The sequence below is a fragment of the Streptomyces sp. NPDC002793 genome (genome assembly GCF_040295485.1).
Taxonomy (GTDB): domain Bacteria; phylum Actinomycetota; class Actinomycetes; order Streptomycetales; family Streptomycetaceae; genus Streptomyces.
Window position 1 is genome coordinate 1 of the sequence record NZ_JBEOVL010000032.1, and the last position, 85,226, is coordinate 85,226.

The 85,226-nt window shown below is 70.3% G+C and carries 72 protein-coding genes, 1 tRNA gene and 8 pseudogenes; 35 read left to right on the forward strand and 46 right to left on the reverse strand.

Annotated features, from left to right (window positions below):
- Positions 1-285: 285 nt before the first annotated feature.
- The gene (locus ABT001_RS26280; RefSeq protein WP_351282112.1) at positions 286-1,068 is read right to left on the reverse strand and encodes a TetR-like C-terminal domain-containing protein; all 783 of its coding nucleotides are present in this window, start codon (positions 1,066-1,068) and stop codon (positions 286-288) included.
- Positions 1,069-1,371: 303 nt separating this feature from the next.
- Positions 1,372-1,959 (reverse strand): hypothetical protein, encoded by a 588-nt coding sequence (locus ABT001_RS26285; RefSeq protein WP_351282115.1) that lies wholly within the window; start codon positions 1,957-1,959, stop codon positions 1,372-1,374.
- Positions 1,960-2,673: 714 nt separating this feature from the next.
- Here ABT001_RS26285 and ABT001_RS26290 point away from each other — a divergent pair.
- The 3 genes from ABT001_RS26290 to ABT001_RS26300 all read left to right on the forward strand — a co-directional run bounded on the left by ABT001_RS26290 (position 2,674) and on the right by ABT001_RS26300 (position 12,711).
- Positions 2,674-3,387: a nitroreductase gene (locus ABT001_RS26290; protein ID WP_351282117.1), complete on the forward strand. Its 714-nt coding sequence runs from the start codon at positions 2,674-2,676 to the stop codon at positions 3,385-3,387.
- A 298-nt stretch (positions 3,388-3,685) separates the two neighbouring features.
- The gene (locus ABT001_RS26295) at positions 3,686-12,016 is read left to right on the forward strand and encodes a type I polyketide synthase (RefSeq protein ID WP_351282119.1); all 8,331 of its coding nucleotides are present in this window, start codon (positions 3,686-3,688) and stop codon (positions 12,014-12,016) included.
- A 227-nt stretch (positions 12,017-12,243) separates the two neighbouring features.
- On the forward strand, positions 12,244-12,711 hold the full coding sequence (locus ABT001_RS26300; protein ID WP_351282122.1) for a MarR family winged helix-turn-helix transcriptional regulator: 468 nt from the start codon (positions 12,244-12,246) through the stop codon (positions 12,709-12,711).
- Between the two features lie 181 nt (positions 12,712-12,892).
- Here the strand turns inward: ABT001_RS26300 and ABT001_RS26305 are convergent, their stop codons facing one another.
- Entirely contained in the window at positions 12,893-13,549 is a 657-nt protein-coding gene (locus tag ABT001_RS26305; RefSeq protein ID WP_351282125.1) for a hydrolase, read from the reverse strand.
- 570 nt (positions 13,550-14,119) lie between these two features.
- On the opposite strand from ABT001_RS26305, the gene ABT001_RS26310 reads away from it, so the two are divergent.
- Positions 14,120-14,560 (forward strand): hypothetical protein, encoded by a 441-nt coding sequence (locus tag ABT001_RS26310; RefSeq protein WP_351282127.1) that lies wholly within the window; start codon positions 14,120-14,122, stop codon positions 14,558-14,560.
- A 175-nt stretch (positions 14,561-14,735) separates the two neighbouring features.
- Positions 14,736-14,936, forward strand: a pseudogene (locus ABT001_RS26315) (IS701 family transposase); the annotation flags it as partial.
- A gap of 5 nt (positions 14,937-14,941) precedes the next feature.
- Here ABT001_RS26315 and ABT001_RS26320 read toward each other — a convergent pair.
- From ABT001_RS26320 to ABT001_RS26330, 3 genes and pseudogenes are all read right to left on the reverse strand, one after another.
- Positions 14,942-15,262: pseudogene (locus ABT001_RS26320) on the reverse strand (IS982 family transposase); the annotation flags it as partial.
- 86 nt (positions 15,263-15,348) lie between these two features.
- Positions 15,349-16,287, reverse strand: a complete 939-nt coding sequence (locus ABT001_RS26325; protein WP_351282129.1) for a helix-turn-helix domain-containing protein — start codon at positions 16,285-16,287, stop codon at positions 15,349-15,351.
- Between the two features lie 360 nt (positions 16,288-16,647).
- Positions 16,648-17,088, reverse strand: coding sequence for a MarR family winged helix-turn-helix transcriptional regulator (locus tag ABT001_RS26330; RefSeq protein WP_351282132.1), 441 nt, complete (start codon positions 17,086-17,088; stop codon positions 16,648-16,650).
- 68 nt (positions 17,089-17,156) lie between these two features.
- Between ABT001_RS26330 and ABT001_RS26335 the strand changes: the two genes are divergently transcribed.
- Positions 17,157-17,531, forward strand: coding sequence for a cupin domain-containing protein (locus tag ABT001_RS26335; RefSeq protein ID WP_351282282.1), 375 nt, complete (start codon positions 17,157-17,159; stop codon positions 17,529-17,531).
- 139 nt (positions 17,532-17,670) lie between these two features.
- Here the strand turns inward: ABT001_RS26335 and ABT001_RS26340 are convergent.
- The 3 genes and pseudogenes from ABT001_RS26340 to ABT001_RS26350 all read right to left on the reverse strand — a co-directional run.
- Positions 17,671-17,964, reverse strand: a pseudogene (locus ABT001_RS26340) (hypothetical protein); the annotation flags it as partial.
- A 117-nt stretch (positions 17,965-18,081) separates the two neighbouring features.
- Complete coding sequence (locus ABT001_RS26345; protein WP_351282135.1) at positions 18,082-19,224, reverse strand: SMI1/KNR4 family protein; 1,143 nt, start codon at positions 19,222-19,224, stop codon at positions 18,082-18,084.
- A gap of 284 nt (positions 19,225-19,508) precedes the next feature.
- The gene (locus ABT001_RS26350; RefSeq protein ID WP_351282137.1) at positions 19,509-20,363 is read right to left on the reverse strand and encodes a helix-turn-helix transcriptional regulator; all 855 of its coding nucleotides are present in this window, start codon (positions 20,361-20,363) and stop codon (positions 19,509-19,511) included.
- A 171-nt stretch (positions 20,364-20,534) separates the two neighbouring features.
- Between ABT001_RS26350 and ABT001_RS26355 the strand changes: the two genes are divergently transcribed.
- Positions 20,535-21,392, forward strand: coding sequence for an SDR family NAD(P)-dependent oxidoreductase (locus ABT001_RS26355; protein WP_351282140.1), 858 nt, complete (start codon positions 20,535-20,537; stop codon positions 21,390-21,392).
- A 266-nt stretch (positions 21,393-21,658) separates the two neighbouring features.
- Here ABT001_RS26355 and ABT001_RS26360 read toward each other — a convergent pair whose 3' ends face one another.
- Together ABT001_RS26360 and ABT001_RS26365 are read right to left on the reverse strand one after the other, a co-directional pair.
- Entirely contained in the window at positions 21,659-22,522 is an 864-nt protein-coding gene (locus ABT001_RS26360; protein ID WP_351282143.1) for a DUF1963 domain-containing protein, read from the reverse strand.
- A gap of 269 nt (positions 22,523-22,791) precedes the next feature.
- Positions 22,792-23,757: an alpha/beta hydrolase family protein gene (locus ABT001_RS26365; protein ID WP_351282144.1), complete on the reverse strand. Its 966-nt coding sequence runs from the start codon at positions 23,755-23,757 to the stop codon at positions 22,792-22,794.
- 175 nt (positions 23,758-23,932) lie between these two features.
- Between ABT001_RS26365 and ABT001_RS26370 the strand changes: the two genes are divergently transcribed.
- Entirely contained in the window at positions 23,933-24,529 is a 597-nt protein-coding gene (locus ABT001_RS26370) for a TetR/AcrR family transcriptional regulator (protein WP_351282147.1), read from the forward strand.
- A 257-nt stretch (positions 24,530-24,786) separates the two neighbouring features.
- Here ABT001_RS26370 and ABT001_RS26375 read toward each other — a convergent pair whose 3' ends face one another.
- Genes ABT001_RS26375 through ABT001_RS26385 form a run of 3 tightly spaced genes read right to left on the reverse strand, consistent with a single transcriptional unit; the run spans position 24,787 to position 27,343 of the window.
- The gene (locus ABT001_RS26375) at positions 24,787-25,926 is read right to left on the reverse strand and encodes a serine hydrolase domain-containing protein (RefSeq protein ID WP_351282149.1); all 1,140 of its coding nucleotides are present in this window, start codon (positions 25,924-25,926) and stop codon (positions 24,787-24,789) included.
- A 41-nt stretch (positions 25,927-25,967) separates the two neighbouring features.
- Positions 25,968-27,056, reverse strand: a complete 1,089-nt coding sequence (locus ABT001_RS26380; protein WP_351282151.1) for an alpha/beta hydrolase — start codon at positions 27,054-27,056, stop codon at positions 25,968-25,970.
- Between the two features lie 59 nt (positions 27,057-27,115).
- Positions 27,116-27,343, reverse strand: coding sequence for a hypothetical protein (locus tag ABT001_RS26385; RefSeq protein WP_351282154.1), 228 nt, complete (start codon positions 27,341-27,343; stop codon positions 27,116-27,118).
- Between the two features lie 215 nt (positions 27,344-27,558).
- On the opposite strand from ABT001_RS26385, the gene ABT001_RS26390 reads away from it, so the two are divergent.
- Positions 27,559-29,940, forward strand: coding sequence for a helix-turn-helix domain-containing protein (locus ABT001_RS26390; RefSeq protein WP_351282156.1), 2,382 nt, complete (start codon positions 27,559-27,561; stop codon positions 29,938-29,940).
- A gap of 9 nt (positions 29,941-29,949) precedes the next feature.
- Here the strand turns inward: ABT001_RS26390 and ABT001_RS26395 are convergent, their stop codons facing one another.
- Positions 29,950-31,413: a flavin-containing monooxygenase gene (locus ABT001_RS26395; RefSeq protein WP_351282159.1), complete on the reverse strand. Its 1,464-nt coding sequence runs from the start codon at positions 31,411-31,413 to the stop codon at positions 29,950-29,952.
- A gap of 110 nt (positions 31,414-31,523) precedes the next feature.
- Positions 31,524-32,372 carry a LysR family transcriptional regulator gene (locus tag ABT001_RS26400; protein WP_351282162.1) on the reverse strand — a complete coding sequence of 283 codons (849 nt, stop codon included), beginning with the start codon at positions 32,370-32,372 and terminating at the stop codon, positions 31,524-31,526.
- Between the two features lie 145 nt (positions 32,373-32,517).
- Here ABT001_RS26400 and ABT001_RS26405 point away from each other — a divergent pair.
- A pseudogene (locus tag ABT001_RS26405) lies at positions 32,518-33,261 on the forward strand (NADPH-dependent F420 reductase); the annotation flags it as partial.
- Between the two features lie 125 nt (positions 33,262-33,386).
- Positions 33,387-33,530, forward strand: coding sequence for a hypothetical protein (locus tag ABT001_RS26410; protein ID WP_351282164.1), 144 nt, complete (start codon positions 33,387-33,389; stop codon positions 33,528-33,530).
- 243 nt (positions 33,531-33,773) lie between these two features.
- Here ABT001_RS26410 and ABT001_RS26415 read toward each other — a convergent pair whose 3' ends face one another.
- Positions 33,774-34,052 (reverse strand): hypothetical protein, encoded by a 279-nt coding sequence (locus ABT001_RS26415; RefSeq protein ID WP_351282167.1) that lies wholly within the window; start codon positions 34,050-34,052, stop codon positions 33,774-33,776.
- Positions 34,053-34,323: 271 nt separating this feature from the next.
- On the opposite strand from ABT001_RS26415, the gene ABT001_RS26420 reads away from it, so the two are divergent.
- Entirely contained in the window at positions 34,324-35,202 is an 879-nt protein-coding gene (locus ABT001_RS26420) for a helix-turn-helix domain-containing protein (protein WP_351282169.1), read from the forward strand.
- Positions 35,203-35,219: 17 nt separating this feature from the next.
- On the opposite strand, the gene ABT001_RS26425 is transcribed toward ABT001_RS26420, so the two are convergent.
- Positions 35,220-35,405: a hypothetical protein gene (locus ABT001_RS26425; RefSeq protein ID WP_351282171.1), complete on the reverse strand. Its 186-nt coding sequence runs from the start codon at positions 35,403-35,405 to the stop codon at positions 35,220-35,222.
- Positions 35,406-35,420: 15 nt separating this feature from the next.
- The gene (locus ABT001_RS26430; protein WP_351282172.1) at positions 35,421-35,732 is read right to left on the reverse strand and encodes an NIPSNAP family protein; all 312 of its coding nucleotides are present in this window, start codon (positions 35,730-35,732) and stop codon (positions 35,421-35,423) included.
- 150 nt (positions 35,733-35,882) lie between these two features.
- Between ABT001_RS26430 and ABT001_RS26435 the strand changes: the two genes are divergently transcribed.
- Entirely contained in the window at positions 35,883-36,539 is a 657-nt protein-coding gene (locus tag ABT001_RS26435) for a YceI family protein (RefSeq protein WP_351282175.1), read from the forward strand.
- A gap of 19 nt (positions 36,540-36,558) precedes the next feature.
- Here ABT001_RS26435 and ABT001_RS26440 read toward each other — a convergent pair whose 3' ends face one another.
- On the reverse strand, positions 36,559-37,401 hold the full coding sequence (locus tag ABT001_RS26440) for an NAD(P)H-binding protein (RefSeq protein ID WP_351282177.1): 843 nt from the start codon (positions 37,399-37,401) through the stop codon (positions 36,559-36,561).
- 8 nt (positions 37,402-37,409) lie between these two features.
- The gene (locus ABT001_RS26445) at positions 37,410-37,850 is read right to left on the reverse strand and encodes a nuclear transport factor 2 family protein (protein ID WP_351282180.1); all 441 of its coding nucleotides are present in this window, start codon (positions 37,848-37,850) and stop codon (positions 37,410-37,412) included.
- Between the two features lie 95 nt (positions 37,851-37,945).
- On the opposite strand from ABT001_RS26445, the gene ABT001_RS26450 reads away from it, so the two are divergent.
- The 3 genes from ABT001_RS26450 (at position 37,946) to ABT001_RS26460 (ending at position 40,478) form a co-directional block, all read left to right on the forward strand.
- Positions 37,946-38,536, forward strand: a complete 591-nt coding sequence (locus ABT001_RS26450) for a TetR/AcrR family transcriptional regulator (RefSeq protein WP_351282182.1) — start codon at positions 37,946-37,948, stop codon at positions 38,534-38,536.
- Positions 38,537-38,633: 97 nt separating this feature from the next.
- The gene (locus ABT001_RS26455) at positions 38,634-39,446 is read left to right on the forward strand and encodes an SAM-dependent methyltransferase (protein WP_351282184.1); all 813 of its coding nucleotides are present in this window, start codon (positions 38,634-38,636) and stop codon (positions 39,444-39,446) included.
- A gap of 231 nt (positions 39,447-39,677) precedes the next feature.
- Entirely contained in the window at positions 39,678-40,478 is an 801-nt protein-coding gene (locus ABT001_RS26460) for an SAM-dependent methyltransferase (protein ID WP_351282186.1), read from the forward strand.
- 93 nt (positions 40,479-40,571) lie between these two features.
- On the opposite strand, the gene ABT001_RS26465 is transcribed toward ABT001_RS26460, so the two are convergent.
- A complete protein-coding gene (locus ABT001_RS26465; protein ID WP_351282189.1) occupies positions 40,572-41,411 on the reverse strand; it encodes an SAM-dependent methyltransferase in 840 nt (279 codons plus the stop codon).
- A gap of 235 nt (positions 41,412-41,646) precedes the next feature.
- Here ABT001_RS26465 and ABT001_RS26470 point away from each other — a divergent pair, with 235 nt between their 5' ends.
- Positions 41,647-42,123, forward strand: a complete 477-nt coding sequence (locus ABT001_RS26470; RefSeq protein WP_351282192.1) for a hemerythrin domain-containing protein — start codon at positions 41,647-41,649, stop codon at positions 42,121-42,123.
- On the opposite strand, the gene ABT001_RS26475 is transcribed toward ABT001_RS26470, so the two are convergent.
- Both ABT001_RS26475 and ABT001_RS26480 read right to left on the reverse strand, forming a co-directional pair.
- A complete protein-coding gene (locus ABT001_RS26475) occupies positions 42,032-43,615 on the reverse strand; it encodes a hypothetical protein (RefSeq protein ID WP_502967527.1) in 1,584 nt (527 codons plus the stop codon). The genes ABT001_RS26470 and ABT001_RS26475 overlap by 92 nt on opposite strands.
- Positions 43,616-43,645: 30 nt before the next feature.
- Positions 43,646-44,146 carry an anthrone oxygenase family protein gene (locus ABT001_RS26480; protein WP_351282197.1) on the reverse strand — a complete coding sequence of 167 codons (501 nt, stop codon included), beginning with the start codon at positions 44,144-44,146 and terminating at the stop codon, positions 43,646-43,648.
- A 173-nt stretch (positions 44,147-44,319) separates the two neighbouring features.
- Between ABT001_RS26480 and ABT001_RS26485 the strand changes: the two genes are divergently transcribed.
- Entirely contained in the window at positions 44,320-45,198 is an 879-nt protein-coding gene (locus tag ABT001_RS26485) for a septum formation family protein (RefSeq protein WP_351282199.1), read from the forward strand.
- 143 nt (positions 45,199-45,341) lie between these two features.
- A complete protein-coding gene (locus tag ABT001_RS26490) occupies positions 45,342-46,142 on the forward strand; it encodes an N-formylglutamate amidohydrolase (RefSeq protein ID WP_351282202.1) in 801 nt (266 codons plus the stop codon).
- A gap of 39 nt (positions 46,143-46,181) precedes the next feature.
- Here the strand turns inward: ABT001_RS26490 and ABT001_RS26495 are convergent, their stop codons facing one another.
- Positions 46,182-47,045: an alpha/beta fold hydrolase gene (locus ABT001_RS26495; protein WP_351282205.1), complete on the reverse strand. Its 864-nt coding sequence runs from the start codon at positions 47,043-47,045 to the stop codon at positions 46,182-46,184.
- A 54-nt stretch (positions 47,046-47,099) separates the two neighbouring features.
- Between ABT001_RS26495 and ABT001_RS26500 the strand changes: the two genes are divergently transcribed.
- On the forward strand, positions 47,100-47,705 hold the full coding sequence (locus ABT001_RS26500) for a TetR/AcrR family transcriptional regulator (protein WP_351282285.1): 606 nt from the start codon (positions 47,100-47,102) through the stop codon (positions 47,703-47,705).
- A gap of 7 nt (positions 47,706-47,712) precedes the next feature.
- On the opposite strand, the gene rbsD is transcribed toward ABT001_RS26500, so the two are convergent.
- The 6 genes from rbsD to ABT001_RS26535 all read right to left on the reverse strand — a co-directional run bounded on the left by rbsD (position 47,713) and on the right by ABT001_RS26535 (position 54,858).
- Entirely contained in the window at positions 47,713-48,102 is a 390-nt protein-coding gene (gene rbsD / locus ABT001_RS26505; protein WP_351282208.1) for a D-ribose pyranase, read from the reverse strand.
- Positions 48,099-49,022, reverse strand: coding sequence for a ribokinase (locus ABT001_RS26510; protein WP_351282210.1), 924 nt, complete (start codon positions 49,020-49,022; stop codon positions 48,099-48,101). Before ABT001_RS26510 ends, rbsD begins: the two co-directional genes overlap by 4 nt.
- Before the next feature lie 57 nt (positions 49,023-49,079).
- Positions 49,080-51,044, reverse strand: coding sequence for an ABC transporter permease/substrate-binding protein (locus tag ABT001_RS26515; RefSeq protein WP_351282213.1), 1,965 nt, complete (start codon positions 51,042-51,044; stop codon positions 49,080-49,082).
- Positions 51,034-52,581, reverse strand: a complete 1,548-nt coding sequence (locus tag ABT001_RS26520; RefSeq protein WP_351282216.1) for a sugar ABC transporter ATP-binding protein — start codon at positions 52,579-52,581, stop codon at positions 51,034-51,036. Before ABT001_RS26520 ends, ABT001_RS26515 begins: the two co-directional genes overlap by 11 nt.
- The gene (locus tag ABT001_RS26525; RefSeq protein ID WP_351282219.1) at positions 52,578-53,594 is read right to left on the reverse strand and encodes a LacI family DNA-binding transcriptional regulator; all 1,017 of its coding nucleotides are present in this window, start codon (positions 53,592-53,594) and stop codon (positions 52,578-52,580) included. Before ABT001_RS26525 ends, ABT001_RS26520 begins: the two co-directional genes overlap by 4 nt.
- A gap of 859 nt (positions 53,595-54,453) precedes the next feature.
- Positions 54,454-54,858, reverse strand: coding sequence for a hypothetical protein (locus ABT001_RS26535; protein ID WP_351282221.1), 405 nt, complete (start codon positions 54,856-54,858; stop codon positions 54,454-54,456).
- Positions 54,859-55,200: 342 nt separating this feature from the next.
- Between ABT001_RS26535 and ABT001_RS36130 the strand changes: the two genes are divergently transcribed.
- Positions 55,201-56,199 carry a helix-turn-helix domain-containing protein gene (locus tag ABT001_RS36130; protein ID WP_502967525.1) on the forward strand — a complete coding sequence of 333 codons (999 nt, stop codon included), beginning with the start codon at positions 55,201-55,203 and terminating at the stop codon, positions 56,197-56,199.
- Positions 56,200-56,347: 148 nt separating this feature from the next.
- On the opposite strand, the gene ABT001_RS26550 is transcribed toward ABT001_RS36130, so the two are convergent.
- Entirely contained in the window at positions 56,348-56,953 is a 606-nt protein-coding gene (locus tag ABT001_RS26550) for a TetR/AcrR family transcriptional regulator (RefSeq protein ID WP_502967528.1), read from the reverse strand.
- Between the two features lie 97 nt (positions 56,954-57,050).
- Between ABT001_RS26550 and ABT001_RS26555 the strand changes: the two genes are divergently transcribed.
- From ABT001_RS26555 to ABT001_RS26585, 7 genes are all read left to right on the forward strand, one after another.
- Positions 57,051-58,094 carry a zinc-binding dehydrogenase gene (locus ABT001_RS26555; RefSeq protein WP_351282227.1) on the forward strand — a complete coding sequence of 348 codons (1,044 nt, stop codon included), beginning with the start codon at positions 57,051-57,053 and terminating at the stop codon, positions 58,092-58,094.
- Between the two features lie 579 nt (positions 58,095-58,673).
- Entirely contained in the window at positions 58,674-59,093 is a 420-nt protein-coding gene (locus ABT001_RS26560; RefSeq protein WP_351282229.1) for a hypothetical protein, read from the forward strand.
- 148 nt (positions 59,094-59,241) lie between these two features.
- The gene (locus tag ABT001_RS26565; protein ID WP_351282231.1) at positions 59,242-59,832 is read left to right on the forward strand and encodes a carbonic anhydrase; all 591 of its coding nucleotides are present in this window, start codon (positions 59,242-59,244) and stop codon (positions 59,830-59,832) included.
- An 8-nt stretch (positions 59,833-59,840) separates the two neighbouring features.
- A complete protein-coding gene (locus ABT001_RS26570) occupies positions 59,841-61,328 on the forward strand; it encodes a SulP family inorganic anion transporter (protein ID WP_351282233.1) in 1,488 nt (495 codons plus the stop codon).
- 668 nt (positions 61,329-61,996) lie between these two features.
- Positions 61,997-62,194 carry a transposase gene (locus tag ABT001_RS26575; RefSeq protein WP_351282236.1) on the forward strand — a complete coding sequence of 66 codons (198 nt, stop codon included), beginning with the start codon at positions 61,997-61,999 and terminating at the stop codon, positions 62,192-62,194.
- Positions 62,195-62,465: 271 nt separating this feature from the next.
- On the forward strand, positions 62,466-63,977 hold the full coding sequence (locus ABT001_RS26580; protein ID WP_351282238.1) for a cryptochrome/photolyase family protein: 1,512 nt from the start codon (positions 62,466-62,468) through the stop codon (positions 63,975-63,977).
- 11 nt (positions 63,978-63,988) lie between these two features.
- Positions 63,989-65,191, forward strand: a complete 1,203-nt coding sequence (locus ABT001_RS26585; protein ID WP_351282241.1) for a spore photoproduct lyase family protein — start codon at positions 63,989-63,991, stop codon at positions 65,189-65,191.
- Between the two features lie 528 nt (positions 65,192-65,719).
- Here the strand turns inward: ABT001_RS26585 and ABT001_RS26590 are convergent.
- A pseudogene (locus tag ABT001_RS26590) lies at positions 65,720-65,896 on the reverse strand (IS701 family transposase); the annotation flags it as partial.
- Positions 65,897-65,933: 37 nt separating this feature from the next.
- Here ABT001_RS26590 and ABT001_RS26595 point away from each other — a divergent pair.
- Positions 65,934-66,176, forward strand: a pseudogene (locus ABT001_RS26595) (iron-containing redox enzyme family protein); the annotation flags it as partial.
- 157 nt (positions 66,177-66,333) lie between these two features.
- Here ABT001_RS26595 and ABT001_RS36135 read toward each other — a convergent pair.
- Entirely contained in the window at positions 66,334-66,549 is a 216-nt protein-coding gene (locus tag ABT001_RS36135) for a hypothetical protein (RefSeq protein ID WP_502967526.1), read from the reverse strand.
- A gap of 258 nt (positions 66,550-66,807) precedes the next feature.
- Here ABT001_RS36135 and ABT001_RS26605 point away from each other — a divergent pair, with 258 nt between their 5' ends.
- Positions 66,808-67,314: a hypothetical protein gene (locus ABT001_RS26605; protein WP_351282246.1), complete on the forward strand. Its 507-nt coding sequence runs from the start codon at positions 66,808-66,810 to the stop codon at positions 67,312-67,314.
- A 25-nt stretch (positions 67,315-67,339) separates the two neighbouring features.
- On the opposite strand, the gene ABT001_RS26610 is transcribed toward ABT001_RS26605, so the two are convergent.
- Positions 67,340-67,427, reverse strand: a tRNA-Leu gene (locus ABT001_RS26610).
- Between the two features lie 205 nt (positions 67,428-67,632).
- Positions 67,633-68,478, reverse strand: a complete 846-nt coding sequence (locus ABT001_RS26615) for a helix-turn-helix transcriptional regulator (RefSeq protein WP_351282249.1) — start codon at positions 68,476-68,478, stop codon at positions 67,633-67,635.
- Between the two features lie 128 nt (positions 68,479-68,606).
- On the opposite strand from ABT001_RS26615, the gene ABT001_RS26620 reads away from it, so the two are divergent.
- Positions 68,607-69,461, forward strand: a complete 855-nt coding sequence (locus ABT001_RS26620) for an NAD-dependent epimerase/dehydratase family protein (protein WP_351282251.1) — start codon at positions 68,607-68,609, stop codon at positions 69,459-69,461.
- Between the two features lie 19 nt (positions 69,462-69,480).
- On the opposite strand, the pseudogene ABT001_RS26625 reads toward ABT001_RS26620, so the two are convergent.
- Both ABT001_RS26625 and ABT001_RS26630 read right to left on the reverse strand, forming a co-directional pair.
- Positions 69,481-69,794 (reverse strand): annotated as a pseudogene (locus tag ABT001_RS26625) (aldehyde dehydrogenase family protein); the annotation flags it as partial.
- Between the two features lie 54 nt (positions 69,795-69,848).
- A pseudogene (locus ABT001_RS26630) lies at positions 69,849-70,037 on the reverse strand (ATP-grasp domain-containing protein); the annotation flags it as partial.
- A gap of 112 nt (positions 70,038-70,149) precedes the next feature.
- Between ABT001_RS26630 and ABT001_RS26635 the strand changes: the two are divergent.
- From ABT001_RS26635 to ABT001_RS26650, 4 genes are all read left to right on the forward strand, one after another.
- Complete coding sequence (locus tag ABT001_RS26635) at positions 70,150-71,841, forward strand: thiamine pyrophosphate-binding protein (RefSeq protein ID WP_351282253.1); 1,692 nt, start codon at positions 70,150-70,152, stop codon at positions 71,839-71,841.
- 16 nt (positions 71,842-71,857) lie between these two features.
- A complete protein-coding gene (frc, locus tag ABT001_RS26640; RefSeq protein ID WP_351282256.1) occupies positions 71,858-73,096 on the forward strand; it encodes a formyl-CoA transferase in 1,239 nt (412 codons plus the stop codon).
- A 2-nt stretch (positions 73,097-73,098) separates the two neighbouring features.
- Positions 73,099-75,267, forward strand: a complete 2,169-nt coding sequence (locus ABT001_RS26645; RefSeq protein WP_351282258.1) for an acetate--CoA ligase family protein — start codon at positions 73,099-73,101, stop codon at positions 75,265-75,267.
- Positions 75,268-75,383: 116 nt separating this feature from the next.
- A complete protein-coding gene (locus ABT001_RS26650; RefSeq protein ID WP_351282261.1) occupies positions 75,384-76,775 on the forward strand; it encodes an OFA family MFS transporter in 1,392 nt (463 codons plus the stop codon).
- 70 nt (positions 76,776-76,845) lie between these two features.
- Here ABT001_RS26650 and ABT001_RS26655 read toward each other — a convergent pair whose 3' ends face one another.
- The 8 genes from ABT001_RS26655 to ABT001_RS26690 are packed head-to-tail and all read right to left on the reverse strand — an operon-like array spanning position 76,846 to position 85,061.
- Positions 76,846-77,916: a sugar phosphate isomerase/epimerase family protein gene (locus tag ABT001_RS26655; protein ID WP_351282263.1), complete on the reverse strand. Its 1,071-nt coding sequence runs from the start codon at positions 77,914-77,916 to the stop codon at positions 76,846-76,848.
- Between the two features lie 40 nt (positions 77,917-77,956).
- Entirely contained in the window at positions 77,957-79,384 is a 1,428-nt protein-coding gene (locus ABT001_RS26660) for an alkaline phosphatase family protein (protein ID WP_351282266.1), read from the reverse strand.
- Positions 79,381-80,556 carry a metabolite traffic protein EboE gene (eboE, locus tag ABT001_RS26665; protein WP_351282268.1) on the reverse strand — a complete coding sequence of 392 codons (1,176 nt, stop codon included), beginning with the start codon at positions 80,554-80,556 and terminating at the stop codon, positions 79,381-79,383. The genes ABT001_RS26660 and eboE overlap by 4 nt, the downstream gene beginning before the upstream one ends.
- 3 nt (positions 80,557-80,559) lie before the next feature.
- Positions 80,560-81,408, reverse strand: coding sequence for a TatD family hydrolase (locus ABT001_RS26670; RefSeq protein WP_351282271.1), 849 nt, complete (start codon positions 81,406-81,408; stop codon positions 80,560-80,562).
- Positions 81,408-82,049: an EboA domain-containing protein gene (locus ABT001_RS26675; protein WP_351282274.1), complete on the reverse strand. Its 642-nt coding sequence runs from the start codon at positions 82,047-82,049 to the stop codon at positions 81,408-81,410. The genes ABT001_RS26670 and ABT001_RS26675 overlap by 1 nt, the downstream gene beginning before the upstream one ends.
- Positions 82,043-82,906 (reverse strand): sugar phosphate isomerase/epimerase family protein, encoded by an 864-nt coding sequence (locus tag ABT001_RS26680; protein ID WP_351282277.1) that lies wholly within the window; start codon positions 82,904-82,906, stop codon positions 82,043-82,045. Before ABT001_RS26680 ends, ABT001_RS26675 begins: the two co-directional genes overlap by 7 nt.
- Positions 82,903-83,946 carry an SCO3242 family prenyltransferase gene (locus ABT001_RS26685; RefSeq protein WP_351282280.1) on the reverse strand — a complete coding sequence of 348 codons (1,044 nt, stop codon included), beginning with the start codon at positions 83,944-83,946 and terminating at the stop codon, positions 82,903-82,905. Before ABT001_RS26685 ends, ABT001_RS26680 begins: the two co-directional genes overlap by 4 nt.
- Complete coding sequence (locus ABT001_RS26690) at positions 83,943-85,061, reverse strand: inositol-3-phosphate synthase (protein ID WP_351282288.1); 1,119 nt, start codon at positions 85,059-85,061, stop codon at positions 83,943-83,945. The genes ABT001_RS26685 and ABT001_RS26690 overlap by 4 nt, the downstream gene beginning before the upstream one ends.
- Between the last annotated feature and the right edge of the window lie 165 nt (positions 85,062-85,226).

The following is an 85,226-nucleotide window of genomic DNA, read 5'->3' on the forward strand; positions in this document are numbered from 1 at the left end:
CGCAAGATGAGCAACTGGCACCTCAAACACACCCACCACCGCAACCCACCCCAACCACCCACCAGGGCAATCACACTTGTCCCACCCACCAAAGCGACCGGCAGACGCCAGAAAGCCGCCTAAATCAGCGGTATTGGCCCTAGACGCCGAAAAGGGCGCCTGACCAGGCATTTCACCTGTCAGGCGCCCTTCCTTCCTGGCGTGCGCCACCTCTACGCGCCGCAGTCACGTCGCGCTTGCGCCTCTTGCGTGACCGGCGCTCCGGCGGGCGACGGGGGCCGGGAGTCAGGAACGGGGCAGTCCCACGTGCACGCCCATGGCAGTCGCCGCGTGGACGAAGAACGCTTCCGGATCGGCGGCGACACCGGCGATGTGGCCGTACGCCTCGAATCCGAGCATGCCGTGCAACTGGGTCCAGGCGGTGAGCATCCGCGTGACCACGGGGTCGGGGAGTCCCGCGAGCAGACCTGCCGTCAGCGGCTCCACATTTCGGCGCATGCCCTGCGACAGTGCCGGATCTTCGGCGTGGGGAGCGAGAACACCGGCTTCCTTCGCCTGATGAAGTGTCGCCAGCAGTGCCAGGACCGTCCGCGCACCCGCCGCCATCGTCTCGGGGGGAGCGCTGTAACCGGGCACCGGAGCTGCCCAGATCAGCGCGTACTCGTCAGGGTGGTCGAGGGCCCACCGCCGGACGTTCAGGCAGACCTCGACCCACCGGGCCAGGTGACTCCCCGAGGGGACGGAAGCGGAGCCGATGGCATCGGCGGGAGCGTCCGACTGCCGCTCGGCGGCGTCCCCCATCGCGTTGTACGCGCTCAGCACCAGATCGGTCAGCAAATCCCACTCACCGGGATACGCCTTGCGGGCATCACCCGGGTCCACGCCCGCTTCCCGGGCCAGACTTTCCAGGTCAAGATCAACTCCGCGGCGCAACGGCAGTCTTCCCACCGCCGCCTCGCGCATCGCCGCACTCACATCCGCGAACACCGCGTCGCGCCGGGTTCCCTCATCTGCCGAGACCGTGTTCTCGTACTCGGCACTCGTGCCCGAAGAGTCGGTGACGTCCATCCGGCGGTTCCTCTCTCGTCATCTGTCCGTGCCGACCCGCGGCCCTCGCGTTCGATCCGGCGCAGCGACCGCGCCTGGTCCGGCACGATCGACGCACTGCGGGGGCACACCGGCCGATGCCAGACAAACACAGTGTGCTGACGCGGCGCTGACACCGCACCGGTCCCGCCCACGTGGCTACGTCGTCGAGGATCTCGTCGGCGGTCTCGGTCTCGGTCTCGGATGAATCGCGACACGTGGGACCACGGACAGCTACGAAGCCACCGCGACATCGACGGACGAGGCCTCGCTCTCCCCGTCCTCTCAGAGCTTTCCTTCGAGCAGTACGGTGCGGTGGCCGCCGAGACGGCGTGAGACGTCCTTGACGAACTCGGGGCGCAGCGTGGGCCAGTTCCAGAACGTGAAGCCGAGATGAGCGAACGCGAAGCAGTCGTCGGCCCAGTGCCACGCGTGCACGGGAGCTGTCCGGTCGCAGGACGGGCACGCGACGGGCTCGTCCTGGCCGTCGGCCCAGGAGTTCACCGCGTCCGCGAAACGGGCCCACCTCTCCTCGATGAGCGACCAGTACTCGTCGACGAGGGGCATCTCCGCCGCGCAGTGCGGGCAGGTGACGGCCGAGGGTTCGCCCTGCCCGGCGTCGAAGACCGTACGCCCGACGGTGACGTGAAGGCCGTTGCTCCACACCTTGACCAGCCCGGGATCCGGGTCCTCGACAGCTTCGCCGTAACGCGTCCCTGGCGGGTGCCCGGCGTCGGCGCCGAGGACGCAGTCGGTACGTTCCGCTGCGACGAATCCGTCTGCGATCAACCAATCGAGCACGTCCGCCGCGAGCCCCTGCGCCTCCCCTGGCGTGGCCTCGGTGTCGACGATCGTCTGGAACCAGTCGCCCATGATCTCCCCTCCAGTGCTCGTGCCTGCGTACCGTACTTCTCGTCACTGACAATCGCAGCGGCCCCACCGAGATCGCCCTCGTATCGAAGCCGTCGTTCGCGGCAAGGCGCGCGGACCGGGCCTGCGCGGGGCCTGCCGTCGCCGTTCCGTCATCAGCACGACATCCGCAGACTCGGTTCGATGACCGCGCCCGGCCGTCTTCCATCGCGCGAGGGGGGCGCGACGTGCCTCCCTCCGGCCGAATTGACCGGATGCAGCCTCCGTTTTAGACTCGCCCCCAACGGAGCCACCCTCCGTTTTGCCATGGCCCAAGATCACACGAGACGCGAGGACGTATGGGCGCCGAAGGACAACCAGGGCACGCGAACAGGGCAGCGAGGAGTGGCGCGACTTCGGAAAGACAGATCTCGAAGGCTGGAATGACCGGTACCACGCCGAGCAGGAGACGCTGACGCGCACGTTCGGCGCCCCCGGACAGGACGACGTCCGGGCGGCAGACTGCCGGGGCGACGGTACCGGCGCTCCAGGCCACGGCACGCGCCCCCGCGAGGGCGACCGATCCGCCCCGGGGCTGTCATCACGTAGGGCGCATGGAGGACGAACCGAACCCGTCCCCGCCTCCGTTCTGGCACATCCGCCTGCACCCCACCCTGCAACAACCCCGTGATTCCCGACCGGGGCCACCGACACCGACCACACCGGAAAGGCACTACTTTGCCCGCCACCGCTACGCCCTCGCCCATCACCGACATCGTGCGCTCCCGGTACTCCGTCCGGAAGTTCCTGCCCACTCCGCTGCCCCCGTCGGACATCCGCGGCGTGCTGGAGGACGCCCAGGCCGCCCCGTCGAACTGCAACACCCAGCCGTGGACGGTGCACGTCGTGTCGGGCGCGGCCCGCGACGCCCTGAGCAAGGAACTCCTCAAGGCGGACGACGAGAAGCGGTTCTCCCCCGACTTCTCCTTCAGCTACGCCGACTTCGGCGAGGGCGCCTACATCGACCGGGCCCACGACCACGCAGCGACCGTCTACCGGTCCGTGGGGATACCTCGCTCGGACCGGCCGGGAAGGGACGCGCACGCGCGCGAGAACCTGGAGTTCTTCGGCGCCCCCCACGCCGCGTTCCTCTTCATGCCGGCGTTCGGCGACGGTGTCCGGGCAGCCGGTGACATCGGCATGTACGCCCAGAACTTCCTGCTCTCCCTCACGGCCCGGGGCCTCGGTGGCATTCCGCAGACCATGCTCGGTCAGTACGCCGACACCGTCCGCGAGTTCCTGGACGTTCCCAAGGAGCTCAAGCTCCTGTTCGGCATCTCCTTCGGTGAGGCCGACACGACCGCACCGGTGAACAGCTTCCACATGGGACGCGTCGAGCTGGAGCAGAGCGTCGTCCTGCACGACACCCCCGGAGTCCTCGACGAGCAGTGACGTCTCTCGGTCGGCGGTTACCGCGTAGTCGATCGCGGTAATCGCCGACCGATTCCGAACCGGCGAACGTCTTCGCTGCGACGGCTGCCCCATCGGCCTTTCGGCACGGGGCGTCGCGTCCCCGGCGCGTCGCGTCCCCGGCGCAACACACCGGCCACTCCTCGGGCGGGCTTCCTCCTGCGGACTCCTTGAAGGCCCGGACCGGCAGGCTCGAACACGAGATCCCCCATGCCTTGAGGGGAACCGGATCTCGCACTCCACCATCCTCACCAACGAGGTCACGGAAGGGGTCGAGCGAGTGAGTAGAGACGCGGACGTCATCAGGCCGCTGCCCAAGTCCCTTGGGGAGCATGCCCGGAGGCTCGGGGGGAAGGTCGCCTTCGAGGACCGCCGTAGGCGGCTGACCTACCGGGACCTGGAACGCAGGACCGGACGGCTGGCCGGCCACCTGGCGAGGGCCGGGCTGGCGCGCGGTGAGCGGGTGGCGATCCTGCTCGGCAACCGCGTGGAGGCGGTCGAGAGTCTGCTCGCCGTCACCCGGGCGAGCGGGGTGGGCGTACCGCTGGATCCCAGCAGCACGTGGCCGGAACTGGACCGGCTGCTGGACGACTGCGGTGCGCGTGTGCTCATCACCGACGAGGCCCGACTGCGGCATCGACGGCAACCGTGGTCCCGGCCCGGGCTGATCGTGGTGGTGGTCGAGGGTGGCGAGGAGGACGGGGCCCTTCCGTCGTCCGAGGACTCCGCCCCGACCGCGGGCGGGGCCGGGGTGACGAGCGACGCCCTGCGGTACGAGGTGCTGGCGGGTACGGACGGAGGGACACCCGCCCGGGACGATCTCGGTCTGGACGAGGTGGCCTGGCTGCTCTACACGTCCGGGTCCTCCGGCACCCCCAAGGGGGTCCTGTCCACTCAGCGCAACCGACTGGCGCCGGTCGCGACGGGCCTCGTCGGCGTCCTCGGCCTGTCGGAACGGGACCGGGTGCTGTGGCCGCTGCCCCTCCACCACGCCATGAGCCAGGTGGTCTGCGTCCTCGGAGTGACCGCGACCGGGGCCGGTGCCGTGATCCCGCCCCGGTTCTCGGTGGCGGAGGTGATCGGCGAACTACGCCGTACGGACGCCCCCTACACCCTCCTCGGCGGAGTACCGACGACGTACTCGGCCCTGCTCGACGCCGTCCGGAGCGAGGAGGGCGGGACGGACGGCCGCCGGCTCGGGACGTCCGCGCTGCGGGGCTGCGTCAGCGGGGGCGCCTCGGCGGGCCCCGAATTCCGCCGGTCCTTCGAGGCGATCTGCCGCACCCCCTACCTCGAGCACTACGGCAGCACCGAGGCGGGCCCGGTCACCATGGCCGCTCCGGGCGCCCCCACCGCAGCCGGGTCGTGCGGCCCGGTGCTGCCCGGTACTCGGGTCCGGGTCGGCGGAGGCGCGGACGGACGGGACTCCGGCGAGGGCGAGTTATGGGTGAACGGGCCCGGGGTCATGAACGGCTACCACGGCAGACCGGAGGAGACCGCCGAGGTACTGCGCGACGGCTGGTTCCGCACCGGGGACCTGGCCAGGATCGACGCTTCCGGCGAACTCGTGATCACCGGCCGGACGAGTGAGCTGATCATCCGGGGCGGGGTGAACATCCACCCCTCGGAGGTTGAGGAGGTGCTGCGGCGGCTGCCCGGTGTGGCGGACGCCGCCGTGGCGGGACGCCCGCACCCTGTCTTCGGCGAGGTACCGGTCGGCTATCTGGTGCTCCGGCCGGGCGGCGCTGTGCTGGACCGGGGCGCGGTCCTGGCCGCCTGCCGTGCGGAACTGTCCGCTGTCAAGGTGCCGGCCGAGCTGTACGAGGTGGAGCACATCCCCCGTACCGCGTCCGGAAAGATCCGGCGGCCCGCCCTCGCCGCCCTCGCCGCGCGGGCGATGGGAACCGGGGTGGTCGGGGAGCCCGTGGCGGACCTGTTGGACCTGGTGCGCGGCGAGGCTGCTGCTGTGCTCGGGCGCACGGTGGAGGCGGTGGAGGCCGAGACGCCGCTCCGCGATCTGGGCATGGACTCGCTGACGGCGACCCTGCTGCGGGAGCGGTTGGCGGCTGCGACCGGCCTCCCGCTTTCCGAGGCCGTCGCCTTCGACTTCCCCACGGTCGCCGCGCTCGCCGGCCACCTCCGTTCGCGGAGCACCGCCGCGACGTCGGACGCCGGGGCCGCGCACCGCGGTGTGGTCCGGTCGGACGACGACCCGGTGGTGATCGTGGGGATGGCCTGCCGTTATCCGGGCGGCGTGAGCTCCCCCGAGGACCTGTGGCGGCTGGTGGCAGACGGGACGGACGCGATCGGTCCGTTCCCCACGGACCGGGGCTGGGACACGGAAGCGCTGTACGACCCGGACCCCGGGCGGCCCGGGCGGACGTATGTGCGCGAGGGCGGCTTCCTGGCCGGGGTGGACCTCTTCGACCCCGGCTTCTTCGGCATCTCCCCCCGCGAGGCCACGGCCATGGACCCGCAGCACCGGCTGCTGCTCGAGGTGGCGTGGGAGGCTTTCGAGCGCGCGGGAGTCGTTCCCCGCACGCTGCGCGGGTCGTCGGCCGGGGTGTACGTCGGGCTGATGTACAGCGACTACGCGAGCCGCGTCACGGAGCCACCTGAGCACGTCGAGGGCTATCTCGCCATCGGTAACGCCGGGAGCGTCGCCTCCGGCCGCATCGCCTACACCTTCGGCCTGGAGGGTCCGGCCATCACGGTGGACACTGCCTGCTCCTCGTCCCTGGTCGCCCTGCACCTGGCAGCCCAGGCGCTGCGCCGCGGCGAGTGCTCCTTCGCGCTGGCCGGCGGGGCCACGGTGATGTCGGGGCCCTCGTCGTTCGTGGAGTTCAGCCGGCAGCGGGCCCTGTCCCCGGACGGCCGGTGCAAGGCGTTCGGCGCGTCCGCCGACGGCACCGGGTGGGCGGAGGGCGCCGGCATGCTGCTGCTGAGCCGGTTGTCCGAAGCACAACGTGCCGGACTTCCGGTGCTGGCCATGGTGCGCGGCTCGGCGGTGAACCAGGACGGGGCGAGCAACGGACTGACGGCACCGCACGGCCCGGCACAGCAGCGGGTCATCCACCAGGCTCTCGCGGACGCGGGGCTGGCCCCCGGGGACATCGACGCGGTGGAGGCGCACGGCACCGGTACCCGGCTGGGGGACGTCATCGAGGCGGAGGCGTTCGTGGCGGCCTACGGGCGGACGGAGCGGGAGCGTCCGCTGTGGCTGGGCTCGGTGAAGTCGAACATCGGTCACACGCAGGCCGCCGCCGGGGTGGCGGGCGTGATCAAGACGGTTCAGGCGATGGCACACGGCGTGCTGCCGCGTACGCTGCACGCCGACGAGCCGACCGGCCGGGTCGACTGGTCGTCGGGACGGGTGGCGCTGCTGAACCGGGCGGTGGAGTGGCCGAGGACGGACCGTCCGCGCCGGGCGGGGGTGTCCTCCTTCGGTATCAGCGGCACGAACGCCCACGTGGTGCTCGAAGAGGCACCGGTGGACCGGGACGCTCCGGTGTCCGAGGCTGTTCCGACGTCCGAGGCTGTTCCGGTGTCCGCGGCCGTTCCGGTGTCGGCGAGGAGCGGGCCGGGGCTGCGTGCCCAGGCGCGGAGGTTGTACGACCAGGTGGCCGCCGACCCGGACGCGGTCCCGCTGGACATCGGGTATTCGCTGGCCACCACCCGTGCGGCCTTCGCTCACCGGGCCGTGGTCGTGGCCCGGGACCGTGCGGAACTGCTCGCCTCCCTGCGGGCGGTGGCGGAGGGCTCGCACCTGCCCCGGGTACGGACGGGTACCTCCCGCCACGGGGGGCCGCTGGCGCTCCTCTTCTCCGGTCAGGGAAGCCAACGCATGCGCATGGGCCGCGAGTTGTACATGGCTCGGGGACTCCATCCGAGCTTCGCCCGGTCGTTCGACGACAGCTGCTCCCTGCTCGATCCGTTACTTCCGGTGCCGCTGCGGGACGTCGTGTTCGCCGGCCCGGACACCGAGGCGGGTGCGCTCCTGCACACGACACGGTTCGCACAACCGGCGCTCTTCGCCCTGGAGACGGCACTCTTCCGGCAGCTCGACGAGTGGGGTGTACGCCCGGACCTGGTGGCCGGACACTCGGTGGGTGAGGTGACCGCGGCGCATGCCGCCGGGGTGCTGTCCCTCGCGGACGCCTGCACCCTGGTGGCGGCCCGGGGCAGGCTCATGGACGCGCTGCCCCCGGGCGGCGCGATGGCCGCCGTGGCAGCCGGTGCGGACGAGGTGGCCGCCCATCTGGCGGAGACGGGGTGTCCGGTGGAGATCGCCGCCGTCAACGGGCCCGCTTCCGTGGTCGTATCCGGGGACCGGGCGGCGGTGGAGAAGGCCGTCGAATACTTCCGGGAGCGAGGCCGGTCCACGACACCGCTGCGCGTGAGCCACGCCTTCCACTCCGTACGGATGGAACCCATGCTGGCCGAATTCGCGGAGGTCGTACGGGACCTCACCTTCGCCGCACCGCGGCTTCCCCTGGTCACCGCCGTAGCGGGACGGGCCGCCGGCGCCGAGGAGTTGAGCACACCGCAGTTCTGGGTGGACCACGTCCGCCGCCCGGTCCGCTTCGCCGAAACGGTGGCGCACCTCCGGGACCGGGGCACAGCGCAGTACGTCGAACTGGGCCCGGACGGAGTACTCACCGGCCTGGTCCACGGTTGCCTCACCGCGCCCGGGCCGACTCCGGCGGCCCCGGACAGTGACGGAGCGCCGGCCATCGAGCGGACCCCGGCGCCGGTGGTCCTGCCGACCCTGCGCGGGGCGCTGCCGGAGGCGGACGCCTTGCTCGACACGGTGGCCGCGCTGCACGCCCATGGCGTGCCCGTGGACTGGCGGGCCGTCCACGCCGGGCGCGGCGGGCGGCGTGTCACTCTGCCCACGTACGCCTTCCAGCGCCGCCGGTACTGGCTCGACGCCACCCCACGGCACCGGTCCGCTCCCCCGGCGGAGGCGTCGGCCCACCCCTTCCTGTCGTCCCGCACACCGACCGCCGACGACGACGGGCTGCTGCTGAGCGGGCAGCTCTCCGTGGACGAGCAGCCGTGGCTGGCAGACCATGTGGTGGCGGGAGCGTCGCTGCTGCCAGGAGCCGCGTTCGTGGAGATGGCCCTGTACGCCGGTGAGGCGGTCGACGCACCCGTCCTGGACGAACTCGTCCTGACCGCACCGCTGTCGCTGTCCACGGGCGGCACGGTCGAGCTGCAGGTGAAGGTCTCCGGGCCGGACGGCGCGGGACGGCGGGCCGTGGTCTTCCACGCCCGGCCGCACACGCCGGCCGGTGACCGGCCCTGGCAGCGGCACGCCTCCGGAGCACTGCTGCCCGAGCCGCAGCCGGCCGACCGCGAAGCGGCTGCCACCGGGGCCGGCAGCGGGCCCTGGCCACCGCCGGGCGCGTCACCGCTGTACGGCGACCGGCCCGACACCGATCCGTACGAGCGGCTGGCCGGGAGCGGACTGAGTTACGGCCCCGCCTTCCGTGGTCTGCGCGCGGCCTGGAGCCTGGGGACTGAGCTGTACGCCGAGGTCGCGCTGCCCGAGGCCGCCGGGACGACGCTCCCGCGTGCCGACGGCCCGGAGTTCGCGATTCATCCCGCCCTGCTGGACGCGGCGTTGCACGCCCTGGCGCTCGACGGCCGCGTCACCGAGCCCGGCGGGACGGGCGGCGGTGGGGTGTCCCTGCCGTTCGTCTTCAACGGGGTGCGGCTGCACACGGCCGGCGTACGGCGGCTGCGGGTGCGGATCACCCCCGGGACGGACGGAGTGGCCGGGGTGGAGCTGACCGACACGTCCGGTGAGCCGGTGGCGGCGGTACGTTCGCTGATGCTCCGTCCCCTTCCGCCTACGGCGGCGAATACGGCTGCTGCCGTCACCGGAGGGCTCCACCGGATGGACTGGGTGGTGTTACCCGGACAGCCGGTGCACACGGCCCTGCCCTCGTGGGGCGTTCTGGGAGCGGCCGGCACACCGCTGGTGGACATGCTCGCGCCCCGGGGCTCGGGCGTTCCGGTGTACGCCGGGCCCGAGACGGGCGGCGCGACGCCGGCCGTCCTCGTCGCACCCTGCCCGCCGCCACCGGAGACGACCGGCCAGGTGCGGGACCCGGCGGCCGAGACCAGGTGGGCTGCGGGCTGGGCGCTGAAACTGGTCCAGGAGTGGCTCGGCCGGCCGCGTCCGGCGGACTCCCGTCTCGTCCTCGTCACCACCGGCGCCGTCACCGACGGTTCGGGGGTAGGCGGCACCGGCTCAGGGGATACCGGTGCACCCGGCGCAAGCACCTTCCTACCTGGCCAGGCATCGGTATGGGGACTGGTCCGGTCGGCGCTGCGGGAGAATCCAGGCCGTTTCGCCCTGGTCGACATGGACGGTGACCCCAAGTCCTGGAGCCTCCTCCCCATCGTGCTGGCCGCCGCGGCACCGGAGACCGCCGTACGACGGGGGACGGCCTACGTACCGAGGCTGGTGCGTGTGGCCGGAACGGCGGAGGAGCAACTGCCCGTGAGACGGCTCGCTCCGGAAGGCACCGTCCTGGTCACCGGCGGCACCGGATCCCTGGGCATGCTCGTGGCACGGCACCTGGTCGCCGCCCATGGCGTCCGGCACCTGCTTCTCGCCGGCCGGCGCGGACGCGACACCCCGGGGGTACGGGAGTTCGTCGCGGAACTGGGCGAGAAGGGCGCCGAGGTGACCGTCCAGGCGTGCGACGTCGCGGACCGGAACGCGCTCGCCGCCCTGCTCGACTCCGTGCCGGCAGCCCATCCGCTGACCGGCGTGGTGCACGCCGCGGGGGTGCTGGACGACGGCATCGTCCCGGCGCTCACCTCTGCCCGCCTGGAGCGGGTCCTACGGCCCAAGGCGGACGCCGCGCTCGCCCTGCACGAGCTGACCCGGGAGTGCGACCTGTCCATGTTCGCGCTGTTCTCCTCGGTGGCGGGTGTCTTCGGATCCGCCGGGCAGGCCACCTACGCGGCTGCCAACTGCGTACTGGACGCACTGGCACAGCACCGCAGGCAACTCGGTCTGCCCGGTACGTCGATCGCCTGGGGCCCCTGGCAGCAGGACGGGGGCATGATGGCGCACCTCGGCGGAGCGGACCTGCGGCGGATGGCCCGCTCGGGGTTCGCCCCGTTGGAGGAGGACGAGGGCCTGGCTCTCTTCGACTCCGCCGTGGCAGGTGACGACCCGGTGGTCGTGGCGGCCCGTCTCGTTCCGGGCGCCCGCAGCGACGGCGCTCCGGCGGTGGGCCGCTCCCCGGCTCCTCTCTCCGCCGCGGCGGGCGCGGGCGGTGGGGGCGGGGCTCCGTCAGGTCGGCGGTTGGCGGCCGCTTCCCCGGATGAGCAGGGCGAGTTACTGCTGACGGAGGTACGGGTCCTGGCGGCCTCGGTGTTGGGGCACCCGGAGGGCGCGGACGCGATCGACGAGGACGATCTGCTGGCCGACCTGGGGCTCGACTCCCTGGCCGCGGTCGATCTGCGCAACCTGCTCGTGACGTCGACGGGGCTGGAGCTGCCGGCCACGCTGTTGTTGGACTTCCCGACCCCTCGTGCGGTCGCCGTCGAGTTGGCGGAGAGGTATGCCCGGGAGGTGACTCCTCACGGCACCACCGGAGGGTCGGCTGCCGCCGGCCGGACGGGTGGCTCCGGCCGTCCGGCGGACGACGGTGATTCCGCCCGCGCCGGGGCTTACGTCCGGCCGGAAGCCCCGGCGCGAGCAACGGACGTCCCGGACGCCGCAGTTGCCTCGGACACCTCTCTGAGTGTGCTCTTCCGTACCGCCTGCGACCGCGGGCGGACGTGGGACGGCATGGCGCTGCTCACCATCGCCGCGCGCCTCCGTCCCGTCTTCGGCACGGCCGGCGCGGCCCGTGCGGCACTCGCTCCGGTCACGCTCGCACCGGGCGGCACGGGACCTCGGCTGGTCTGCTTCCCCGCCCTCAGCGCGCTCTCGGGGCCCCAGGAGTACGCCCGCTTCGGCGCCGGGCTGCGGAATCTGCGGCCGGTGTCGGCGGTGCGCCACCCGGGATTCGCGGCCGGGGAGGCGCTGCCCGCCACCTTGGACGCCCTCGTCACCGCTCAGGCCGCCGCGGTTCGCACGGTCGTGGGTGACGGACCGGTGGTCCTGCTGGGCCGCTCGGCCGGTGGCTGGGTGGCCCACGCCGTGGCCGAGCGACTGGAGGCCGAGGGCTGTGCTCCGCTCTCCGTCGTCCTGGTGGACACCTATCCGAGCGGTGCCGACCGGGGGGAGGCGCTCTCCGCGATGACGTCGGACATGCTGCACCGGGCGGCGGAGTTCGCCTCGGCGGACCCGGACCGGCTCACCGCCATGGCCGGGTACTTCGAACTGTTCGCCGACTGGGAGCCCTCGCCACTCGACTCCCCCACCCTCTTCGTGCGGGCCGGGGAGTCGCCGGCCGGCACGGAGCCCGCCCCGGTGTGGAACCTGCCGCATACCGAAGTCACCGTGCCCGGTGACCACTTCACCGTGCTGGAGGAACACGCCCGTACCACCGCGCTGGCGGTCCACCACTGGCTGTCCGATCCTGACGGGCAAAGACGGGAAGGTTCCGACGCCCCGCTACCCCCCGGGGTGGCAGGGTGACCCTCGGTCCGTCCGAATCCCGTCGCCCTCCACACGCCCACCTCCGTCACCGCCGCGCCCTGCTCGGGCACGTGGAGGGCAGACCGGTCCAGCCCACGCAGAAGGGACAAGTGGCCCGCACCCGCTGGTTCGCTGCACGGCGCGAACTCCGACTGCGGCCTCCTGACCTGCAGAAGACGCCATTCGCACAGTAGATGAGATGTCAACGACCTCGTTAGACTGGCCTCATGGACGCACAGCCGCACTGGCTCGACCCGGAGCAGAAGGCCGCCTGGGGCAGCTTCATCCGTATGCAGGAGACACTCATCGGACGGCTGTCCCGAAGCTTGCAGGTCGACTCCGGGATGTCAGCAGCCGACTACGCCGTGCTCGTCAGCCTCACCGAGAGAGGCGACGGGCGGATGCGCCTCCTGGATCTGGCCAAACTCGTGGAGTGGGAGAAGAGCCGGATGTCCCACCAGGTCACGCGGATGGCGAAACGCGGGCTCGTGGCCAGGGAGGAGTGTCCCGACGACGGACGCGGAGCGTTCATCGTCGCCACCCCGGCCGGCTGCAAGGCGATCGAGGAGGCCGCACCCACGCACGTCGAACACGTCCGCCGCCTCTTCATCGACGCCCTGACCCCGAACCAGCTCAGCGCACTCGGCCGGATCTCCGAGCACGTCCTGGAGCACATGGGGAAGCAGCCGGACTGACCGGGCGGGCACGACAGCCACGATTTCGGGCCAGGGGTCTGCTCCGCAGTGCGGCCGAGGAGGCCGCCCCGACCCTTGGAGGAGGCCGCCCCGGCCCTTGACGGCCTGACGCCACATCTCATGGGGCGGACGGGCCGATCAGCTGTACCCGATGGGGTCGGGTGCCGGGGCGACGGTGATGTCAGGCCTCGTTTCCGGTGGGCGTGGCCAGGAGCTGCATCTCCCAGGCGAAGGCCACACCGCTGGCACCACCGTGCTGCGTCTGGACCTCGGTGGCACCCTGCGCGGTCTCCTCGCGGGCCCAGTCACGCTGCCACTCGCCCAGCACGGCCATCCACGTGATCGGGACCACGCCCGCCTGGATCATGCGTTGCACGGCCATGTCGTGGGCCTCCTTCGAGGCACCGCCCGACGCGTCGGTGACGGCGAAGACCTCGAAGCCCTCGCCCGCCGCCTGTATCGCCGGCATGGCCACACAGATCTCCGTCCAGAGGCCGGCGATGATCAGCTTCTTGCGCCCTGTCGCCTTGACGGCATCCACGACACGCTCGTCCTGCCAGGTGTTGATGTAGGTCCTGTTGATCGGTTTCTGCTCCGGGAACACATCTTGCAGACCTTGGAGAAGAAGACCGCCGCGCTCCTCCAGGACGGTTGTCAGAATCGTCGGAACGTCGAACACCTTGGCGGCCTTGGCGAGTCCGACGGCGTTGTTGATGACCATCGTCGGTTCATGACTGTGCAGGTTGGCGAACTGGAACGGCTGGTGGTCGATGAGGACGAGCACGCTCTCCTCCGGCGTCAGTAACGCGCCGAGTCCGGCCTTGTTCTCAGTACTCACGAGATTCCCCTTATGCAACTTCGCGTCCGCGGGTCTCCGGAAGTGCACCGGCATCTCGATACCCCGCATGAGGCAGATACGGGATGGCCGGGCCGGGACCGCCGAACCATGTGGTTGACGTGTCATCAACATAGATGTCGATGGATGACGCGTCAACCAACCTCGCCCCTGGGGGTTCGAGCGAGCCGGTCAGGCGCCGGGGCGTGCCGATGCCTCCCGCAGGGACAGCGCACCCTGCCCCGTCGGGAGGCATCACTGATCAGAACCGCGCGGACCACCGGCGGCCGGGGACCTCCCGCGCTCCACAACGCGCAAGCGAACTCACCACACCTACGGGCCACATGACGAAATCCTTGACTTCCGCAGTCGCGATGACGCTGCCCTCGAGTACGACCTCGGCCTCACTCTCTCGATCAGGGCTGATGGGTGCTCCTCACTCCAGCCGTAGATCGCGATCTTGCGGCTGGGGGCAGCGCGGAGGCGGCGAGAGTCGCTGGCCTCACACCATCGACTTACACTGACGGCCCGAGAGTTCGCCGACTGTCCGAGTGCACTGTCAAACTCCATGGCGTGAGCACCTTCTACGATTACTTCAGCGCACCCGACGATCAAGCAGCAGCATCGGCCTTTGCAGAGGGACCTGAAGACGCCGGCTTCGACACGCTCCGCGTCAGGACGATCGACCCCGCTGTCCAGCTCGGGCAGGCGGTGGCGCTGCTGATTCGTGAACCCCTATCACGGGTTACCGGACATCCCCGATTCGTTCATCTGGTGACGAGCCCGGAGGCAGAGAGCACCTGGATCGTTACTCTGCCCGACGAGCTGCGCGACGCCTTGGCGGACGCACCCTCCGAGCGATTGGCCGAGATCTCTGTACCGTGGTCGCAAGCGGAGGAGTTCTACGGCTATGCCGATCCCGGTTATCTCGCGGACCTCCTCAACGAGCTTGCAGCACTGGCTGGACGGGCTCGGTCACACGACCAAGGACTTTACTGCCGCATGGCGCTCTGACCGCGCTGTTCCACCGTCGGCCGACGCTCACAGTGCCAGTAGCCATCTCTCGATCGGCGGCTGAGGCCGCAGCCACCGTTGACCATCGGGTGTTGTGTGGATAAACGAAGATCAGGCTGTGGCCGCGGGCCACGGCGTAGCACCTGCCCGGTGGCGATCGATGTTCGACGAGCTGATGGGCCGCAGCACAGGACGGTTCGTGCGGGTCGAACCGCACCGCAGGGCAACGGCGTTGGTACTCGGCCTGCAGGCAGACCTGCCGAAGGAGAACTGCTGAACCCTGGCCGAGCACGCGGGCGACGCCAGCCCAGACGGCACGCAGCACCTGCTGCACCGCGCGAAGTGGGACACCGACGCGGTCTGCGATGACATACGCGCCTAAAGACTTGTTTCGCGGGCCACGATCCGGATCTTGCTGGTGCGCAGTGAGAACGCGGCGCGCAGCCGCTTGTTGTAGCCGGACTGCTGGGGCACACAGGGAAACAGGTGGCCGAAGTCCCGCCTGACGCGGCGAGGCCAGCGCCGCTCAGAGGTGTATCCGAGCAGCGCCGACATGACCGCGAGTGTGATCAGCTCGGCGTCACTGAGCGTGGGCGTGATTCCGACGGCAGGCCGCCACGGTGCCAGCCACGGCGAAGCCTTCAATTCGTCGTCAATCCGGGCACAGAGTGCCGTTGTGAGGGTGTCCAGGTCGTTAGTCACACATCGACGTTGGACGACCTGGTCTCATGTCCACAGGTGCTCCCTTGGACTCGTGCAGGGATCCGAGGCGGCGCCCACTGCGGTGACTATGCGGCGCGGTCATTTCGCAGGGCCTGGATGAGCCACGGGTACACCGGGATCAGGTTCGGTACTGCCTGCCAGCCGTTGACGATCCATACCAGCTGCCAGTACCGGTCCACCCTGGGATCGTGCGCCTCTTCGAACTGCTGCGCCATCCAGTCCCGGAATTCCGTGTCAGGAGTGCGCGCGAACACCTCGGCGAAGCGGTGCACGAGGTCGTCGATGACGGGTGCGGCTCTGTTGCTGAGCGGGTCTACGCCCGACTTCCGAGCCTCAGCCACCTTCTGACGAGTGAACTCCATTAGCTCCTCGCCAGCATCGCGCTCGATGTCGAGCGGCTGCCCGGCGGCCTGGCGTACGGCCGCCCGGCGCATCCGGGCACGGAAATCCTCGTCGCTGACCAGCTCGGCGAGTTCCACCCACGCGGAGACCTGCTCGCCGGTCGGATCATCGGGGAGGTCGGGAGTTGCAGCGCGAACCATGGCCACAGCGCCCGGGTCGGCATCCACTGTGCCGAAGGTGCCATCCATGAAATCGTCGATCAGACGTCGGCGTTCCTCGCCGGACAACTGAGTGAGCCTGTGCATGAGCTTGGTCTCCTCGGGACTGGACCCGCGGCTGGCCACGACTCGCAGAACGCTCCGACGCAGTTGCAGCATTCTGATCTGGACGTCCATGGCGTCGGCGTGCGCCGCGGCGACTTCCGCAACCGAGAGCTCACGGTCCAGTACCCGTTGAATCGTGGGCAGGTCCATGCCCAGCTCGCGCAGTGTGCGGAGGAGTTCCAGACGAAGCAGTGCGTCGAGGTCGTAGAGCCGATAGCCGGCGGGACTACGGGTGGTCGGCGCTACCACCCCCGAATCGGAGTAGAACCGGATGGTCCTCACAGACAAGTCGGTCCGCCGGGAAAGCTCCCCGATCGAGTAGAGGGTCGTAACGTCCATGTCCCCCACTCTGCTGTCTCCAGTCACTGGAGACTCAAGGCCATTCCCCAGCGGGGCCCCGACCAAGATGTCCTCCGAGTTACTGAAGCATGAGTCGCGTGATCTCCGCTGACCGCCAGGTTGAACAGGCACGCCTTGCACGCGCGGGGCGAGCGAGGGCAGCGACATGCGACACCGCTCGCTGGCGGCCTATGGCTACGAGCCCTTGGACTCAATCATCTGGTGTGATCCCGGCGCCGAAGCCTACTTGGATAGCCCCTCTCACCGGGTCGCGTCCGCGGCAATTCGGGAAGATCGTGCCGGTTTCGCGGCCTCTCCTCCTTGGTGACCCGCGATAGTCAAGGCCAGTGGCTTACTGGCTCACCAGGTGGGGCGGATCGGTCCCGGTGGTGTGAGGCGGGTCAGGTCGGTGACAAGTTCACTGAAGCGCGCCTCGCCCAGCGCCTCTTTCCACGGCGCGACGGCAGCCCGGGCCGCCTGGTCGGCGGCGCGAGTGGCGGCCCGGCCTGTCTCGGTCAGCACCAAGAGCCGGGCGCGGGCATCGTGAGGGTGCGGATGCCTCACCACGTATCCCTTGCGGACCAGCTCCTCGACCAGCTGGGCGGCGGCCTGCTTCGTCACGCCCAGATGCTCGGCCAGGTCGGCCGTAGTGGCGTCGCCCAGGGAGATGCGGGCAAAGGCGAAGCCGTGTGCCGGCCGCAGGTCCTCGAATCCCTGCTGGCACACGCGAGCATGGATCTCCTGCACCAATTGTCCGGAGAGTGCCAACACGACTGCGGAGAAGGCCAGAGCGTCATCCATGGGCTTGACTATAACTCGCCAACCTGCTTGTCTTTATGGACAAGTTTCTTGTCTATTTGGAGGCTGGCATGCCCTTCATCCGAAGTGACGAGGCCGTCGTGCACGAGATCCACGGCGCCCGCTTCGTTTCCTACACCCGTCCGGCCACAGGCAGCCGGGACCTCGCCGCCTGGCGCGGCGAGATCCCAGCCGGAACGGAAAGTCCGGCCCATGTGATCAGTCACGAGGAAACGTTCTATGTTCTGTCCGGTCGCCTCCGGCTCACGATCGGAGGCGAGAGCGCCGAACTCGGCGTCGGTGACGCGGCTGTGGCTCCGGCAGGCTCCGAGCTGGCGGTGGCCAATACCACCGACCGGCCCGCGCACATGTGGGTCACTACACGTGTCGGACTCAGGGCCAAGCTTGCCGACGGCAGCACCATCACGCCGCCCTGGACTCATTGAGCCCACAAAGGGCCGGTGGTCACGCTTCCCGGATCGGCGACGCGGTGGCCTGCCGCTTCGACAAACTTGCGGTCCGCCTCGCGGCCACCGTCCTCGTTGCCACGATCAACGAATGGCTGTGACCAGCTGATGGTCTTTGACCGGCGCCGTTCACGCCCGGCGCGAGCGTGAACCGGCCCGGCGACGACTCGGCCAGCCAGCCCCGCGCGACCAGACGTTTCGCCTTCGACCGCAACGCCTCCATCTTCGCGGACACCACGTCCATGCCGAAGGCGGCGGTCATCTCCTGGCAGGTCAGCGGGCCCTGGCCGAGACGGACCCGGTCCGCGAGCGCGGCCAGGACGCGCTGACAGTCCACCGACAGTGCCGTCCGGGGCAGCCCCTCGTGCCACACCGGAACCTGCGACTTCACCCTCGCCGCCGCGGGCGGTGGCACCTGCACTTCGGCTTTATCCATCACTCCCACACTGACACCACCCCTATCCCTGACCAGGGGAAACGAAGTCACCAGGCTCGGAAAGACAACAGGCTCTAAAACACTCCCCAGCCGTCACCCGAGCTGCTGTCGTCCGCGCACCTCGCCCCGCGGTGTGGTGACGACGAGACGGGCCCGGGGTGCGGTGATCACCTCACGGAAGGCCGGGTCGGTGAGGAGCACGACCGGGGCCACGCGGTGCGGCGACTCCGAGTGCCAGTGGGGCAGAGCGGCCTCGATGACGTTCCAGGCGTCGTCGCTGGCGCCGGACAGAGCGAGCGTCCGGGCCGTGTCCAGGGCATCCTGGAAGACGGGGGATTCGGGAAGCGTCGGTGGGGCGGACGCGGCGGCGTGGGGGATCCAGTCCGCGACGGGCTTCCCCTCGGACATGCGGAGTTCCGGGACGATCAGCGACGAGATGTCCCTCCCAGGTCCGTGCTCCTCCGCCACGCGACCCAGATACAACGGCACGGCCTCCGCACGTACCTGTTCGAGGCCGACCGCCTCGATGACATGCGGGCGCGCGAGGATGCCGTTGCGGACGCGGTGATGCGCGTAGGCCAGGTCGAGGAAGGCGCCCAGCATGACAGCCAGGTAGGCGCCGGCCCCCGACCCCTTGACGGCGGCCTGCTCGAAGGTGGCCGCCGCCCTCTCGGCCTCGCCCCGCAGGGCCTGCGCGCGGCCCTCGGCAACCAGTTGCTCCGCACCATCTGGATTGACGGCGTGGCCTTCGTGACCCTTGATTCTCTGGAACGAGTCGCGCTCTGCCGCGACCAACTCGGCGAAGGACCCGTACCGGTCGCTCAGACCCGGTTGCCAACTCGACCAGGTGTACGCGGCCCACTCCCCGTCCTGCGACACGTCCCCGGAGTCCAGCAGCCAACACTGGGCGTCGCCCTCGTCCGCGATGAGCAGGACGGGGGCCCTGACGGGCTCGCTCGCGTCGTCCTGCTCATCGTCGTAGGTGTCCATGTACATGTCGGCATCGTCGTCGTCGAGCCAGTCGAGGGCGCCGGTCGTACGCATCTCGTACATGAACGGGCCGGGGCACGACCAGCCGTCGGAGGCGCCCAGGAACGAACGGTAGCTGGGCGGGAGCCGGGTGCCGAGCCGGTCCTCCAGAGCCGCGATCCGCTGCTCGTCCGCGCCCTCGTAGCCCAGCCATCCGGCGGCCCGCTGCCCGTCGCTGACGTTGAACAACTCTCTCTCGGTCGACACTCTCAGAACGTCGGCACCGTACTCAGCCAGGTAGGGGCGCCACTGTTCGACGGTCCTCAGCCGCTCCGCGGCTGTCCTGCTTTCCGGGACGGCGGCGGAATCCCCGAAGATTGATCGCACAGCACTCCTGACGTTCCGATGCCCCGACGCCTGCGTGGTCGCCGAACGCGCCGGGGCCTTGGGCCTGTTCAGCACACTCGGCCCGACACTCCGGCATCGTTCATGCTAATGCCGCATCAAGCAACGTTCTCAGAGGAAGGTCGACGGCGGAAGCCTGAAGTGTGTCAGGAGCCCGCGAATGTGTCGGTGCCGAGCACGGTCAGCAGGGCGAGCTTCTCGTGGCTGTCCGTGCCGGGTGTGGCGGTGAAGATGAGCAGCGACTGTCCCTGTTCGGGGTCGAGCAGTGTCTGGCAGTACACGTCGATGCGTCCGATCTGGGGGTGGACGAAGCGTTTGGCGCTCCTCCACCGCAGTCCCACTTCGTGGCGGTTCCAGAGCTCGGCGAATTCCTCGTTGTGTTGCAGGTCGGCCACGAGTAGCGCGGCTGAGGAGCCGGGCCCTTGCGCGGCGGCGCCGGCGCGCAGGGTGGAGACGTAGACGCGGCTGTGTTGATGGTGGTCTTCGGGCAGGTAGCGACGGCGGGCGGTGGGGTCGGTGAACCACCGGTAGAGGGCGCTGCGTGCCGGGCCGGTGTGGTGCGTTTCGTCGCCGAGCAGCGCTACGGCGGGCGGCGTCTGCTGCAGCGTTTCACCGACCGGGCCCATGATCTGTGCCGGGGTGTCCTGAAGGCGGTCCATGACGCGCAGCAGCCCGGGACTGATGTGCGCTTCGCGCAGGTGCCGTGCCTGGAGGCGGTGCCCGCACAGCAGGAACAGGTGGTCACGTTCGTCCGGGGTCAGGCGCAGGCCCCGGGCGATGGCGGCCGCCATCTGCTGCGACGGCTGGGAACCGCTACCACGCTCCAAGCGGGCCAGATAGTCGGCCGACATGTCGCACAGCTCGGCGACCTCTTCCCGGCGCAGCCCGATCGTGCGCCGTCGCGTACCACGGCGCAACCCGACGTCCTCGGGTTGCAGGGACGCCCGGCGTCCGCGCAGGAAATCGGCCAGACCATCACCGTCCAGTGCCGTGTCCGCCATCGCACTCCCCACCTCGCACCCCGTCTGCCTCCACCTCATTGTCCGGCAGGTGAACACGGGTAGCCACGCCCTGCCATTCAGTGGCTGGGCAAGTCCTTCATCCGGCGACACGGGCCCCTTGTACTGGACGACGTCAGGAAACCGGTAAGAGAGCGTCTGGAGAGTTTCACTATGGCCGAATGGACCGCGGACCGGCTGCCGAGCATGACCGGCGTGACAGTGGTGATCACCGGTGCCGGCGGGGGGATCGGGCTGGTGACCGCTCGCGAACTCGCACGGGCCGGCGCTCACGTGGTGCTGGCCGTGCGCAACGTAGACAAGGCGCGCCGGGCAGTGGCCGGTATGCGCGGAGATTTCGATGTCCGGCACCTCGATGTCGCCGACCTGGACTCGGTACACGCGTTCGCGGCGTCGTACACAGGCGCCGTCGATGTTCTGATCAACAACGCGGGGGTGATGGACATCCCGGCGGCGCGGACCGCGCAGGGCTTGGACGTCCAGACCGCGACGAACTATTTCGGGCCGTTCGTGCTCACCAACCTGCTGCTGCCCCGGCTGACCGACCGCGTGGTGACGGTCTCCAGCCAGCTGCACCGCTTCGGCAGGCTCGACCTCGACGACCTCGACTGGCGCACCCGCAAGTACAACGGGCTGGCCGTCTACGAGGCGTCCAAGCTCGCAGTGGTGCTGTTCTCGCTGGAGTTGCAGCGCCGCCTGACCGCCTCGGGCAGCCACGTGCGCTCGGTCATCGCTCACCCGGGCGTCGCGCGGACCGGACTGGTCACGCACTCGCCGCTGAGATTCGTCAACCGGCTCCCGTTCCTGGTCCAGGACATGGAGCGCGGAGCGCTGCCACTCATGTACGCGGCCACGCAAGACGTTCCTGGCAATGCCTACGTCGGTCCGGACGGGTTGTTCAGCTTCACGGGCTCCCCGCTGGTCCGTAAGCCCAGCCGGGCCGGTCTGGACGGGGCTGTCGCCAAGAGGCTCTGGCAGACAACCGCCGCTCTCACCGGAACCAGCGTCTGAGACCAGGCACCAGGTGCGACTTCGGGCGTGGCTCCCTCGGGTATGAGTTCACCGGCGCCGAGCCGCGATACGACTGTCGCCCAGAACTTGTTCGCGTGTGGGATCGGCGCGAAGTCGCCGAGCGGTTCGGGTCCCCCGCGCGGGAGGCTGTCAGGTCCAACCGACAACCGCGCGCAGACCCAGCTGGTGACGACCGCGCGTCCCGGCACGAAGGCCACGGGAACTTCAACTGCTCGCGGTACGGGAATCCAGGGCCACCGGCGCGGTCAGGGGTTCCAGAACACGGTGGTGAAGACGCGCTCGAAGCGCCGCGCTGCCAGGTCCTCGCGTTGGATCACCCAGTGGACGGTGGAGCCCTCTCGCTTCCTCACGTGCTTACCCGAGTACCAGTCGGCGAGGAGTACCCAGTCGGCGGCGTGGGCCGAGACCGGTCCGTCCCAGTGGCCCGCTGCCACCGCACGGGTGGCGATCGACGCGGCGATGTCGACCGGGTCGAACTCGACGGCCTCCTCGTCCGCGTACCCTCCGAGCTGCAACGGCCCTCCGTGGGCGGTGACGTCCTCGATGTCCTCCCCCACCTCGACGAGTTCCGAGGAGAGGGGATGACCGGGCAGGTGCCCGGCTTCCCGCTCTCCTGGGGGCATGACGAACTGGTGGTACGGGAGCGACATGCCGGCAATCGCCCGCAGCGGTCCTTGCGGGTAGCTCGCGAACAGCGCCTGGTACTCGTCGTCGTGTGCGGTGTTCCACGAGCCGGCGTCCCGTTGGGAGACCACTGTGCCTGCTGGGACGTGGACCACCCTGCCCATGGGCTGGTGGGTGCCTGGCTCCGGCAGGGCGAAGAACAGCAGGTGGCCGTCGGGCGGCAGGGGCAGATCCGTCGCGTCGGGCGGTAGCGCGGCCAGATCGACAGAGGCGACGAAGGGATGCTCGGGATCCGGGATGCCGGCCGGAAGCAGAAGAGGCCCACCGCACCTTCCCACCACCGGTCCGGCCTCGTCCCCGGTCAGCGTCAGCGTCACACAGGGGCGGGCCGCGGCCAGCCACCGCTCCACATCGCCGGTCGGTATGCCCCTGGACTCGGCCTCTTCGCGGAAGGGGCCGAAGCGGTCCCGCATCGCAGGTTTCATGGGCGGACCATAGCGGTTGGGCGGAGGAGGGGATACGTGGGGCCTCTCGTCAGCTCTCCTCGGCCCGTCGTCTGCTGTCGTCCAGGACCTGTGTGATGTCCGATCGCCGTGTCGGACCGCACGGAGGCGGGGCCCTACGACTGCGGCATGGAGGAGCCGTCCGGAGATACCCGCAGAGTGAATCCCCGGCGAACCTGCCAGGGCCCCTGGAGTGCCTGATGACGGCAGCGCGGACCGTCCGCGTGGTGCCGGACGTGTCCGCGGGCGGCCTACTTGGCTTCGACTCGTCCGAAGGAGTCGGTGTGGGAGCCGGTGGCCAGCGCGTCGCGTGCCGTCTGCCAGGCGTTGTCGCCGGGGCAGAGCTCGGTGCGGAGGTAGGCCGCGGTGAGGCGCGCGAGAGCGGCGACCCGCTCGGGGCTCTCGTCCGTCGTCTCGGCGACGTCGTATCCGGGGATCCCGCCGAGCGCGTGCCCCGCGCCGAACAGGGTGAGCAGTGACTTGGGCCCCGGGGCGAGGGTGTAGGGGTCGGCGTGCCAGTCCGGCCCCATGTCGGTGAAGTGCCGGGAGTCGTCCTCGTCGCCGGCGACGACCAGCGTGGGCGTGGTCATCGTGGAGAAGTCGATGGTCCCGAAGACCGGCAGCATGTCGCCCATGGGTCCGTTGAGGACGTCGCCCCTGCCGGGCGCGGCCAGCAGCACACCCGCCCTGAACCGGGGCTCGATGAGGCTTACTTCCTCCCCGGTGTCGGGGTCGGTGACCCGGGCCCCGAGCAGGAGGCTGGAGGTGAAACCGCCGAAGGAGTGTCCGGCGACGGCGACCTTGGTGTGGTCGATCCGCCCGGCGAGCAGCGGCACGGCCTCCTCGATCACGTCGAGTCGGTCAAGGACGTGCGACATGTCCTCCGAGCGCGAGCGCCAGAAGAAGGGCGCCCCGGGGGCGTCAGCGACCAGGTGGCTCAGCGTCCTGGAGGTGAGGTGGGTGGGTTGGATGACCACGAACCCTTGTGCCGCCCAGGAGTTGACCAGCGGCGCGTAGCCGTTCAGCGAGGACAGGTTGTTCGAAGGTCCCTGACCGTGGGAGAGAAGGATGACCGGAAGACCTGTGCCGGTCTCGGGCGCGGTGACCCGTACCTCGAGGTCCACTGGACGTCCGGGTACGGACAGCACCACCGGGCTGTAGGAAAGGACCGGGACCGGCGAGCCGGAGGTGCCGGCGGTAGCGGCAGATGTGCTCATGATGCGCAGTTTCCATTTCTGCGGGCCCCGCCGGCCGCCGGTCGGTATCGGAGGCGGTAGGGCAGGGGAGGTGGGAGGCGCGCCCGTTTTCGGCTAACCTGAAGTGGAGCGTCGCACCACTTACTATCCGGAACGCCGCTCCGCTTTGTCAAGTGGCGTCGGAAGGAAGAACGTGATGCCCACCGAGAACCCCACGGGGAAGGCGTCGGCCCGAAGCAAGCGGACCGACGCGCTGCGCAACCAACAGGCCGTGCTCACCGCCGCCGCCGAGGTGTTCGTCACCTCCGGAGTCGACGCCCCGATTCGCCAGATCGCCGCACGGGCGGGCGTCGGGATGGCCACGATCTACCGCCACTTCCCGACCCGGGCGGACCTGGTCACCGCCGTCTACCGCCACCAGATCGAGGCGTGCGCCGAGGCCGGCCCGAAACTTCTGGCCAGCTCGGAATCCCCGTTCGACGCGCTGCGTCAGTGGATCGACCTCTTCGTCGACTTCCTGGTCACCAAGCACGGACTCGCCGATGCCCTCCAGTCCGACAGCGACCGCTTCGCCACACTGCACACCTACTTCCTCGACCGCCTGGAGCCCGTGAGCGCCCAGTTGCTCAACGCCGCGGTCGAGGCCGGCGACATCAGGCCCGGCCTTCAGCCCTACGAACTGATGCGCGGCATCGGCAACCTCTGCGTCGGGCGCGACGACGACCCCCGCTACGACCCCCGCCGCTTGATCGCACTGCTCCTCCAGGGGCTGCGGCAACCCCCACCGACCTGATCGCGACCAGGGTCCTGACCGACGACGGCGCCTGCTGCAAGCCCCGCCTCTGGCGAGAGAGACCCTCACGGAGGCCGCGATCACCCACAAGCGAACCCGGCCCTGCCGGCCCCGGACCGACGGCAAGGTCGACCGTCCCGGTGCTCCGGATCCCATGGGGCGACGGCTCTTCCGCGAGGGCGCCCGACCAGGTGTTTCACCTGTCGGGCGCCCTCCCTCGGCGCTTCTGGTCCACGGTGCGGAATGCGCGGCGCGGGTCAGCCCTCGCAGATGGCCGAGTCCACGACCTTGAGCATCTGAGGGCTGGGCGTGTTGAACTGGAACATCACGTTGGTCATGGCGGAGGCGTGTCGGCCGTCCTTCGTGACCAGGGTGTACGAGAAGTAGCCCGGCATCGCACCGCTGTGGCCCCAGGCCGTGACACCGCAGGACAACTGCCTCGCGGAGAGCCCCAGGCCGGCGCCGGAGTCGGCGGCGTCCATCATCTCGGCCAGGGACGCGGACGAGACGAGCTCACCGCCGAGGAGCGACGTGTAGAAGGTCGTCACGTCCTCCATGGTGGACACCATCGCCCCGGCGCTGCCGTAGAGGGACGGGTCGAGGATCGCGGCGGGGTACCAGAGGTAGAACCCGCCGAGCCGGACCCCGTGGTGCCCGGTGACGGCGGGGAGAGGCAGCGTGCGGTCACCGGGGGCAGGGAAGGAGGTCCCGGTGAGGCCCAACGGCTCGATGACGCGGCTCTGGACCGCCTCGCGGGCAGGTGCTCCGGTGACCGCTTCGACGAGCAGCCCGAGTATCACGTAGTTGGTGTTCGAGTACGTGAAGCTCGCGCCCGGCACCGAGACCGGACCGGAGCTCAGCCCCGTCCGCACGACGTCACGCGGGTCGTACGTACCGTCGGGGTTGCGCGGGGGCTGGACCATCACCGAACCGGGGATGCCCGGGCTGTACGACGCGATGCCGCTGGTGTGCTGGAGGAGGTGCCGCACGGTGATGCGCGTGCCGTCGTGGCCGTTGCCGGTGACGAGGCCGGGCAGGTACGTCTCGACGGGCGTGTCCAGGGCGACCCTGCCCTCGTCGACCAGTTGCAGCACCACGGTGGCCGTGAAGCTCTTGGTCTGGCTGCCGACGAGGAAGTGCTCGTCCTGCTTGATCGGCCGGTCGGCGCCGTACGTACCGGTGCCCACGGACAGGGTCCAGTCGTCACCGGCCGCACCGGCGTGGACGGCGGCTCCGGGGCCGGCGGATGCCTGGAGTGCCCGGAGTGCCGCGAGCGTCGCGGCGTGGTCCTCGGTCCGGGCGGAGGCCGTGCCGCTGTGTGCTGTGAGCGTCATCGTCATCGCGCAGACGGCGCCGATGACGGCGGAGAGCTTGGTTCTGTTCCGACGGGTGATCATGTGGGTTCTCCTCGGTGAGTTCGGCGGTCGGTCGTGGTACGTCAGGAGGCGGCTTCGAAGGCCGCTGTCACGCGCGGGACCCAGTCCGCGAACGCGGGTGCCCAGCAGGCGTAGGTGTGCCCGCCGTTGCAGGTCGGGGCGAGGGAGGCGCCGTTGCCGTAGTCGACGAGGCGGCTCGCGATGCCGAGTTGGTCCAGCCGGGACTGGACGGTCCGCGCGGCGTGGGCGGTGTAGCCCTCGATGAGGTCGTTGTCGCCGGTGTAGAGGGTGATGCCGGTGTCGGCGAGGCGGGACAGGTTCGTGGGAGCGGCGGGGTCGTACGCCTTCCAGGCCCGGTCGGCGTCGAAGACCGGGTACGGCGAGCCGAAGATCGCATCGCTGTCGACGTACGGGCCGTAGTCCGCGCAGGTACCGGGAGCGGCGGAGCTGACGGCGCACCAGACGCCGGGCAGGTTCAGCTCCGTGGCCAGGACCGCGGCGCGGACCTCCGCCATGCCGAAGTCGAGCCCACCGGACAGGGCGGCCACGTGGCCGAACAGGTCGGGCCGGGCCTCGGCGTAGTGCAGTGCACCGCTGCCGCCCATGGACAGCCCGGAGACCGCGCGGTGGTCGCGGTCCGGCGCGGTGCGCAGGTTGGCGTCGATGAACGGGACGACCTGCTCGAGATGGAAGGTCTCCCAGTTGGCGGCGCCCAGTGCGGTGTTCTGCATGACCCAGTCGGCGTACCAGCCCTTCCGTCCGCCGTCGGGCACCACCGTGATCATGTCGTCGGAGCGCAGGGCCGGCACCGCCGCCGCGTCGTCGACGGTGCCGGGACCACCGTGCAGGAAGTACGTGACGGGCCAGCGCCGACCGGGGTCATCGGCATATCCGGAGGGCAGGAACACGCGGATCCGGTGGGGGCCGGCGACCTCGGCGGAGGTGACGGTGAGGGTGAAGTCCGTATCACCGCGGACCACGGATCCGTCGGTGACCTGGGTGAGGCCGAACCCGTCGCGGAAGACGGGCGCCTGCGGCACGGCGGCGTGGGCCGACGGCGCCGCGAGGGCACCGAGGACGGCGACCGCCGCGACGGCGGTGGATACGGCCCGGCGGGTGTGGCGCCGGGCACGGGATGTCGGTGACGTCATGATGTCTTCCTTCTCGATGATCGGCAATGCGGTCTCGGGTCCCTCGCCACCGGTCCGGATCACCGCTGACAGGTGGCCGGGAGGACCAGCAGAAGCATGAGAACGGCCAGTACCAGAAAGCACCCTGTTCCCCCTTCGGGACTCTTCTCGTTGGTCTCGATCCGTCCCCCCGGAGCCAGCCGCGGGTGCTCGGCCACGTAATGGTCGATGTGTGCCTGTTCGGCCTCGGACTCACGCAGCCACGAGGTCCTGTGGCTGCATTCACCGCACCAGATGCGATAGGCCATGAAGATTCCTGCTCTCATTTCACGCGCTGCCCGTGCCGGGGGTCGGCCGGTTGATCCGGCACGGCAGCCGGCTCCTACTCCGAGGAGGGCGGTTCAGGTGGCTTCGAGCGTGGCACCGGGCCGGCAGGGAGGCCATGACATGGGCCTTGACATATAGGTCAAGACCGTCCCGGTAGACTGCGGCGCCCGGATCAGCGGGCAGGGAGGGCTTCGAAGTGGCTGATGAGATCGGTCCCTTACTCAGGGAGCTGCGGGAGAGGGCGGGACTGAGCCAGCTGAAGCTGGAGGAGCGCTCCGGAATCAGCGCGACCCATATCAGCCGGATCGAGACCGGGAAGTCCCGTAACGTCCGCAGGGACACCGTGAATCGGCTACTCGATGCCCTGACGCCGGACACCGAAGACCGAAGGCGCATGGCAGCGGTACTGACCGAACTCCAGGGTGAGGTGCCGGTCGAACCCGTCGTGGAGATGCGCTCCCCGCCTGGCATTGTGCGGGAATCGTCCCGGCCGGCGGACAGCCGGCTCTCCGAAGCCGCCGCAGACCTGGCCACGGAGACGAGGCGCCGTTGGCAGCGCGAGGAGGAACAGCGCCTGGTCCTCGATCCGTACCCGCTCCCGGTGCGCTGGCGCTCGGTGTCCGGCACGATCACCGACCTGGACGCGAACATCCGGCGCCTGCCACCGGGAGCCTCGGCCGAGCCCTTGGACCTGGACGGTGATCAGGACAGCATCGGCGGCCTGTACCGGAGCATCGATTCGCGGCGGTTGGTGGTCCTCGGCCAGGCCGGCTCGGGCAAGTCGGTACTCGCGGTCCGGCTCGTCCTCGATCTCCTCCGGGACGGCACCCGCACCGACGCCGACCCGGTGCCGGTGATCTTCGGCGTCGGTTCCTGGGATCCGACGGTCCACACGCTGCGTGGCTGGCTGACCGGCCGGCTGCTGCGCGACTACCCGTACCTGGCCCGCGGTTGGTCGCCTGCCGGGACGTTGGCCGCCGCGTTGATCGACGACGGCCACGTCCTCCCGGTGCTGGACGGATTCGACGAGATGGCCGAGGGGCTGCGGCCCAGCGCGCTCGAGGAACTCAACCGGACGTCGTTACCGCTCGTCCTGACCAGCCGCCCGGAGGAGTACGCGACGGTCGTACGGCCCGGACGGGGCAAGGCGGCGACACCCCTGAAGTGGGCTGCCGCGGTCGAGTTGACCGAGATCACGACGGCCGACCTCCTCGACTACATGCCCCGCGCCACCCGTTCCGCCTCGTCGGGTGATGATCCGTGGAGCCGGGCCCTGACGGGGCGGACGGAGCCTGATGTGCGGCTCCACCGGGTCCTCAGCACCCCGCTGATGGTGTTCCTGGCCCGCACGGTGTACGGCGAGGGGCGGGTCGGGGATCCGAGTGAGCTGACGGACGAGTCACGCTTTCCGACGGAGGACTCCCTGCGGCGCCATCTGCTCGCCGCTTTCGTGCCGACGGTCTACCGGCCTCGCGCCGCGGAGGCGCACGCCCGGGACGACCGGCGCCGCGAATGGACACCGGAGCGCACTCAACGCTGGTTGGGCTACCTCGCCGGCCACTTGGTCCGGGCCGGCCGCGAGCAGCAGGACATCGCGTGGTGGCAGATCAGCCAGTCGCTGCGCACCTCGACGCGTACGTCGGCCGTGGCGGCGGTGTCCGCGCTGTGCGTCGCCCTGCCGGTCTGGCTGGCCGACGCGCTGATCACCGTCTTCTTCCACCAGGTCGGGTTCGTCTCGGTGGTGACCGAGGGTGCCGCCCTCGGGCTCGGCGCGGGGATCACCAGCGGTGCTCTCTACGCGGGGATGACCACGTTCGGCGGCAGCGTCTTCGCCCCCTCGCGCACGCGCCTGCGTCTGCGGGGCGGGCTCGGCACCGGGCGGTCACCGGTCCGTACCTTCGTGGCCCGATCCGGCGCGACGATGCTGGCGGGGCTCGCCGTGGGCATCGGCCTCTCCTGCATCAGAACGCTGCAGCGGGTCATCTACCTCGACTGGCCGCTCACGTCGCCCGAGGTGCTCCAGGTCCTCGCGACCGACGCGTTGCTCCTCGGGCTGATCTTCGGCATCGCCTTCGGCACGGTCTTCGGACTGACCGCCATGCTGGAGTCACCCCTGGACGTGTCCTCCGCGGCCACACCCGACAGCCTCCTGGAGGCCAACCGCAGGGCGGTACGGAGCCAGGTGTGTGTCATCGCTCCCGCGCTGGCCCTGACGATCGCCTTCGGCGGAGAGCTGATCACCGAACTGCTGGACCCCGTCCTGGGCCCTCTGCTGTGGCTGCCGCAGGACGCGGTCATCATCGGCACGGTCGGCGGCATCGGGGGTGGTCTGTCCTACGCGCTGTGCTTCACCGCATGGGGGCAGTGGCTGATCTTCGCACGCCTTTTGCTGCCCCTCCGGGGCCAGTTGCCCTGGAACACCGAAGCGTTCCTGAAGGACGCGTACCAGCGAGGCGTACTCCGGCGGACGGGCGCGGTCTACCAGTTCCGCCACGTTCACCTCCAGCACCACCTCGGTCACACCTCGCACCGCCCCTACGGTGACGACAGCGCCGTGCGGCTGGGCTCGGCTCCGTAGGCTCCGCGTTCATTTCGGCGCGCGCGACCGGGTCAGGCCCGCGTAGCGGTGTGCCACCCCACCGGGAAGCAGGTACTCGGCCAGCAGGTTGCCGGCTCGGCGGGAGGGCAGGCCCATGTCGTGCAGGAGTTCGTCCGCGCAGTGGATGTCGTAGGGGCCGAAGTCGTAGCCGCCGGAGCCCGGCAGTACCTGTTCCTGCCAGGCCAGGCGGGCATCGGTGTCCTCCCGCATCTCCTGTTCGCCCGGGGCGGTGCGCAGCGTCGCCCGGAAGTGTTGGGTCAGCCAGTGCGCGGTGAGTTCCACGCCCATGATGTTGTTGAAGACCTGTCGGAAGCCGACGAACCCCAGCCCGTCGGTGCCGGGTGGCACGATGCCTCGGTAGAGCCGTAGCCGTCCCTCGTCGTCGTGCACGCGCACGCTCGGGTCCAGGAACGGGAAGATCTTGTGGTGCCCCGTGGCGAACACGATGACGTCCGCCGCCACTTCCTCGCCGGTCGCCAGTCGCAGCCCGGTTTCGGTGTACGCCTCGACGGCACTGACCTCGGTGGCGATCAGGCCACGACGGACGGCCTTCACGTACCCGCGTGGCATCACTCCGGCGTGGACCAGGTGGAAGGGGAGCCCGTGAGCGGGCCGCAGTCGCTTCGGCAGCCGGTACAGCCCGGTGGCCAGCAGCATGTCGCGGGTGATGAGCCACCAGAGGACCCGCTTGACCCGCTCGTCGATGCGGTCGATCGGAGGGACGCATGCCGGATCGTGGTAGCGGGGCAGGAGCGCCTCACCCAGCCGGGTGAACAGGATCCACTTGTAGCCGACCGTCCCGAGCAGGAACCGCTCGGGGATCATCCAGTTGACCTTGCGCTGCACGAGCGTCGCCGAGGCCGCCTCGCGTGCGGCGCGGGTGGCCAGGTCCAGTGCGGACTTGCCGCCGCCCACGACGACCACGCGTCGCCCGGTGAAGGTTCCGGCCCGCACCTCGTTGGAGTGCAGCACGGTGCCCCCGAACAGCTCACGTCCGGGTAACCGGGGCAGTCGGGCATGGTGATGGGCTCCGCTGGCGACAACGACGTGGTCGAAGGTCTCGCGGTGTGTGTCCGCCGTCTCGTCCCCGGCCTGCCGGGATTCGACCGACCAGCCGGAGGCCCCCGGCCGCCCGGGCCCCTCCACCGGACGGACGGAGATCACCTCGGTACCCGGCCGGACGTGCTCCAGCACGCCGAAGGTCTCGGCGTAGCTCTCCAGGTAGCGTTGCGTGTCCACCGCTCCGGCGAAGTGCAGGCGGTTGGGCAGGTCCGCGAACTCGAAGATGCGGCGTGCGGACTGGTTGGCCAGACCGTCGTAGCAGCCCTCTGACGACCAGATCCCGCCGACCTGTCGGTACTTGTCGAAGACCGTGACGTCGAATCCGTGCTCCAGCAGCACCTTGGCGGTGGCGATCCCCCCGGGGCCGGCACCGACCACACATGCTCTCATCAGCTGTCACTCCCCATGGCCGATCACCGTGTCCCGCTCCGCCGTCATTTCCGTCGCGGGCATTCCTGCCCAGGGCGCACGCCGGTATCCGAGGTACCAGGGGCTGGAGTTCAGTCCGCGAAAGCGGCCACGTACGACTGCACGCACGGTTCAGGGGTCGCGAGTGAGGTGACGATGTGGCCGTCGACCGTCACCGGCGGGTCGAGCGGCAGGTGGTGCACCCGCTCGGAGCGGGAACCGGCGAAGTGCTCACCCGGTACCAGTGTCCAACCCTCGGGGTCCCGGCCCACCTCGAACAGCAGGTTGACCATGTCCCCGGCGGGTGGCCGAGGCGGAGCCACAGGGAGGGCCGCGAGGATCGCGTCGTGCATCGGCGGGTCACTGTCGCGTGCGGCGAGCCGCAGACCGTACGGATCGAGGTCGCGCAGGCCGACCGCGGTCCTGGGGGCGGCCGGGTGTTCGCGGGCGAGCACCGCGTGCAGCGGCTCGGACCAGGCCCGCACCACCCTCACCGCCGTCGATGCGACCGCGCCCCGCACCAGCGCCAGGTCCAGCTCGCCGTCGCGGACGGCCTCGATGCGGGCGGTCACCGGCAGGTCGACCAGTACCGGCTCGGCGGGACGTTCGCCGTCGCGCAGGCGGCTCACCGCCCGGTCGAGCCGCGGGGTGGCGCAGGACGCCACCCCGATCCGCAGGACGGCCGCCGGTTCTCCGGCGGCCACCCGTACCCGCGCCGCCGCGGCGAGGGTCTCGCGGGCCGCGGCGAGTACCCGTTGACCGGCCGGGGTGAGCCGTACCCGGCGTGAGGTGCGTTCCAGCAGGCGCACGCCGAGTTCGCGTTCGAGCCGGACGATCTGCTGGCTCACCGCCGGCTGCACGATGTGCAGCCGCTGCGCTGCCCGGCCGAAGTGCAGTTCCTCGGCAACCGTCGCGAAGTACCGCAGTGCTCTCAGTTCCATCACCCCGATCTATCACATGATGTGATCGGTGCCGGGCGTTTCTGCTCATTGTTCGCACAGGTCTCTACGGCTGTGATGGGTACAGCCCGCCGGGAGGACCGTCCTGTCCACCTGATGTCGCGAGGCGGGGCAATCCGAACGGAGAACAGAAGTGAGCAGAACAACCCTCGGCATCATCGGCACCGGCATGGTCGGCGTCGGGGTCGCCCGCCTCGCCGTCGGCGCCGGCCTGAACGTCGTCCTGAGCAACTCACGCGGCCCCGAGACGCTGGCCGGACTCGTCGCCGAACTGGGTGAGCGGGCCCGCGCGGCAACTCCGGCCGAGGCGGCGAGCGCCGGCGATCCGATCCTCGCGGCCGTGCCGCTGGCCGCCCACGAACGGCTCCCCCGGGCGGAGCTCGCCGGCAAGACCGTGATCGACCCGATGAACTACGCCCCGCATCCCGGCTTCACCGTCCCGGAGCTCGACAACAACGAGTTGACCTCCACCGAACTGGTGCAGCGCCATCTCGCGCATGCCCGAGTGGTGAAGGCACTGCACTGCATCGGCCCCAGGCAACTGCTGGACCTGTTCCGCCCGGCCGGCTCCGACGACCGCACCGCGCTGCCGCTGTCCGGTGACGACCCGGGCGCCAAGAAGGAGGTGGCCGGCCTGCTGGACGCCCTCGGCTTCGACTCGGTGGACCTCGGCACCTCGGCCGACAGCTGGCGCAGCGAACCCAACACCCCTCTGTACGCCCTCCCCTACGTGGGGAAGCCGCCGGCCGGTCTCACTCCCCCGGAGTTCGTGGCCTGGGTCCAGCAAGCACCCGGTGTGCCCGCATCCGTCACCCGGGTCGAGGAGCTCGCCGCCGCCGCGGTCCGCGGACCCGCAGGATTCCGGATGTAGGAGAGAGGCGGTACTCCATGAGGTCGGCTTCGCGCCGACCACCGGCGGCCGGCGTCCCGTCCAGCAGCTCTGGGCATGCTCTACGTATCGAGTTCATTACAGGCTGCAACCGAAGGGAGGGATGCGTGGCCGGTACAACTGCGTTCGTGATGGTACTGATGTCCGCTGCGGTCGTCGGATTGGCCGCGGTGATCGCGCGGGCCCGGGTGGAGATCGCCCGGATCGACGCCCAGACAAGGCAACAGCAGGACGGGAGTGCCCGACGCTGACCGGGGCGGGCAGCACATCAGGTCGGGCACCACCACAGCAAGGAGCCTGCCGCGCCTGCCGTGGTGGTGCCGGAAGGCTCCTTGCTGTTCCGGTGCCGCCGAGCCGCCCCCCTCTCCGCGGATCAGCGCAGTGCCGGTCCCGTCAGGCGGATTCCGGCCCGGATCCCGGACAGGTGATGCGGCCCGGACGGGCCGCCGGTGCCCTCCTCCCCCGAGGGGAGGCCACCGGCGGGCGCCCGGCGGTCAGCGGTTGGTCCACAGGTTCCACACCCAGGGCCACGCGTTGCCCTCGGCGCACTGGTAGCGATCCCAGTGCCCACGGTCGATGCCCTGCTGACCGGCCGTCTGGCAGCCGTTCAGGGTCATGAACTTCTCGCGGTGGACGTTGAGGCCGTCGGCCGCCTGCACAGCGGTCACCTGGGGTGCCGAGGCGGATGCCGCGACGGCGGGTACCGCCGCGGCCAGGCCGAGCCCGGCCACGGTGACGGCTGCGAAAGCGGACAGTGCGATGCGTACACGCATGATGAAGATCCTTCCGGTAGGGGTTCGAAGCCGGGTCCCCTCGGCGTCCGCCGACGAGGTCACGACCACCGGCACGCTCACCCCTGGGGGTGATCTGCTCTCAGCCGGTACGCAGAGTTTGCACAGGAAGCGGCACCCCCACGACGAGATCCCGCTTGCTTCACCGATGTCGGGATAAATACAGTCCCGACCTGCCGGGACGTGCCTGTCCCGGGACATGGGAAAGCCTGCGGGACGCCGTTGCCCCGCCCAGCGAAGGGGCTGCTTCTCGATGACCGGCCAACGACCTGACCACCGTACGGCGGCACGCGAGCTCGGAGCGGCGCTGCGGCGCCTCCAGCAGCGATCAGGGCGCACACTGCGCAGCCTGGAGACCGAGGTCCGCATCAGTGACTCGTCGCTCTCCCGCTACTTCCGTGGCGAGACCGTGCCTCCCTGGTCAGCGGTGAGGGACCTGTGCCGGGCACTGGGGGCGGACCCCGTCCCGTACCGCGTGCTGTGGGAAGCGATCGGGAGCTCACCACCCGACGAGCGAGACCTCACCGCCGACACCACGGACACCACGGACACCGGCGGCGGCACCGGCGCCGCCCCCGCTGCGGCCGCCGGTCCGTCACACCTGTCCGGTCCGGGGTGGTGGCGGTCGCGGCGCGGCACTCTGCCCGTACCCCGCGATCTCCTGACCGGCCGTGCGGCCGTAGCCACGGCTACGGCCGCCGTCGGGGCACTCGTGACCGCCGGGCTCCTGCTCCTCCCCTCGCACGACATGCCCGGTGGCGTCCCCTCCCCGGGCAGCGTCCAGGGGACGAAGGGCGGCGCGAACGGGAGCAGTCAGGCCGGCGTGCTCGTCCACAACGTCGAGAAGGCCTGCCAGAAACCCCGCACGACGCACTGCGCGCTCTCCCTGGCCTACGACCCCTACCGCCCTTACAACACCACCAACTCCGCCGGTCGGGTCTGGCACAACGACCTCCTCCATGCCACCTGCACCATCGCCGACGGCGTCACCGTCACCGACGAGAACCACAAGCACACCAGCATCTGGATCCGGACCACGTACGACGAGAAGCAGCTCTGGCTCCCCGGGATCCGCGTCCACCCCGACCATCTGACCCAGCTCACGGCCGTCCTGCCCACCTGCACCTCGTGATCCCGTGGGCGACGTGATCAGCCCGACCGCACGGTCTCGGCGGCACCCGTCTGCGCGTACACGCCGTTCACGATCTTCTGGGCGAGGGCACGGTGGTCGGACGGGACCTCGACACGCACCCATAGGAGGAAGGCCTGTTGGGTGTCTTCGCTCCTGTTCTGCCGGTCCCGGATCCGCTCCATGGCCATGCGGTAGAAAGGCACGTACCGCCCGCCGGGCTAGGACGGAGTGTCGAGCGGCCGGAGGAAGCGGCGTTCGTAGCGCTTGATGCAGCGGGTCGCGCGGGCCAGTTCGAACGCTTCCTGGCACTCCGGGTCGACCATGCTGTCCGAACGGTACTGCTCGTACGCGGACAGACTGGGAAAGGAGAACAGAGCGTAGGCGATGTCGCTGTCGCTCTCACTCGGCAGGAAGTAACCGTGATGGGTCCCGCCGAAACGGTTGACGAGCCGGACCCAGCGGCGACCGTACTCCTCGAAGGCCTCGAGCTTCTCGGCGTCGATCTCGTACTTCAGATGAATGGTGATCATGCGTGCATGATGCCTTTTCGTGGACGGAAACCGTAGGCGGGAGGTTCCTGCCGCCCGCCTCACGCACCCTGTGAAGGTCTGACCATGAATGTTCGGGTTCCTTGATCAGCTCTTGCGGGTGCCGCGCGCCTCGGCGTAACTAACTGTTTCATGAACCTCTTCAGCCGCAGCTCCATGCTCCGACGTCCGGAGCCCCGTACGGAGGAGCCAGCAGCCGCCCCGACGACCACCGCTGCGGCGGTCCAGCCCGACCCCCGGCTGGCGGCCCTCACCGGAGAGTGGATGATCGACCCCGCACACAGCAGGATCGGTTTCTCGGTCCGGCACGCCATGGTGACGACGGTGCGCGGCGCGTTCCTGGAGTACGAGAGCCGCCTCTACTTCGACGGGCGTCGCCCGGAGCGCTCCCGGGCCGAGATCTCGCTGGTCACGGCGAGTGTCGACACGGGTGTGGAGCAGCGCGACGCGCACCTGATCGGCCGTGAATTCCTGGACGCCAGGACGCACCCCCGCCTGAGCTTCACCAGCACCGCCGTGCAGCTGATCGGCAAGGACGTCTACCGCATGACCGGCGACCTCACCATCCGGGGCATCACCGGGCCCGTGGTCCTGGACCTCACGTACATCGGTTACGTCACCGACCCGTTCGGGTACGAGCGCGTCGGGTTCGACGGGACCACGACCATCAACCGTTCCGACTGGGGCCTGACCTACAACGCCCGGCTCGCCGAGGGCGGCGCCATGGTCAGCGAGAGGCTCCGTCTGCAGTTCGACATCGCCGCCATCCGTACCCCCTCCGCCGCCTGACCCTCGGGCGACCGGCTGGTCAGGCCGTCGTCGCCGCCTCCAGGTGGGCGCGGAAGCCGAGGGCGGGCCGGCCCGTCATCCGCGCGACGGTGTCGGTGACGCGGTCCTCCGCGCCCCCTGCGATGGCTTGGTCCATGCCGGCGAGCACGGCCGCGAACTCCGCCGGGATGCCCTCGGCGGTCAGACGGTCGCGCATCTGCTCGCCGGTGAGCCTCCGGTGCGCGGCGGGCAGCCCGGTGACCTCGCCCACGAGGGCCACGACCTCGTCGTAGCTCAGCGCCTCGGGGCCGGTGAGCACCAGGTCCGTGCCGGGCGCCACCGCGTCGGTCAGTGCCCGCACGGCGACGGCCGCGATGTCCTCGGCATCGACGAAGCCGACACGCCCGTCACCCGTCGCACTGGCCACCACGCCGTCCGCCCGCAGGCTCCGGGCGTGCAGATGGCTGCCGGTGAAGTTCTGCATGAACCAGGACGGCCGCAGGACGGCCCACTCCTCGAACAGACCGTCGGCCAGCAGCTCGTGAACCCGTCCCGCTCCCGGCCCTCCGGCGGGAATCGCCGACGAGCTGAGCAGCACCGCGCGTCGCACTCCGGCAGCACGCGCCTGTTCCAGGAAGGGCCGCATGACGGCGGCGGGCTCGGGGTCGCCGATCGGGGGTACGAGGTAGACGCGGTCGATGCCACGCAGCGCGGGGGCGTGGCCGGCAGGGTCGTACCAGTCGAAACGTACGGCCCGCGCGCCCGCCGACAGGTCGGGCGTACGGGAGGCCCGTACGGTGGGGTGGCCCTGCGCGACGAGCCGGCGGGCGACCCGGCTGCCCGTGGTGCCCGTAGCTCCGATGACCAATGTGTGATCGGACATGTCACTCCTCATGCGGCGTCGGAGGCCGCGCCGAAGAACACGGCGTCGGCGGGGGAACCGGGGATGGCGAGCGGGTTCCAGTAGTCCCGGTATCCCGTGATCCGGCCGCCCTTGACGGTGACCACGGCGACGTAGGGCATCTCGTACGGAGCGCCGGTGGCGACGATGCGGCCCACTCCGCGCCATTCGGCGACGACGGTGTTCCCGTCCCGCAGTTCGTGGATCTGCAGCCCCACGACCTCACGCAGGTCGATGGAGTCGGGATAGCCCCGCATGTACGCGGCGACGTCCTCCTTGCCCTCCAGCTTCGACGGGAAGCCGTCCGGGGCGTAGGGGAATTCGAACAGCGCGTGGTCGTCGACCAGGGCGATCCAGGCGTCGATGTCCTTGTCCAGCAGGAGCCTCAGGCTGTGGCGGTACAGGTCCGCCGGGCTCATGGCATCACTCATGCGCATCATCTCCCCTAGGATACGAAGATACGGACCGTTGGTCCGCTTGCTCCAAACAATACGGACCGATGGTCCGCTTAGCAACTGGAGAGGTCATGCCCGAGCGCAAGGAGCGCGCCGACGCCGTCCGTAACCGTGAGGCCGTCCTGGCCGCGGCCGACGCCCTCTTCGCGCGCAGCGACAGTCCGCGCAGCGTGTCCATGGACGAGGTCGCGGCGGCCGCCGGAGTCGGCAAAGGCACTCTGTTCCGCCGCTTCGGCGACCGGACCGGCCTGATCCAGGCCCTGCACGAAGCCCGCATCCAACCGGTGCGCGAGGCCGTGGAGTCGGGCCCCGCCCCCCTCGGCCCCTCGACCCCGCCCCACGAACGCGTACCGGCCCTGCTGGACGCGGTGCTGGGCTTCAAGCTGGACAACCGCCACCTGGCGCTGGCCCTGGAGGAAACCGGCAGTGGGAGCCCCTATGCGGCGGGGCACTACGCGTGGTGGCACAGCACGCTCAAGGAGACATTGGAGCGGATCCCGTCCGTACGCGCCGCTGACTTCACGGCACACGCACTCCTGGCCGCGACGCGCGCCGACCTGGTCGAGCACCTCATGGGTGTACAGCGCGTGACACCGCAGCAGATGCGGCAGGACCTGACCGCCTACACCACCGGGGTGCTGGGCAACGGCAGCAAGGGCTGACGGCCATGGAGCTGAACTGCTGTGCCCATCGGGAACCTTGGGGCGTAAATTGGGCGATGAACGGTTCACGCCTCGGTTGAAAGACGGAACGACACCCATGACCGACCACGCGACAGTGCCCGGCTCCGCTCAGCAGCAGATAGACACATCGGTGCCGCACTCGGCCCGGATCTGGAACTACTGGCTGGGCGGCAAGGACAACTATCCCGTCGACGAGCAGGCCGGGGACGCCTACAGCGCCGTCTTCCCGGGCATCGTCACCGTGGCCCGCAGCAGCCGCGCCTTCCTGGGCCGCACGATCGCCCACCTGGTCGGCGAGGCCGGCATCCGGCAGTTCCTCGACGTCGGCACCGGCCTGCCGACCGAGGACAACACCCACGAGGTCGCCCAGCGGCTCGCCCCCGAGGCCAGGATCGTCTACGTCGACCACGACCCCCTGGTCCTCGCCCACGCCCGTGCCCTGCTCACCTCGACCCCCGAGGGCGCGACCGACTACGTCGACGCCGACCTGGCCGACCCCGACCGCATCCTGTCGGCTGCCGCCAGGACGCTGGACCTGAGCCGCCCCACCGCCCTGATCCTCAGCAACATCCTGGGCCACGTCGCCGACCACGCCCAGGCGCGCGCCGTCGTCACCCACCTCATGGACGGCCTGCCCTCCGGCAGTTACCTCGCCGTCAACGACGGTTCACGGGGCGTCGACGCGGACTACGAGCGGGCCCAGGACGCGTACAACGACAGCGGGGCCATCCCCTACTTCCTGCGCCCCGTCGACCAGATCACGGCGTACTTCGACGGCTTCGAACTCCTGGAACCGGGAGTCGTGTCGGTCCCCCTCTGGCGCCCGGACGCCACCGCGCCCGCACCCCGGCCCATCGGCGAGCACGGCGGTCTCGCCCGCAAGCCGTGACAGCCTGAAGGGCCGGCCGGCCCCCGCCGCGAGTCGGGGGCCGCGAAAACCAGCCTGCCGTCGGCACGAGCGGACAGGGCGGTTGGCGCTGCCGACCACCCGCTTCACAAGCGTCACCTGACGCCCCGTCGGGACGTGGGCGCCCGTCAGGAACGGGCGGTGGATCACGGGGTAGTACCGTGGCCGAACACGAGTCCGACCTGGCCTCTCGCCCGCACGAGGTGACGAACGTTGAACGAGTACCCGCTGCCCACGCCGCACCCCACGGACGCGCATCCCGCCCGCGTCTACAACGTCTGGCTGGGCGGCAAGGACCACTATCCGGTCGACCAGGAGGCAGCCGAACTCGCCGCGGGAGCGAACCCGACGATCGTGCCGTCGGTCCGGGCGAACCGGGCCTTCCTCGGCCGCGCCGTGCGGCACCTCACGGCGGCCGGCGTCCGTCAGTTCCTGGACATCGGCACGGGCATTCCCGCCGCCGAGAACACGCACGAGGTGGCGCAGCGGGCCCGCCCCGAAGCACGGGTCGTGTACGTCGACAACGACCCGATCGTGCTCACCCATGCCAGGGCGCTGCTGGTCAGCGGCCCCGAGGGGCAGACGGACTATGTGCAGGCCGATGCGCGGGACGTGGACGCGATCCTCGACGCCGCCTCCCGCACCCTGGATCTGAGCCGGCCGGTGGGCCTGATGCTGGTGGCGATCCTGCAGTACGTCAAGGACGCAGAGGACCCGTGGGACATCACCCGGCGTCTCCTGGACCGCCTCGCCCCGGGCAGCTACCTCGTGCTGTCCCACCCGGCCGCCGACGTCACCGCGCCCGAGGTCGCCGAGTCCATGCGGATCTACAACGAACGCGCCGCCAGCCACGCCTCCGCCACCCCGCGTACGCGGGAGGAGGTCGAACGCTTCTGCGACGGCCTGGAGATCCTGGACCCGGGCGTGGTCACCCTGACCCACTGGCGCCCCGGCCCGTCGGACACTTCGGACGACACGCTGCCCATGTGGTGCGCTGTCGCGCGCAAGGCGTAGGCGAACGACGGCGGCCCCACCCCGCACGCACTTCCGGCTGCAGCCGGTGCGCGCGGGCGCGGGCCCGTCGGTGCGGCGGTCGCTCCGTGCCCGCTACGCCTTGTACCCGACCCCGCCGAAGGCGTCCACGTCCACGGGCAGGGTGGCGCTCTCCGCGTCGGGGTGCCACTCACTGAGCCGTACGAAACCGGGCTCGACCCACTGGAGGCCGTCGAACAGCGTGGCGATCTCGGCGGGCTCACGCACGTGGTACGGCACCGCCCCGCTTTCCGTGTACGCCTTCTCGGCGGCGATGATTCCCTCGCTGGTACGCGACGCGTCGTACACCACGAGGTGACTGCCCGACGGCAGCGCAGCCATGAGCTCGCCGACCACGTCCCGGGCCCGGCCGAAGTCACCGGCGTGGCCGAGGATGCTGAGGAGCATCAACGCCACCGGTTTGTCGAGGTCCAGCGTCTTCGCGGCCTCGGCGAGAATCGCCCCGGGCTGATAGAGGTCGGCGTCGAGGTAGTCCGTGCGCCCCTCGGGCGTGCTGGTGAGGAGGGCGCGCGCGTGGGCCAGCACCAGCGGGTCGTTGTCCACGTAGACGATGCGTGCGTCGGGGGCGAGGCTCTGGGCCACCTGGTGGGTGTTGTCCGCCGTCGGCAGGCCGGTCCCGATGTCGAGGAACTGCCGGATCCCCCGTTCCTCCACGAGATGCCGCACCGAGCGGCGCAGGAACTGGCGTCCCGCCATCGCCACGTCGACCAGGCCGGGGAAGAGCTCCTTGATCTGGTCGCCTATCTCACGGTCGACCTCGTAATGGTCCTTGCCGCCGACGAAGTAGTTCCAGAAGCGGGCGGAGTGCGGCCGCGTGGTGTCGATCCTGTCCGACACCGACTCCGGGACCGTCACCTCTTCCGGGGTGACGGGCGACTGCTGCTGCTCACTCATGTACGCCTCCGCATACGACCGCTCAGTGCTGGATGCCGCGACGACAGAGATCGCCGTCGGCGCCAACTTACCTAACCATCAGGCCAGTTGTTGAGGATTGACGAGAGGGTCCGGAGGCTTCGCATCTGGAGGCCGGCGCGCGCCCGGCCCACCGGGCAGCCCGAGCTGACGGCCGGGCCCGCACACCGAACATCAGATATCACCCATACCGCATGAATCGGGTTACGGTGACCGCATGTGCCACTACTGCGGCTGCCGCGAGATCCCTCTGATCAAGGAGTTCATCGCGGAGCACGAGTCCGTCACCGACACGGCCGGGGACGCCCTGCGCGCCCTTGACCACGGCGATCCGGGAGTCGCCGGGGAGCTGGTCGTCCGGATGAGGCGGGAGCTCCTCGCCCATTGGCAGGGCGAGGAGAAGGGGCTCTTCGCGGTGATGGGCGGCGATACGGAGTACGCCGACTACATCGACGCCCTGGTGCGGGAGCACCGCGAGCTCGCCGCGTTCCTCGACCGTGTCGACCTGGGCAGCGCCGAGGACGTCGCGCAACTCCGACATGCCGTCGGCGAGTTGCACCACCACATCGCCAAGGAGGAGGACGGCCTGTTCCCGGCCTCCCTCACCGCTCTCTCCGGTGACGAGTGGGACCGCTCGATGGCGGCGTGGCGGACAGCGCATCCTGACGCTCCGGGAGACCTCGGTCGCCCGTGACCCGGCCCGGCAGCAGATACGTCACGTAGGGCCCGGAGCCACGGCCGGGCGCCGGGAGGACCGTCCGCGCTCCGTCGGTGCCCCGTGGCCGTTCGGCGTCCTCGGCCGCCAGCACCGCTGTCGGCACGCGGCGCGCGAGGACGAGGAGGGCCTCGGGAGTGAGGGCGGCGTCATGCCCGCCGGTCTGGCGTGAGGCGCAGCCCGCGTAGTAGGCGATCGGCACGGCGTCGTCCCCGCTGACCACGCACGGCGGGCGTACCCCGAGCCGGTGCAACTCAGCTGCCACGGAGGCGAATCGCGCACTCGTGGCGCGGCTGGTGCGCATCACGTGGCTGAGCACGGAGAGCTGGACGGTGAGATGGGCCGTCAGTGCGAGGGCCAGCGCCACCGCAACCGCCGGGCGGCGGGTGGTCCGTGCGCGGGCGAAGAGGTGCACCAGGTGTTCGGCGACGGGCACGGCCAGCAGCGCGTAGGCGGGGAGCAGGAACCGGGGTGCGGCGTATTCGACCAGGAACAGGTACGGGACCGCCGTCGAGACCCCGGTCGCCGTCGCCAGCAGCGCCGTGGCACCCCGGCCCGCACGCCGGGCGGACATGATCCCGCCGGCCACGAGGAAGGGCAGCGCCGCCCACCACACCGCCGTGCCCGGGCTCTCCCAGCCGATGTCGCAGGGACGGCACAGGGTCCGGCCGGCCAGGGCCCTCAGATGGTCGTCCACGGCGACGTTCCACCCGAGCCCGCCCTGGATCTCGCCGGCCCGGTGCAGCCGGGCGACGAGGCCCCCGTAGCGTGCGTACGCCTCGGCGGCCCAGGGCGCGCAGCCCACCACGAGCCCGCCGGTGATCGCGGCGCAGAGTCCCGGCAGTCGCCGGCCGGGCAGCAGGACGGCGGCGACCGCCGTCGGCAGCGCGAGCCAGAATCCGTCGGCGGGCCGCATGAGCGCGACCAGCGCCACGGCGGCTCCCGCGCCGGCCGTCTCCGCACGGCCGGGGGTGCCGTGCAGTGCCCTCGCGACCCAGCCGGTCGCGGCCAGGGCGCCCAAGGCGCACCACAGGTTGGGCATCGCCGTGGGCCCGTAGAACAAGGTCGGCCACAGGCCTGCGAACAGTGCGCCCGCCCCTGCGAGGACGGGCGTGGGCAGCACCTTCCGCCAGATCCGGAGGGCGGCGAACAGCGCGGCGGCGGACAGCAGTGCGAGGTAGATCCGGAGCGCGGTGGTGGATGCGGTGAGCGCCGCCGCGGGGGCGACCAGATAGGAGATCCCGCGTGCGCGGGGGGCGCTGAAGAAGGCGGGCGGGGCGTTGCCGCCGACCTGGCTGACGTAGACCGTCTCGTCCCACCCCAGCCCTGAGCCCGGTACGACGGCGGCCAGTTGGACGACGGCGAAGGCCACGGCGACCGCCGCCGGCCACGGCAGCGGGCCCCCGGGGGCCCGGCCCGGCAGCGTGGCCGGTGGTTTCGGCGCCGGACTCGGTGGCGGGCACTCGTGCATGACCGCCCAACGAGAGGAGTGCACCAGGGGTCACGTACCGGCGGCCCCGTGGAGGTGGAGCGCCCAGAGCAACGTGCCGAGGGACGCGGTGTGGAGGACCGCACGGACGGTGTTCCACCTGACCCAGCGGTCCTCGAACGCGGTGCGTGCCTCCCGGAACCCGTCGGCGGTCGTGTCCGCCGGCACCTTGTCGAGTGCGTCGTTCAGCGGGACGTTCCGTGTCCCGGTGACGAGGAACGCCGCCGCGTACAGCACGAGCCCCGCGATGATCCAGGGCAGAGCCCCCGGACCGTGATCCTTCGCCGCGAGGACCGTCGACAGGACCAGCAGCGGCAGCGGCAGGAGGAAGGGCAGGAGGAACCAGACGTTGATGATCGCCCGGTTGATGTGCTGCATGCTCTGGACGAACGCCCGGTCCTCGGTGCGGGAGAGGCCGGGCATGACGGCGTACGCGAAGGCGGTGAACAGCCCGGCCATCAGGGCCGCTCCACCGGCCGAGGCCAGGAGTGCCGCGGTCTGCAGTGTTCTCATGCGTGCTCCGAATCCAGGACCGAGGTCCACTCGACGAACTGATGACGGCCCGCTCAGGGCCCGGCGCCGGTACCCCCGGAGGGTGGCGGCTACGTGCACAGCACGGTCACATTTATGCCATACGATGCGCACACCTGTTCTTATTAGCACTTGCGTTTGAGGATGCCCACGTCATGTTTCTCGGTGTCACGTCCCGTTCAGCACGCGGCCTCTCCGCCGCCGTCGCCGTTCTCGCGATAGGCGCGGTCGGATGCTCCGACGCCATCGACAGCGCCACGGCCGGCGCCAAGAAGGTCGTTCGTCAGCGGTCGGTCTTCTCGCTCGAAACGGGAGACTGCTACAACCCGAACAGCAAGGCAACGGCGAGCGAGGAGTTCAGCGTCGAGATCGTGCCGTGCGAGGAGGCGCACGAGGGCCAGGTCGTCGGTGGGTTCAGCATCGAAGGCGAGTCGGCGTACCCGGGCGACGAGGGTGCCTCGAAGATCGCCGACGAGCGATGCCCCGTGGTGTCGCAGAAGTTCGTCTCCGACACCTGGGCGATCCCCAAGGACGTCGAGCTCTTCTACTACTACCCCACCAGCGAGAGCTGGAAGACCGGCGACCGGTCCGTTAGCTGCACCTACGCCAAGCAGACGGGCACGTTCACGGGTTCGCTCAAGAACGAGGCCCTGGACGCCGACCAGCTCGCGTACCTGAAGGGCGCGAACGGCGTCTACGAGGCACTGTGGAGCAACCAGCCCGAGTCGGAGGACCCCGAGAAGGACCTGGACGGCTACAAGAAGCAGGCCAAGGCCGTGTCGACCGCGCTGAACGCCCACCTGACGAACCTGAAGGGCGTGGAGCAGCCGGAGACCGTCAAGCTCCGCTCGCAGCTGACGGAGACCGCGGAGGCATGGGAGGACGCGGCCACCGCCGGTAACGCGGACGACTTCTACATCGCCTACGACACGGCTTTCACCGGCATCGACCCGAACAAGACGGTCGCCGCCCGCAAGGAGCTGAAGCTCGCCACCACCGTCCCGGCCGACGACGCCGAGGTCTGGGCCGGCTGACCTCCGGTACGGGTTTCCGGCCCCCGGCCCCACCGACGGGGCCGGGGGCCGCGTACGATCTCATCGCCCGCAGTCCAGGGCTGCCGGAGTCTCGGGCGCGCTCGGCTCCCCGGCCGCCCCTCCACACGTACGAGGAACGACGGTTGAGCCCTGGCTCCGCACCTTTCCAGCTCGCGCCGGGCGCCCTCGGATCACCGGTGCTGCTGCACGTCCCGCACTCCTCCCGGGTCATTCCCGAGCGGGTACGCGACGGCATCGTGCTCGATGACGAGGCGCTGGAAGCCGAACTGGGCCGCATCACGGACTCCCACACGGCCGAACTGGCCGCCCGGGCGGCCGAGGCCTGCGCGGTGACGCCCTGGCGCTTCGTCAACGGCCTGTCCCGGCTGGTCGTCGACCCCGAGCGGTTCCCCGACGACCGCGAGGAGATGCTGGCCGTCGGCATGGGCGCGGTCTACACCCGCACCACGCACCGGAAGCCGCTCCGCGCGCCCGGCACGGACCCCGAGCCGCTGCTCGACCGGTACTTCCACCCGTACGCCCGGGCGATGACGGCGGCCGTCGACGAACGGCTCGCCGCGACGGGCCGCGCCGTCGTCATCGACGTCCACTCCTACCCGGCCACCGCGCTCCCGTACGAACTGCACGGCACCGGCCCGCGTCCTCCGGTCTGCCTCGGAACCGACCCCTTCCACACACCGCCCGAGCTGCGGGCCCGGGCGGAGGCGGCGTTCTCCCGATTCGGCGGCACGGGGCTCAACAGCCCCTTCCCCGGTACGTACGTGCCGTTGAGGCACTACGGGACGGACCGGCGGGTCAGCGCGCTGATGATCGAGATCCGGCGCGACCTGTACATGACCGAACCGGGCGGCCCGCCAGGCCCGGGGCTCGAAGCTCTGGCCTCTGCGCTGGCGGAGCTGGTGGACGCCCTCTCTCACACCTGAGGGAGCATCAGAGAACACCGCCCTCAGCGAGTTCAGTCGTCACACCACCGCGCCCCGCAGGATTCGGGCGACCATCAGCTCCGGGTCATCGGTCGGCAAGGCGTGGGTCGCCGCGGGCACGATCTCCACATCGGCGGCGGGCACGAGGGCACGCACCCGGCCGGCGACCTGGCGTGGGTCGTGCAGAGCGCTCCGTTCACCGAGCAGGAAGAGCGAGGGGACCCGCACCCGGCGCAGCTCCTCGTCGGAGAAGACCCGGGCCGGCGGGAGGGCGCGCCGGAACCCGATGGAGGCACGCCCCAACTCCATCAGCTCGGTCTCCAGGATGGCGCTGTTCCCGACCCTACGCGCCAGCCAAGGCCGCAACGGCCGGGGCGCCGTGCCCGCCAGGCCGCCCGCGATGAGCCAGGCGTAGAAGCGGCGGCCCGGGTCGGCGAACCCCGCCGGCTCCAGGAGAGTGAGGGCGGCGGTGCGGCCAGGGCGGTGGATCTGGTGGCCGAGCGCCAGCCAGCCGCCGTAGGAGCAGCCGACGAGATGGGCGGCGGTCGCTTCCGTCCCGGCCAGTACCTCTTCCAGCCAGCGGGCTCCGTCCTCGGCGCCGGTGAGAGGTGCTCTTTGGACGCTGGCACCCGGCTCACCGACGGTGTCGACGGCGATCACCGTGCGATGGCGGGCAAGCGGGGCGATGTACCGGTGCCACATCAGGGAGTTGCCGTTGGCGCCCGGCAGCAGGACGACCGGGTCGGGGCCGGGGGGCCCGGCACGGTGGACGCGGGTGGTACCGAAGGACGTGGGTAGGTCGATGGTGTCCCTGGGGGCCGACCACAGCTGGTCGAGGAGCCGCCCGTAGACGGCGTGGAAGCGCTCGCGGGCCTTGACGTTCCTGAACTCGCCTATGCTCATGGTACAGACGTATCACACAGTGGTACAGGTGTACCACTACGAGGAGGTAGGACCATCGCCGCGCGCGTCGATCATGAGGAACGCAGAAAGCAGATCGCGGAGGCCCTGCTGCGCATCGCCGCTACCGAAGGGCTCCAGTCGGCGAGCATGCGGGTGGTCGCCGCCGAGGCGGGCGTCTCCCTGCGGCTGGTGCAGTACTACTTCACGACCAAACAGGCCCTGTTGGTGGACGCGTTCGCCCGGCTCGGTGCCCAACTCCAGGCCCGTATGGACCGTTGGGTCCGCGCGGCCGGCTCGCCGCCGCAGCCACGTTCCACGGTCACCGCGATCCTCACCAGCATCCTGCCGACGGACGAGGAGAGCCGCCGGATCACCCGGATCTATGCCGCCTACTACACCCTCGTGCTCGGTGACCGCTCGTTGGAGGAGCACGCGACGCCGCAGCCCGACCGGCTGGAAGGCTTCCTCACCGCACAGCTCCGGGCGGCGCAGGAGGCCGGTGCGATCGCTCCCGAGAAGGACCCCGCCATAACGGCGGCCGGGCTGCTGGCCATGGTCAACGGCCTCGGCTCCAGCGTGCTCGGTGGTCAGCGCACCGGCGAGGTCGCCTCGGCGGTCCTCCGCCACCACCTGGACGAGTTGTTCGGTCCGTCCCGATGAACCCGGATCAGAAGAAGACCCCGCACCTCAGCAGCACGTTCGCGTACGGACGGGCCTCCCCCGTCCGCACCACCAGCCGGGCGGACGCGGTGAGCGCCTTCAGTTCCTCGTGCGACACGTGCGTCAGACCCGGGAGGCGGGAGGTCAGGAGACCGGAGGCTTCCGGATTGGCCTCCCGTACCTCCTCTGCCGCCGTCGCGCCCTCCACGACGAGTTCCTCCAGCAGGCCGTCCAGGACCTCGGCGAACGACGGGACTCCGGCCCGGAAGGCCAGGTCGACCACGCGCGGCCCCGGTGGGATGGGCATGCCCACATCGCAGATCAGGACGCCGTCGCCGTGGCCGAGTTCGGCCAGGGCTCCCGCGAGGTGTCGGTTCAGGATTCCGGACCTCTTCACAGTGCGGAGACCTCCTCGGCGGTCGGGAAGGACACCTGCGCGCCCTTCCTGGTGACGGCTGCCGCGCCGACCCGAACGGCGAACGCGGCGGCCTCGGTCAGTTCCTCGCCCAGGCCGAGCCGCCAGGCGAGCGCGGCGGTGAACGCGTCGCCCGCGCCCGTGGTGTCCACGGCGTCGACCTGCGGGCTGGGCACCCTCACGGGGTCGCCGGCCCTGGTGTCGGAGACGAGCGCGCCGTCCGCGCCCAGGGTGATCACGACCGAGCGGGGACCGAGCGCGGTGAGGCCCTTCGCCCAGGACTCCGGGGTGCTGCCGGCGCCGTCCCCGAGGATGTATCGCGCCTCGTGCTCGTTGACCACCAGGGGGTCGCAGGCGGCCAGCACTTCCTCGGGAAGCGGCGCGGGCGGCGAGGGATTGAGGACCAGGCGCGCCCCCCGGGCGAGGGCGCGGGCCGTTTCCGCGACGGTGTCCAACGGGATCTCCAACTGTACGGAGACGACGCGGGCCGATGCGAACAAGGGGCCGGCGGCCCTGATGTCCTGCGGGGTCAGCCGGGCGTTGGCGCCCGGGGAGACCACGATGCTGTTGTCCCCCGACGGGTCGACGGTGATCAGGGCCACCCCGGTCGGTGCGCCGCCCACGAGCACCCCGCCGGTGTCGACACCCGCCTCCTGCTGCGAGGCGAGCAGCAGCCGACCGTGGGCGTCGTCACCGACCCGCGCCAGCAGCGCCGTGCGGGCACCGAGTCGGGCGGCGGCGACCGCCTGGTTGGCGCCCTTGCCGCCGGGGTGGACGACGAGGTCGGAACCGAGCACCGTCTCCCCCGGCCCCGGGCGGCGGTCCACGCCGACGACCAGGTCGGCGTTGGCCGAGCCGACGACCAGCAGGTCGTACCGGGGCGAGCCCTCACGTTCGTGCATCTGGCAGTACCTTCCGTGATCAGGAGAAGCCGAGGGAGAAGCCGTCAGGAGGAGCCCTCAGGAGAAGTCGTCGACGTTCTGCCGGGTGACGACCTTGACCGGCACCTTCACCATGCTGTCGACCTTCTCACCGTCGGCCGCCCGGACCGCGTTCCGCACGGCGATCTTGCCCAGCTCCTTGGGCTGCTGCGCCACGGACGCGTACAGGGTGCCCGCCTCGACCGCCGTCAGGCCGTCGGGGGTTCCGTCGAAGCCGACGACCGAGACGGACGTGCCGGCCTTGCTGCCCAGTGCCTTCACGGCGCCTAGCGCCATCTCGTCGTTCTCGGCGAAGACGCCGGTGATGCCCGGGTGGGACTGGAGCAGGTTGGTCATGACGTCCAGTCCCTTGGTGCGGTCGAAGTCGGCCGGCTGGGCCGCCACGATCTTGATGTCCGGGTACGCCTTGATGCCCGCGGCGAAGCCCGCACCGCGCTCGCGGCTGGCGGAGGTGCCCGCCGTGCCCTGCAGCACGATGATGCTGCCCCTGCCGCCGAGCCGGTCGGCGAGGGTCTTCGCGGCAAGCCTGCCGCCTGCGACGTTGTCGGAGGCGACGAGGGTCGCGGTCTCCGCCTTGTTGACACCGCGATCCGCGGCGACGACCGGGATGTCGGCCTTGTTGGCGCCGCGGACGCCGGGGCCGACGGCATCGGAGTCCACCGGGTTGACGATCACGGAGTCCACCCCGGAACTGGTGAAGTTCTCCAGCTGGTTGGCCTGTTGCGAGGCGTCGTTCTGGGCGTCGGTGACGGTGAGGTCGACCCCGGCCTTCTCGGCCTCCTGCTGCGCGCCTTCCTTCATCTGGACGAAGAACGGGTTGTTCAGCGTGGAGAGCGACATGCCCACCTTGGTGGTGGTGCCGGAGGAACCGGACTTGAGGAAGGTCACGGCGGCGATGACGGCGGCCAGGCAGACCACGGCGATGCCGACCTGCATCGCTCCCTTCCGGCTCTTCCCCGGCCCTCCGGGCACGGCGGACGCACCGCCTGCGGACGCGGCACCGGAGCCGGCCTTGCGGCGCAGCGTGTCCAGCAGCACCGCGAGGGCGATGACCACACCGATGACGACCTGCTGCCAGAACGCGGACACCGACAGCAGGTTGAGGCCGTTGCGCAGCACCGCGAGGATGAGCGCGCCGATCAGGGTGCCGGATGCCTTGCCGACGCCGCCCGCGAGGCTGGCGCCGCCGATGACGACCGCGGCGATCGCGTCGAGTTCGTACCCCTGCGCCGCCTGCGGCTGCGCGGAGACCAGACGGGAGGCGAGCACGATACCGGCGACGGCGGCGAAGAGACCGGACAAGGCGTAGATGACCAGCTTCTGCTTCTTGACCCGCAGCCCGGAGAGCCGGGCCGCCTCCTCGTTGCCGCCGATGGCGTACATCGAGCGGCCGATGTAGGTGCGGGCCAGGACGAGGGCCGCTATCAGGCCCATCGCGATCATCACGAGGACCGGGACGGGCAGCCAGCCGCCGAGCGTGTCGCCGAGCACGGAGACGGACTCGGGGAACGGGATCGGCCGGCCCTGGGAGATCACCAGGGAGAGACCACGGGCCACCGAGAGCATGGCCAGCGTCGCGATGAACGAGGGCAGCTTGCCGTAGGCGACGAGGGCACCGCTGACGAAGCCGCAGGCGATGCCGGTGGCGACGGCGAGGATGACCGCGAGCCAGACCGGGACGCCTTCGGAGGTCGCCGTCCAGGCCAGGACCGTCGCGGAGAGCGCGGCGACCGAGCCGACGGAGAGGTCGATGCCCGCCGAGACGATGACGAAGGTGACGCCGAAGGCGAGGATCGCGGTGACGGCGGCCTGGACACCGACGTTCAGGAGGTTCTGGGTGGTGAGGAAGTCGCCGGAGAGCAGCGACATCGCCACCAGGAGGACGACCAGCGCGCTGAGTGCGCCGTTGTCGAGCAGGAGGCGGCGGAGGGTGTGTCCGGCGCCGCCCGCGCCCGTCTTGCTCGGATGCGTGTCAGTGGCCACGGGGGCTCTCCTCTGCGTTCTCTGTGTGCTCGGTGGGCTCTGTCGCTGGGGCGGCGCTGACGGCGAGCGCCATCACGGCGTCCTGGGTCGCTTCGTGGGCGGGGAGTTCCCCGGCGATGCGCCCCTGGGCCATGACCAGCACCCGGTCGCTCATGCCGAGGACCTCGGGCAGGTCGCTGGAGATCATCAGGACGGCGTGTCCGGAGGCCGTCAGCTCGTTGATGAGCTGGTAGATCTCGACCTTGGCCCCGACGTCGATGCCGCGCGTCGGTTCGTCGAGGATCAGCACCCTGGTGTCGGCCAGGAGCCACTTGCCGATGACGACCTTCTGCTGGTTGCCGCCGGAGAGGGTACGGACGTGCTGGCCGAGGCCCGCCATCCGTACGCCGAGCTGCTCGGCGATGCGCGCGGCGGCGGTGCGCTGCCCCTTCACGTCGACGAGTCCGGCGCGGGTCGCCGAGCGGAGGGTGACCAGGCCGAGGTTCTCCTGCACCGAGGCGTCGAGCACGAGGCCCTGACCCTTGCGGTCCTCCGGTACGAGCCCGATACCGGCGCCCATGGCGGCGGTGACGTCGTGCTTGCCCAGACGCTCGCCGCGTACCTCGACGGTGCCGGTGTCGTAGGGGTCTGCGCCGAAGACCGCGCGGGCCACCTCGGTGCGGCCCGCCCCGACGAGCCCGGCGAGACCGACGACCTCGCCGGCCTTCACGTCGAAGCTGATGTCGTGGAACACCCCGTCGCGGGTGAGTCCGCGGACGGAGAGCAACGACGGTCCCGTTTCCGGGCGTTCACGCGGGTACTGCTGGTCGATGCTGCGGCCCACCATCAGCTGGACGAGTTCCGCCTCGGGCGTCGAAGCGGGCACCTGGTCGATGCTGCGGCCGTCACGCAGCACGGTGACGCGGTCACCGAGGGCGGCGATCTCGTCGAGGTGGTGGGTGATGAAGACGATGCCGACGCCGTCGGCGCGCAGCCGGCGCACGATCGCGAAGAGCTTGTCGACCTCCTCGGAGGTGAGGACGGCCGTCGGCTCGTCCATGATCAGGACGCGCGCGTCGAGACTGAGCGCCTTCGCGATCTCGACCATCTGGAGCCGCGCGATGCCCAGTTCACCGACTCGGGCCCTGGGTGATACGTGCAGACCGACGCGGCGCAGCAGCACCTCGGCGTCCGCCTCCATGCGTCGCCGGTCGATCATCCCGAAGCGGCGTGGCTGCCTGCCGAGGAAGATGTTCTCGGCGACCGTCAGGTCGGGCACCAGGTTGAACTCCTGGTAGATCGTGGCGATCTTGAGCTTCTCGGCGTCCTGCGCGCCGTGGATGCGCACCTCCTGGCCACCGGCGAAGATCCGGCCGCTGTCCGGGCGGTAGGCGCCGGAGAGCATCTTGATGAGGGTGCTCTTGCCGGCACCGTTCTCACCGAGCAGGACGTGCACTTCACCGCTGCGCAGGTCGAAGTCGACGCTGTCCAGCGCGACGACACCGGGGAAGGTCTTGCGTACGCCTTCGATGCGCAGCAACTCCACTGTTTCGCTCACAGGTTGCTCCCGGGGCTGGAGGTGCGCTCGCCGCAGGAGCTGCGTACGACGAGGGTGGCGGGCAGGGTGACGGACTGCGGGGGGCGGCCTTCGACGATGTCGACCAGCGCGCGTACCGCGGCACGGCCGAGCTCGCCGGTCGGCTGGGCGATCGCGGTGATCGGCGGGCCGGTGTGGACGAACCACGGGATGTCGTCGAAGGCCGCGACGCCGATGTCCTCGGGGACGCGCAGGCCACGGGCGCGGATGGCGTCCAGGGCACCGAGCGCCATGAGGTTGTCGGCGGCGAACACGATCTCGGGCGGGTCGGGGAGCGACAGGAAGTGCTCGGTGGCGCGCCGCCCGCTGTCTGCCTGGAAGTCCCCCTGTCCGATGTAGGAGTCCGGCAGGGCGAGCCCGTGGGCGCGCATCGCTTCCCGGAACGCCTCGACGCGTTCGTTGCCCGTGGTGGTGGCCGCGGGGCCGGCGATGATGGCGAGCCGTCGGTGACCGAGTGCGTGGAGATGGGCGACCAGTTCCTGGATGGCCCCGTGGCCGTCCGCCCGCACGACGGGGATGTCCACCCCGGGGATCCAGCGGTCGACGAAGACCATCGGCGTACCGGTGCGTGCGACGTCCAGCAGCAGCGGGGACTCTCCGTCGGCGGGCGAGACCAGCAGCCCGTCGATCCTGCGGTCCAGGAGCGTACGGACGTGGTGGTCCTGCTGCTCGGGCCGCTCGTCGGCGTTGCCGATGATCACGCTGTAGCCGAGCGCGCGGGCCTCCTCCTCCACGGAGCGGGCCAGCGCGGTGAAGTACGGATTGAGTACGTCGCTGATGACGAGGCCGAGCGTGCGCGTCTGGTCGGTGCGCAGCGAGCGGGCCAGGGCGTTGGGCCGATAGCCGAGGGCGTCGACAGCGGCGAGGACGCGTCCGCGTGCGTCCGGACTGACGGACGGATGGCTGTTGAGGACGCGGGAGACCGTGGCGACAGAGACTCCTGCCTGGGCCGCGACATCCTTGATGCTCGCCATGTCCGGACCACCTCCTTGTGGTTCCGTGAGCCTCGAAACCAGCGGAACAAGCCGTGGAATCGATTACATGAGTGATTGGAATCGATTACACGGCCGAAAACAAGCCCCTACGTCGCGTCCGAGACCTGATCGTGACCGAGCGGGCTTGCCGGCCGGAGTGCGAGTCGAAGGCGTTCACAACGGCCCGGTAGGCGGTGCCGGGCTGCGTCCGATGTGCGCCCGGACCCACTCCGACCATGGTGAGGTCAGGTGAGTGGGCGGGCGCAGGAACACCGTCAGCCACCCGCGCTCGGCGATCAGCTCACGCGTGCTGTGGGAGACGTCCCGCACCACGGTCGCCGAGGCCGCCGAGGTGCACGTGGCCGCGCTCGTAGCGCAGATCCGCGCGCTCAAGGTGAGCCGGGCCGCCCTGTCCACCGTGGCGAAACGGGACTCGCCCCCTGAGGAGACAGCACTGATGAACCGGTTGGCGCGGCTTTCCGCCGCCGAGCGCAAGCAGATCGTCGACGAGTTCGAGGAGGTGTTCGGCGACCTCAAAGACCCGCGGAGCAGGGAGGGCAGGATGGCCGGACCTGGAGACCTCAGGCCGATGCTACCCAGCCACTCGCTGGCGGGGCAGTGGGGCTCCTTGGGGTGCAGGGGCCGGGAAGCCTGCCGTCGCCGCGGCCAGCCAGTTCGAAGCGGGGGTTCATGTCCAGGCCTGTCGAGTGACGGCGAAGGGTGGGGCTCATGCGCCAGGGCAGGGAGCCGTCGGAGCCGGAACAGCGGGACGCATGTCCGTCCCACAGACCGCGCCGAGCCGGGTCGGCGGCGTGGACATCCGAGAGCCACGGCCCGGCGCAGTCATCACTGTGCTTGCTCAGCCGCAGCTGGAGGCACTCGAGATGCGGATACCGGTCAGTGTCACGCCGCTGTTGAAGGTGATCGCCCTGTTGGGCGCGAGGCAGGTGACGCCGCCGCTGCTCCTGCGGATGTGGACCACGTCGTCCTTGCGGGTGTTGGCCACGACGAGGTTCGGACCGGAGGGCCGGGAGGGCAGATTCTGGTAGGAACTGGTGACGTCCTTGAACTGGCCGATCTTCTTGCCGCTCTTGAAGAGGCAGACGTAGGGGTAGTCACAGGCCGCAGCGGCCTCGACCTGCGTCGTGACCGCCGACGGTGCTGCGGCCGGCATGGCGGCAGCTGTCGACACGGTGCCGACGGTGGCCATGGAGGCCGCCGCGAGCGTCAGAAGGCAGGTGTGGATCGTCTTCGTGGTCCTCATGTCATCTCCATTGTTCGTCTGCACGGATTCGGGACGTGGGCGCGTGGCCTGGGCGACCATCGGGACCTCCGGAAGCGGGCCGCCCCGCATTCTCTGCGATCCGTACCGGGTGCGCCCATGCATGGAAGGCCACAGACCGGTACGGCTGCCGAAGCGACTGCCCGGCTTGCCGCACCGGCGGCACGCCAAAAGCTATGACCGCGTATCGGCATCCGGAAGCGTCCCGCTCGCGGGTGGGACGTCCCGGGAAGCGCTCTTCCCGGTGTCGCAGGCACTGTTGCCGGTGCCAGACCGTTCCGAGAAAGATTGGGATTCCCTGTCCCGCCCCTCTCCGAACGCGAGATGCCTCGCTCTCTGACAGAAAGGCTCAAGGTGGACGAGCTGCAGCGTAAGAATCACGGTGCGGTCGCGGAGCAGTTGCGCTTCCTGCGCGCACGAAGCGGTCTGACCCTCAACGGCCTGGCCGAGCGCACCTCCTACAGCCGGTCTTCATGGGAGCGATACCTCAATGGCAAGACGCTGCCACCAAGGGCCGCGCTCACGGAGTTCGCAGCGGCTGTCGGCGTGGCCTCACTCCCCCTCCTCCGTCTGTGGGAGGAAGCCAGAGGCCGGGGCGCCGAAGCCCGACAGACAACCGCCGCACACGAGTTACCTCGTGAGGGATTACAGGATGACGGCACACACCGGGCTGAGGAGACCTCTGAGACCACTCCGGAAAGGACCGGGGGCGCCGATTTGCAGTCGGGGGAATCGGCGCCCGCCGTACCCCACCCACCGGTTCGACCAAGACGTACGTCCCGGATGAACACGACGCTCGTGTCTACCGCCTCCGCGCTCACGGCGCTGTTCGCCGGCGTGCTGCTCGGTGGCTGGATCTTCGGCGGGGACGACGCGGAGGGGCAGAACCGGCAGAGTGCGGGGAGAAACGCCCTGTGCACCGAGTACGAGTGCCGGGACAAGGACTCGCAGCGCCTGGAGTGCCACATCGGCGCGTGGACCGCCGCCGCCGCCTGGTCGGACCGTACCTACATCGAATTGCGCTACAGCCCGCGGTGCCGAGCCGCCTGGTCCCGGATCACCGACGCCGAGGTCGGTGACACCGCCAGGGTGGAAGGACCCCAGGGCGTGCACAACCAGCGCTCGGTGACCTACGAGAACGACACCTACTCGCCCATGGTCGAAGCGCCCTACCCGGCATCCGCGCGGGCTTGCGGCGTGATCAAGGGCAAGGAGACCTGCACCGCGACGGGTGGGCCCTCGCCCCTGCCGCCTGCGCTGACAGACGAACGCGAGCCGGCCCGCAGAGCCGAATCGACGGACAGCGCCAACACGGCTTGGTAAGTGGGACGTTGACGGGCGTCCGATTCGGAATTTCCTGTCGGGTTCCCGGCAGGAACTTGTCACCGCCGCAGCACTGCGACTTCCCCGCATGGCGCGAGCGGGCCGGCGGAGTCGGCGACGACTGCCGGCGGGTGTGCACTGTCGGAGGTCACGCGGTGTCGGTGGCACGGACGTCGGGCCCGTCTCCCGTCGCGGCCTCGTCGGGGCCCGGTGCACCGGCTCGGACCAGGGCGCGCGCCAGGTCGATGCTCACGGAGAGGGTGTCGAGCGGGAGGGGCTGCGTGGCGAGGGCGCCCTCGTGCAGCGTGAGGAGCCGCGCGGCGAGAAGGGCAGGGTTCGGGCAGCCCGCCGCGGTGGCGAGTTCCTCGAACAGGTCCAGCAGCCAGAGCTTCTGGCCGGCGGCGATGCGGTACGCGGGGTGCGCAGGGTCCGGGAGTTCGGCCAGCGCGTTGATGAACGCACATCCGCGGGTGTTGCTCTCGCTCCAGATCCGCAGGGCGTCGAAAGGGGCGGTGACGGTCTCGACGGGATCGCCACAGGCGCCGACGGCAGCGAGGACGAGTGACCGCCAGCGCCGGTCCCGCTCGTCGAGGTACGCCGCCACGAGGTGGTCCTTCGAACCGAACTGGTTGTACAGGGTCCGCTTGGTCACGCCGGAGTGCTCAGCGATCAGATCCACGCCGACCGCGGTGATGCCCCGGTCGTAGAACAGCTCCTCGGCGGCCGCCACGATACGGCGGCCGGCCGGTGACATGGACTGCGCTTCCCGCATCGGGCGCCTCTTCACAGATCGGTGTACGGTGGAGGTGTTCACAGATCAGTATACCCAGGAGGGAGTTCAGGTGAGGAGCATGTCCGAGACCATGCGCGCGGTACGGATCGCGGAGCACGGAGGGCCGGAGGTTCTCGAGCTGACCGAGGTGGCCGTGCCCGCACCGCAGCCGGGAGAGGTACTGGTCCAGGTCACCGCGGTGGCACTGAACAACACCGACCTGTGGACCCGGGAGGGCGCCTACGGTCGCCCGGGCGACCCGGAGGCCCTGTCGGGCTGGCGCGGCCCGATCGCCTTCCCGCGCATCCAGGGTGCCGACGTGGCGGGCCGCGTCGCGGCAGTCGGCGCCGACGTGGACGAGAGCCTCGTCGGTCGCCGAGTGGTCGTCGACCCGGCGATCTACGCATCCGGGGAGCCGGACGCGAACCCGATCGGCTTGATGGGCAGCGAACGCGACGGTGGCTACGCCGAGTACGTGACCGCACCGGCGGAGCGGGTGCACGACGTGACCGGGTCCCCCCTCACGGACGATCAACTCGCCACGCTGCCGACCGCCTACGGCACGGCGCTGGGCATGATCGAGCGGGGCCGGCTGAAGGAGGGCGAGACCGTCCTGATCTCGGGAGCGTCCGGCGGCGTGGGCATCGCGCTGATCCAGATCGCCCGTGCGCGCGGCGCGAGGGTACTCGCCGTCAGCAGCGGATCCAAGATCGACGCCGTGCGCGAGGCGGGCGCACACGAGGTCGTCGACCGCTCGCGAGATGTCGTCGAACAGGTCCACGCCGCCGCCCCGGAGGGCGTCGACGTCGCCCTCGACGTCGTCGCCGGGGACCTGGTGGGTGACGGGCTGCCGCTCCTGCGCGAAGGCGGCCGATGGGTCGTCGCCGGCGCACTCGGCGGGTACGACGTCACCTTCGACGTCCGCCGTCTCTACCTGCACAACGCACAGGTGATCGGCTCCGCGATGCACACGCCCACACACTTCGCCCTCCTCATGGACCTGGCCCGCAAGGCCGAGATCCGGCCCGTCGTGGCCGCGACGTTCCCCCTGGACCAGGCCGCCCAGGCGCAGGAGGAGCTCGCCCGCAGGAGGCACGTGGGAAAGATCGTCATGCACCCATGAGCGGCCGGGCCGCCTGGGAACCCCCACTCGCCGGAGTCGAGGATCCGCCTTCGGGTCGCTCGCCCCACGAGCAATCAAGGCCATCGGCCCGAATAGGTACCGCGGCAGACCATTAAGCGTGTCCGAAAAGAGTGCTGCCACTTTCCGAAAACCACCCTTGGCCTCTTCGGAATCGGCGACGGACGTTCCCGGCGTCCCGAGCGGCCCACCCTCGCAAACACTCGTCCCAATACCGGCCCATCCCTCCCTTCAGCGTGCCGAGTTCCCACCGAGACGCGTGCGCACTCATTTCGGCCACACCTATTCGGACAGCGGGACCGGACGAACGGAAGTGAGGGCAGGGGCACATGAGCACCTGACGTGACCTGGCCGTCCCGGCGTCATTCCGAACGCCTCCGAGGCCCGCTACACGGGGACGTGCCGATGAGTGCCCTTTCGTTCATTATGTTTTCGGCGCGAATGCTTTCACCTTTCCTGTACGCGACTCCCTCACTCTTCACATGTAGTTAACCGGTCAGGTATTTCTTCCTGTTAGCGTCTACGGCACAGGTGGACGATATGCGGGAGGGGAGGCGGGACGTGCGAGATGCGACGGTCCGGATCGTTCTCTCCGTCCTGGCTGTAATTCTCCTGGCCGCGCAATTCCAGGGCACCGCCGCACCCACCGCGTCCGCCCACGGCGCCGAGGCGCCCTCCCGCGCCACTCCGGCTGCGCACACCCTCGACCTCCGTGACCACGACGCGACACGGACCGGGCTGGAGTACGCCCCGTGCGGTCTCCCGAACGACGACGGGGATCCGAACGGCTCCCTGCGCACCCGCGACCGGCACCGCGCTTCGGCCCAGTCCGTCCTCGAGCCACTCTCGCGCTGCCTCGTGACAGGTGACACCGCGGACCGTCCCCCGGCCGAGGCCTCCCTCACACCGGCCCGCACGCACCTGGGGCCGAGATCCTCGGCCGTACACTCCCCCGCCGTACTACAGGTGTTCCGCTGCTGAGCACGTCGGCGGCCCGCACAGACCTCGCCCGCACCCTCCGCACGTAGGAGCGGCGCCGTGCGGTCATGCCGCCGTGCTCGCCAACCCCCCCCCCCATCTCGTACGTACGCCGACGCGCTCTCGACTGCGCGCCAGGAGGAACAACGACATGCAACCCCTCATCGATCACGCCCGATCCTTCCGCGAGCGGTCCACGGAGCGTCCTGAGGAGTTCGCCCGACTGGCCCGAGGCCAGGCCCCGCAGGTCCTGTTCATCACCTGCTCGGACTCCCGGGTCGTCCCCGCCCTCATCACCGGTGCCCGCCCCGGTGAACTCTTCGAACTGAGGACCGCAGGCAACATCGTCCCCCCGTACGCGTCCGAACAGCCCACGAGTGAGGCAGCCACCGTGGAGTACGCGGTGGAGGTGCTCGGGGTCTCGGACATCATCGTCTGTGGCCACTCGCACTGCGGCGCCGTCGGCGCGTTGGTCCGCGGTGACGACCTGACCGCCGTGCCCGCCGTGCGCGACTGGCTCGCGCACTCGACCCCCCGCCCTGAAGGGGCGGTGGGGGACCCGGCCGTGGCCGAGGCCGTGAAGAACCACGTGCTGACACAGTTGCTGAGGCTGCGCTCCTATCCGTCCGTCGACAAGGGCCTGGCCGGGGGACAACTGCGGCTGCACGGCTGGTTCTACGAGGTGCACACGGGAACCGTGCTGACGCACGACGTGGCCTCCGACACCTTCCAGGCGCTGTGAGGGCGGCCATGGACCACCGAACCAGGTTTCCTCATCTGCGGCAGGACTTCACCGCCTCGATCGTCGTCTTCCTCGTCGCGTTGCCCCTGTGCGTGGGCGTCGCCGTGGCCTCCGGCGTACCGGCGGAGCTCGGGCTGATCACCGGCATCGTGGGCGGTCTCGTCACGGGCGTCATGCGTGGCAGCAGTCTCCAGGTGTCCGGGCCCGCCGCCGGACTGACCGTGCTGGTCTTCGAAGCCGTCCAGACCTTCGGCATAGCCGCGCTCGGAGTGATCGTGCTGGCCGCCGGGCTGCTCCAGCTCGCCATGGGCGCACTGAAGCTGGGGCGCTGGTTCCGGGCCATCTCGGTCTCGGTCGTCGAGGGCATGCTCGCCGGCATCGGGCTGGTGCTCATCGCGGGCCAGCTCTACGCGGCAGCGGGTATGGAGGCCCCGGCATCGGGCCTGGGCAAGATCGCAGGGCTTCCCGGGGCTCTCGTGGAAGCCTCCGTCGACACCGAGGCACTCACGTCGCTGGCGATCGGCGCCGGCACCGTCGCGGTGATGGTCCTGTGGAGGCGCATGCCCGAGCGGGTGAGGGCGGTACCGGGTGCACTCGCCGCGGTCGCCCTGGCCACGCTCGTCTCGTCCGCGTTCAGCCTGCCGGTCGCCGTGGTCGAGGTACAAGGCCTTCTCGGTGCCGTCCAGCTCCCGGGGCTGGACACGCTCGGCCGGCTCGCGAGTGTGAGTGTGATCGGGACGGTGCTGGCCTTCACTCTGATCGCCTCCGCCGAGAGCCTGTTCAGTGCGGCGGCCGTGGACCGGCTCCACGACGGGCCGCGCACGCAGTACGACAAGGAACTGATGGCCCAGGGCACCGGTAACACCGTGTGCGGGCTGCTGGGCGCGCTGCCGATGACCGCGGTCATCGTACGCAGCTCCGCCAACGTCCAGGCGGGAGCGAAGACGAAGGCATCACGGGTCCTGCACGGTGTGTGGCTGCTGCTCTTCGCGGCGCTCCTGCCGTCGGCACTCGGGCTCATCCCGCTGCCGGCCCTGGCCGGGATCCTCGTCCACGCGGGCTGGAAGCTGATTCCGCTGCGCACCGTCGTGGCACTGTGGCGCACCCACCGGGGGGAGGCCTTCATCCTGGTGGCGACGGCGGTGGCCATCGTCACGGTGAACATGTTCGAGGGCGTCCTGATCGGACTGGCGCTCTCCGTGGCCAAGACGGCCTGGGACGCCTCGCAGATCAACCTGGAGGTCATCGACAAGGGAGCGGGCCCCGTCCAGGCGTACCTGTCGGGGAACGCGACCTTCCTGCGGCTGCCGAAGATCCTCGACAGCCTGGAGGAACTGCCCCAGGACCGGCCCGTCGAACTGGACCTCTCCGGCCTGCACCACCTGGACCACGCCTGCCGCACGGCACTGGAGAACTGGGCGGCACGGCACAGCTCTCCCGGCACGGAGCCCGTGCAGATGACCGGACCGGCGACGGTGGAAGTCTCCTCCGGCTGACGGCGCGGGAGTCCCGGTCACGAGCCTCCGGACTCGTGGCCGGGGCTCCCCCGTCGGCCCGCGTGTCCACCACGCACAGGAACCCCACCGAAGTGGGATTCCTGTTGGTGGCCGACCGACACAATCCCGTGGCCTGCGTTGATGAACCCCGCCGGAGGTAGTCGTTCCCGGCTCGAACAAGATCAGTTCCCAGGGTATCGGGTAGCTGCTGTCAGCCACTGCTGCGAACCACCGGGCGCGCCGCAGGGACGAGGGTCGGCGAGGCGCGCCACACGGCCGCCCCCGGGCGACGACAAGTGGGTTACGTAGCCGTGCCCTGCTGGAACCGAAGCGACCCGAATCGTGTCCGGGGTTCTGGACCCTCCGCTGGCTTCCTCGTCCCTTCGGATGCGGGGTGTCCGGGGCTGGGACGCCGCTGCATCGTGTTGTGCTACCGGCTCGGGCATATTCGGCTTCTGCGGGTTCACCGTGTCAAGGGTGTGCCGCAAGGGCTCCGCGCACCTGCTGGGAGGGCCGCTGCTGCTCACCGTGCACGGCGTTGAGGACGACCAGACCGGCAGCCAGAGCGGCACAGACCACTGCATCAGGGCAAGCCTTGACTGAAGCTTCCCCTGGATCATGGACACCTGGAGACTGAGACCCTGAGGTTCCAGAGGAAGTAGTGCCAGGTGGGAAGCAAGTACACGAAGCGGTACTCGGACGAGTGCAAGCGGGACGCGATCGAGCTCGTACGGTCGTCGGGCAGGACGGTGACTGATGTCGCCCGTGAACTCGGGGTCAGTTCGGAAAGCCTGCGTGCGTGGGTGAAGAAGGCCCGGGCCGTGGAGGCCGCGCCGGTGACGGCAGCCGTGTCGCAGGGCCGATGAGGCCCTCGCACACGAGATCGGTGGCCACCCACAGCTGCCCCGAATACCCCGTTGGGTCGCCTGCAGCGGCGACCGGCTCCCGCTCCAAGCTGCCTGCGGTGAGGGGACCGGGCCCCAGGGGCGATGGTGCGGAAGGACGGTACCGATCAGTACGCCGCATGGTGCCCGGCGTGTGCTGAGCGCTGCCCGTCCCGTCGTGCGTTTTGATCTGTGAGGGAAAGTGTCGCGCCGCTCGTCGGCCGGGCGGTAGTTCGTCGAGGGAGCGCCAGGAATGGCTGAGGAAGAGTCCGGCGCCACCCATTGGCTGTTCGGCGATCAACTCGGTCCGCATTTCGTCGATCCGGCGCGGGGCGGTCCGCAGCGGAACGCGCCGCTGCTGATGATCGAGGCCCGCAGTGTCTTCCGGCGGCGGCGGTTTCACCGTGCGAAGGCCCACCTGGTCCTGTCCGCGATGCGCCATAGGGCCGCCGAGCTCGGTGACCGTGTGCGGTACGTCGCGGCGGACACCTACCGTCAGGGACTGCGCGAGGCGGTGGGGGACGGCCCGGTGAGCGTGCACCATCCCACGTCCCACGCGGCCCACGCCTTCGTGTGCTCGCTGCCCTCCGTGCGCGTTCTGCCGGCGCGCGGCTTTCTCGTGACGCACGACGAGTTCAGGGGCTGGGTGGACGGCCGTGGCGGGAAGCACCTCCGGCAGGAGGACTTCTACCGTTGGGTCCGCAGTACGCTCGACCTGCTGATGGAGGGCGACAGTCCCGTCGGCGGCCGGTGGAACCTGGACCACGACAACCGGCAGCCGCCGCCGCGCGGCGTCAGCGACCTGGGTGTTCCGGCGGCCTACCGCCCCCGGGAGAGCGACATCGACGCCGAGGTGCGGTCCGACCTCGACCGTTGGTCGCGTGACGGGGACGTCGAGTTTGTCGGTGAGGACGCACCCCGCACGTTCCCCGCCAGCCGCCGCGAGGCGCTGGCCGCGCTCCGCCGCTTCGTGGAGCACCGGCTCGCCACGTTCGGAGCGTACGAGGACGCGGTCCTCGCCGGGGACGCGACGATGAGCCACAGCCTGCTCTCCTCGTCGCTCAACCTCGGTCTGCTGGACCCCGCGGAATGCATCGAACGGGCGGAGGAGCAGTGGCGGTCCGGCGATGTGCCGCTCAACAGCGCCGAGGGATTCGTGAGACAGGTCGCCGGATGGCGCGAGTTCGTCTGGCACGTCTACTGGTACTTCGGTGAGCGGTACCGCGCGAGCAACACGCTGCGCCACCACGAACCGCTGCCGGACTGGTTCACGGAACTGTCCCCGGAGGGCACGGAGGCCAATTGCCTCACCCACGTCCTGGAGCAGGTCAGGACCACCGGCTGGACGCACCACATTCCACGCCTGATGATCCTGGGCAGCTTCGCCCTGCAGCGGAGGTGGGAGCCCGGGGCCGTCACCGACTGGTTCCACCGCAGCTTCGTCGACGGCTACGACTGGGTCATGGTCCCGAACGTGGTGGGCATGTCCCAGTACGCGGACGGGGGCCGCATGACCACCAAGCCCTACACGTCCGGAGGCGCGTACATCGACCGCATGAGCGACTTCTGCGGCCCCTGCCGGTACAAGCCGTCCGTACGGGTCGGTGAGGACGCCTGCCCCTTCACCGCCGGGTACTGGAATCTCCTGCACCGTCACCGCGACCAATTCGAACGCAACGCGCGGATGACCCAGGCGGTGCGGGGACTGGACCGGCTCCGCGATCTCGACGCCCTGCTGGAGCAGGAGCGCGACCGCCGCGACTGACATCCTTCGGCATGTCGCAACGTGGAGAGGAGAGGGACGTGGATCAGCCGCCGACAGGAGCCGCACCAGGAGAGCCCGAGCAGCAAGCGCTGTTCGGGTGGTCGGACATCGCAGCGGAGCCGGACGCACACCCGGCTTTCCGGGACAGCCCGGAGGCCCGTCGGATGCTGGAAGTGCGGGAGGTCTACGCGGAGTCGGCTGCCCTCGATTCCCCACGCGGCCGGCAGATCATGGCCCGGCTGCCCGGAGTGCGCGTGACCGAGGTCGCAAGTCACTGGCGTATTCCCTCCCTCCATGGCAACGACGGCAACATCTCCCGCTGGGTCCGGATCAAGACCGAGACGCTCGTCCTCGGGGTGAAGCACACACTCCGGACGCGTCCCAACGGCAGGTCGGCGGACTGGATCGCACCTGGCCCCTCCAACGGGTGCGCGATGGCCTGCGCCTACTGCTACGTCCCCCGTCGCAAGGGCTACGCCAACCCCATCACGCTGTTCACCAACATCGAGGCGATCGTTGCCCACGTCCGCCGCCACGTGAGGGCCCAAGGCCCCAAGACGGAGCCCAACCAGTGCGACCCCCATGCATGGGTCTACGACATCGGCGAGAACGGTGACTGCTCGGTCGACGCTCTGGTCTGCGACAACACGGCAGATCTCGTCGCCGCCTTCCGCGGTCTGCCGACGGCGAAGGCTTCCTTCGCGACCAAGTTCGTCAACCCCGACCTGCTCGCACTCGACCCTCAGGGGCGCACCCGAGTGCGTTTCTCCCTCATGCCGCCCGACGACGCCAGGCTGCTGGACATCCGGACCAGCCCAATCGCCGAGCGGATCGCCGCGGCTACCGACTTCCTCGACGCAGGCTATGAGGTTCACTTCAATCTTTCGCCCGTCATTCTGCGACCGGGATGGCAGCGGGACTGGGCAGAGCTGCTTTCCCACCTCGACGACGTCCTGCCCGCCCGAGTGAAGCAGCAGGCGGCGGCCGAGATCATCATGCTGACCCACAACCAGTCGCTCCACGAGGTCAATCTGGGCTGGCACCCTCGCGCCGAGGAAGTGCTGTGGCAGCCGGCCGCCCAGGAGACCAAACGCTCGCAGAACGGAGCCCTCAACGTCCGCTACTCACTGGACATCAAACGGCAGTCACTGACGCACCTCCAGCAAATGATCACCACACGCACACCGTGGCTGCGTGTCCGGTACGCCTTCTGAGCTTGGTGTGCAACCTGCGGCTGCCTGATGTTTTTTCATCGATTTGGCGCGCTTGACCGTCCTTCCGACGCTGTGGCGGGTGGCCCGGTGGTTGTTCTTCGAGCCGGGAGGCCGTCCCGGTCCTGGCCGGGACGGTTTCGGTGCGGCCGCCGGATGGGCTGGAGGCTGTCGCTCAACTGCTGCTCGCTGGTCGTCAAGTACGCTGACGTCCTCCCTGAGCAGGGCGACGGCGATCGACCGGTGCCTGCTCAAGGTCGGGTTCGAGAACGGGCCTCCCCCTTCAGCGCCGGTCGACCTCTCCATCACCTACTTTCCGGTGGGCGCCGCATGCGACTGGGCGGGATACGGGCGCGTAGAGGTGCCGACACCAGGGGTCAACTCACTGGCTGCCGGGCTTCTGTCTTTCACCGCGGTTACGACGGCTGCGGCAGTACCTCTCCATCTGTCTTCTCGACGGCGTCAGAAGCACGGCGCCAAACCGCCTGTGGGCACGACCGGTTCCCAGTACTCCAGCCGTTGATGTGATCTTCACGGTTGAAGGGCGGCTTGGCGTCGGTAGTGGCTGCGTTGGGCGCGGGCTTGGTGGCGTCGGCGCCAGGTGGACCAGCACAGTCGATGGGCGAGGTCGCGGGTCGGCCGTGCGATCAGGGCGGTGAACAAGCGCTGGATCTCGTTGCAGGTCAGCGGGATCAGCCCGTTCGGACTGGTCCCGTCGTCGGCCAGTGCCTGGTCGCGGCGCACGGGGCAGGCGGAGAACGTCCACGCGCAACTCTTCGCCGACCTGATGACCGGCCTCGGCCTCGACGCGCGGTACGGCCGCTACCTCGACGCCGCGCCTGCCCAGGCCCTGGCCGTCGTCAACATGATGTCTCTTTTCGACCTGCACCGGCGGCTGCGCGGCGCGCTCGTCGGGCAATTCGCCACCGTGGAGATCACCTCGTCCCCCGGGTCGAGGCGGCCGGCCGAGGCCCTGCGCCACGCGGGCGTATCTTGCCGAGCCGACACATGATCTGTACGAGCGGCGTCTGGTCTTGGTCCATGTCACCGACGAGCTCCCGCACATGCTCTCTTACAGGCCCCTGGCGGGTCGCGATGACGCCTGGGCGCGTGTGGTCCTCTGCAGGAGCACCGGAGCCGGCTGTCTACGGGGCGGGACGGTCCGTGTCCGGCCGGCCGGCTTCGCATGTGTCGAGGCCTCGCTCCCAGCGTTCGCGGCGCTCGGCCATGGACTGCTCCCACCACGGCGTTCCGCGTTCGCCGAGAGCCACCTTCGCGCCGTGCACCTGGCTGCGTGCCCGCTCCTCGGCTGCCGAGTCGCCCTTCTTCATGGCCGCCCCCACAGCGCGCCGCGCTGCCATGAGGACTGTGCGAAGACGGGCGGCGGTGTCTTCGGGGATCTCCGGATCCGTCGCACGCCACCGGCGGCCACCGACCAGGATGTACCTGCCGTCAGGCGTCCGTTCAGATTCCGCGGAAGCGCTCACCTGCTCATGATGGCGCATGTGCCCGGCGCCCGCCGCCCGGCACGGGCGACTCTGTGGGAAGCCGTTGTGTGAAGCCCGCGGTCGACCAGAACAGCGGGCGAAAAAGGCAACCATCGCTCGGGCCGACATGTATTGCTCTGCCGCCGCGAATCCCTCACCTTCAACCGGGACATCGGTATCCGCCACTGGCAGGAGCTCGACCACGGCCTCGCCCCCTGGGTCCACCACTACTTCCTCCTGCGCAACCGTGTGGAGCACTTCAACGGCTACGCCGAGGACCACGAAGCCATCGAACGCAGCCACACCCACCGCATCCGCAAAATCGCCGCCCGGTCCCTCCTCCTCTCCTTCCAGATCGCCCACGCCAACCACCGCAAACTCGCCGCCTGGCTCGACACCCTCCAGACCGACGGCCTCCCCGCCCGCCGCCGCCCCTTCAACCGCCACAAACTCAGGAACCCCCGCTACTGGACCCCCAACAGCTACCTCCCTGAACCCACCCCCGGAAACCTGACCCACCCCACCCCTCACACCCGCCTGACCAGCACAAACACATCTGGCCCTCTGCGAACCCGCAGAGGGCCAGATCACGTCCGCCACAACAACAAAGCCGGTCAAAGCGGCAAAATGTCGCTTTGACCGGCTCTATTTGGTCGGTTGACCTTGGTGTCCGAGGGGGGACTTGAACCCCCACGCCCGATAAAGGGCACTAGCACCTCAAGCTAGCGCGTCTGCCATTCCGCCACCCGGACAAGGTGTCTGTCGTCCCGGGGTCCTCCCCGTGGCGACAAAGAAAACAATACCAGGGGTTCGGGGTGCCTCTCACCTGCGTTTTCGGTGGTCGGTGCGGTGCGTTCCCACTGGTCGGCGCGGCACGGACCCGCTCGGCGGCACCTGGCACCCGAACGCGCACTTTCCGTGGTGCCGCGCGTACGCGCCGTATCCCGTGCGAGGAGATCACCCCAGCCTCTCCAGTGAGCCGGTGCTCAGGTCCTGGAGCCCGACGACCCGCAGCAGTTCGAGGCGTTCGTACGTCGGCGTGCCCGGCCGCGCCGAGTGCACGACGAGCTGCTGGCTGTGGCCGTCACTGAGCAGCACTTCACAGTCGAGGTCGAGGGGGCCGACCACCGGGTGCAGGAACCGTTTCGGTGACGGGCGGCGCACCACGACGTCGTGCGACTTCCACAGCTCCTCGAACTCCTCCGACTCGGCCCGGAGTTCGGCCACGAGAGCGGCCGGGCCCGGGTCGCCGGGGCGGGCCCCCGCGACCGTCCGCAGGCTCGCCACGTGCGCGCGGGCATGCTGCTCGTGGTTCTCGGACGGGAACAGGTCCCGTGCGCCCGGCACCATGAACCAGCGGTGGACCATATTCGTTCCGGCGTGGTCACCGGCCAGGGCCACGGCCAGGGCGTTCTGCGCGAGCAGCACGCCCCAGTCGCTCACCACCATCGCCGGAAGGTCGCGCAGCCGGTCCAGGATCATCAGCAGCCCCGGGCGGACGTGGTCCGAGGAGCCGCCGGGCCGGGGCGGTTCCTCGCCCGCCAGGTGGAACAGGTGGTCGCGTTCCTTGTCCGTGAGCCGCAGGGCGCGAGCGAGGGCGACGAGCAACTGCCGCGACGGGTGGGAGCCACGACGCTGTTCCAGCCGCGTGTAGTAGTCCGTGGACATCCCGGTGAGCTGCGCCACCTCCTCGCGGCGCAGGCCCGGGGTGCGGCGTCGGGGACCCGTGCTCAGACCCACGTCCGCGGGGGCCAGGCGGGTACGGGAGCGGCGCAGGAAGTCGGCGAGTTCGGTTCGGTCCACGGTCTCAGGATCTCCCGGATCCGGACGCGTATCCAGGGAGTGCCGGTCCCTGGACAGACGCGTCTCTCCCGCTGTCGCCACCCCTCCCCGCACGCTTCAAACATGGCTACGACAACGAGGAGGCAGCCATGCTGACACTGGTGACAGGGGCGACGGGCCAGGTGGGCCGGCGGTTCGTGCCGCGCTTGCTGCAGAGCGGGGCGGCCGGCGACGAGGTACGGGTCCTGGTGCGGGACGCGGCGCGCGGGGAGCGGTTCGCCGAACTCGGTGCCCAGGTGCTGGTCGGCGATCTGCGCGACACGGAGGCACTCGGCAAGGCGACGGCTGGTGTGGACGCGGTGGTGAACGTCGCCGCCGCGTTCCGCGGGGTGCCGGACGAGGAGGCGCGGGCGGTGAACCGCGACGCGGCCATCGAGCTCGGCCGGGCCGCGGTGGCCTCCGGAGTGCGGCGGTTCGTGCAGGTCAGCACCGGACTCGTGTACGGCGCGGGACGGGGCAGGGCGCTGGTGGAGAGCGACGAGACGGTGCCGGGCACCCACTTGTGGGGCGCCTACCCCGAGTCCAAGTGGGAGGCGGAACGTGCCCTCGGGGCGTTGGACGGCCTGGACGACCTCCGCATCGGACGGCTGCCGTTCGTGTACGGCGACGGGGACCCGCATCTCACCGACGTGATGGAATGGGCGCCGAACTGGCCCGCCATGCAGCGCCTGCACATGGGTCACCACCTGGACGTGGCGCAAGGCCTGCGGGCACTGCTGTACGCACCCGGGGCGCACGGCGTCTACAACATCGCCGACGACGCCCCGGTCACCATGGTCGACCTCTTCCAGTTCCATGGTCTGGCGGTGCCTCAGGAGGCGCACGACAGGGAGGTCCCCGACCCCTGGCACAGTGTGATGTCGACGACCCGCATCCGGCGCGAACTGGGGTACCGGCCGCTGATCCCGTCGGTGTGGACGGCCCGGGAGGCGGGGGTGCTGTAAGCCCTGCTCCGCCGCGGCACTACGGCATGAGGTGGTGGTCCGGGAAGTTGCCCGGCAGCCTCTCCTCCCCCGGGCCGTCCGTCACGGCCCGTACGAGCAGTTCGCCGCCGACGAACGCGCCGCGCCACGAAGCGCCGAAGCCCCCGCCTTGGTGGCGCTGATCAACGGGCCGAAGTCCAGGGCGGGGAGCGGGTCCGAGGGGTGCTCCACCGCGAGGGGGTGGCCGGTACGGAGGGAGCGTACGGCGGGGAGGTAGGCCGCCAGGAAGTCCGCGAAGAGGGAGCGCTGGACGACGAAGCGGGGGTAGGCGGTGCAGCGTTGCTTGCCGTAGTCGGCGGCGACCTTCACCTCGCCGGCCTTGCCCCGGCCACCCACTTTCACCTGCGCCTTCACCACGACGCGGCCGCCGAGCCGTTCGGCCGCCGCGTGCACGGCGGACCGGTGGTGCACCACCTCGGCGTCCGGTACGTCGATGCCGTGATCCGCGAAGAGTTGCCTTGCCTGGTGCTCGTACAGATCCGTAGCCACTCCCGATCGTGCCGATTGTGAAAGTGCCGCACGCCCCCTGGACACCACCCACCGGATGCGGGATAACAAGCTTCATACAGTATTCGTCGACTGTATGCAATGTACCGCGAGAGCGGCGCACCGGCTCCCGCGCTCCCCTACGAAGGGACAGGACATCGCCATGCCCGAGGACAGCCAGGACAACCAGAACCTCATCTCCGGTGGGCACTTGGTCGCCAAGGCACTCAAGGCGGAGGGGGTGGAACGCATCTACACCCTCTGTGGCGGCCACATCATCGACATCTACGACGGCTGCGTCGACGAGGGCATCGAAGTCGTCGACGTACGGCACGAGCAGGTGGCCGCCCACGCGGCCGACGGATACGCCCGGATCACCGGCAAACCGGGGTGTGCCGTCGTCACCGCGGGGCCCGGGACGACCGACGCCGTCACCGGTGTCGCCAACGCCTTCCGCGCCGAGTCACCGATGCTCCTGATCGGTGGTCAGGGGGCGCACACCCAGCACAAGATGGGCTCGCTCCAGGACCTGCCGCACGTCGACATGATGACCCCCATCACCAAGTTCGCGGCCACCGTGCCGGACACCGCGCGGGCGGCGGACATGGTGTCGATGGCGTTCCGGGAGTGCTTCCACGGGGCACCCGGACCCTCCTTCCTGGAGATACCGCGCGATGTGCTCGACGCGAAGGTGCCGGTGGGTAGGGCACGTGTCCCGGAAGGCGGCCGGTACCGGGCGTCCACCCACTCGGGAGGCGATCCGGCCGACATCGAGAGGCTCGCCGATCTGCTCGTCCACGCCGAGAAGCCCGCCATCCTGCTGGGCAGCCAGGTCTGGACGACGCGGGCCACGGACTCGGCCACCGAGCTCGTCCGGACCCTCGACATCCCCGCGTACATGAACGGTGCGGGCCGCGGCACCCTGCCGCCCGGCGACCCGCACCACTTCCAGCTGTCACGGCGCTACGCCTTCTCCAACGCCGACCTCATCGTGATCGTGGGGACCCCCTTCGACTTCCGGATGGGCTACGGCAAACGGCTCTCCCCGGACGCCACCGTCGTCCAGATCGACCTGGACTACCGGACCGTGGGCAAGAACCGGGACATCGACCTCGGGATCGTCGGCGACGCGTCGGTCGTGCTGAAGGCGGTGACGGAGGCCGCGAGCGGGCGCATCAACGGCGGATCGGCTCAGCGCAAGGCATGGCTGGACGAACTGCGGGCCGCCGAGCAGACGGCGATCGAGAAGCGGCTGCCCCAGCTGAAGTCGGACGCCTCGCCCATCCATCCGTACCGGCTGGTGAGCGAGATCAACCAGTTCCTGACCGAGGACTCCATCTACATAGGGGACGGCGGCGACATCGTCACCTTCTCGGGGCAGGTCGTCCAGCCCCGCACCCCCGGCCACTGGATGGACCCGGGGCCGCTCGGCACGCTCGGGGTCGGTGTGCCGTTCGTGCTGGCAGCCAAGCAGGCCAGGCCCGACAAGGAAGTGGTGGCGCTCTTCGGGGACGGCGCGTTCTCCCTCACCGGGTGGGACTTCGAGACGCTGGTCCGCTACGACCTCCCCTTCGTCGGGATCGTCGGCAACAACTCCTCGATGAACCAGATCCGTTACGGCCAGAAGGCCAAGTACGGCGACGAGCGCGAGCGGGTCGGCAACACCCTCGGGGACGTCCACTACGACAAGTTCGCCCAGATGCTGGGCGGTTACGGCGAAGAGGTGCGCGACCCCGCGGACATCGCCCCCGCGTTGCGGCGGGCGCGCGAGTCGGGGCTCCCCTCGCTCATCAACGTCTGGGTCGACCCGGACGCGTACGCCCCCGGAACGATGAACCAGACCATGTACAAGTAGCAGAGGAGCCGTTGGCATGACCAAAGCTCTTGAGGGCGTACGCGTCCTCGACATGACGCACGTACAGTCCGGGCCCTCCGCCACCCAGTTGCTCGGCTGGCTCGGGGCGGACGTGGTCAAGCTGGAGGCGCCGAGCGGCGACATCACCCGCAAGCAGTTGCGGGATCTGCCCGATGTCGACTCCCTCTACTTCACGATGCTCAACTGCAACAAGCGGAGCATCACCCTCAACACCAAGAGCGAGCGCGGCAAGGAGATCCTCACCGAGCTCATCCGCCGCAGCGACGTGATGGTGGAGAACTTCGGCCCCGGCGCCGTGGACCGCATGGGGTTCACCTGGGAGCGGATCCAGGAGATCAACCCCCGGATCGTCTACGCCTCCATCAAGGGCTTCGGCGAAGGCCCGTACACCAACTTCAAGGCGTACGAGGTCGTCGCGCAGGCCATGGGCGGTTCGATGTCCACCACCGGCTTCGCCGACGGGCCGCCGCTCGCCACCGGCGCCCAGATCGGTGACTCGGGCACGGGGATCCACGCGGTGGCCGGCATCCTCGCCGCCCTGTTCCAGCGCGAGAACACCGGGCGCGGGCAGCGGGTGAACGTGGCGATGCAGCACGCGGTGCTCAACCTGTGCCGGGTCAAGCTCCGCGACCAGCAGCGACTGGAGCACGGGCCGCTCGCCGAGTACCCGGAGGCCCAGGACACGGCCGACGCCGCCGAGGTGCCGCGCAGCGGCAACGCCAGCGGCGGCGGCCAGCCGGGATGGGCGGTGAAGTGCGCGCCGGGCGGACCCAACGACTACGTGTACGTCATCGTGCAGCCGGTCGGCTGGAAGCCCCTGTCCACGCTGATCGGCCGGCCCGAACTGGCCGACGACCCCGAGTGGGCGACGCCGGAGTCCCGGCTCCCGAAGCTCGGCAAGATGTTCCAGCTGATCGAGGAGTGGTCGGCGACGCTCCCCAAGTGGGACGTCCTGGAACAGCTCAACGCGCACAACATCCCGTGCGGTCCGATCCTCTCCACCAAGGAGATCGTCGAGGACGAGTCCCTCGCCGCCAACGAGATGGTGGTCCGGGTCGAGCATCCCGAACGCGGCGCCTTCACCACGGTCGGCAGCCCGCTGAAGCTGTCCGACTCCCCCGTCGACATCGTCACCTCCCCGCTGCTCGGTCAGCACAACGCGGAGGTCTACGTCGGCGAACTGGGCCTGGGCGACGAGGAACTGCGGCTTCTGAAGACGAACGGAGTCATCTGAGCATGGCCGGAACAGTCGAGACACAGGAACAGGACCAGCGGGAGGAGCGCGTCAGGGCGCTGCTCGACCGTGTCCGGGGCGAGGGGCGCAGCGCGCTCACCGCCCCGGAAGGGAAGATCGTCGCCGACGCGTACGGGATCACGGTTCCGGGCGAGGGTCTGGCCCACGACGTCGACGAGGCGGTGGCACTGGCCGACCGGCTCGGCGGGCCCGTCGTGCTCAAGATCGTCTCTCCCGACATCCTGCACAAGACGGATGCGGGTGGCGTCGTGGTCGGGGTGACGGGTGCGCGGGAGGTACGTGCGGCGTTCCGCACCGTCGTGGAGAACGCGAAGGCGTACGCGGCCGAGGCGCGCATCGAGGGCGTCCAGGTGCAGCAGCTGGTGCCGCCCGGCCAGGAGGTCATCGTCGGGGCGGTCACCGACCCGACGTTCGGGAAGGTGGTGGCGTTCGGCCTCGGCGGGGTGCTGGTCGAGGTGCTCAAGGACATCACCTTCCGGCTGGCTCCGGTGACCGCGGACGAGGCGCGCTCGATGCTCGACTCGATCGGTGCCGCGGAGATCCTCAGGGGGGTGCGGGGGGCGCCGGCCGTGGACCGGTGGGCGTTGGCGGAGCAGATCCGCAGGGTCTCCCGGCTGGTCACGGACTTTCCCGAGATCTCCGAGGTCGACCTCAATCCCGTCATCGCGTCGCCGGAGGGGGCGGTCGCCGCGGACATCCGGATCCTGTTGGCGACCGAGGAGCCGAAGGTGCGGCGCCGCTACAGCCGGGAGGAGATCCTCCTATCGATGCGCCGGCTGATGGAGCCGCGCTCGGTGGCGGTCATCGGTGCTTCCAACGAGCGGGGCAAGATCGGCAATTCGGTGATGCGCAACCTCGTCGACGGCGGTTTCACGGGCGAGATCCATCCGGTGAACCCCAAGGCCGATGACATTCTCGGCCGCAAGGCGTACAAGAGTGTCACCGACGTTCCGGGTGAGGTGGATGTGGCGGTCTTCGCGATCCCCGCCAAGTTCGTCGCGTCGGCGCTCCGGGAGGTGGGCCGTAAGGGGATCCCCAACGCCGTGCTCATCCCGTCCGGCTTCGCCGAGACGGGCGAACATGCCCTGCAGGACGAGATCGTGGCGATCGGCGAGCAGTACGGCGTGCGGCTCCTCGGGCCGAACATCTACGGCTACTACTCGACGTGGCAGGACCTCTGCGCCACGTTCTGCACTCCGTACGACGTCAAGGGCCCGGTGGCGCTGACCTCGCAGTCCGGCGGCATCGGCATGGCGATCCTGGGGTTCGCGCGGTCGACGAACACGGGTGTCTCGGCGATCGTCGGGCTCGGCAACAAGTCGGACATCGACGAGGACGACCTGCTGACCTGGTTCGGTGAGGACCCGAACACCGAGTGCATCGCGATGCACCTGGAGGACCTCAAGGACGGGCGGGCGTTCGTGGACGCGGCGCGGGCGACCGTGCCCAGGAAGCCCGTCGTGGTCCTCAAGGCGGGGCGGACGAGCGCGGGTGCCAGGGCGGCCGGTTCCCACACGGGCGCACTGGCCGGTGACGACGCGGTGTACGACGACATCCTGCGGCAGGCGGGCGTGATCCGGGCGCCTGGTCTGCACGACATGCTGGAGTACGCGCGGGCCCTGCCCGTGCTGCCGGCGCCCAAGGGCGACAACGTCGTGATCATCACGGGGGCGGGCGGTTCGGGGGTGCTCCTGTCGGACGCCATAGTCGACAACGGGCTCTCGCTGATGGAGATCCCGCCGGACCTGGACACGGCGTTCAAGGCGTTCATCCCTCCGTTCGGCGCGGCCGGGAATCCGATCGACATCACGGGTGGTGAGCCGCCGTCGACGTACGAGGCGACGATCCGGCTGGGGATGGAGGATCCGCGGATCCATGCGCTGGTGCTGGGTTACTGGCACACGATCGTCACGCCTCCGATGGTCTTCGCGGAGCTGACGGCCCGGGTGGTGGAGGAGTTCCGGGCACGGGGGATCGAGAAGCCCGTCGTGGCGTCGCTGGCGGGTGACACGGAGGTCGAGGAGGCGTGCGCGTACCTGTTCGCCCGGGGGGTCGTGGCGTATCCGTACACCACGGAGCTGCCCGTCGCCGTGCTCGGCGCGAAGTACAGGTGGGCCAGGGCCGCCGGACTGTCGGGTGGTGACCGATGACCTGATGACGACGCTCGAACCACGGGGGTCCGCGGCGTACCACGCGGACCCCCGCGCGAAGCGAGAACGGGCAGGGGGCGCCGGCCACTTCTTCCACGCAAGGGGTTCGATCGACAATGACGACAACTGGTATCTCCACATCCGTCCCCTTCAGGGAGGTGACGGACGCCAACGGCCGGACCTACCGGCTCGGCGAGAGCGACATCGACATCATGGGCCGCAAGCGCAAGTGGATGGTCATCCTGCCGTGGGTCGGCATGATGGGCATCAGCTCGGCCGAGTACGCGTTCGCGTCGGCGGAGGACACCCTGCACCACGCGCACAACTGGGACAGCGGTCACATCTACTGGATGATGACCGTCTGGGTGTTCTTCCAGGCCGCGGTCGCGATGCCCGCGGGCAGGCTGCGGGAGACCGGCAGGCTGCCGGCCCGCTGGGCGATGATGCTCGGCGCGACGGGAACCCTCCTCGGCTATCTGTCCCTGGCGTACGCGCCGCACGTGATCGTCGCGTACATCGGCTTCAGTGTGTTCTCCGGCATGGGCGCGGGCATGGTCTACGCCACCTGCGTCAACATGGTCGGCAAGTGGTATCCGGAGCGCAAGGGCGGCAAGACGGGCTTCGTCAACGGTGGTTTCGCCTACGGTTCGGTGCCGTTCGTCTTCATCTTCACCGGTTTCATGGACATCACCAACTTCAGGTGGGTCCTGGTCTCGGTGGGTGTGTTCCTGGCCGCGCTCGTGGCCTGCGCCGGCTTCTTCTTCCGGGACCCGCCGAAGAACTGGTGGCCGGCGGAGATCGACCCGCTCAATCCGCCCGAGGACCCGCGGGCCCGTCGTGCGCTGGAGAAGAACCCTCCGGCCGTCAAGCAGTACTCCCCCGGCGAGGCATGGCGGACCGGCCGCGTGGCACTGATGTGGTGCTGCCTCGCCTGTACCTCCGGCGTGAACATCTTCGGTATCGCCTTCCAGGTCGACATCGGCCAGGACGCGGGCTTCGCCGCCGGGATCGTGGCCACCGCCATGTCGCTCAAGGCGATCGTCAACGGCACCGGGCGCGGCGTCATCGGCTGGCTGTCCGACCTCTACGGCCGCAAGCAGTGCCTGATCTACGTCTGCGTCATCCTGGGGCTCGCCCAGTTCGGCATCATCTGGTCGGCCGAGATGAAGAGCCTGCCCCTGTTCCTGCTCTTCTCCGCGATCTCCGGCTTCGGCGGCGGCGCCATCTTCCCGATGTTCGCCGCGATGACCGCGGACTACTTCGGTGAGAACAACAACGCCACCAACTACGGCATGGTCTACAGCTCCAAGCTCGTCTCCGGACTCGGCGCCGGCATGGGCTTCATGGTCGTCGACGCCTGGGGGCTGAACGGCGCGTTCATCCTGGCGGGCAGCATCTCGTTCTTCGCGGGGTTCCTCTCCCTGTTCCTGGCAGCACCCGGCCGGGACCGAAGGGGCAACCCGCTGGTGAAGGCCGCCCCGGCCCCGATCATCCGGGACACCGACTGATCGCACGTCCGCGGACACGCGTGGGGCCCGGTTCCCGGAACCGGGCCCCACGCGTGACCGTCGTCCGGCGTCAGTCCCCGCAGCGTCCCTGGCGGAGCGAGTGCAGGTGCTCGCTGGACTTGCGGGCGAAGGCGAGGGACTCGACCGGGTTGTCGTGCTCGGTCTGCCAGTGGTGGTAGGTGCGCCCCCGGTTCGTGCGGGAGGTGACCCGGCTCAGGAAGTTCTTGTAGTCGATGTCCCCGTCGCCGACGTCGGTCATCCTGTAGCCGTCGCGGACGGAGTCGTCGCGCGTGCCGTCCTTGACGTGGAACAGCGGGTAGCGGTCGGGCTGCTTGAGGACGTAGTCGATGGGGTTGAAGGGCGCGGGGGTGCCGTCCGCCCGCTTGCCGAAGCGGAACTGTGCGCAGAACGCCCAGTAGATGTCCAGCTCGAGATAGACCAGGTCGGGGTCGGTCTCGGCGAGCAGGACGTCGTAGAGGCGCACCTTGGGGTCGTCGGTGGCGAAGGAGAACTCCTCCGCGTGGTTGTGCTGGTAGAACTTCATGCCGCGCTTGCGCGCGGCGGCGCCGTAGGTGTTGAAGTCCTCGGCCGCGCGCTTCCACCCGTCGACGGTGGAGCCGTAGCGGAAGGGTCCGGACGCGGTGCCGATGTGCTTGAGGCCGAGGGCCTCGGCCTCGTCGAGGACCTTGGTGAGGTTCTGCGCGAAGGAGTAGGCGTCGGGGTTGTTGTCGTCGTAGTAGTTGACGTGGCTGCCGATGGGGTTGAGGCCGTGGTCCTTGGCCAGCCGCTTGAGCTGGGCGAGGGTGATGGCACCGGCCGAACCCTGGGTGTACCCGGCGAACTCGATCTCGTCGTAGCCGTACTTCTCCAGTTCGGCGAAGACCGGGGCGAAGCCGAGGGTGGAGACCTTGTCGCGGAGGCTGTAGAGCTGGATGCCGAGGCGGCCGGGAGGCAGGACGGCACGGCCCTTGCCCTTGCCGTGCTCGTGGCCGTGTCCGTGTCCGTGGCCGCCGTGCGGGCCCGAAGCCTGGGCGGCGGCGCCGCTGAGGAGGGTCGCGGCGGTGGCTCCGGCGGCGACACCCAGGACGTTGCGACGGCTGAGTCTGCGCGAGAGCTCGGGGTCCTTCGGCGTGCGGCTCATGATCACGTATCTCCCTGTGAACGTGCGGGCGGGCGGATTGTCAGTGCAGTCCGGCAAGCTGGAGCAGCAAGGACTTCACTTCGGTGGCCTGGACGCGGCCGGAGAACGCGTGGGGGGTGGAGCAGAGGATGAGCGGACCTTCGTCGTCGCTCGTGGGAAGGCGGCCGTGGCTGCCGCGAATAGGTGAGGGGTCCAGGGGCACGACCGCCATGCGGTAGCGCATCCCGAGCTTCTTGCGGGCGACCGCGGAGGCCGCCCTGACCCGGACGTAGGGGTCCTGGGGGTCCATGAACAGCTCGACCGGGTCGTAGCCCGGTTTGCGGTGGATCTCGACGAGCTGCGCGAAGTCGGGCGCCATGTCGTCGTCGAGCCAGTAGTAGTACGTGAACCAGGCGTCCTTCTCCGCGACGGCGACGAGTTCACCGGAGCGGGGATGGTCCAGGTGGTGGGCCTTCTTGCCCTCGTCGTCGAGGAGTTCCTCGATGCCGGGGAGGTCCGCGAGGGCCTCCCGGGTCGCGTCGAGGTCCTCCGGCCGGCGTACGTAGACGTGGGCGAGCTGGTGGTCGGCGACCGCGAAGGCCCGGGACGCCATCGGGTCGAGGTACTCCATGCCGTCCTGGGTGTGGACCTCCAGCAGGCCGGCGCGGCGCAGGGCGCGGTTGATGTCGACGGGCCGGTCGACCTTGGTGATCCCGTACTCGGAGAGGGCCACGACGGTGCGGCCCTCGGCCCTGGCGTCGTCGAGCAGGGGGGCCACGGCACGGTCGAGGTCGGCCGCGGCCCGGTGGGACCGCGGGTCGTCGGGGCCGTAGCGCTGGAGGTCGTAGTCGAGGTGCGGGAGGTAGCAGAGGGCCAGGTCGGGGGTGCGGGTGGCGAGGATGTGCCGGGTGGCGTCGATGATCCACTGCGAGGAGACGAGGTCGGCGCCGGGGCCCCAGAAGTGGAAGAGGGGGAAGGTGCCGAGCTTCTCGGTCAGTTCGTCGTGCAGGGCCGGGGGCCTGGTGTAGCAGTCGGGTTCCTTGCGGCCGTCGGCGTAGTACACGGGGCGGGGGGTGACGGTCCAGTCGGTGTCGGCGCCCATCGCGTACCACCAGCAGATGTTGGCGACGGTGTAGCCGGGGTGGGCGCGCCGGGCGGCGTCCCAGAGCTTGTCGCCGGCGACGAGCCCGTTGTGCTGCCGCCACAGGAGTACGTCGCCGAGCTCCCGGAAGTACCAGCCGTTAGCGACGATGCCGTGTTCGGAGGGGGTGGTGCCGGTGAGGAAGGTGGACTGCGCCGCGCAGGTGACGGCGGGCAGGACGGTGGAGAGGGGTGCCTGCGCGCCGGTGCCGGCCATGGCCCGGAGGTTCGGCATGTGCCGGAGCAGCTGGGGAGTGAGGCCCACGACGTCGAGGACGAGGAGCGGGGTGGGGCGGGTGCCGTCTTCGGGGGCGGCGGTGGGCGCGTTCACGGGATCAGGGGCGGTCACGGTAGCTCCTTCAGTCCGAGGTCGACGAGGAGGTCGCGGGCGAGGGTGAGTTCGGCGGCGATGCCGTCGGCGAGCTGGGTACGGGTGCGTGGCCGCAGCTCGGCGGGGAGCGCCTGCCAGGTGTACGTCTCGACTTCGAGGTGGCGGGTGAGGGGCGCGGGCCCGCCGACGAGCCGGTTCAGCACGGACTGGAGGACGGGGAGCGTGGAGTTGAGCGGTGGTGCGGGGGGCGCGTGCAGGGGGACGTGGAAGTGGGAGCGCCAGGGCGTGTCGTCGGGGAGGACACCGCCGGAGACCGCCTCGTCGAGGTCGTCGGTCCCGCGCAGGCCGGAGGGGGTGAGCGTGCGTGTCTGGTGCAGGAAGCGGGGTTCGGCGAAGGCGCCCAGCGCGGCGCGCACCTCGGGCAGGTGCGGGTGTTCGGCGTGCAGCGCCGCGGAGAGCTGGGCCTTGGCCACGGGGACCCCGGCCGTGTGCAGGGCGTCGAGTGCGGTGTCCGGGTCCTCGAAGGAGGTGGCGAGGTGGCAGGTGTCGACGCAGATGCCGATGCGGTCGTGGCCGACGTCGGCGAGCGGGCCGATGGCGTCGGCGGTGGTCTCCACGGTGCAGCCGGGTTCGGGTTCGAGGCCGATCCTGATGGACTTGCCCGTCAGTTCGGCGAGGACGTCGAGGCGTTGCGCGAGCGTGACGAGTGCCTTCTGCGCGGTCGCGGCGGCCGTGGGATCGTCGGCGAAGGGGGTGCGCCAGGCGATCGGCAGGGTCGAGATGGTGCCTTCGACGACGTCGTCGGGGAGCAGTGCGGCGAGCAGCCGCGCCAGGTCGGTGGTGTGGGAGAGGCGCTCGGGGTCGGTCCAGTCCGGTGTGTAGACCCGGTACTTGACCTCCTGGGCCCCGAAGCCCTCGTAGGGGAAGCCGTTGAGGGTGACCACTTCGAGGCCGCGGTGGTCCAGTTCGCCGCGCAGCGAGCGCAGTGCGGCGGGGTCGTTGATCAGGGCGCGGGCCGCGTCCTTGGCGAGCCAGAGACCGATGCCGAGGCGGTCCCGGCCGAGTCGTCTGCGTACGGGTTCGCAGTGGTCGCGGAGTTGGGCGCGGACTCCTTCGAGGGTCTCGGCGGGGTGCACGTTGGTGCAGTAGCTGAGGTGGACGGTGGAGCCGTCGGGGTGGCGGAAGCGCATGGTTCACTCCCCGCCGCGGAGGATGGAGTTGCCCTCGTGGAGCGGGCCGGGGGCGACGGTGTCGAGCTGGAGCCGGCCGCTCTGCCCGTAGAAGGCGACGGGGTTGCGCCAGAGCACCTTGTCGACGTCGTCCTCGTCGAATCCGGCCTTCAGCATGGTGTCGGCGACCTTGCGGGTCTTCAGCGGGTCGCTCTTCCCCCAGTCGGCGGCGGAGTTGACGAGGATCCTGTCGGTGCCGTGGTTCCGCAGGACCGTGATCATGCGGTCCTCGTCCATCTTGGTGTCCGGGTAGATGGAGAAGCCCGCCCAGCAGCCGCTGTCGAGGGCGTCCCGGACGGTCGTCTCGTTGAGGTGGTCGAGCAGGACCAGTTCGGGAGCGAGGTCGGATTCGCGGATGACGTCGATGGTGCGGTGCAGGCCGGCGAGCTTGTCGCGGTGCGGGGTGTGGACGAGCGCGGGCAGCCCGTGCTCCGCGGCGAGTTGGAGCTGCGCGGCGAGCGCGGTGTCCTCGGCGGGGGTCATCGAGTCGTAGCCGATCTCACCGACCGCGACGACGGAGTCCTTGACGAGGTAGCGGGGCAGGGCGTCCAGCACGGGGGTGCAGCGGGGGTCGTTCGCTTCCTTGGGGTTCAGGGCGATGGTGCAGTGGTGGGCGATGCCGTACTGGGAGGCACGGAAGGGTTCCCAGCCGAGGAGGGCGTCGAAGTAGTCGAAGAAGCTGGCGGGCGAGGTGCGTGGCTGGCCGAGCCAGAAGGAGGGTTCGACGAGTGCGCGGACCCCGGCGTCGTACATCGCCTGGTAGTCGTCCGTGGTGCGGGAGCTCATGTGGATGTGGGGGTCGAAGATCCTCATCAGGACTCCTCCGGAGCGGTGGGGGCGGGGCCGGGGACGGGCGCCGGGGCCGTGAGGTCGAGGACGGTGCGCAGGCCGACGGGTACGGCGCGCCCCGCGGCGGTGCGCTCGTCGGCGAAGTCGTTGAGCATGCGTGCTAGTTCGGCGTCACCGCGAGCACGTTCGCCGAGTCGGTCCAGGGCCTCGACGGGGACCTCGGTGAAGAGGCATTTGAGGACGGCGTGCCGCCAGCCGTGTGCGTCGAGGTGGGCGGCGCCGTAGGGGCCGACGGCGGCAGCGACGAGCCGGGTGTCGTTGGTGCGCAGGGCGTCCTCGACGAGCGGGAGCGCGGTCGCGCCGAGCTCGAGCCGGTGCAGGGTGAGAAGGACGGCGCGGCGTTCGGCGGCGGTGCCCTGCTCGTAGAGACGGGTCACGGCGGGCAGGTCCGCGCGGGCCTCGACGAGCAGCAGCGCGCGTACGGAGTCGGCGTTCTCCAGCCCGCAGTGCCGTCCGGCCGCGGCGAACCGCAGTTCCCACGGCGGGTTGCCGCTGTCCGCGCCGGGATGGGCGGCGGCGTGCGCGGCCTCGGCGAGCGCTTCGTCGAGCCAGGCCCTGGCGGCCCCGGGGAGCCGGTCGTCGAGTTCCTCGCGGCTGGTCAGCACGGTGCTCCTCCGTCCGTCGTCCCGGTGGCCCGGCGAAGGAAGTCGATGGAGTGGCGGGCGAGCTCGGGGCCCGCGTGGGAGTGCCGGGGCAGTTCGACGACGGTGAGGCCGGCGTAGCCGGTCGCGTCGAGCGCTTCGAGCACCGGCGGGAAGTCGATCTCGCCGTCACCGAAGGGCAGGTGCTCGTGCACCCCGCGCCGCATGTCCTCGATCTGGACGTGGCGCAGCCAGGGGGCCGCTGCTTTCACGCAGTCGACGGGTGAGGCGGGTTCCAGGCATTGGCAGTGGCCTATGTCGAGGGTGAGCCCGAGCGGCGCCGGGTCGCCGAGGAGGGTGCGGAGGTGGTGGAAGTCCGCGAGCGTGGCGAGGAGGTGGCCGGGTTCCGGTTCGATCGCGACGGGGACGCCCGCGCGGCCGGAGGCTTCCAGTACGGGGGCGAGTGCGTCGGTCAGCCGGTCCCACGCGGTGTCCGTGGTGGTGTCGGGCGGGGTGATGCCGCTGAAGCAGTGCACGGCGTGGGCGCCGAGGTCGGCGGCCACCTCGACGGCCCGTACGAGGAGTGCGGTGCGGGCCGCGCGCGCCTCGGGGTCGGGGTCGAGGAGCGAGGGGCCGTGCTTGCGCCGGGGGTCGAGGACGTAGCGCGCGCCGGTCTCGACGGTGACGCCGAGGCCCAGTCCGGTGAGTCTGCGGGCCACCTGGCGGGTGCGGGCGGAGAGGTCCGGGGCGAGCGGGTCGAGGTGCATGTGGTCGAGGGTCAGGCCGACCCCGTCGTAGCCGAGGTCGGCGAGGAGGCCGAGGGCGTCGTCGAGGCGGAGGTCGGTCAGGCCGTTGGTGCCGTAGCCGAGGCGGAGGGTCATGTGGGGCTCACCTTCCGGGCGAGCGCGCGGGCGAGGGGGACGAGCCCCATGACCGCGAGCCCTTCGACGGGTGCCCCGGCTCTGGTCGCGAGTGCGGCCTGCAGCGGGATCATCGCCCGGATGCCGCCGCCGACGGCGCGTTGGGTGAGGGGCGGGGACGGGTTGAGGGCGGCGTGGAACAGCGGGACCGCTGAGGTGCGGAGGTACACGCCGGTGAAGGCGGGGAGCTGCAGCCGTGCGGAGGTGGTGCGGGGCGGCTCCCCCGGCATCGGCCGGCCGCGCAGGACGGCGGCCCCGAGTCCGGCGACTCCGGCCAGCGCCGCGAGCGGCGCGGTGGTGGAGCCGCCCTGCGCCTCGTGCCGGGAGACGGCGGTCACGGCGTACGTGTGCGCGCCGAGCACGAGGGCGGCGGGGAGCGCGGCGGAGGGGGTGCGGGCGGTGGCGGGCCGGTTCCCGGGCGCCGATGTCGCCGCCGTCGCGCCGAGCAGCAGGTCCAGGGTGCGGGCGGTGGCCATCGCGGCCGGTCCGAGCTTCGTGTGCTTGAGGTGCAGGTCGTAGGCCCAGACTGTGGCCGCCAGTCCGGATGCCACCGCCAGGGCGGGGCGGCCGGCGCGGGCCGCCAGCGCGAGGCCCGCCGCCGTCAGGACACCGGCCGCGGCCAGGGCGGCCCCCGGCGCGACGCGGCCCGAGGGGATCGGGCGGTGCGGGCGGTCGACCGCGTCCTCCGCGCGGTCCGCCCAGTCGTTGAGGGCCATGCCCGCCTCGTACAGGCACAGCGACGTGCCGACCGCGAGCGCCGTGCCCCGGCCGGGCCGCAGCCCGACGGCGGCCGCGCCGGCGAGGGCGTCGCCCGGCACGCTGAACAGCGCGGACACGCGCAGCAGTTCCGCCCAGGCCCGCAGGCGAGCGCGGGGGCCGGGCCTGTCCGGTGCGGGCGCAGTCCCACCCGCACCGGACAGGCTGTACGGGGGCGTCGCCCTGCGGGAGACGAACAGTCCCGGAGCCGCTGTCACCGCGGCGAACAGCCGCAGCGGCTTCACCGGGCTGCCCGCAGACGCTCGGCGAAGGCCAGCAGTTCCGCGTACTGCTCGGACAGCGCGGCCGGTCCGCCGTCCGGGTCCTTGAAGTAGAAGCCCAGTTCGGGCCGTGGTCCCGTCAGGCCGGTCTCGTGGGCGCGGGCGAGCAGCCGGGCCAGGTCCAGGACCAGCGGTGCGGCGAGGGCGGAGTCGCAGCCCTGCCAGATGGTCTGGAGGATCATCCGTGAGCCGAGGAACCCGTCGAAGGCGATGTGGTCCCACGCCGTCTTCCAGTCCCCCATCGCCGGTACGTCGTCGATGTGGACCTCCCCCTCGGGGGCGGCCCCGAGCGTGTCGGCGAGTACGCGCTCCTTGCCCGCGTTCTTGGCGGCGGCAGCGGCGGGATCGGCCAGCGCGGCGCCGTCCCCGCCGCCCAGCAGGTTCGTGCCCGACCATGCCCGCACCGGCAGGGCACGCTGGACGAACATCGGCGCGAGCACGGAGCGGAGCAGGGTCTGGCCCGTCTTGCCGTCGCGTCCGGCGTGGGGAAGCCCGCAGGAGTCGACGGCGTCCCGGAGGTGCGGGCTGCGCAGCCCCGTGGACGGGGTGAAGTTGACGTACGGGCAGCCGGCGCGGAGCGCGGCCGCCGCGTAGAGGGAGCTGGCGGGCAGCCGTGAGTCGTCCTCACCGGGGGCCGGTTCGGTCGAGGCGACGTTGATGACGACCGTGCGGGTCAGGCCGTGGCGCCGGCCGAAGTCCTCGATGTCGGCGGCGAAGGCGGTGATGAGCTCCTCGTCACCGCGCGTGTCGCCGGGCAGCGGTCCGCCGGGCCGTATCTCCGCGTCGGCGGAGGTGAGTTCGGCCTCCACGGCCGAGGGCAGTCCGTACGGGAGCACTCCCCCGGCGGCGAGGGCCTCGGCCCGCTTGGGCAGGGGGCAGTCCAGGGTGTCGTGCCCGCCGAAGACCAGGGCGGTCAGCGGTGGCAGTCCTGTGTCGTTGAAGGGTGGTGTCTCGGTGACCATGCCGGTCGGCGGGTGCAGCCCTGCCGCGATGGCCGCGCACCCCGCGGTGGCGGTGGTGGCGACGGAGCCCCGTGCTCCGATGAACCAGACTCCGGTACGAACGGCATGTGCGGTCACGGGCTGCCTCCCAGGGGGGATGAAGAGGGGTGGGGTGGGGCGGTGGGCGGGGAAGCACAGCCTTCCCCGTGTGGACGCGGTGAACCGGTCGGCGACCTCGCGGGCGATGGCCGCGCCGGCCTCGGAGAGCTCGTGGATCCTGCCGGGGATGTCGTACTCGCCCAG

What these genes read in the sequence shown, in the direction of transcription:
- ABT001_RS26650 (WP_351282261.1), top strand. Translation starts at nt 75,384, where the DNA reads ATGACGACAACTGGTATCTCCACATCCGTCCCCTTCAGGGAGGTGACG.
- ABT001_RS36135 (WP_502967526.1), bottom strand. Translation starts at nt 66,549, where the DNA reads ATGGCAGCGCGGCGCGCTGTGGGGGCGGCCATGAAGAAGGGCGACTCG.
- ABT001_RS26400 (WP_351282162.1), bottom strand. Translation starts at nt 32,372, where the DNA reads ATGGAACTGAGAGCACTGCGGTACTTCGCGACGGTTGCCGAGGAACTG.
- eboE (WP_351282268.1), bottom strand. Translation starts at nt 80,556, where the DNA reads ATGCGCTTCCGCCACCCCGACGGCTCCACCGTCCACCTCAGCTACTGC.
- ABT001_RS26475 (WP_502967527.1), bottom strand. Translation starts at nt 43,615, where the DNA reads ATGCACGAGTGCCCGCCACCGAGTCCGGCGCCGAAACCACCGGCCACG.
- ABT001_RS26455 (WP_351282184.1), top strand. Translation starts at nt 38,634, where the DNA reads ATGACCGACCACGCGACAGTGCCCGGCTCCGCTCAGCAGCAGATAGAC.
- ABT001_RS26450 (WP_351282182.1), top strand. Translation starts at nt 37,946, where the DNA reads ATGCCCGAGCGCAAGGAGCGCGCCGACGCCGTCCGTAACCGTGAGGCC.
- ABT001_RS26335 (WP_351282282.1), top strand. Translation starts at nt 17,157, where the DNA reads ATGCCCTTCATCCGAAGTGACGAGGCCGTCGTGCACGAGATCCACGGC.
- ABT001_RS26350 (WP_351282137.1), bottom strand. Translation starts at nt 20,363, where the DNA reads ATGGCGGACACGGCACTGGACGGTGATGGTCTGGCCGATTTCCTGCGC.
- ABT001_RS26470 (WP_351282192.1), top strand. Translation starts at nt 41,647, where the DNA reads ATGTGCCACTACTGCGGCTGCCGCGAGATCCCTCTGATCAAGGAGTTC.
- ABT001_RS26465 (WP_351282189.1), bottom strand. Translation starts at nt 41,411, where the DNA reads ATGAGTGAGCAGCAGCAGTCGCCCGTCACCCCGGAAGAGGTGACGGTC.
- ABT001_RS26395 (WP_351282159.1), bottom strand. Translation starts at nt 31,413, where the DNA reads ATGAGAGCATGTGTGGTCGGTGCCGGCCCCGGGGGGATCGCCACCGCC.
- ABT001_RS26550 (WP_502967528.1), bottom strand. Translation starts at nt 56,953, where the DNA reads ATGTCACCGGCCGGCCGCCGTATCGTGGCGGCCGCCGAGGAGCTGTTC.
- ABT001_RS36130 (WP_502967525.1), top strand. Translation starts at nt 55,201, where the DNA reads ATGCCTCGCTCTCTGACAGAAAGGCTCAAGGTGGACGAGCTGCAGCGT.
- ABT001_RS26495 (WP_351282205.1), bottom strand. Translation starts at nt 47,045, where the DNA reads ATGAGCATAGGCGAGTTCAGGAACGTCAAGGCCCGCGAGCGCTTCCAC.
- ABT001_RS26620 (WP_351282251.1), top strand. Translation starts at nt 68,607, where the DNA reads ATGCTGACACTGGTGACAGGGGCGACGGGCCAGGTGGGCCGGCGGTTC.
- ABT001_RS26280 (WP_351282112.1), bottom strand. Translation starts at nt 1,068, where the DNA reads ATGGACGTCACCGACTCTTCGGGCACGAGTGCCGAGTACGAGAACACG.
- ABT001_RS26420 (WP_351282169.1), top strand. Translation starts at nt 34,324, where the DNA reads ATGACCGGCCAACGACCTGACCACCGTACGGCGGCACGCGAGCTCGGA.
- ABT001_RS26430 (WP_351282172.1), bottom strand. Translation starts at nt 35,732, where the DNA reads ATGATCACCATTCATCTGAAGTACGAGATCGACGCCGAGAAGCTCGAG.
- ABT001_RS26570 (WP_351282233.1), top strand. Translation starts at nt 59,841, where the DNA reads ATGGACCACCGAACCAGGTTTCCTCATCTGCGGCAGGACTTCACCGCC.
- ABT001_RS26325 (WP_351282129.1), bottom strand. Translation starts at nt 16,287, where the DNA reads ATGGACGTTACGACCCTCTACTCGATCGGGGAGCTTTCCCGGCGGACC.
- ABT001_RS26555 (WP_351282227.1), top strand. Translation starts at nt 57,051, where the DNA reads ATGTCCGAGACCATGCGCGCGGTACGGATCGCGGAGCACGGAGGGCCG.
- ABT001_RS26300 (WP_351282122.1), top strand. Translation starts at nt 12,244, where the DNA reads ATGGACGCACAGCCGCACTGGCTCGACCCGGAGCAGAAGGCCGCCTGG.
- frc (WP_351282256.1), top strand. Translation starts at nt 71,858, where the DNA reads ATGACCAAAGCTCTTGAGGGCGTACGCGTCCTCGACATGACGCACGTA.
- ABT001_RS26330 (WP_351282132.1), bottom strand. Translation starts at nt 17,088, where the DNA reads ATGGATGACGCTCTGGCCTTCTCCGCAGTCGTGTTGGCACTCTCCGGA.
- ABT001_RS26435 (WP_351282175.1), top strand. Translation starts at nt 35,883, where the DNA reads ATGAACCTCTTCAGCCGCAGCTCCATGCTCCGACGTCCGGAGCCCCGT.
- ABT001_RS26380 (WP_351282151.1), bottom strand. Translation starts at nt 27,056, where the DNA reads ATGACGTCACCGACATCCCGTGCCCGGCGCCACACCCGCCGGGCCGTA.
- ABT001_RS26585 (WP_351282241.1), top strand. Translation starts at nt 63,989, where the DNA reads ATGTCGCAACGTGGAGAGGAGAGGGACGTGGATCAGCCGCCGACAGGA.
- ABT001_RS26480 (WP_351282197.1), bottom strand. Translation starts at nt 44,146, where the DNA reads ATGAGAACACTGCAGACCGCGGCACTCCTGGCCTCGGCCGGTGGAGCG.
- ABT001_RS26655 (WP_351282263.1), bottom strand. Translation starts at nt 77,916, where the DNA reads ATGAGCCGCACGCCGAAGGACCCCGAGCTCTCGCGCAGACTCAGCCGT.
- ABT001_RS26440 (WP_351282177.1), bottom strand. Translation starts at nt 37,401, where the DNA reads ATGTCCGATCACACATTGGTCATCGGAGCTACGGGCACCACGGGCAGC.
- ABT001_RS26535 (WP_351282221.1), bottom strand. Translation starts at nt 54,858, where the DNA reads ATGAGGACCACGAAGACGATCCACACCTGCCTTCTGACGCTCGCGGCG.
- ABT001_RS26375 (WP_351282149.1), bottom strand. Translation starts at nt 25,926, where the DNA reads ATGATCACCCGTCGGAACAGAACCAAGCTCTCCGCCGTCATCGGCGCC.
- ABT001_RS26370 (WP_351282147.1), top strand. Translation starts at nt 23,933, where the DNA reads ATGCCCACCGAGAACCCCACGGGGAAGGCGTCGGCCCGAAGCAAGCGG.
- ABT001_RS26415 (WP_351282167.1), bottom strand. Translation starts at nt 34,052, where the DNA reads ATGCGTGTACGCATCGCACTGTCCGCTTTCGCAGCCGTCACCGTGGCC.
- ABT001_RS26360 (WP_351282143.1), bottom strand. Translation starts at nt 22,522, where the DNA reads ATGAAACCTGCGATGCGGGACCGCTTCGGCCCCTTCCGCGAAGAGGCC.
- ABT001_RS26445 (WP_351282180.1), bottom strand. Translation starts at nt 37,850, where the DNA reads ATGAGTGATGCCATGAGCCCGGCGGACCTGTACCGCCACAGCCTGAGG.
- ABT001_RS26385 (WP_351282154.1), bottom strand. Translation starts at nt 27,343, where the DNA reads ATGGCCTATCGCATCTGGTGCGGTGAATGCAGCCACAGGACCTCGTGG.
- ABT001_RS26355 (WP_351282140.1), top strand. Translation starts at nt 20,535, where the DNA reads ATGGCCGAATGGACCGCGGACCGGCTGCCGAGCATGACCGGCGTGACA.
- ABT001_RS26485 (WP_351282199.1), top strand. Translation starts at nt 44,320, where the DNA reads ATGTTTCTCGGTGTCACGTCCCGTTCAGCACGCGGCCTCTCCGCCGCC.
- ABT001_RS26510 (WP_351282210.1), bottom strand. Translation starts at nt 49,022, where the DNA reads ATGCACGAACGTGAGGGCTCGCCCCGGTACGACCTGCTGGTCGTCGGC.
- ABT001_RS26565 (WP_351282231.1), top strand. Translation starts at nt 59,242, where the DNA reads ATGCAACCCCTCATCGATCACGCCCGATCCTTCCGCGAGCGGTCCACG.
- ABT001_RS26525 (WP_351282219.1), bottom strand. Translation starts at nt 53,594, where the DNA reads ATGGCGAGCATCAAGGATGTCGCGGCCCAGGCAGGAGTCTCTGTCGCC.
- ABT001_RS26680 (WP_351282277.1), bottom strand. Translation starts at nt 82,906, where the DNA reads ATGACCCTCCGCCTCGGCTACGGCACCAACGGCCTGACCGACCTCCGC.
- ABT001_RS26670 (WP_351282271.1), bottom strand. Translation starts at nt 81,408, where the DNA reads ATGAGGATCTTCGACCCCCACATCCACATGAGCTCCCGCACCACGGAC.
- ABT001_RS26635 (WP_351282253.1), top strand. Translation starts at nt 70,150, where the DNA reads ATGCCCGAGGACAGCCAGGACAACCAGAACCTCATCTCCGGTGGGCAC.
- ABT001_RS26285 (WP_351282115.1), bottom strand. Translation starts at nt 1,959, where the DNA reads ATGGGCGACTGGTTCCAGACGATCGTCGACACCGAGGCCACGCCAGGG.
- ABT001_RS26645 (WP_351282258.1), top strand. Translation starts at nt 73,099, where the DNA reads ATGGCCGGAACAGTCGAGACACAGGAACAGGACCAGCGGGAGGAGCGC.
- ABT001_RS26365 (WP_351282144.1), bottom strand. Translation starts at nt 23,757, where the DNA reads ATGAGCACATCTGCCGCTACCGCCGGCACCTCCGGCTCGCCGGTCCCG.
- ABT001_RS26580 (WP_351282238.1), top strand. Translation starts at nt 62,466, where the DNA reads ATGGCTGAGGAAGAGTCCGGCGCCACCCATTGGCTGTTCGGCGATCAA.